We start from the raw sequence: 93648 nt of genomic DNA on the forward strand, positions 1-93648 counted from the left end.
GGGGTCCTCCGGGGTTTTTCCCCCCCCCCGCCAGTACCACAGAAAGCGCCATACAGCGTTCCCCCGCCGCGCCGTAGGCCGCGCCCATAATGGCGTTGGTTGCCATCTCCATGTCGGCATCCGGCATTAAAATGCAGTGGTTTTTCGCCCCACCCAGCGCCTGACAGCGTTTGCCGTGGGCGGACGCGGTCTGGTAGATATATTCCGCAATCGGCGTAGAGCCAACAAAGCTCACGGCCTGCACGCGCGGGTCGGTCAATAGCACATCAACGGATTCTTTATCCCCCTGCACCACGTTAAACACGCCGTCCGGCAGGCCGGCCTCTTTCAGCAGTTTTGCCAGCGCGAGCGCCAGAGAGGGATCTTTTTCTGATGGTTTCAGCACGAAGGTATTGCCGGTCGCCAGCGCAATCGGGAACATCCACATCGGCACCATCGCCGGGAAGTTAAACGGCGTGATCCCGGCGCAGACGCCGAGCGGCTGCATCAGCGAGTGGCTGTCCACACCGGTGCCCACGTTGGCAGAGTGTTCACCCTTTTGCAGATGCGGGATGCCACAGGCGAACTCCACCACTTCCAGGCCACGGGTCAGCTCGCCTACCGCGTCGGAGAAGACCTTACCGTGCTCTTCGCTGATAAGACGGGCCAGACGTTCCATATTCTCTTCCAGCAGCGCTTTGAAGCGGAACATCACACGCGCGCGCTTAAGCGGAGAATGACGCGCCCACGCCGGAAACGCCTGCTGCGCGGCGGCAATCGCCTGCTCCGTTTCCTGTGCCGTACTCATCACCACCTGACGGATCTGCTCGCCGGTGGCCGGGTTGAAGATCGCCTGAACGCGCTGGCCTGAACCGGTGACACATTCGCCGTGAATAAAATTCGCTACCGTCTCCATCCTTAACCTCTCGCTGTTGATACGTGACTGTTACCTGAACACTGTGTACTGAACACTATATATGAAACAAATATTCCATTTTAAGTTGAAATAAAATAAATGATGATTATTGTGATCAAGGATGGATTTTTATGTTAACAGGCAACAACACTGACGCAGCGTGCGCTATTAAGGATTTTCAGGCGATGAAATGAGTGAAGTTTCTGTTTCATTTTTGCTGCCAGATGGATGGCCAACATTTAAAAGACGCGGTTTTGCGTTTAGAATCATAAGACTGTATTTGGGGGATAACATGACGACAGCAACCAGCCTGAACGAACTGCAGCAGCAAATCCGCGATCGCTACGATAGCCTGAGCAAGAGGCTGCAGCAGGTCTCCCGCTATGTACTGGATAATACGAACAGTGTGGCGTTTGATACGGTTGCGGTCATTGCCGAGCGTGCCGATGTGCCGCCCTCGACGCTGATCCGTTTTGCCAATGCCTTTGACTTTACCGGCTTCAACGAGATGAAACAGCTGTTTCGTATGAACCTGGTGGAGGAGACCGCCAGCTACAGCGATCGCGCGCGGCTGTTCCGCGAAATGGAGAGCGAAGCCGTGCCGGAAACGCCGCTCGATATTTTGCAGGAGTTTGCCCGCTCGAACGCGCAGGCGCTGCAGCAGTTGGCCGCCCGCGCCGAACCGGAGATGCTGGAGCGCGCCGTACAGCTTCTGGCCGACGCGGACACCATCTACATCGCCGGACTGCGCCGCTCCTTTAGCGTCGCTGCTTATCTCACCTATGCTTTAAGCCACCTGGAGTGCCGCCCAATTCTGCTCGACGGCATGGGCGGTATGCTGCGTGAGCAGATCAGCCGCATTAAGGCGCGCGACATTGTGGTGTCGATCAGCTTCTCGCCGTACGCGGAAGAGACGGTGATGGTCAGCGAAACCGCCGCCAGCGTCGGCGCGCGGCAGATTGTGATTACGGACAGCCAGATTAGCCCGCTGGCGACATTTAGCGATCTCTGCTTTGTGGTGAAAGAGGCGCAGGTGGATGCGTTTCGATCTCAGTCGGCAACGCTGTGCCTGGTGCAGTCGCTGGTGGTGGCGCTGGCGTATAGGTTGGGTGAAGGGAAGTAAGGAAATAAAAAACCCCCTGCGCAGGCAGAGGGTTTTGGTGTTAACTCAGAGGGGGATTATTCCCACTCAATCGTAGCCGGTGGCTTACCGCTGATGTCATACACCACGCGGGAAATACCGTTCACTTCGTTGATGATGCGGTTAGACACACGGCCCAGGAAGTCATACGGCAGGTGCGCCCAGTGCGCGGTCATGAAGTCGATGGTTTCCACCGCACGCAGGGAAACAACCCAGTCGTACTTACGGCCATCGCCCATAACGCCGACGGAGCGAACTGGTAGGAACACGGTGAACGCCTGACTCACTTTGTTATACAGGTCAGCTTTGTGCAACTCTTCGATGAAGATAGCATCCGCGCGACGCAGCAGGTCGCAGTACTCTTTCTTCACTTCGCCCAGCACACGCACGCCCAGACCCGGCCCCGGGAACGGGTGACGGTAGAGCATGTCGTACGGCAGACCCAGTTCCAGACCGATCTTACGCACTTCGTCTTTGAACAGCTCACGCAGCGGTTCAACCAGACCCATCTTCATCTCTTTCGGCAGGCCGCCCACGTTGTGGTGAGATTTGATGACGTGTGCTTTACCGGTTGCGGATGCCGCAGACTCGATCACGTCAGGGTAGATTGTGCCCTGTGCCAGCCACTTCACGTCTTCCAGCTTCAGCGCTTCTTCGTCGAACACTTCCACGAAGACGCGGCCGATGATCTTACGTTTGGCTTCCGGATCGTTGACACCGGCCAGCGCGTCCAGGAAGCGCTGTTCGCCTTCCACATGAACGATGTTCAGACCGAAGTGGTCACCAAACATGTCCATGACCTGCTGGGCTTCATTCAGACGCAGCAGACCGTTGTCCACGAATACGCAGGTCAGGTTTTTACCGATAGCGCGGTGCAGCAGCATCGCGGTTACGGAGGAGTCAACGCCACCGGACAGGCCGAGAATGACTTTGTCATCGCCAACCTGCTGACGGATGCGCTCAACGGCGTCGTCGATGATTTTAGCCGGGGTCCACAGCGCTTCACACTGGCAGATATCGCGCACGAAGCGCTCCAGCATGCGCATACCCTGACGGGTGTGGGTCACTTCCGGGTGGAACTGCACGCCGTAGAAGCGTTTCTCTTCGTTCGCCATAATCGCGAACGGGCAGCTTTCGGTGCTGGCAACGGTCACGAAGTCGGACGGGATAGCGGTCACTTTATCGCCGTGGCTCATCCACACGTCCAGCAGCGGTTTGCCGTCTGCGGTCAGGGAGTCTTCGATACCGCGCACCAGCGCGCTGTCGTTCACCACTTCAACCTGTGCATAGCCAAACTCACGCTCGTTAGAGCCTTCTACATGGCCGCCCAGCTGCATTGCCATGGTCTGCATACCGTAGCAGACGCCGAATACCGGCACACCCGCTTCGAACACGTACTGCGGTGCGCGCGGGCTGTTCTCTTCGGTGGTGCTTTCCGGGCCGCCGGACAGGATAATGCCGCTAGGATTGAATTCGCGAATCTGTGCTTCCGTGACATCCCACGCCCACAGTTCACAGTAAACGCCCAGTTCACGCACGCGACGCGCCACCAACTGAGTGTACTGAGAACCAAAGTCCAGGATGAGAATGCGATGTTTATGAATGTTTTCCGTCATTGACGCTAATTCCGAGGCAAGTGAAACAAAAACAGAGCGCCCGGCATGAGCCGGGCGCGGAAACTTATCAGGAGCCCAGACGGTAGTTCGGGGACTCTTTGGTGATCGTCACGTCGTGAACGTGGCTCTCCTGGATACCCGCACCGCTGATGCGTACGAATTCCGCTTTAGTACGCAGCAGGTCAATGGTACCACAGCCGGTCAGACCCATACAGGAGCGCAGGCCGCCCATCTGCTGGTGAATGATCTCTTTCAGACGGCCTTTATAGGCAACGCGCCCTTCGATACCTTCCGGCACCAGTTTGTCAGCGGCGTTATCGGTCTGGAAGTAACGGTCAGAAGAACCTTTGGACATCGCGCCCAGAGAGCCCATACCGCGGTAAGATTTGTAAGAACGGCCCTGGTAGAGTTCGATTTCACCCGGGGATTCTTCAGTCCCTGCCAGCATGGAGCCAACCATCACCGCGGAAGCACCTGCGGCGATCGCTTTAGCGATGTCGCCAGAGAAGCGGATACCGCCGTCTGCGATGACCGGAATACCGGTGCCTTCCAGCGCTTCAACCGCGTCAGAAACCGCAGTGATCTGTGGAACACCTACACCGGTCACGATACGGGTTGTACAGATGGAGCCTGGGCCGATACCCACTTTCACCGCGCTGCAACCTGCATCAGCCAGCGCGCGAGCACCTGCGCCCGTCGCCACGTTACCGCCGATGATCTGCAGATCAGGATATTTCGCACGGGTGTCGCGAATACGTTGCAGAACGCCTTCGGAGTGGCCGTGGGAGGAGTCAATCAGCAGCACGTCAACGCCTGCGGCAACCAGCGCATCAACACGCTCTTCGTTACCGGCACCTGCGCCAACCGCAGCGCCTACGCGCAGACGGCCATGCTCGTCTTTACAGGCGTTAGGTTTACGTTCTGCTTTCTGGAAGTCTTTAACGGTGATCATACCGCGCAGGTGGAAGTTCGCATCCACAACCAGCGCTTTCTCAACGCGTTTTTCGTGCATTTTTGCGAAGACGACATCACGCGCTTCACCTTCACGCACGGTCACCAGACGCTCTTTTGGCGTCATATATACGCTAACCGGCTGGTTCAGGTCGGTCACGAAACGCACGTCACGGCCGGTGATGATACCCACCAGCTCGTTCTCTTCGGTCACCACCGGGTAACCGGCAAAGCCGTTACGTTCGGTCAGGGCTTTCACTTCGTGCAGGGTGGTGGTTGGCAGAACGGTCTGTGGATCGGATACGATGCCGGATTCATGCTTCTTCACGCGGCGAACTTCTTCAGCCTGACGCTCGATAGACATGTTTTTGTGAATAAAGCCAATGCCACCTTCCTGTGCCAGGGCAATAGCCAGGCGCGCTTCAGTCACGGTGTCCATTGCCGCAGAGAGCATAGGAATGTTCAGGCGAATGGTTTTCGTCAACTGCGTGCTGAGATCGGCAGTATTCGGCAGAACGGTGGAGTGAGCGGGAACGAGGAGGACGTCGTCAAACGTCAGTGCTTCTTTAGCGATACGTAGCATGGGCAATATCTCTGACCTGGGTGGTTAAATATTGCCGTGGCATTATACAGAGCGTAACCGATTGCATCCACACTTTTTTATAAAAAAACCTTGCACTCACCTCTCAGCAGGTTACTATCGACTGAATAACTTGCTGATTTAGAATTTGATCCCGCTCACATGTTATCCTCTCAATCCCCCTCAATTTATACTGTCAGCCGCCTGAATCAGACGGTGCGTTTGCTGCTTGAGCAGGAAATGGGGCAGGTCTGGATCAGCGGTGAGATCTCTAACTTCACGCAGCCCGCTTCCGGCCACTGGTACTTTACGTTAAAAGACGACACCGCCCAGGTGCGCTGCGCCATGTTCCGCAACAGCAACCGCCGCGTGACGTTTCGTCCTCAGCATGGCCAGCAGGTGCTGGTGCGCGCCAATATCACATTGTATGAACCGCGCGGCGACTACCAGATTATCGTCGAGAGCATGCAACCTGCGGGCGAAGGCTTACTCCAGCAGAAGTATGAACAGCTTAAGGCTGCGCTTTCGCAAGAGGGGTTGTTCGACCAGCAGTATAAAAAGCCCCTGCCCTCACCAGCCCACTGCGTTGGGGTAATCACTTCGAAAACCGGTGCCGCGCTGCACGATATTTTGCACGTCCTCAAGCGTCGCGATCCTTCCCTGCCCGTTATCATCTACCCGACCGCTGTTCAGGGTGAGGATGCACCAGGCCAGATTGTGCGTGCCATTGAGCTGGCGAACGCGCGTCAGGAGTGCGACGTATTAATCGTTGGGCGTGGCGGCGGCTCGCTGGAAGATTTGTGGAGCTTCAACGACGAGCGCGTGGCGCGGGCGATTTTTGCGAGTGCTATTCCCATCGTGAGCGCGGTCGGGCATGAAACGGATGTGACGATAGCCGATTTCGTTGCGGATTTACGCGCGCCTACGCCGTCTGCTGCGGCGGAAGTGGTGAGCCGCAATCAGCTGGAGCTGCTGCGTCAGATCCAGAACGGCCAGCAGCGCCTGGAGATGGCGATGGACTACTTCCTCGCTAACCGTACCCGCCGCTTTACCCAGCTTCATCACCGCCTGCAGCAGCAGCATCCACAGCTTCGCCTTGCGCGTCAGCAAACCGTGCTGGAGCGTCTGCGCCAGCGGATGAACTTCGCGCTGGATAATCAGCTCAAGCGCGCGATGTCGCGTCAGCAGCGCGTGACGCAGCGCCTGAATCAGCAAAACCCGCAGCCGAAAATTTACCGCGCACAAACGCGCATTCAGCAGCTGGAGTATCGTCTGGCAGAAACTGTCCGGGCACGACTTAGCACCACCCGCGAACGCTTTGGCAATGCGGTGACCCATCTTGAAGCGGTTAGCCCACTTTCTACCCTGGCACGCGGCTATAGCGTTACCACCGCCACTGACGGCAAAGTGCTGAAGCAAACCAAACAGGTGAAAGCCGGAGACGTGCTGACCACCCGTCTGTCGGACGGCTGGGTGGAAAGCGAAGTGAAAGGCGTGATGCCGGTAAAAAAACCTCGCGCCCGTAAAAAGGCGTAATCAGCGATGGCTCTCTGGCGTGACGGCTAGCATCAGCCAGGACATGCCTGAAAAAATCGCCAGCGCAGCCACTGCGCTCGTTAACCCCAGAAGCAGGCCAAAAAGGATAGCCCCCACAACCTGCCCACCTGCCAGCATAAGAAAGGCCAGGCTGACTCCAGCCGCAGGTGAAGGATGTGCGATCTCTGCCCCCTTCACCAACAATACCCCGGACAAAATCACATACCCCGCGCCGCTCATGGCCACTGCCGGAATAAGCCACCAGGAGAAACCGTGGCTTATTGTCAGAACCGCCAGAGAAATGGCCATGAAGATCTGGGATAAACGATAGACCCCCCGCATGCCGATACGCCTTGCCATACTTCCGGTAAATATGGCAACAATCCCCGCCCCGCCGCTTATCAGCCAGAGAACATTGGTCGCTGCGCTATCCAGCTCCGTGTGACGCATAAGTATTTCCGGGCCAAAGCTCCACCATGCGGCGCTGGCCATACCGCTGATAAAGGCAATCCCCAGCAGCCGAAACATGCCGGGTTTGCGTACGATAGATAGCACCTTTGGCGTTGACTCACGGGATTTCGCCGCAGATGACGGCAGATACCGCCACAAAGCCGGCAGGCACAGCAGCGCCATAATAGCGAACACAACACAGGCTGCCCGCCAGCCCCCGGGCATGAAAAACAGAACGGGCACCGAGAGAATGATCCCACCGCTCGTTCCGGCATTGATGGTGGTATTCACATGGAGCTGACGGTCAGGGGCGATCCTGTCATTAACCGCCCCGGCAAGGGCCGGTGAGGCCAGGCCCGAGCTCAGCCCGGCAATAAATAAACCTGTCGCCAGCATCGTTGAATGTGCCGAAGTCGCGAGAATGAACAACCCCGCGGCGGCGGCGATGGCCGCCAGCAAGGCGGGCAAACGAGGCCCAACGCGCGCAATAAGGTATGAGGCCATAAATATCGACATGCAATACGCCGCATAACTACAGGAGGCTATAAACCCCGCCACCTGCGGGGTGAAAGGGATAGCCTGGCGGATATCAGGCAGCATCAGGCCCCACGAAAACCTTGCCATACCATAGGTCACCGCGATGATTGAAAACCCGGTTATGCTCAGCGAAGTCTGTCTGTTCATTACGCTCCTCTTACTTAATGCCGTTTAAAAAACCTAAACGGTGGTGAAGCGTTGCGCCAGTTTTTAAGGAGACGAATTGTCCGACTTACAACCAGCACCGGTTTAATGTTTTACACTTAAGAAGATTCTTTTTTCGGCATTGCCAGAAAACAGGAGAGTTGCATGACCCGAATTCACAGCGTGATCCCCCCCTATATTCTTCGTCGTATTATCGAAAGCGGTTCTGAGCCGCAGCAGCGCTGCGCCCGCCAGACTTTAACCCATGTCCAGACGCTAATGGCCCACATGCCCGGTAAACCAGCCGCGCCGCACGTGAGCAAAGCCGGACAGTTGGAGCGTGATATCTACGATGCGAAACAGACCCAGGAGCTGCCAGGCACGCAGGTGCGCTATGAAGGCCAGCCGTCCAATGGGGATGTGGCCGTCGATGAAGCCTATGACTATTTAGGCATCACCCACGATTTCTTCTGGAAAGAATACCAGCGTGACTCGCTCGATAATAAAGGGCTGATCCTCACCGGCACCGTGCATTATGGCCGGGAATACCAGAACGCCTTCTGGAACGGTCAGCAGATGGTCTTTGGCGATGGCGACGGGGAAATATTTAACCGTTTTACCATTGCCATCGACGTTGTGGCGCACGAACTCAGCCATGGCGTTACCGAGACCGAAGCCGGGCTGATCTATTTTGAACAATCGGGTGCGCTGAATGAGTCCCTGTCGGACGTGTTTGGCTCGCTGGTTAAACAGTATCACCTGAAGCAAACCGCCGACCAGGCCGACTGGCTGATTGGCGAAGGTCTGCTGGCGAAAGGGATTAACGGCAAAGGACTGCGCTCCATGTCGGAGCCGGGCACCGCCTATGACGATCCTCTGCTCGGTAAAGATCCGCAACCGGCGCACATGAAGGATTTCATCAAAACGCGTGAAGATAACGGCGGCGTCCATCTTAACTCCGGCATTCCCAACCGGGCGTTTTATCTGGCCGCAACGGCAATCGGCGGCTATGCCTGGGAAAAAGCGGGTTATGCCTGGTACGACACAGTTTGCGATCGCAATCTGCCACAAGATGCGGATTTTGATGCCTTCGCAAAACTGACGATAGCCCACGGCGAAAAGCGCTCGGGCAGCGACGTTGGGGCGGCAATAAGACAAGCCTGGGAACAGGTGGGAGTGCTGTAAATGCAGGTTCCGGAACTGACGGATGACGCCGTGGTTGAGCTGGCCCGGGAAGGCGGCGTCGCTTTTATTCCCAGGCTGAGCGGCCAGCGCACCATCACGCTCTCATCTCTCAATGAGGCGCAGCGTCAGCGTGTGGTGAGTATTCTGGAGCAAGCCATTCCGCGTGGGCAACCGCCTGGTCAGACGTCGTCACCAGGCAGCGGTGACCAGCGTTATTTTCGTATCCAGATCTTCTGGACCCGGCACAACGAAGCGCAGTATACCGATATTATTGTGCTGGTACCGGAGCAGGAAGCGCCCGAATCGCTGGTTGAACTCTGGCAGAAAGGCGAAGGCTGCGTGTGTGATTAAGCCCCGACAGGGACGAACTCCACGCGTTTTTTAGAGATCAGGCCGTGGCCGTTCTGGCAGAAATAGTCCACCGCACCGCAGGCCTTTAATACCTGGAGTGGCTGATGGCACTCCGGGCAGCGGGCTTCGAGCGCAATATCTTTGTGACAGTGTTCGCAGTAAGCCACGCCGTTTTGCGGCTCCAGCTCGGCATGGCAGGTTGGACAGGCGATCGACATAGTAACTCCTTAAGCAGGTTGCCGGGGCGAAGCGGTCGCCCCGGCGGATCGATTATACCGCCTCAGTGGCAGGTTTCGTCCGGGCATTTTCCAGCATGCGACGAACCGGCACAATGAGAACGATCAGTACCGCAGCACAAATCAGCAGCGCGATGGAGCAACGCGCGAAGAGATCCGGCAGCATATCCAGCTGGTCGGCCTTCACGTGGCCGCCAATCAGACCGGCAGCCAGGTTACCCAACGCACTTGCGCAGAACCACAGCCCCATCATCTGGCCGCGCATTCTTTCTGGTGCCAGCAGGGTCATGGTAGCCAGACCAATCGGGCTCAGACACAGCTCACCCAGCGTCAGCATCAAAATACTGCCTACCAGCCAGAACGGCGAAACGCCTGCCCCGCCGTTGCTCAGCACATTCTGCGCCGCCAGCATCATCAGGCCAAAGCCCGCCGCCGCACAGAGAATACCAATAACAAACTTGGTGATACTGCTCGGGCGAATGTTCATGGTGGCAAGCTTCGGCCACGCCCAGCTGAATACCGGCGCCAGCAGAATGATGAACAGGGCGTTGATCGACTGGAACCATACGGCCGGAATTTCGAAATCACCGATCATGCGATTGGTGTAGTCGTTGGCAAACAGGTTAAAGGAAGTCGGTTTCTGTTCAAACGCGGACCAGAAGAACGCAGCGGAAACCAGCAGGATAAAGCAGACCAGCAGTCTGGCGCGCTCTTTACGGGTCAGGCCCGCGAAGATGAACAGATAAATAAAGTAGAGCGCAACGGATGCCGCAATCACATAGACCAGCATACTGGCCACCGCGACCGGGTTAATCACAATGACCCCCTGGGCGATCAGCGTGACGAGAACCGCCACCCCAACCGCCAGCGCCAGCAGCCACGCGCCCACGCCGTTGCGTTTGACCACCGGGCTGTTCCAGGTGGAATCGAGGCCCACTTCGCTGTCGTAGCGCTTCATGGACGGGACAGCAAACACGCGGAAGATAATCAGCGCCACCAGCATCCCGATGCCGCCAATACCAAAGCCCCAGTGCCAGCCGTGGGTTTTAATCAACCAGCCAGAAATCAGCGGCGCAATGAACGAGCCCATGTTGATGCCCATATAGAACAGCGAGAATCCGCCGTCACGACGCGCATCGCCTTTTTTATACAGGGTGCCGACCATCACGGAGATACAGGTCTTGAACAGGCCCGATCCCAGCACAATAAACATCAGGCCGATAAAGAACAGGTTGTTCCCCATCACCGCCGAGAGCGCAATCGACAGGTGGCCGAGCGCAATCAGAATCGAACCGTACCAGACGGCTCGCTGCTGGCCGAGCCAGTTATCGGCCAGCCAGCCACCCGGCAGCGCGGCCAGGTACATGGTACCGGCGAAGATACCGACAATCGCCGAGGCGTTTTCACGCGCCAGCCCCATGCCGCCGTCATAGACGGTGGCGGCCATAAAGAGGATCAGTAACGGACGAATGCCGTAAAACGAGAAACGCTCCCACATCTCGGTAAAGAACAGCGAACCGAGCGGATAAGGATGGCCGAAGAACGTTCGGCTTTCTTTTTGATTAACAGAGGATTGCATAATTCTCCCGAAAGGTATGTCGTTGTGCTGAAAGCACCGCGCGTACGCCGGCCAGTTACGTATCTGACCGATTTTTTACATGCGGCGAAAAATGAGTTAACCATTTGATAACCAGGCGCTAGTTTTGTCTAGTACCTGACCCTGGACTTTAAGATGAAAATTCGACGATTGTCTACTTTCTTAGATTTAAACATGGTTAAAAGCGAATAGTGATTGACTTCACACAAGGAAGGCAGGCGTTTTGTATGGGCGAAAAAAACCCGCGACAGGCGCGGGTTTTCGTAAGATCGCAAAGCTTATTTGCTTTTCTTAATGTGCTTAATCAAACGCTTACGCTTACGCATCTGGTTTGGCGTCAGGGTGTTACGCTTGTTAGCAAACGGGTTATCCCCTTCCTTGAACTGGATACGGATAGGGGTGCCCATCACGTCCAGCGATTTACGGAAGTAGTTCATCAGATAACGCTTGTAGGAATCCGGCAGGTCTTTCACCTGGTTGCCATGAATCACTACGATTGGCGGGTTATAACCACCGGCGTGGGCGTATTTCAGCTTCACGCGACGGCCACGTACCAGCGGCGGCTGATGGTCTTCTGCTGCCATGTTCATGATGCGGGTCAGCATAGCGGTGCTCTGACGACGGGTGGAGCTGTCATATGCTTCACGCACGGAGTCGAACAGGTTACCCACACCGCTGCCGTGCAGCGCAGAGATAAAGTGCACGCGAGCAAAGTCGATGAAGCCCAGACGGAAGTCCAGCGTCTCTTTCACCTGCTCACGAACTTCATTGCTCAGGCCATCCCATTTGTTCACCACGATAACCAGTGAGCGCCCACTATTGAGGATAAAGCCGAGCAGCGACAAGTCCTGATCGGAGATACCTTCACGCGCGTCGATAACCAGCAGCACAACGTTGGCATCTTCAATCGCCTGCAGGGTTTTGATGACGGAGAATTTCTCCACCACATCGGTGATTTTTCCGCGCTTACGCACGCCCGCGGTGTCGATGAGCACATACTCACGCTCATCACGCTCCATCGGGATGTAGATGCTGTCGCGGGTGGTGCCCGGCATGTCGTATACCACCACACGCTCTTCGCCCAGAATACGGTTAGTGAGCGTAGACTTACCTACGTTTGGACGCCCCACAATGGCCAGCTTAATCGGCAGATCCTGCGGGTTGAATGTCTCTTCAGGCTCTTCTTCTTCGCCTTCTTCACCGTCTTCGAACTGCGCCCAGTATGCCGCGTCTTCGTCCACCTCTTCCGGTGGGTTCACTTCGTCAACCCACGGCAGCAGAACGGTTTCCAGCAGGCTGGTCACGCCACGGCCATGCGATGCGGCGATCGGGTAGATGTCACCCAGACCTAAAGACCAGAAATCGGCGATCGCCTGATCGGCATCGATACCGTCAGTTTTGTTCGCCACCAGGAAGGTCGGTTTTTCACGCGAACGCAGATGTTTAGCAATGGCGGAATCCGCAGGCATCAGGCCAGCACGGGCATCCACCATAAACAACACGACGTCTGCCTCTTCGATGGCCAGCAGAGACTGCTCCGCCATGCGGGTTTCAACGCCGTCTTCTGTCCCGTCGATACCACCGGTATCGATACAGATGAACTCGCGTCCTTCCACCTCTGCACGACCGTACTTACGGTCACGCGTCAGACCCGGGAAATCCGCAACCAGCGCATCACGGGTGCGTGTTAAACGGTTAAAAAGAGTGGATTTTCCAACGTTAGGGCGCCCGACAAGCGCGACCACAGGTACCATGTTTGAAGCCTCATAAAATTCAAAATAACGTCGCTTTCGCAGCGTTTTTAAAAATGTCAAAACGGCTCCTGAGTGAACAGGAGCCGTTTAGTATACTACAACCGCCGGGTAATTAACGCGTGATCGCGTACAGCGTGCCGTCTTTTGCCTGAATCAGCAGTTTGCCGTCAGCCACAACCGGGTCGGTGAGGAAGCCAGAGCTGTCGACTTTTTGCTGCGCAGTAAAGCGGCCCGTCTCCGGATCGATCCAGTGCATGTAGCCTTCGCTATCACCCACCACCAGGCTACCGTTATACAGCGCCGGTGCGGTCAGCAGACGGTGCAGCAGATCGCTTTGCGTCCACAGCGTCACGCCGCCATCGGTGCTCAGCGCCAGCAGACGGTCGTTCTGGTCAACCATATAGATACGGTTACCATCAACAATGAAATCATTCACTGAGCCCAGTTCACGTTTCCACATGATCTGGCCACTGCGCAGATCGAGCGCGGTCAGGTTGCCGTTATACGCCAGCGCATAAACCACACCGTTGACGATAACAGGCGTCGTGTCGACGTCGTTCAGACGGTCGATTTCAGTTGACCCCGTCGCCTGAGAAATACGCTGCTGCCAGATCATCTGACCTTGCTGCATCAGCACCGCGCTCACACGACCGTTATCACCACCCACAATGGCAGCACCAAAGGCTGTCGCCGGGGCAGATTCGCCGCGCAGGGAGAGTGATGGCATATCCAGGTTGACGGTCCATTTCACCAGACCATCGGCTTCGTTCAGCGCCTGTAGCTGGCCGTTGCTGGTGTGGATCAGCACCAGGCCGTCGCTCACCACCGGACGAGACAGAGACTCACCGGCAACCGTGGTTTGCCAGGCAACAGAACCGTCGCTGGTGTTCAGGGCATAGACCTGTGCTTTTTCGCTTCCCACATATACGTGACCGCCGGCAACGGTCAGGCCGCCAGACAGCAGTGCAGGTTTACGGGAGAACCAGCCGTCTTTTTCCGCCAGGTTAACGGACCACACTTCTTTTCCGTCATCGGCGTTAAGCGCTTTTACGGTACCTTTACGGTCAGCCGCATAGATAACGCTGTCAGCAAAAGCCGGGTGCAGGTTGGAATAGAAATCACCAATTCCATCCCCCACGGAAGTACTCCACGCGGTTGACGGGGTAAACTGGTTTTCAACCGTCGGCAGCGGGGACATTTTCACAACGTCTTCTTCGCCACTGAACAGTGAACAGCCACTCAATAACGTAACAGAAAGCAGTCCTGGCAGAAGTAATTTACGCAATTGCATCGGGTCCCTCTCAGACGGACAAATTATTTATTTTCATCTGCATCATTTCGCTCAGCGCAGGGGATGCATTGCTATCTACACCAGCTTGCCACGCTTTACGCGCGCCCGCTTTATCACCTTTGCTCAGCAGTGCTTCACCGCGCAGATCGGCAACGATGGCAGCAAAACCTTCGCCTTTGATGGTATCGAGCGTTTTCAGCGCTTCATCAGCTTTTTTCTGCTGAACCTGGATACGGGCCAGGCGCAGATTGATAACCGCTTTCAGGTTGTCATCGCTGGCGGCCGCAAGCCCCTGCGACAGCTGGGCAGCCGCTTTATCCAGTTCGTTCTTGTCGATGTACTGCTGAGCCACTTCCAGCGCGGCCAGCGCACCGTAGGTGTTTTTGTTGTCAGCGGCAAATTTCTCTGCTGCCGTCAGCGTTTGCGGCTGATCGGCACGAATGGCGCTCACGGTATTTTCATAGGACAGAGACGCGCCGCGCGCGGAATCCGCCTGATGATTGTTCCAGTAGCGCCAGCCAATCAATGCACCTACACCTAAAATAACCCCAACAACCAGCGCTTTGCCGTTTTCAGCAAAGAAGCGTTTGATCGCGTCGACCTGGTCGTGTTCGTTCTCGTAAATTTCCACGCAGTCCTTCTCCTCAGTCCAGTGCCAGTAATTTGCGCAGATGCTCTGTTACAAATAGTTGACTGACATTGACTTGTTCACCTGTATCCAAATCCTTAACGCCGACCATTCCCATGCCAAATTCGAAATCATCAATGATTAGAGCAATGCGAGCTTTTCTTTTGTTAGCACGGGCAATTTGCTTTTTCATATTACCGCCACCGTGGTTCACCATCAGCTTAACATCTGGTAACTGGTCACGGATGTGTTCAGCAAGCTGCATCGCCGCAGACTGCGTTTCCGCGCCTGAGGCCACCAGGTATATATCGACAACGGAATCTGCTTTAAATTCCGGATTAACTGCCTGAACCAGCAAAACAAGTCGCTCAAGGCCCATTGCGAAGCCAACCGCAGGCGCGGCACGGCCGCCAAGCTGCTCAACCAGACCGTCATAACGGCCGCCAGCACACACGGTGCCCTGCGAACCGAGGCTGGTGGTAACCCACTCAAACACGGTACGGTTATAGTAGTCCAGACCGCGCACCAGGCGCTGATTAACGGTATAGGCAATGCCTGCTGCTTCGAGCAGTTTGCAAAGACCAGCAAAGTGTTCGCGAGACTCGTCGTCCAGGTAATCGCCTAATGCAGGCGCATCGTTCAGCAGCGCCTGCACGTCCGGATTTTTGGAATCAAGCACGCGCAGCGGGTTGCTGTACATGCGACGTTTGCAGTCTTCGTCCAGCTTCTCTTTGTGCTCTTCAAGGAACGCCACCAGCGCATCGCGGTAGTTAGCACGCGCTTCCAGAGAGCCGATAGAGTTCAGCTCCAGAGAGACGTGCTCGGAGATGCCCAGCGCACGCCACCAGCGGGCGGTCAGCATGATCAGCTCAGCGTCAATGTCGGGGCCTTGCAGGCCAAACACTTCCACACCCAGCTGGTTGAACTGGCGATAACGACCTTTCTGCGGACGTTCGTGGCGGAACATCGGGCCGATATACCACAGGCGCTGCTCCTGATTGTACAGGAGACCATGTTCGATGCCGGCGCGTACGCAGCCCGCCGTACCTTCAGGACGCAGCGTCAGGCTGTCGCCGTTGCGGTCCTCAAAGGTGTACATCTCTTTTTCAACCACGTCGGTCACTTCGCCGATCGCGCGTTTGAATAACGGGGTCTGCTCTACAATCGGCAAACGGATTTCGCTGTAACCGTAGCTGCCGAGCACCTGTTTCAGTGTGCCTTCAATGCGCTGCCAGATGGCGGTTTCGCCAGGCAGATAATCGTTCATGCCGCGGATGGCTTGAATGTTTTTTGCCACGTTTATTCTCTTTCTATATACAAAAAAGAACCCAAAGAATGGGTTCAATCATACATGGGAAGCACTTCGCTTCCCATCACGTTATTTTTCAACCTGCTGAACGCTGATGCGCTGCGCTTCGTCCATCATCGACGCTTTGGCACGAATGCGCGCTTCAAGCTGGTCGATCATATCACTATTATCCAGACGATCTTTACGAACGCCATCTTCATAGAGACCACTTTTGTTGTTACCGCCGGTGACGCCCAGCGTTGACACCAGCGCTTCACCCGGGCCATTCACCACACAACCGATGATGGAGACGTCCATTGGGGTGATGATGTCTTCAAGACGTTGCTCCAGGGCATTCACGGTTCCGATGACGTCAAACTCCTGACGTGAACAGGTTGGACAGGCAATGAAGTTGATCCCACGTGCGCGGATACGCAGTGATTTCAGAATGTCGAAGCCAACTTTGATCTCTTCGACCGGATCGGCCGCCAGCGAAACGCGCAGGGTGTCGCCGATCCCTTCCGAGAGCAGCAGACCCAGGCCGATGGCTGATTTGACAGAGCCACTGCGCAGGCCACCCGCTTCGGTGATCCCAAGGTGCAGGGGCTGCTCGATCTGCTTCGCCAGCAGACGATAGGACTCTACCGCCAGGAAGACATCGGAGGCTTTTACGCTGACCTTGAACTGATCGAAGTTAAGACGATCCAGATGATCAACGTGACGCATGGCGGATTCAAGCAGCGCCTGCGGCGTGGGTTCGCCGTACTTTTCCTGCAGATCTTTTTCCAGAGAACCGGCGTTCACGCCGATACGGATGGGGATGTTCTTATCGCGTGCGCAGTCCACCACCATGCGGATACGCTCTTCGTTACCGATGTTGCCTGGGTTAATACGCAGGCAGTCGACGCCGTATTCGGCAACTTTAAGCGCAATGCGGTAGTCGAAGTGGATGTCTGCAACCAGCGGCACACTGACCTGCTGTTTGATCAGTTTGAACGCCTCTGCGGCGTCCATGGTTGGCACGGAGACGCGAACAATGTCCGCGCCTACGCGTTCTAAGGCTTTGATTTGGTTGACCGTCGCTTCCACATCCGTGGTGCGCGTATTGGTCATCGACTGGACGGCGATAGGCGCCCCATCGCCGATTGGCACATTCCCAACGTAAATCCGTTTTGATTTTCTACGTTGAATCGGAGCCTGGTTATGCATGAAAAATCTCCCGCGTAGCCCGTCTGTTACTGTGCTGCTGATTGTTCGGCATTAACGGTAAGACGTGCAACCTGGTTAGTTCTGATAAAGCGGCTCAGATCGACAGGTTTTCCTTGATACTGGATCTGTACCGCTGCCGGAGCGCCGATTTTAAGTTTATACGGTGCCTGACCGGTTAGGTTTAACGTGCCATCTTTACGCTGCAGGCCGCTGAACAGTTTTTTACCTGTTGCGTCAGTGACTTCTAACCAGCAGTCAGCAGTGAAATTCATCACCAGCGCGTTAGGGTCAACCGCGGGCGTTGCGACACCGGCCTGATCGGTCGGCAGGGGGGCAGCGGTGTTCGCCGCCGGTGCGTTCGTTGCGGTATCCACAGAAGCCTGAGAAGGTGCAACCACCGCGTTTTGATCCTGCGCTGGAGCCTGCGTCTGAGGCGCTGGCGTGTTAGCCGTTGCCGCTGGGGTCTGCGCAGCGTCGGTAGCTGGCGTATCGGTCGTCGCGGTTTGTGGTTCGCTGGTCGTTGCCGCGCTTTCGGTGCTCAGTGGAACGCTCTGCGCGTTACCGTTTCCGGCCTGGTTAAGTTCGGCGGAGGATTGATCGGCCATCGTGGTGATCTCTTCCTGCTGCGCCTTGTGGTTTTGCCACCACCATGCGCCGGTCAGACCGACCACCACAAACAGCACCAGCCAGGTGAAGCTCATCAGCCAGCCATCACGTTTTTTACGACGTTTGCCCAAAGAGAAGCTCTGCATCGGTGCAACTTTGGCTGCACGAACCGGTGCCTGCTTCTCCATCATTGGCAGTAATTCGTCTTCGGGGATGTGCACCAGTTTTGCGTAAGAGCGGATATACCCGCGCAAGAATGTTGAAGCCAGATCGGCAGGTGCCTTATCTTCTTCAATATCGCGAACCGTGGAAACCTTCAGGCACAAGCGTTCTGCAACGGCTTGCTGGCTGAGTCCGAGTTGTTCACGGGCGTTGCGAAGACGAACGCCAGTGGAGAGTGCTTCATGTTGGTCGTGAGTGGCTTCAGTATTCATTCGCTACAACTACTGGTACGTGAAAAATAAGGGTTCAGGTGCCGGTGAGTCACAATGCCACCCGCACCGCGAAACTTCTGGTCAGTTAACCTTGAACAGTCAGTATAAGACTGTCAGCCCGGAGATGACAGTGCGCCCTGCCCGTGAAGCTAAACTGTTGTTACGTCGTTACATACTGCCCGAAAGTCGTATGAAACGCACCGTAATTATTACTCAGTCATCACGAATCTGACTGATTATTCAGTAAGATTATGCTTCACGGCGCAATAATGCGCCGTGATTGCATAATAATCAAACAGCTTTGACCGCAATCGTCTCGCCCTGCATGCGTTTACGCAGGGTACGTTTGGTTCGGTCAATCACATCACCCGCCAGCTGACCGCATGCGGCATCGATATCATCACCACGGGTTTTACGCACGATGGTGGTGAAACCGTACTCCATCAACACCTTCGAGAAACGGTCGATACGGCTGTTCGAGCTGCGGCCATACGGCGCTCCCGGGAACGGGTTCCATGGGATCAGGTTAATTTTGCACGGCGTATCTTTCAGCAGTGCAGCCAGTTCATGCGCATGCTCGGTACCGTCGTTCACGTGGTCGAGCATCACGTACTCGATGGTTACGCGGCCCTGGTTGGCGTTGGATTTTTCCAGGTAGCGACGCACCGCCGCAAGGAAGGTTTCGATATTGTACTTTTTGTTGATCGGCACAATTTCGTCGCGGATTTCATCGTTTGGCGCATGCAGAGAGATGGCCAGCGCCACATCAATCATGTCGCCCAGCTTATCCAGAGCCGGAACCACGCCTGATGTAGAGAGCGTCACGCGACGTTTGGAGAGGCCAAAACCGAAATCGTCCAGCATGATTTCCATTGCCGGAACCACGTTAGTCAGGTTCAGCAGCGGTTCACCCATCCCCATCATCACCACGTTGGTAATTGGGCGGGTTCCGGTCACTTTCGCCGCGCCAACGATTTTCGCGGCACGCCAGACCTGGCCAATGATTTCCGATACACGCAGGTTACGGTTAAAACCTTGCTGCGCGGTTGAGCAGAATTTGCACTCCAGCGCACAGCCAACCTGAGAAGAGACGCACAGCGTGGCGCGATCGTCTTCCGGGATATACACGGTTTCAACACGCTGATCGCCAACGGCAATCGCCCATTTGATGGTGCCATCTGAAGAGCGTTGTTCTTCCACCACTTCCGGTGCGCGGATTTCAGCCACTTCTTTGAGCTTGTTGCGCAGCACTTTGTTGATGTCAGTCATGTCATCAAAGTTGTCGCTGCAATAGTGGTACATCCATTTCATGACCTGATCGGCACGAAACGGCTTCTCGCCCAACTCTTTAAAGAACTCGCGCATCTGCTGACGGTTCAGATCCAGCAGGTTAATTTTTCCATTTTTATTTGGAACCGCAGGCGTGGCGACTTCGGAGGTATTCACTAATTCAGACATAATATTTTCCGGCCTCGTTGTTACACGTTATGGCCCATGGAGGGTTGAAAAGAAACGCCCCGGAAAGCGTTCTGCTCGTCCGGGGCGTTGCATTGTACAAAGTCTGGCGCAGGGATGCCACGTTTGCACGTGGCATTTACGAAAATAATGTGTAAACGAAACCGTTAAATTAACGGGTACGTGGACACACTTCGCCTTCTGCGAAGAAGAAAGCGATTTCGCGCGCTGCAGATTCAACAGAGTCAGAACCGTGGGTGCCGTTCTCGGTGAAGCTGTCAGCGTAGTCAGCGCGCAGCGTACCTGCCAGCGCGTTATCCGGGTTGGTTGCACCCAGCAGGTCACGGTGACGCTGTACCGCATTTTCGCCTTCCAGCACGGATACCACGATCGGGCCAGAGGTCATGAACTCAACCAGACCGTCAAAGAATGGGCGACCTTCATGCTCAGCGTAGAAACCGCGAGCCTGCTCAACGGTCAGATGCAGCATTTTGGTGCCAACGATCTTAAACCCTGCTGATTCAAAGCGAGCGAAGATGCTGCCAATAACGTTTTTTGCCACCGCGTTTGGTTTGATGATGGAAAAAGTACGTTCAATAGCCATTGATAACCTCTGTAAAATGTTCTGTTGTTTTTGCATACCTGAGTATGGTGTGGCGCGGATTATAAAGAGCAATAGCGCCATTGCCTATGGTTATACATAACATTTTTTTAAAATGAGACGAAGATTAGCAACAGGACAGATTTCGCATCCCGTAGTGATGGTGGAAACAGAGCGGGCACCGCTTTTCTTCAGGCGTAAATGACCAGAACCGACGGCGGCACGTCTGGCAAATGGCCTCATATGCGGGCATGGTTACCGTTTTCGCTATTCCCTCTGTTTGTGTCACTTTTATCGCCGCATGCTGGCAAACCGCTTCACAACCACCGCAACCGGTGCAATATTCGGTTTCCACCCTCAGACTGGCGTTCTCAAAACGAATCGCCTTTTCCTGACAGCTTCGCCAGCACGCCCCGCACAGCACGCACTTTCCGGCGTCGAGAGCGATCTCTGCCTCGCTAAACGCGGGAAAAGCCCTTCGCAACTCACGCAGGCCGGGCATGACGCGACAGGCACGAACATCCTCGCGGGGAACGTGCATTAGCGCACGGCGGACGAGATTCACCTCGTTGTGCGGGATGAGCTTAAATGCCCACGCCGCTTCACCGCGTCGGCGAAGCGTAAGATTAAGCCGGGCAAGCGCCAGCAGCCAGTCAGGATGGTGCTCCACCTCAATACTGATAAAACGAACGCGGTATTGCGCGTGCCACAGTAGCAGCTCATTCACTCCAGGTGCGCGTTCCGTAAACGGCCCGACAAGCGCATCTCCACGCAAAAAGCGTTTTCGCGGTACGATGCCGGTAATGGCTCCGGCTGGGCAGACAAACAGGCAGTCACCGCATTCAATACAACGGCTGTCATCAATCAGAACGCCCGAGTCCGTAAAAGAGAACGCCTGCACAGGGCAAGCGTCCGCACAGGCGTGGCAGGAGGCATGGCGGAAACGGCGACGAACGCACGCATGCGTCACGTCCATCGCCGGGATAAGCGTTAATCCGTCCATCAGCCAATACTGAAGAAAACGAAGCGCAGCATTAGCTCACCCACAATCAGTAATGCGCTGCCCAGCAGCACCGGGCCTCGCGCGGCCTTCAGACCGCCCGCGGCAAAACACAGCATGCCCACAACGGAAACGCACCAGCTCAGCAGATGCACCGTGCGCAGTTGCTCCAGCATCCGTAACGGAGCGTGAGGGAATGTCACCACGGTGTTGTCCATGGCTGTAATGTCGGCCAGCCAGACGGGCTGCATCACCAGACGCACAAGCACCAGCAGCGTAATAATCACAACCGCCGCGCGCAGGTTAATCCGGGAAGGCGCCCCAACGGCCACGCAGGCTGAGCCAATGATTCCCACCGAGCCGATGAACAGCACCAGCGTGTTGATGTGCTGCCAGGTGACAACCGACGTATGGATATAAATCTGCGCCATGCAGAACACGTCCACCAGCCCGACAAGCCCCGCCACCGCCAGAAGCGGCTTCCAGCCTGGTTTTTTCGCGAACATCAGCAGCGTCGCAAGACCAAGCGCCGCAAGGTAAAGGCTGGCAAATACAATCTCACGGCTCAGCCAGGAGCTGGATACGTGGCGCAGCGCGTTGAGAGCATTGAGCGGGTAGCCCATATGCAGCGTCGAGGCGAGCAGCCCCAGGCAGGCCAGCACGAATGCCCCGGCAGCAGGCAGCAGCGCGTTACGCGGCAAAGCCTGCGCGCCTCCGAGCGCCAGCCAGAGCGTAACGCCTACCGATCCCTGAAGGAACAGGGTAAAAATCAGCAACGGTAACTCATGCATGACGTGTCCCCTCTTTCTCTGCGCCCTGATGTGCTTTGATCACCAGGTTCGGTTTGGTGATGGAGGAATCAGGCAATCCCTTCACGTCACAGACCACACCGTATTTCGCCCGAAGTTCATCAATCGGCCCGAATTTGATCGCTTCAAGGGGACAGGTTGCCACGCAGACAGGCTGTTCGCCTTTCGCCTGCAGATCCACGCAAAAATCGCATTTGGACATCTGCCCGGTCTGCTCGTTGAGCTGCGGCGCGCCATAGGGGCATGACCACGCACAATATCCACAGCCGACGCACTTATCCGTATCGACGCGCACGATGCCGTCACCCGGACGCTTATGCATCGCGGTGGTCGGGCAGTTTTTGGTGCAGACAGGATCCGCACAGTGGTTGCAGGAGACAGAAAGTGTGTAGGCAAAAACGTTATTGCTGACGCCGCCCTGGCCGGTTGGGATGAAATTCCCGCCGTTGATTTCGTACACGCGACGGAAACGACGCCCGGGTTCAAGGTTGTTTTTATCTTTGCACGCCACCTGGCAGGCCTTGCAGCCCGAGCAGCGGGATGAGTCGATATAGAAGCCCAGCTGTTTGTCGCTCACCGGCGCGTAGTGTTTAAACTGACTCATGCTTTTGCGACCTCCACCAGCATGGTTTGATGAGAATTCCCTTTCGCAAGTGCGGTAATGCGGGCGGAGCTGAGCACGTTCGCGCAGCCACCTTTATCAATGCCCCGCTCGTCCGGCTGCCACCAGGCGCCAGCCTGCATGGCAACAACGCCAGGAATGATGCGCGGCGTGACTTCGGCCGGGATTTCACATATCCCCCGTGCATTGTGAATACGCACGGTATCTCCCTGCGCAATACCGCGTTTTTGCGCGTCTTGTGGGTTAATCCATAACTTTTGCTGCTGAACCTCAATCAGCCATGGGTTGGCATACTGAATGGAGTTGGCGCGGTTTTTCCCCTTCCAGGTAATGAGCTGTAGCAGGAACGTCTTCGCCAGTTCATCCTCCGGTCCTTCATGGGCTGGCACGTAATGCGACAGCGCAGGGATTTCCGGGTGATGCATGTCGTAAAGACGCTTCGAGAAGATCTCAATTTTTCCGGAGGGCGTCGGGAAGGGATGATTTTGCGGGTCGCGAATATTGTCCTCAAAAGCGACATACGGTGCGCTTTTGAAGAGATGTTGCCGCGTCTTTTGCAACGTCGCGAAGTCAGGCAAGTTTTCCTCTGGCATCGCCAGGCGTGTCTGCTCCCATATGTGTTCAATCCACGCCTTTTCATCCCGCCCCTGGCTGAAGGCCGGTTCGATACCCAGCTTAGCGGCTACTTCGCGCAGCCAGTCATAGTCTGAACGGCGTTCAAATTCGGGTTTGATCAGCTTTTCCGACAGGATCAGATAGCTTGCGGTCCCCCATGTTTCACCGATATTCCAGCGTTCCATAAAGCTGGTTTCCGGCAACAGAAGATCGGCATAGCGGGCGCTCGGCGTCATGAAGAGATCGCTTGCCACGATGAACTGAATTTTCGACTCGTCTTCCAGTACCCGTGTCGCCTGATGCAGATCGGGGTTCTGGTTAGCAAGATAGTTACCCGCCAGAGAAAACAGAATGCGGATATTACTGTCGAGCTTTTCAGCATCCTTCAGGCCGACATCCGGTGTGACCTGTGAGACATCGTCAGCGGCCTGAACCCAGTTCATCACCGATATTTTTGCTTTGACCGGGTTATCCGGCATGTCAGGACCGACCGCAAATTTCCGGTTGGCACAACCACCATATCCTGCAGCCCACCCACCTTTTACGCCAACATTGCCCGTCAGCGTTGCCAGCAGCGTAGAGCCACGCGCGGTGCGTTCGCCGCAGTTGTGGCGCTGTGGACCCCAGCCCTGAATTAACGCGGCAGGTTTTGTTGTGGCATAGTCGCGTGCCAGCTGCCGGATGGTCTGCGCTGGCACATGGGTAATTTGCTCTGCCCATTCGGGAGTTTTCACCACTCCATCTTTCGCACCGGTCAGATAGGCGACAAGAGACTCGTTGGCGGGCACACCTTCAGGCATTGAGGCTTCATCGAAGCCCAGCGTATAGCGCTGAATAAATTCGCGATCGTGCAGGTTTTCCGTGACGATAACGTACATCATCGCGTCCATCAGCGCGTTATCGGTCGTCGGTAATAAGGGGATCCATTGATCGGCAAGGGATGAAACGGTATCTGAGTAGCGTGGATCAACCACGATAAAACGCGTGCCGTTTTGCTTCATCCTCTGGAAATAGTAGTTGCTGTGACCAAAAATGGTCTCCGTTGGGTTATGACCCCAGAGGATCACCAGCCGGGTATCCTGCAGTGTATCCAGCGAACTGCCGCTGGCGGCGGTGCCGTAGGTGTAAGGCGTCGCGGCAGCTGTATTGCCCATACTGACCGAATGATAGCTTTCAAGGTATCCGCCGGTTAAGTTGAGCAAACGACGGACCATCTTATCCCCGGAAAAGGTGCCCCCGGAAACCGCCGTACCCACATGAACATAGCGCGAGGCTGCGCCATATTGTTGCGTGATCGTTTTTAACCGTTCGGCAATAAGCGTGGTAGCTTCATCCCACGAAATACGTTCAAATTTTCCTTCACCGCGCTTACCCACGCGTTTCATCGGATATTTTAAACGGTCAGGATGGTAAACAAATTTCCGGTAAGCCCGGCCACGAACGCAGGCGCGCATCACCGGCATTTGCGGATCCAGCTCATTATCCGGGCGCGTAGAAATTCGGGTCACCACGCCATCGTTGACGTGGGCCCGAATATCACACTTCCCCCCGCAGTCAAATGTGCTGCAGGTCTGAATAATGTTTTCCGCAGGCTCGTCTTGTGCGGCGGTGCCTTCACTCGCTTCTGCTTTGCCAACGCGGGCGACAAACGGCAGGGCAGCAAGCGCCGACCCGGCCTGAATAAACTGACGTCGGGATACAGCGGGTAAAAGGCCGTCTCCCTGGCTTTTTATTTTTGTCATTGCTCATTCCTTCAAATAAAAACGCATTCTCGTTTTTTCGCAGGAACGAACATTGATTATTATCAAGCTAATTAATAGGGAGTAGGGGTTAGCGGCTTAATTCAAAATTAAGCGTAGCCAATTTCCCGGCCTCATCCATTGCAACTAATTGATATTTACCGGGCAAAGATAACTGCATTGAAAAATTCCGATTTTTATGTTCAAGAGGCTCGCCATTTAAAAACCACCATCGCTGCCCTTCTCCCCCGCTGGTCGTGACGGAAATTGTCACATTGTCCTCACCCGGAAGACGTTTAATGACCGCCCCCTCTCTGACACCCGAAATCATTAGCGGTGCCGCATTGTTATCATCCAGCGGTGGACAAACCGTTGAAGGTGCCGGAAGACGTGCCGCTCTTTTTTCCGCTGCCGGTAGCCAGGGCTCCAAGGGTAGCGGCCAGACGTCCAGCACTTTCTCTGTGGCATCCGGGCAATCTGCCGCCACGCGTTTGCCGGTTTTATCCAGCCAGATCGGGAAACGGATCCCGCGGATGCCCTCCTGCTCCGGCAGCAACAGCGTCGGCGGCTCACTCCCTTCCAGCAGCCAGGTCGACAGGCGTCGACGGCAGTTTTCACTGCCCTCCGGCAACGATTGTCCACCAGGCCAGCAGATCACGCCTCGCCCGACGCTTTCCGGGCGCGGATCGCGTGGCAGGCGCGCTTCGTCTATCGTTGAGCGCGACTGAAGCAGGTTATTCACCTGATTTAACAGCGGCACGGCACTGGCAAAACCAAACTGTCCCGCCACGGGCGTGCCGTCCGGCCTTCCTGTCCAGATGCCAATCACGTAACGCGCATTCAGGCCAATGGCCCAGGCATCGCGATAGCCGTAGCTGGTGCCCGTTTTCCATGCCAGCGGTGTAACCTGCGGCAGTGCGTTATCCGGTAACGGTTGGGCTTCATTCGCCAGAATACGGCGAATAATCCAGGCCGAGCCGGGTGACAACAGCGGACGTTCAACCAGCGCATCACCTGGCTGTAAGCGCAGCCTTCCCGCTTTACCGTGGCGGGCAAAAGCGCTGTAGGCAGCAGTAATATCTGCCAGCCGCGCTCCCGCCCCGCCCAGGATTAACGACAGATTTGGCTGCGCCCCCGCAGGCAAAATAAGCGGCAACCCTGCGTTGCTGAGCATGCCGGCAAAACGCTTAGGCCCGTACGCCTCCAGCACCTGCACGGCAGGAAGGTTAAGGGAGCGCACCAGCGCTTCGCTCATGCTCACCGGCCCATGGAATCCGCTGTCAAAGTTGCCGGGACGATAATCACCGGTTTTCCTGGGGACATCCTGAAGCAGCGAAGCGGGATGGATCAATCCATCGTCGAGCGCCATACCGTAGATAAAAGGTTTAAGTACCGATCCCGGGGATCGGATCGCATTCACCATATCCACATGGCTGAAGCGGGTGTCATCGTTAATATCCACCGAACCGACCCAGCCGCGCACTTTCATATTGGTATGATCCACGACGATCATCGCCAGTGAACTGCGCGCCGGCAGGCGGGATTTCCAGTTCATTGCCAGCTCTTCCAGCTGCCGTTGTAAGGCGGCATCCAGAGTGGTGACAATTTTGGTATCACGGCTTTTTCCCAGCATCATGCGTGCGAAGAGCGGCGCCAGCTGGGGCATCTGCCGGGGAGCCAGCCATACCGGCTCTTCACGGGATTCGTTAACCTGTCGGGCTGACCAGACGCCCTGCGTTACCATCCGGTCGAGCACTTTGTTGCGCGCCGCTTCCGCCCGCGCCGGCCAGCGGTCCGGGCGTAAACGGCTGGGGGCCTGAGGTAGCACCGCCAGCAGGGCCGCTTCGGAATAGCTGAGCTGTGATGGCGGTTTACCCAGATAGGTCCAGCTTGCAGCACCTATTCCCTGGAGCGTCCCGCCAAACGGGGCGCGGTTAAGGTAGAGGGTGAGGATCTCGCGCTTGGAGAGGTGCCATTCAAGCTGCATCGCCCGCCAGAGTTGCCGAATTTTACCGCCAAAGGTGCGCGGATGCGGATCCAGCAGACGCGCAACCTGCATGGTCAGCGTGCTACCGCCGGAGACTACCTTACCGGACGTCAGATCCTGCCAGGCGGCGCGCAGCACAGAGAAAGGATTCACGCCTGGATGCTCCCAGAACCAGCGATCTTCATACTGGATCAGGGCCTCAAGATAGCGAGGAGAGACCTCTTCAATCGTGACCGGATAACGCCAGATCCCTTCGCTGTCGGCAAAACGCCAGAGCGGCGTGCCCTTCTCATCCACCACCACCCGGGCGGGGTTAACCTCTTTCAGCGGCAACGGCCAGAGGCGGTCGGCGGCGACAATCAGCCCCCATAAAATGAGAAGCGCCCCCGCCAGCCACAGCCAGCGGGAGCGTATCAGACGTGCAACTGACATATTACGGTACAACAATCAGCGGGCCACTGGCCGCACCCGTTGCCCGCCACTGCGGAACATACATGGACTCCACCAGCGGCACCGGTACCTGGTACGTTCCCGGCGTCACGGCGCGCGCCAGATAAACCAGCGTAACCGGCTGCCCTTCGTTTACCGGCACTGCGGCCACAAAGCGGTCGTCGCGGAACTCCATATGCTGAATATCCGCCTGCTGCATCTGGCTAAGCAGGTTCTGCACTTCGCTGCCGCTGTCCTGCAGGCTGGCGCTGCTGCTTGCCAGGTTCTGGTTCTCCAGCTCCAGACCCGCCGGGAGGAGATCCACCACCAGCGCATCCGGCACGTTCTGGCTGGCCTTCACTTCCAGCCATACCAGCACCAGCTCACCGCTCTTCAGCGAAGAGAGCGATTTCGAACTGCCGTCAGTTGCCAGAATATGGCGTTCAATCTGCAAAACATTCGAGGATGGCTGAGGGGCTGAGTCCGGGTAACCGGTGCTATCCAGACGCACCCAAAGCGGTGCCGTGCCGGTGTTGGTCACCTGCAGCGCACCAAGCTGATCGCCATTCATATTCTGCACCAGCGCCTTGTCACCGCTCAATACGCTACCCGAGAGTGAGGTTTCCGCCTGCCATGCTCCGGACAGAGTTTGTAGCGAACGTCCGGCCAGGAACAGCGCGTTACTCTCCTGCGTAGACAGCCAGCGCTGGCTGAAGGCCTGTTCAGACAGGGCATTCAGCAGCGTATTTTGCGCATCCGGCAGCAGCTTGTATTCCTCCAGAAGGGAGAGCATCAGCGCGTTATCACGAAGCGCGCTACCGTAATCCGCCATCCAGTTTCTGCTGTCGTTGCGCGGCGTTTTGAGGGCCAGATCCAGCGCCTGCTGGCTGCGCGGGGCATCACCCATCAGTTTGAGTGCCATACCGAGCTGCATCAGCGGCAGACCGGAAGCCGCCTGCCCGTGACGATCCCAGATTTCACGCAACGCACCCAGCGGGGCTTTTTGCTGGCGCGCCAGTACCAGTGCGGCATAGGCCTGCACGGCAAATTTGCTGGCCTGAGTATTGTCGCTGTAGCGGATGGACATCATGCCCGGATCCTGCAGGTAGCGGAGCAGTCGGCTATTGGCATTATTGACCGCATCCGTCGGCACGCTGTAGCCCTGCTCACCGGCACGCACCAGGAAGTCAGTGACATAGGCAGTCAGCCAGTACTCTTCCGGACCGTTTTTATCCCAGAGCGCAAAACCACCGTCATCACGCTGCATCTGCAGCAGGCGGGAGATGCCAATATCAATGGCAGCACGACGTTTGTCGTCCGTGTCGCCTTTAATGCCAAGCGCCTTCAGCTGTGACGCGTTGGTATAGAGCGACGGGAACAGGCCACTAGTGGTTTGTTCAAGACAGCCATAAGGATATGCCTGCAGCTCACGGATATAGCGCGCCAGATTAAGCGGCGGTTTGCCGCTAAGCAGCAGTTGTCCCTGCAATGTAGCGGGAGAGAAGCCGTTGATATGCTGCCCTGGCGCAGTCCAGGACTCACCCGGGTTCAGCATGGCCCCGGTATTCACCGTCTGAGCCGGGAACGCAGGACGGACGCCGATTTTCCAGCTCTTCTGCTGCGGAGCGAAGGTCTCGCCAGGCAGCTGAAGTCCTGTTACCTGCGCCGTCACTTCGCCGTCACCGTAACCTTCCAGTGCACGCACCGGAATAAACAGCGTGCTGCGCGCACCCGGTGGCAGTTTGACAGGCTGCGGCTGTGCCCCTTCCAGCGACAGCTTGCCGGTCGTGGTTAAGGCCACATTTAGCGTTTGCGGCTGATCGGTCAGGTTAGTGAGATCCAGCGTCAACCGTGAGGTATCGCCGCTTGCCAGGAAGCGCGGTGTATTAAGCTCGGTAATGACCGGCGCGGCCACAATCACTTTGCTTTCGCTGCTGCCGAAATCCTCTTCCGTCCAGGCCTGCGCCATCAGACGCAGCTCACCGTTGAAGTCTCCAATTGGCAGGGTGATGGCCCCTTCACCATTCGCATCAAGCGTCACAGGCTGTGCCTGCTGGGCGATAATGGTGACATGGTTCACCGGCGGCTTACCGCCGCGTTTAAGCTCATCGCCGTCACCACCAAAACGCAGCGCGGCCATACGTCCCTGGCCTTCAATCACCTGGCCGTAGATATCGTAGATATCCGCGCCATAGCGCTTCTGACCAAAGAAGGCCTGCCACGGATCCGGCGTGACGTAATCGGTAATGTTCAGCACGCCGCTGTCCACCGCGGAGACCAGCACGTTCACTTTCTGTGGTACCGGGCCCTCTTTCACGCTGGCTTTTACTTTCACGGAAAGCGTCTGGTTAGGGCGCATTTTCTGCGGGTTATCCAGCGCGATATTCAGACGGCGATTTTCATCCCCCATCGGCAGATGCAGCAGGCCAACCGCCCGCTTCGGCGTGGCGGATTTGGATTTATCGCCAGGGCGAACCACCAGCGTGCTGAGATAGAGGTCGTGGCGTTTCCAGGCTTTGTCTACCGGAATAGCGAGATCCAGTCCGTTGGCCGGGACGTCGATCTCTTTCCACCACAGTGGCCCTTCGCTGGATTCGATCATCGCATAGCCTTTACCTGCGGCAGGTGCGGCGATATGCAACTGGATGGTGTCACCCGGCTGGTAAGAAGGCTTATCCAGTTTCAGGGTCACGCGGTCGGGGCGCGCGGCTCCCGTGCCGTCACTGTTATCCTGCCAGCTGTACCCGGCCCAGAAACGTACGCTGCTGACCATGTCATCAGGCGCTTTCACTTCCAGACGATAGGAGCCCCACTCTACCGGGAACGTCACTTTGCCCGTTTCATCGGCCTTGAGGGTCAGTTCCTGCTCGCCTTCAATGAGATCTTTTTGATCAAACTGGGACTGCCAGCCATCGCTTTCTGACCAGTTCCAGTAGTAGTCGCGGCGTTCGCGGATCAGGCGCACCTGTAACCCGGAAACAGCCTTTTTCGCCCCACTGGCATCGGCATAGACAATGTCGAAACTGGCGTTGCCGTTTTCATCGACGATAGGCTGGTTAACAGTGGTATCGGTGCGGTAATCATACACCGCCTTGCTGGCGAACTGAGGACGAATACCCGGTAATTCGGCTGCTGGCCAGATAGCCTGTTCAGCACGACGCGTCACCGGACGACCGCCTGATTCCAGCAGGCTGGCCTGCAGGATCAGTTGAAGCGGAGAGTGCACCTCTTTCCACTGACTTTCCGTAGAGACCTGCCCACGCCCCTGTTCATCAAGCGTAAGCTGCACTTCATCCAGGCTGCGACTCAGGTTGTCTTCGGCGATATCGCCAAACTGGAAGCCAGGCAGCGCCGGAACCGCTTCACGCAGTGGACGCAAAAAAAGCTGCCCCTGCAGGGCATTACCGTTGGCCGGTGCGCCGTACAGGTAATATCCCACCACGTTAAAGTCGACGTTATCCTGCGGTGAAACCGGCATTTTTTGTCCGCTCAGATTCAGCGCCATACGCTCTGGCATAAAATCTTCGACATGGAAGTCCCACAGACGCTGCTGGTTATCGCCCGTATTGGCGCGTATATGCCACATGCCGGTTTGCGCCCCGCTGTCCAGCGGATAGTTAAAGCGATAGAGACCGTTCTCCGGCTGGACGACGACGGAACGCGCTACCTGCCCGTCCGGGCGAAGCACATCCAGCTTCACCGGCTGCGCGGGCAGCGGTTTACCGTCGCTGTCGCGCAGTAAGCCGTTCAGGATCACCGTTTCGCCTGGGCGATAGAGGTCACGCGGGCCAAACATAAAGAATTGTTTGCTGTAGCCCGGGCTACCAGCAATGTCGAACTCCGCCAGATCGAGCGCCGGCAGCTTGAGGTCAAGCAGCGTAGTCTGGCCATCTTTACTGGCAAGGATCAGCGCGGCTTCTTTGTCAGTTTCGAGCTTTGCATGGCCGTCAGCATCGCTGTTCGCCTCAGCCAGGGTCTGCCCTTTATCGTTTAACAGCGTGACGGTTACACCGGATTGCGCCGCACCGTTTTCCAGGCTCTGGGTGAAGATATCGAGACGGTTATGATAACGGTGAGCGGACAGCCCAATATCGCTTAAGGTGAAGAGCGTGGCGGCATTGCTGTAGTTGTAGTGCCCTGCCTGATTCATCACTGCGATATAGACGCCCGACTGCTGGAGCGGCTTGATATCTTTCAGCGGCAGCAGCAGTTTTTCACGCGTGTTGCGTGCCGGGTTAAGATCGAAACGACCGGTATAAACCAACTCTGCCATCTTCAGCAGATTGTCAGATTCCCAGTTGGTCAGCGAGTTACGGTATTCCCACTGGCTGACGAATGAAGCCAGCGACTCCGGTTTCACGCGATAGAAGTTCACGTCCACGTTATTGACGTTGAGCGCCATGACCGGCAAGCCTTCCACGACTTTCCCCGGCAGCAGTGACCCGCGGCTGGCGAAGCCGACCGTCGGCTCGACATCCCGGGTGGTCAGGGCTTTTTCGTAGTCGATGCCAAAAGTCGCTTTGTTTAACGCCTGCAGATCGCGTTCCACGGTGACGACCAGATTGCGGTTAGGCTCCAGATGGCGCAGACGAAGCTCTTTCAGGTTCGGCGCCAGTTCCCACGCCCCGTCAACCTTGCCGCTTTTCTTATCCACGACATGCACGGTTTTCGAGAAATCCTGATCCGGATTCAGTGGAACAGAGAATGTCAGCACCAGCGTGGCGGCGCCGTCCAGCTGCACTTCAGAGGCATCAAGCAGAGTGAGCGCTTTGCCCTGACTTTGTGCCGCCAGTTTTGCCAGCTTGTCAGCGTCTGGCTTTTCCGCCGCTTTTGGTGTGGTTGCTGTAGATGCCGCGGGAGCCGCAGCCTGAGGTTTATCGTCGCTGTTATCACAGCCGACAAGCGTAAACGTGGTGAGCAGCGCAAGAGAGAGCGCGGCTAAGCGAAACGGTTTCATCCTTTGTCCCTGGCCCATGGAGCCTGTTGGTCGTCTTCCGGATAAGTATTATCCGCAAGTTTCGTTAATACAAAAAGTCCATTTTTAGGATCTGGAAGGCGGCTCGCATCGTCAGCGTGGTGATGATACGCCGATCACAACGTCAAACGTCACATGTTACCTTTCACGTCATTTGTTTTTAAAACAAGTAGATAGCTGGATAAGCTCGCCGGGAGCCTGCTAGTTTTAAGCTCAAGACGCACCCCGAGTGCGCGGTTCAATAAGAGAGAAAGCCATGAAACGAGCCGTGAACGCCCTACAAAATTTCGGAAAATCATTGTACGGACCGGTACTTATTTTACCGATCGTCGGTCTGTTTATCGCCTTTGGCAATGTGCTGGGCAATGGCAACCTGGCCGAGTATCTGCCGTTTCTCGGCCATCCGCTGATCCAGAATATCGGCCAGCTGATCGCCAAATCTGCCGTGTCGGTGCTGGTTAACCTGGCCCTGGTGTTTGCCGTCGGCATCCCGATTGGTCTGGCAACACGGGACAAAGGCTACGCGGCGCTGATTGGGCTGGTGACGTTTGTGGTGTTTATCAACGCCATGAACGTCACGCTACAGCTTCAGGGCGAACTGGCACCCGCAGCACAGATGAAAGCCGCCGGGCAGACCATGGTGCTGGGCGTTCAGGTGCTGGAGATGGGCGTGTTCGCCGGGATCCTGACCGGCGCGCTTTCCGGATACCTGTACAACAAATACTCTGGCGTACAGTTTAACGGCGCGATGGCGATTTACTCTGGTCACTGTTTTGTCGCCATTGTGATGCTGCCCGTTTCCATGCTGCTCGGCGTAGTGATGAGCGAGATGTGGCCGTTTGCCCAGCACGGCATTAGCGCAATGGCGCTTGCCATCAAAGGTTCTGGTCCGTTCGGCGTGGCGATCTACGGCTTCCTTGAGCGCATTCTGGTGCCCACCGGTCTGCATCATCTGGTCTATACCCCGTTCCTGTATACCGAACTGGGCGGCACGCAAGAGGTGTGCGGTACGGTTTATCAGGGCGCGCGCAACATTTACTTCGCGGAGATGGCCTGCCCGGAGGTGAAACAGCTCAGCAGCACGGTGGTATGGGATGCGCGCGGCATCAGCAAGATGTTTGGCCTGCCGGCGGCGGCGCTGGCGATGTACATGACCGCAAAGCCGGAGCGTAAAGCGGCAGCAAAAGCGATTCTGATCCCGGCGGCGCTCACTTCACTGCTGGTCGGCGTCACCGAGCCCATTGAGTTCTCCTTCCTGTTTGTCGCCCCGCTGCTGTTCGTGGTGCACGCGGTGCTGACGGGTATCGGGATGATGCTGTTCTCCCTGCTGGGTGTTCACGCCATCGGCGCTAACGGGATTATCGATTTTATTCTCTACAACCTGCCGCTCGGTACGGAAAAGTCCAACTGGCCGATGTACATCGTGGTCGGGCTGATCATGTTCGCCCTCTACTTTGTGGTGTTCCGCTTCCTGATCCTGCGTTTCAACATGAAAACGCCAGGCCGTGAAGATGAGGACCAGGAGACGCGCCTTTACAGCAAACAGGAGTACCAGGCGAAGGGCAATAACGACGGGCTGGGTGAATCCATCGTCGTCGGTCTGGGCGGCCGGGAAAATATTGAAGTGGTGGATAACTGCTACACCCGCTTACGTGTGACGGTGAAGGATGTCGCCATCATTGATGAGCCGCGCCTGAAAGCGACCGGCGCAAAAGGGATTATCAAACAAGGTAACAACGTTCAGGTGGTCTACGGGCTGCATGTCAAAAAAATGCGAGAAGCCGTTGAGACGTTTCTCTGAAAGGAGCTAAAGATGTTTACACCCCCATTCATTCTGTCGATTGCTGGCGGCGGTAGCACCTACACGCCAGGTATTGTGAAAAGCCTGATGGTGCGTCTGCAGGACTTCCCGCTGGCCGAAATCCGCCTTTACGACATCGACGAGGCGCGTCAGAACACGATTGCCCCGGTGGTGGAAAAAGTGATCCGCGACCACAGCCAGAGCATCAAATTTACCGTCACCAATGACCCGGAAGTGGCCTTCAGCGGCGCACATTTCGTCTTCGCCCAGATGCGCGTTGGCCAGTATAAAATGCGCGAGCAGGATGAGAAGATCCCGTTGCGACACGGCGTGGTTGGTCAGGAGACCTGCGGCCCCGGCGGGCTGGCTTACGGGCTGCGTACGATCCTGCCAATGGTCGAGCTTATCGATCTGGTGGATCGCTACGCGCATGAAAAAGCATGGATCGTAAACTACTCCAACCCGGCGGCAATCGTCGCAGAGGGGGTGCGTCGCCTGCGACCGAACGCCCGCGTGCTGAATATTTGCGATATGCCGGTTGCCGCAATGCGTAACATGGGAGCCATTCTGGGGGTCGATCGCCGCAAGCTGGAGGTGGACTACTTTGGGCTGAATCACTTCGGCTGGTTTACCCGTGTGTTGGTGGACGGCGAGGACAAGCTGCCGGAGCTGCGTAAACATATCGCGAAGTTTGGTCTGCTGACGGAAGATGCCGCCAAAACCGACCCACAGCACTCCGATCCGTCGTGGGTGAAAACCTGGCGCAACATCAAGCCGATCATGGATAACTTCCCGGAGTATCTGCCGAACCCGTATCTGCAGTACTACCTGATGCCGAACCAGATTGTCGAGCATCAGAACCCCGACTACACCCGCGCTAACGAAGTGATGAACGGGCGTGAGAAAAAGCTGTTTGCCGCAGCCGAAGAATATAAGCGTACCGGGATCCTGCCGGATGCCTTCCACGTTGGCGTTCACGGCGAGTTTATCGTCGATGTCGCCTGCTCGCTGGCCTTCAACCTGCGGAGCCGTCATCTGGTGATGGTGGAAAACCGCGGGGCAATTACCAATCTGCCGTACGATGCGGTCGTCGAGGTTCCCGCGTATATCACCTCCGAGGGGCCAGAGCCTGTCCGCGTGGGCCAGGTGCCGCTGTTCCATCAGACGCTGCTACAACAGCAGCTCGCCTCTGAACAGTTGCTGGTGGAAGCAACCATTGAAGGGAGCTATGAGAAAGCGCTGCAGGCATTTACCCTGAATCGCACCGTGCCGACCATGGAGCACGCGAAAGCGATTCTGGATGAGATGATCGAGGCTAACCGCGAGTACTGGCCTGCGCTGCAAAAAGCCTGGCAGAACGGCGAAGCGGTGAAAAAATAGGGGCTTGCTCGCGAGTTGAACGTGGTTTGCTTGTCGGTGTCAGAAAAAACACCGACAATCCTTTTTTACGGAAAAGAATGGAGGCAACCCATGTCCACCTCATATTTTGTCGCCGCCGACTGGCTGATTGAGCACGGCGACGATCCTGAAGTGCAGATTATTGACGCGCGTATGGCTCCTCCGGGCCAGGAGCATCGTGACGTTCCCGGTGAATACCGCGCAGGGCACCTGCCGGGCGCGGTATTTTTTGATATCGAAGCCCTCTCCGATCACACCTCCTCTCTGCCGCACATGCTGCCACGCCCGGAAGCCTTCTCCGTGGCGATGCGCGAGCTGGGCATCAGCAAAGACAAACACCTCGTTGTTTATGATGAAGGTAACCTCTTCTCTGCCCCGCGCGCGTGGTGGATGCTGAAAAACTTCGGCGTCGAGAAAGTCTCGATTCTGGCGGGGGGTCTGGCTGGCTGGAAGCGCGACGAACTGCCGCTGCAGCAGGGGGACGTGACGCTGCCGGAGGGGGATTTTGACGCGACGTTTGACGCAAATGTGGTGAAACGCCTGACCGACGTGCTGGTCGTCAGCCATGAAAACACTGCTCAAATCGTCGATGCGCGTCCTGCCGCACGTTTTAACGCTGAAGCGGACGAACCTCGCCCTGGCCTGAAACGCGGACACATTCCGGGAGCATTGAACGTGCCGTGGGGCGATCTGGTGTTTGAGGGCGAGCTGAAAACCACCGATGAGCTACGCGCGATTTTTGATCGTCAGGGCGTGGATTTACGCCGTCCAATTATTGCCAGCTGCGGTTCCGGCGTAACGGCCTGCGTGGTGATCCTGGCACTCGCCACGCTCGGCGTAAACGACGTCACGCTGTACGACGGCGCCTGGAGTGAGTGGGGTGCGCGGGACGATCTGCCGGTTGAACCCGCGAAATAATGGATAACCGCCTGGCCACGCTGTTAACGCGCGGGGAATCGCTGACCCGCGCGGAGTATCGCGTACTCGCACATCTCACGGAGCATCCAATGCTGGTGGGTAACATCACGGTGCGAGAACTGGCACAGGCGACATTTGTCTCTACCGCGACGATTATGCGGCTGTGTCAGAAGCTGGGGTTCAGCGGGTTTAGCGAGTTTATCTGGCACTGCAAACAGCTCCTCACCGACACGCCGCATATTACGACGCAAGGAAACGCCCTTCCGCAGTTGCCCGCGCTGTTCAGCCAGTTTATTGCCAACTATCAGCAGACGTTCCAGTGGGTGACCGATGAGAAGCGTCTGCAGTTTGCCGACCTGCTGCGTCACAAAGAGAGCTTCTTTCTCTACGGTGCCGGGTTTTCCTATCTGTTTGCCGAATACCTGACCAAAAAACTTCAGGTGCTGGGGAAAACGGCGTTTATCTCCGGGCCGGGTGACAGCCGGAACATCTTTCTCAGCAACGCCGCCCGTTATCAGGTATTTATTGCCGTCTCGCGCAGCGGCGAAACAGAGCAGGTGCTGGATAAAGCGCGGATCGCCAAAAACGTCGGGATGACGATTGTCGCGTTTACCCGCGCCTCGGCCAATACGCTGGCGGGCATGGCGGACGTGCACTTCGCTCTCTATGACGAGGCGGTGCATTACGCCGCGGAAGCCGCAGGGGTGACGTCGTTTGAGTCGAATCTGGTACTGCTGATGGATTTACTGCTGCTGGAAGCAACGGGGTGACAGTCACCCCGCTGTAATCAGATGATGCGGTTGGTTTTGAGATCGCGCAGGAAACCGCCCCAGCGACGCTCATAGAACGGTGTGATGTGCTCGGTAATAAAGTGACTGATGCCCTTCTCACCGTTCTTCACCTGGCAGATATCAATTGGCTCATCGCCCGGCAACGTATCAGTGGCCACACTGCCCGCCGCCTGAATGATTTCATCGATATCGCCGTCAGCTTCAATACCAATCAACAGTACCGGCTGTTCATCCGCTTGCTCTTTAATCGAACAGAGGAACGCGCGTCTTACCGGCTTCAGGGTTTTGAACAACGTGGTCAGGGAATCGATCATCTGCGCTGGCGGTTCGGCCACTTCAGAGAGCAGCAGCGTTTCGCCCCCTTCCAGCACTTCCTGGGTACTGAGCGGGTTACCCTCTTCACCAATCAGATGGCTGATTTCACGCGGCGTGAACTCTTTCCCGGTCGGCAGTTTCGCATTAAGGAACAGCGTCTGGCCCAGCGTCATTTCGAACAGCGTGCGCACCGGCATCACCACGAACGCCTGTTCATCTTCAACGGCGGTCTGTAGCGCTTCCAGCGAGGTAAAGAACGGGATCACCGAGGTGCCGTCGTCTTTCTCCCAGTGCAGCAGATCCAGCGCGCTATCTTCAACAACCTGCTCACCTTCCGCCGCGGTTCCTGGCACCCAGACGGTGGATTCCAGCAGCGTGCGGAAAAATGCCGGACGGTGGGCGGGCTCGGTCGCCGCCTGTTCCAGCAGGGTTTCTAATTCGTTTTTGGTTTCGGACATAACAATTCCAGATGTCGAATTTTCCCCTCACCCTAACCCTCTCCCCAAAGGGGAGAGGGAATTTGAACACCCTCTCCCCTTTGGGGAGAGGGCCGGGGTGAGGGGCCAATAATTACTCAGCCGTCAGCAGGTTCGCCACGGTACGCACGCCCAGGCCGGTCGCGCCCGCAGACCACTGCTCAACCGCCGCTTTACGGTAGGTTGCGGAGCAGTCGATATGCAGCCAGCCTTCGTGATAGTTCTCAACGAAGTGGGACAGGAAGCCTGCTGCGGTGCTTGCACCCGCCGGGTATGCCGCGCTCGCGGTGTTATTCAGTTCGGCAAAATTAGACGGCAGCTGGCTGCGGTGGAATTCCGCCAGCGGCAGACGCCAGAACGGTTCGTTTTCTGCCGCGGCGCTTGCCAGCAGGCGGGCCGCCAGCTTGTCGTCAAAGCTGAACAGCGCATGGTAGTCGTTACCCAGCGCCGTTTTTGCCGCGCCGGTCAGGGTGGCCATATCGATAATCAACTCTGGCTTCTGGGCAGAAGCGTCGATCAGGCCATCGGCCAGCACCAGACGGCCTTCTGCATCGGTGTTCATCACTTCAACATTTTTGCCGTTGCGGTAGCGAATGATGTCGCCCAGCTTGAAGGCGTTACCGCTTACCATGTTGTCCGCGCAGCACAGGTACAGCTTCACGCGTTTTTTCAGGCCACGGGTAATCGCAAACGCCAGCGCACCAGTGATGGTTGCCGCCCCGCCCATGTCGGATTTCATGGAGTCCATGAACGCGCTCTGCTTCAGGCTGTAGCCACCGGTGTCGAAGGTGATACCTTTCCCGACCAGGCAGGCAAACACTGGCGCGTCTTTATCGCCGGTTGGGTTGTAGTCCAGCGCCAGCAGCACCGGTGGACGCTCAGAGCCACGCCCCACGGTGTGAATGCCCATGTAGTTCTGCTCGCGCAGGTCTTCACCTTTGGTGATGCGATAAGACATGTTATCGCCGGCCACGCCGCACAGCAGGTCAACGGCGCGCTGTGCCAGCTGTTCCGGCCCCAGCTCTTCTGCCGGTGCGTTAATGGTGTCACGTACCCAGTCGATAATGGTCAGGCGGCTTTCCAGCTCTTTTTGACCGGCTTCGTCAAGGTTGGCCCACTCAATTTTGCGGGTGCCTTTTGGCCCTTTATAACCGGCCCAGAACGCCCAGCTGCGGTCGGTGTCCCAGCCCTCGCCTGCCAGAGAGACATGCTTAATGCCGAGCCCATCAATTTTACGCGCGGCGCGCTGGATCAGGCCCAGATCTTCGTTGCCCGTCAGATGCAGGGTAATACCTTCGTTGTTGATACTGTAAGTGGCTTTTTCGCCCCAACGCGCATCGGCGGGTTGCGTAGAGAGCGTAATCTTCATCGCTTCGGTCATTTTATTTATCCTTATTAGCAAACGGGCCGCCTGAAGGCAGCCCGTTACGTGATTTACTCTGCTTCATCTAACCAGACTAACAGAATCGCCTCCAGAATTTTTTCATTGGATGCGTTGGGATCGTCGTCAAAATCCTCTAAATCGCAGATCCACTGATGCATATCGGTGAAGCGTACGGTTTTTGGATCGAGATCCGGGTTAGCGTCGTAGAGCGCTTCGCCGATTTCACGGCTGTCTGTCCACTTCAGTCCCATATTAATGCTCGCGTGCGTGGTTGATGGTGTAGCGTGGGAACTCCACGACCAGATCTTCGTCGGTCACCGCTGCCTGGCAGCTTAAGCGGCTGTCGGGCTCCAGACCCCATGCTTTATCCAGCATGTCATCTTCGTCTTCGGTGCTCTCGGCAAGCGAGTCGAAACCTTCACGCACAATGCAGTGGCACGTCGTGCAGGCACAGGATTTTTCACAGGCGTGTTCCACTTCGATACCTGCACGCAGGGCAACATCGAGAATGGTTTCACCAGTCTTCGCTTCCAGAACAGCGCCATCCGGACAGAGGTCCGCATGAGGCAAAATAACAATCTTTGGCATATTAAACCTCGTCCACGGACTGGCCTTTCAGCGCGACGCGGACAGATTTGTCCATGCGGCGAGCAGCAAAGTCCTGGGTTTGTTTATCAACGTTTTTAATGGCTTCTTCTATTGCGTCAGCGTCATTGCCCTGGGCGACCACGCTTAAGTGCGTAGCAGCCTCGTCAATCACCTGACGCTCAGCGGCGCTTAACAGCGCGGCATCGGCAGCGAGCGCGCCGTTCAGGCTTTCCAGCACGCGTGCGGCTTCCACTTTTTGTTCGGCCAGCATACGCGCCTTCACATCCTGCTCGGCGTAGCTCATTGAGTCCTGAATCATGGAGGCGATTTCGCCATCGGTCAGGCCGTAGGACGGCTTCACCTGAATGGACGATTCGACACCAGTCGATTTTTCCATCGCCGTGACACTCAGCAGGCCGTCTGCATCCACCTGGAAGGTGACGCGAATATGCGCCCCGCCCGCAGGCAGCGCCGGAATGCCCCGCAGCGCAAAGCGCGCCAGCGAGCGGCAGTCCTGCACCAGTTCGCGTTCGCCCTGCATCACGTGAATGGACATGGCCGTCTGACCGTCTTTAAAGGTAGTGAACTCCTGCGCACGTGCCACCGGAATGGTGGTGTTGCGCGGAATGACTTTCTCCACCAGTCCGCCCATGGTCTCTAAACCCAGCGACAGCGGGATAACGTCCAGCAGCAGCATTTCACTGTCCGGCTTGTTGCCGACCAGAATATCCGCCTGAATCGCCGCGCCCACGGCAACCACTTTGTCCGGGTCAATGGAGGTCAGCGGCGTGCGGCCAAAGAATTCGCCTACACGCTCACGCACCAGCGGTACGCGGGTGGAACCACCCACCATGACCACTTCCAGCACCTCATCCGCCTCAACGCCGGCATCTTTCAGCGCACGACGGCAGGCTAACAGCGTGCGTTTCACCAGGGGGGCGATCAGATCGTTAAACTGTTCACGAGCGATCTCACCCTGCCAGCCCGCCACGTTCACACTGACTGACTCAGCATCGCTTAGCGCAATTTTGGCCTCGATGGCCGCATCCAGCAGTTCACGCTGTACGCGCGCATCGCTGCGATCGCTGATACCCGCCTGCTCGCGAATGTAATCCGCCAGCAGATGGTCAAAGTCATCGCCGCCCAGCGCGGAGTCCCCGCCGGTCGCCAGCACTTCAAACACCCCACGGCTTAAGCGCAGGATCGAGATATCAAAGGTACCGCCGCCGAGATCGTAAACCGCAATCACCCCTTCCTGACCGGAGTCGAGGCCGTAGGCAATCGCTGCCGCTGTCGGTTCGTTCAGCAGGCGCAGCACGTGCAGGCCCGCCAGACGCGCGGCGTCTTTGGTGCCCTGACGCTGTGCGTCATCAAAGTAGGCCGGAACGGTAATCACCACACCGTCTAAATCGCCGCCGAGCGTTGCCGTGGCACGCTCCGCCAGCGCTTTAAGGATGTCAGCGGATACGCGAATTGGGTTCAGCAGCCCGGCCGCAGTCGCAATCATCGGCAGGCCGTTTTCACTGGCCTGCAGCTGATACGGCAGATGCGGGTAACGGGTCTGAATATCGGCCAGCGAGCGGCCCATCATCCGCTTAACGGAGCTGATGGTATTCGCCGGATCGCGCGCGGCGTTAGCGCGGGCATCAAAGCCCACCGCGTGGCCCTGCTGCTGGTAGTGGACCACGGAAGGCAGCAGATGGCGGCCCTGCTCGTCAGCCAGCGTCTCCGCCTGGCCGCTACGCACGGTTGCCACGAGGGAATTGGTGGTGCCGAGATCAATACCCACCGCCAGACGACGCTGGTGCGGTGCGGCGCTTAAGCCAGGCTCACTAATTTGTAATAAGGCCATAATTGCTTCCGAAATTAAAAATCGAGCAGCTTTTCTTCGAGTTGTTCAGCACTGCTTCGCAGTTTATCGAGAAAACGGAGTTTGCGCACAGTGTCTGCCGCCACGTCCCAGGTCTCGTTGTTCAGTTGCGCCACCATCTGCTGATGGCGGGTATCAAACATGCCCTTCACGCGCGTGATGAACCTTTCCAGACGCGCTTCGTCTTTGGCCTGTTCAATCTCATCCAGCTCTTCGCGAAGCGTAAGCTGTTCCATCAGAAACGCCGTGTCGCGTACGGTGTGTTGTTCGCTCGCCAGATCAAAGCCGTGGAGCGAAAGCAGATATTCTGCACGCGCCAGCGGATGGCGCAGCGTCTGCCAGGCCTGGTTGATGGTCGCGGATTGCGACACCGCAGCCAGTTGTTCAGCCTGAGTACCGCTGGCGAATTTGTCCGGATGATACTGACGCTGCAGGTCCTGAAAACGGATCGTCAGCGCCTGGAGATCAATCGGGTATTGAGCGGGTAAACCGAAGAGAGTGAAGTAATCCATAACAATCTCAGGGGTAGCCTGTTAGAACAAACCCCACGCGTAGCGAATAAAGCCACGGTGGGGTTTCGGATGACGCGCGATTAAACGTGGAAACTTTCGCCGCAACCACACTCGTCTTTGACGTTCGGGTTCGTGAATTTGAACCCTTCGTTCAGGCCTTCTTTTACAAAGTCCAGCTGAGTGCCGTTGAGGAATTGCAGGCTTTTGCCATCGACCACCACCTTCACGCCCTTGTCTTCAAACACAGTGTCATCGGACGCTGGTTCGTCAACAAACTCCAGTACGTAAGCCATACCAGAACAGCCGGAGGTACGTACGCCCAGTCGCAGGCCAAAGCCTTTACCACGGTTCGCCAGAAAAGAGCTTACTCGCGCGGCAGCGCTGTCGCTAAGGGTAATCGACATACTCAAACCTCAATTATTTTGCTTCACGTTTGCTTTTGTAATCCGCAATGGCGGCTTTGATCGCGTCTTCTGCCAGGATAGAACAGTGAATTTTCACCGGTGGCAGTTCGAGTTCTTCAGCAATATCCGTGTTCTTGATTGCCTGTGCTTCGTCCAGAGACTTGCCCTTCACCCACTCGGTGACCAGGGAGCTGGACGCGATAGCAGAACCGCAGCCGTAGGTCTTGAAGCGCGCGTCTTCAATGATACCTTCATTGTTGACTTTAATCTGCAACTTCATCACGTCGCCACAGGCTGGCGCGCCAACCATACCGCTACCTACGCTCTCGTCGCTGTTGTCAAAAGAGCCAACGTTGCGCGGGTTTTCGTAATGATCGATTACTTTTTCGCTGTATGCCATGATTGAATTCTCCTTATGTACCGATTAGTGATGTGACCATTCAATGCTGTTCAGATCCACGCCCTGCTTGAACATTTCCCACAGTGGAGAAAGGTCACGCAGACGGCCGATGGAGTTGCGAACCAGCTTGATGGTGTAGTCAATCTCTTCTTCGGTAGTGAAACGACCTAAAGAGAAACGGATAGAGCTGTGTGCCAGCTCGTCAGTCATACCCAACGCGCGCAGCACGTAGGATGGCTCCAGGCTTGCAGACGTACAGGCAGAACCGGAAGAGACCGCCAGGTCTTTCAGCGCCATGATCAGCGATTCGCCTTCAACATAGTTGAAGCTCACGTTGAGGATGTTGGGTGCGCCCTGCTCGAGATCGCCGTTCAGATACACTTCTTCCATATCTTTCACGCCGTCCCACAGACGGTTACGCAGCGTGCGCAGGCGTGCCATCTCGGTTTCCATCTCTTCTTTCGCAATGCGGTAAGCTTCGCCCATGCCCACGATCTGGTGAACAGGCAGCGTACCGGAACGCATGCCGCGCTCATGACCGCCACCGTGCATCTGCGCTTCAATGCGGATACGCGGTTTACGACGAACGTACAGCGCGCCGATACCTTTCGGGCCATAGATTTTGTGGCCGGAGAAGGACATCAGGTCGACTTTCAGCTGGCTCAGGTCGATAGGCAGTTTGCCCACGCTCTGAGTCGCATCAACGTGATAGATGATGCCGCGCGCACGGCACATTTCGCCGATGGTCGCGATATCCTGCACCACGCCGATTTCGTTGTTTACATGCATGATGGAAACCAGGATGGTGTCATCACGCATCGCCGCTTCGAGCTCTTTCAGGTCAATAATACCGTTGCTATGTGGCGCCAGGTAAGTGACTTCAAAGCCTTCACGCTCGAGCTGACGGCAGGTGTCCAGCACAGCTTTATGTTCGGTTTTGCTGGTGATGATGTGCTTGCCTTTTTTCTGATAAAAGTTGGCTGCACCTTTGATCGCCAGGTTGTCGGATTCGGTCGCACCGGAGGTGAACACAATCTCACGCGGGTCGGCACCCACCAGGTCAGCAATCTGATTACGGGCGATATCCACCGCCTCTTCAGCATGCCAGCCAAAACGGTGTGAACGGGAAGCTGGGTTACCAAAGTTTCCGTCCAGGGTCAGACACTGCATCATTTTCTCGGCAACACGCGGGTCCACCGGCGTGGTTGCGGAGTAGTCGAGATAAATCGGTAATTTCATTGCTCTATAAACTCCGTACATCGCTTCAATGCAAGGAATCAGGCAACCGGCTGGATGTACGACCGAGTACACGGGGCAGCTTCGCCCCGGCCTGATTCTGAAATACTTATCTTTTTATTACGCGCGTAATTTAACGTCGATAGCGTCCTGCGCGCGGGTGCTGCGTTGAGATTCCTGGCTGTGCTGACGGCCCGATACATCCAGAACTTCCTGGTTATTCACCAGTTCACCGAGGGTGATGTTGTTCAGGAAGCCGGTCAGGCGGTCGCTCAGATCGCGCCACAGAGCGTGGGTCAGGCACTTATCGCCGCCCTGGCAGCCACCTTTCCCCTGGCAACGGGTCGCGTCAACGGATTCGTCAACCGCACTAATGACTTCGCCAACCGCAATACTGCCCGCGTCTTTACCCAGCAGATAACCGCCGCCTGGGCCACGAACGCTGGAAACCAGTCCATTTTTACGCAGTCTGGAGAACAGCTGTTCCAGATAAGAGAGGGAGATCCCTTGTCGTTCAGAAATATCAGCCAACGGAACCGGGCCCGCTTCGGAGTTGAGCGCAACGTCCAGCATCGCGGTTACGGCATAACGCCCTTTAGATGTCAGTCTCATGTCTTACTTAACCTCAAACTCGCCCCTGCCCGGGGTTTTTTATAGTAAAATGGGGTATTGCATAGCAGGGCCAAGTCTGACATTCCTGACTAAATTGGTCAACTATTTACTTGACTGTTTTAGTCAGGTATTTAACCTTCCGTGCCGTATTCTTTTGCCCGGCGGCGCTGCGCTTGCACGGGCCTACGGGTTTTGTAGGCCGGGTAAGCGCAGCGCCACCCGGCGAACAGACGACACTACTCTTTATTCTTCTGCTCAATCGACGCCAGAATTCCACGCAGGATGTTCAGCTCCTGGCTTTCCGGGCGCGCACGGGTGAACAGACGACGCAGCTTATTCATCACCTGCCCCGGATGGCCTTCGCGGATAAAACCGGTAGAGAGCAGCGTCTGCTCCAGGTGACCATAGAAGCGCTCCAGATCGTCCACCAGCGGATAGGCGGTCTCTTCTTTCGGTTCTGCCACTTTCTCCTGGGTCGCCAGCCAGGCCATCCGCACTTCGTAGGCAATGACCTGTACCGCCATCGCCAGGTTCAGCGAGCTGTATTCCGGGTTCGCCGCAATCGCGACGTGGTAATGGCACTTCTGCAGTTCGTCATTGGTCAGGCCGACGCGCTCACGCCCAAACACCAGCGCCACAGGCGCCTGTTCCGCTTCTGAGACACTTTTCAGGCCGCATTCGCGAGGGTCCAGCATTGGCCACGGCAGCGTACGGGAACGCGCGCTGGTACCGACGACCAGACTGCAACCCGCCAGCGCTTCGTCCAGGGTATCAACAATTTGCGCGTTGCCAATCACGTCGCTGGCACCGGCGGCCAGTGCGATGGCCTGAGAGTCCGGTTTCACCAGCGGATTAACCAGCCACAGATTCGTTAAGCCCATGGTTTTCATAGCGCGGGCAACGGAGCCCATATTGCCGGTATGCGATGTTTCGACCAGCACGATTCGAATGTTTTGCAGCATAGTTTTGGATGTCTGAATTCAGTGTCTAAAGAATATTCGGGCATATTATCATAAACGAGAGACATATTCCGATCCCGCTGCTATACTCTGCGCCGATTTTCCTGTTCTTTAACATCCAGTGAGAGAGACCGATGCATCCGATGCTGACCATCGCCGTGCGCGCAGCGCGCAAGGCGGGTAATGTAATTGCCAAACACTACGAAACGCCAGACTCCGTAGAAACCAGCCAGAAAGGCAGCAATGATTTCGTGACTAACGTCGATAAAGCCGCAGAAGCGATTATTATCGAAACGATCCGCAAATCTTACCCACAGCACACCATCATCACCGAAGAAAGCGGTGAACATGAAGGTACCGATCAGGATGTTCAATGGGTTATCGATCCACTGGATGGCACCACCAACTTCGTTAAACGCCTGCCACACTTCTCTGTGTCTATCGCAGTACGCATTAAAGGCCGTACTGAAGTCGCCGTTGTTTATGATCCAATGCGTAACGAACTGTTCACCGCTACCCGCGGTCAGGGCGCGCAGCTGAACGGTTACCGTCTGCGCTGCAGCAATGCACGCGATCTGGACGGCACCATTCTGGCGACCGGTTTCCCGTTCAAGGCGAAACAGCACGCAACCACCTACATGAATATCCTCGGCAAACTGTTCACCGAATGCGCGGACTTCCGTCGCACCGGCTCTGCCGCGTTGGATCTGGCCTACGTGGCGACCGGCCGCGTTGACGGTTACTTCGAACTGGCGCTTAAGCCGTGGGACTTTGCTGCGGGCGAGCTGATCGCGCGTGAAGCAGGCGCACTGGTATGCGATTTCACCGGCGGCCATAACTATATGTCTACCGGCAACATCGTTGCAGGTAACCCACGCGTTGTTAAAGCCATGCTGGCAAACATGCGTGATGAACTGAGCGATGCACTGAAGCGTTAATCCCGGTAATTCCCTCTCCCTGTGGGAGAGGGTCAGGGTGAGGACATCAGACCGCACCCTACTAAAACGGTCGCAATCCCCTTCCCACCGGCACCGCACTCATCCACATCGTCACCGCCGCTACCAGCAGAATCACCCCGCCCGCCAGCGCGAGCGTCGTCCAGCCTACCTGTCGCCACAGCACCGGCGTCTTATTGCCGCTGAGTTTTACCGCCAGTTGACGGAAGCTGTGAACCAGTAATGCCAGTGACGAAATGGTCAGGGACGTTCCTGCCGCCATAGCCAGCGCAGAGAGCATGCCCCAGCCGAATACGCCAATCACTTTGCTGAACAGCAGCACCATGATCGCGCCTGAACATGGTCGCATCCCCATTGAAAGAACAATCATCACCCGCGCACGCCAGTCGTCGCCGCTCTGCAACTGCGCCTGCGTAGGCAGATGCTGATGTCCGCAGCCGCAGTGGGCATCATGGACATGATGTGGCGTAAAGGATTTGAAGGTTGGCTTTTGCAGCAGGACGCGCAGTTTTTTCAGCGCCCGCCAGCAGAGAATCACCCCCAGCACGCCCACCAGCGCATAACTTCCCTTCTCCAGCCAGAAACTGCTCAGGTGCAGCTGACGAGCGGGAAGCTGTAACAGCGAGAGGACGACCACTACCAGCCCGATAGCGACGCCGCCCTGCAGCAGCGAAGAGGCCAGCGTCAGACCGATGCTCGATTTCAGCTTCGAGGGATGCGTGGCAAGCCAGGTAGCGATCACAATCTTGCCGTGCCCCGGCCCCAGCGCATGCAGCACCCCGTAGACAAAACTGAATGCCAGCAGGGAACCACCTGCTTTTGTCGGGTTATCCGCCACCGCCTTGAGTAACCCGCTCATCTGCTGGTTAACGTCACGCTGCCAGAGAATGCTTTTCATCATCACCTGCGGCCAGGCCTGCCTTAACCACAGCGCGCCGCACACGGCCAACAATAAAAAGAGCGCCAGCGGCCAGAGATGAAGCCAGCGACGTGGTTTGCGGGCGGAAGAGGCGATCACTGACATTGTAACGTCACCTGCTGTGCAAATTGTTTACCCAGTTCCATATCTTCAGGAGGGGCATCCTCTTTATCCAGAGAGACGGCGAAGTTGAGCGTCTCTTCGCTGGGTTTTGGCGTATGAACAGCGAGTTTGCAGGATTTTTGCAGGGTAGTCGGTAGCGTCACGTCACTCTCCTTCGCATAGCTCATATCGACGTAATAGGTGGGGTCGAAGGTGGAAAAGGTATACGTCTGTCCTGCCAGCGGCTGAGGATGCGCCAGCGGGAGAACAAACGTCAGCACCGCCTGATGACCGTCGCGCGACATGCCGTACTCCGTCGGGCGATTCATAAACTTCACCTTTTGTCCGTTATGCCAGAACTCGGTGAAGTAGTGCTGTCCCAGCACGTTGGCCATGACCTCCGCCGCCAGCTTTTTCCAGATCTCATCGCCTGGCTTTGCATTTCCCGCGTCATACAGGAGATCGGCCGAGGTGATTTCATCCATCGTCCAGCGCATTTTCAGGCCGCTCAACTGGGTTCCGTCAGTCACCAGCTCGGTTTTGAGACTGATAAAACTGTGAGGATGCGCGCCGGCGGTGAAAGTGATAACCGCCAAAAATAACGCCATCGCGCTGTGTTTAACTGTTTGCATCAATTCCTCACGTCAAAAATTCTGTGATGTTCGCCAGCAATCCTGAGTGAAAGGGCTGCCGGTACGCTTTTCAGCGTCGATCCTTTAGCTATTCTTACCAGACATTCACACTGGATACCCAACAGATGATGACAACGCTTGAAATTCCATCTGTGCTTTCCAGTTCGCAGCGCCGCTGCCAGGTGCTTTTGATGCTTTACCTGCCCGATGCTGCCGTCACCGCACAGAGCATAATCGCAACCAACGGCGTGGACGACGCCATGGCACGGCAAGATATAGCCGAGACGCGCGATGAAATCCAGCGCTATCACCGGCTGGACATTGTCACGCACCATGACGGCAGCTACCGGATTGAAGGTACGGTCCTGAATCAGCGTTTATGTCTGCTGCACTGGCTGCGCAGGGCGCTCCGCCTGTGCCCACATTTTGTTTCGCAACAGTTTACCCCGGCGCTTAAAACCGCGCTTAAACAGCAGGGCATCGCGCGTCCGCTTTATGACGATACGAATCTGCGGGCGTTGATCAGCTTCTGTTCCCGAAAGCTACAGCGCCCCTTTGACTGCCGTGACGTGCAGTTTTTACAGCTCTTCTTGCAGTATTGTCTGATCCAGCATCACCTGGGCAATACGCCGCAGTTTTCCCCCGTTCAGCGCAACTGGACACAGTCGCGAGGGGAATACTTTACGGCGCAGGAAATTGTGCGTCACTGGAAACGCCGCGTGCCGCAGGGCACCCACAGCGACGAACAATTGTTCCTCGCGCTGCTGTTTATGATGCTGCGCACGCCCGATCCGGTGCTCGATAAACATCAGCAGGATCAGCGTCTGCGCCGGGCCATCGTGCGGATGATTGCCCGTTTTCGCGCCCAGACAGGAATGAACTTCAGCGATGAACAAGGGCTGACCGATCAGCTCTACGTTCATCTGGCACAGGCGCTGGACCGGTCGCTGTTTGAGATCGGCATCGACAACAGCCTGCCAGAAGAGATCCATCGCCTTTATCCCCGTCTGTTACGCACCACCAAGGAGGCGTTGTTTGAGCTGGAGGTGGAGTTTGGCCTGCGTTTTTCTGATGAAGAGATGAGTCTGGTGGCGGTGATTTTTGGTGCCTGGCTGATGCAGGAGACCGATCTGCACGAAAAACAGGTGGTGTTATTAACCGGAGAGGACAAATCCTGTGAAGAGGTGATTGAACAGCAGCTACGCGAACTAACGCTGCTGCCGCTCAATATTCGTTATCTGACGCTGCAGGCTTTTCAGAAAGAGGGGGCTCCGCGCGAAGCGGCGCTGGTTATTACTCCTTACCCCACCGCCCTGCCCCTGTTCTCGCCGCCGCTGATCCACGCCGTGGAATCGCTAAACGCACAGCAGCAAGAACATATTCGCGCTATGCTGGAATCGTAGTCAGGCGCGCGCGGCCACTTTCGGGCGAATAAACATCGCCGGTAGCGCGACCAGTGCCATTACCCAGAACACGCCGTGTCCCAGATGTTGATACAGGAAGCCCGCAAAGACCGTCATCACGGCAATGCTGCCGCCCATCGCCACCGCAGAATAGACCGCCTGCAAGCGAATCACATCCCCGCCTTCACGCGCGGCGATATAGCGCATGGCCGCCAGATGGCAGACGGTAAAGGTGCCGCAGTGCAGAATTTGCGCCACGATCAGCCAGGGCAGTTCGGTCGTCCAGCCCATAATGCCCCACCGCGCCACGCCACACACGGCGGAGAGCAGCAGCAGGTCGCGCGCGCCGAAGCGGCGAAACAGTTTCTTGCTGAGCGCAAAGATAATCACTTCGGCCACTACGCCAAGCGACCACAGGTAGCCCACGGCAGAGGCAGAGTAACCGGCGCCCTGCCAGTAAATGGCGCTGAAGCCGTAATACGCCGCATGCGCCCCCTGAAGCAGGCAGACGCAGGCCAGAAAACGCCAGCTTTGCGCCACCAGGCTTCGCCAGGCGGGCCAACCTGCGCTTTCCTGATGGCGACTTTCGCCTTGCGGCATGACTGACGGTCGCAGCAGCATGCCCAGCAACATCGAGGCGATACCGATGCTTAGCAGGGCCAGAATGGCGTGGTAATCGTAAAGGCTGACCAGTTTCCCCACCAGCGCAGAGCCAATCACAAACGCAATGGAGCCCCACAGGCGCACGCGACCGTAGTCCATGGTGATCTGCTTTTGCCAGGTGTTTGCCAGGGCGTCCGTCAGGGGAACCAGCGGGGAGAAGAACAGGTTAAAGCCGACCATCACCACCATCAGCCAGGCAAACTGATGGCTGACCCAGAAGCAGGCCACAAAGACCAGCGTTAACAAGGCAAGAATACGCACCGCTTTGATGAGTAAGGAGGGATCGCTGACGCGCGGTGCAATCAGCAGGCTGCCAAGGAAACGCGCCACCAGCCCCGCCCCCAGCAGGACACCGATGGTTTCCGGAGTAAGGCCAATTCCCTTGAGCCAGACGCTCCAGAAAGGCAGAAAAATACCGTAACTAAAGAAATAGGTGAAATAGCTGAGCGCCAGCCAGCGCGTGGAATGCAAGACCATGAATCCCTCCCGAAATGGAGGCCATAGTCTGGCGAGAATATAAAAATTAAGCAAGTAGATAGCCTGCTATAAATTAACGAAAAATTAACATTCAGTGCAGTCGTCTGGCTTATGGCAGGGAACGAAAATGTGTATTACGTTTAAATTACTCCACTTGCAGAGGTTTTCTGCCATGAACTCACTTCGCTATTTCGATTTCGGTCAGTCACGCCACCTGTTGTTGTTGATTGCCCGTATCGCGCTTGTCGTACTCTTTATTATCTTCGGCTATCCAAAACTGACGGGGTTTAACGGCACCGTACAATATATGACGTCGCTTGGCGCGCCAATGCCCATGCTGGCGGCCATTATCGCCGTGGTGATGGAAGTCCCTGCCGCCATCCTGATCGTGCTGGGCTTTTTCACCCGACCTCTCGCCGTATTGTTTGTGTTCTACACGCTGGGCACGGCAGTTATTGGTCACCATTACTGGGACATGACCGGGGATGCGGTTGTGCCGAATATGATTAATTTCTACAAGAACGTCAGTATTGCGGGCGCATTTATCCTGCTGGCCATTGTGGGACCGGGAGCAATATCCCTCGACCGACGTTAAGACATAAAAAAAGGCCGCGAACGCGGCCTTTTTATTTCTGCTAAGCAGAAGAATTATGCGTATACCGGGAAGCGTGCGCAGATATCCAGAACTTTCGCTTTTACGCGCTCAATAACCGCTTCGTCATTGATGTTGTCCAGAACGTCACACATCCAGCCAGCCAGCTCTTTCACTTCCGCTTCTTTGAAACCGCGGCGAGTAACAGCCGGAGAACCGATACGGATACCGGAGGTCACGAACGGACTCTTCGGATCGTTTGGTACGCTGTTTTTGTTCACGGTGATGTTGGCGCGGCCCAGAGCGGCGTCAGCTTCTTTACCGGTCAGGTTCTTATCAACCAGATCCAGCAGGAACAGGTGGTTTTCAGTACCGCCGGACACCACTTTGTAACCACGGTTCAGGAACACTTCCACCATCGCTTTGGCGTTTTTGGCAACCTGCTGCTGGTAGACTTTGAACTCTGGCTCCATCGCTTCTTTCAGCGCGACAGCTTTTGCCGCGATCACGTGCATCAGCGGGCCGCCCTGTGCGCTTGGGAACACAGCGGAGTTCAGTTTTTTGTACAGCTCTTCATCGCCGCCTTTCGCCAGGATCAGGCCACCGCGTGGACCCGCCAGGGTTTTGTGCGTGGTGGTGGTCACAACGTGAGCATGAGGAACCGGGTTCGGGTAAACGCCCGCGGCGATAAGACCGGCAACGTGCGCCATATCCACGAACAGGTAAGCACCGATGCTGTCTGCGATTTCACGCATTTTTGCCCAGTCAACGATACCGGAGTAAGCAGAGAAACCACCGATGATCATCTTCGGCTTGTGCTCTTTAGCCTGCTTCGCCATGTCTTCGTAGTCAATTTTGCCTGACTCATCAATACCGTAAGGGATGATGTTGTACAATTTGCCAGAGAAGTTTACCGGGGAGCCGTGAGTCAGGTGACCGCCCTGCGCCAGGTTCATACCCAGAACGGTATCGCCCGGCTGCAGCAGCGCGGTGTAGACCGCGAAGTTTGCCTGAGAGCCGGAGTGCGGCTGGACGTTAGCGTAGTCAGCGCCAAAGAGTTCTTTCGCACGGTCAATCGCCAGTTGCTCAACGATATCAACGTACTCGCAACCGCCGTAGTAGCGCTTGCCCGGATAACCTTCAGCATATTTGTTGGTCAGCTGAGAACCCTGCGCCTGCATGACGCGCGGGCTGGTGTAGTTCTCGGAGGCGATCAGTTCGATGTGCTCTTCCTGACGTACTTTTTCCTGCTCCATAGCCTGCCACAGTTCGGCATCATAATCGGCAATGTTCATTTCACGCTTTAACATCCGCATCTCCTGACTCAGCTAACAAGTAAAATTTGGCCTGAAAAGGCAGTCCTGTTGGACGACGGGCAACAGTATAACTGAATAGTTCTGTGATAACAGGTCTTGACAAACGATTTTACGCAAACGTTTTCCTTCACGCCACGCAAGGGTTTGAGGAATAAAGCCCTCGTCATTTTCAACGGATTTCTTTTCAGGTTTGTGATGCATATATTTCATCTTGCAAAGAACCATTTACATCGCAGGGTTATTTTTATAAGATGCATTTAAAATACATCATTAAGTTCACATCAGAAGGACGCGCTCATGCTCGACGCTCAAACCATCGCTACCGTTAAAGCCACCATTCCCCTGCTGGTGGAGACAGGCCCTAAGCTCACCGCTCATTTCTACGACCGCATGTTCGCGCACAACCCGGAGTTGAAAGAGATTTTCAACATGAGTAACCAGCGTAACGGCGATCAGCGGGAAGCGCTTTTCAATGCCATCGCGGCCTACGCCAGCAACATAGAAAATCTGCCAGCCCTGCTGCCTGCGGTGGAGAAAATCGCGCAGAAGCATACCAGCTTCCAGATCAAACCCGAGCAGTACAACATTGTGGGCGGTCACCTGCTGGCGACGCTGGACGAGATGTTCAGCCCGGGCCAGGAGGTACTGGACGCATGGGGCAAAGCTTACGGCGTGCTGGCAAACGTCTTTATCAACCGAGAAGCGCAGATCTACAGCGAAAACGCCAGCAAGAACGGTGGCTGGGAAGGGACCCGCGCCTTCCGCATTGTTGAGAAAACGCCGCGTAGCGCGCTGATTACCAGTTTTGAGTTCGAGCCGGTGGATGGTCAACCCGTTGCCGATTATCAGCCGGGGCAGTATCTCGGCGTCTGGCTGAAGCCTGAAGGTTTCCCGCATCAGGAGATCCGCCAGTACTCCCTCACCCGTAAGCCAAACGGCAAAGGCTACCGTATTGCGGTGAAACGCGAGGACGGCGGTCAGGTTTCCAGCTGGCTGCATAACGAAGCCAGCGTGGGCGACGTGGTTCATCTGGCTGCGCCGGCGGGCGATTTCTTTATGGCCGTTGAGGCAAATACCCCGGTGACGCTGATCTCTGCGGGTGTGGGTCAAACGCCAATGCTGGCGATGCTGGACACGCTGGCGAAATCCAGCCACAGCGCGCAGGTTAACTGGTTCCACGCCGCTGAAAACGGGGATGTGCACGCCTTTGCTGATGAGGTGAAAACGCTGGGTGCTACCCTGCCGCGTTTCACCGCACACACCTGGTATCGTTTGCCAACGGATGCCGATCGTACAGCGGCCCGCTTTGACAGCGAAGGGTTGATGGATTTACGCCAGCATGAAGGTGTGTTCAGCGCGCCGGAGATGCAGTTCTACGTCTGCGGTCCGGTGGCGTTTATGCAGTATGCCGCGAAGCAGCTGGTTGAACTGGGCGTCAATAAAGACAACATCCATTACGAATGTTTTGGACCGCATAAAGTGCTGTAATACAAAAGCCCCTCGAACGAGGGGCTTTTTTTGCCGGATGGCGGCTGCGCCTGACCCGGTCTGCAAAACCGCTGGCAATGTTAAATCGCGGCGTCGTCTTCTTCGCCGGTACGGATACGGATGACACGCGCCACGTCAAAGACGAAGATTTTACCGTCGCCAATTTTACCCGTCTGTGCCGTACGAATAATGGTATCCACACAGGTATCGACAATATCGTCGCTTACCACGATTTCAATTTTCACTTTCGGCAGAAAGTCCACCATGTACTCTGCACCACGGTAAAGCTCGGTGTGGCCCTTCTGACGACCAAAACCTTTCACTTCGGTCACGGTCATACCGGTGATGCCCACTTCCGCCAGCGCTTCACGTACATCATCCAGTTTGAAAGGTTTAATAATCGCATCAATCTTTTTCATGGTGGGTCCTTAAACTCTTGCCTGTAAGCCGCGTCGTAATCGATTGCTCACAGTATCATATTCATTCGAAGTTTGCGGTACTACTCTTTAAAATCGTTGGCTTCCAGCTCATGGCGTGACAGCAGCTTATAGAACTCGGTGCGGTTGCGTCCGGCCATGCGTGCCGCGTGGGTCACGTTACCTTTGGTGATCTGCAACAGCTTACGCAGATAGTTTAGCTCGAACTGGTTACGCGCTTCGGCAAACGTCGGCAGTGCTGTGTTCTCGCCTTCCAGCGCCTGCTCCACCAGCGCGTCACTGATGACAGGTGACGACGTCAGCGCCACGCACTGCTCTATCACGTTGACCAGCTGGCGCACGTTTCCCGGCCAGCTTGCGGCCATCAGCCGCTTCATCGCATCGGTGGAAAACGCCCGCACAAACGGTTTGTGGCGATCCGCAGACTGGCGCAGCAGGTGATTCGCCAGCAAAGGGATATCTTCCGCACGCTCGGCCAGCGCCGGAATTTTCAGGTTCACGACGTTCAGGCGGTAGTAAAGATCTTCACGAAACTCATTGCGCGCCATTACCTTTGGTAAATCACGGTGCGTGGCGGAGATGATGCGCACGTTAATGTCGATATCGCGGTTGCTGCCCAACGGGCGCACTTTTCGCTCCTGCAGCACGCGCAGTAATTTGACCTGCAGCGGTGCAGGCATGTCGCCAATCTCGTCCAGGAAAAGCGTACCGCCTTCCGCCGCCTGGAATAGGCCTTCCCGGCTGCTGACTGCACCGGTGAACGCACCGCGGGCGTGGCCGAAGAGTTCAGATTCGAGCAGTTGTTCCGGCAGTGCGCCGCAGTTAATGGCAATAAAGGCGTTTTTGCTGCGTGGGCTGGCATTATGGATGGCCTGTGCCAGGATCTCTTTCCCGGTGCCACTCTGCCCGTTAATCAGGACGCTGACGTCAGACTGCGCCACCATCCGGGCCTGTTCCAGCAGACGCAGCATGATGGGGCTACGCGTGACAATCGGCTCCCGCCACGCCTCATCGCTCGACGGGGCAGCATGTTCCAGCGCACTGTCGATGGCCTTATACAGCGCGTCTTTGTCCACCGGCTTGGTCAGGAAGCTGAAAACCCCCTGCTGTGTCGCCGCGACGGCATCCGGGATCGAGCCGTGCGCCGTCAGGATAATCACCGGCATGCCCGGCTGCTGCTTTTGGATCTCCGCGAACAACTGCAGGCCATCCATTTCATCCATCCGCAGGTCGCTTATCACCAGGTCAATTTTCTCCCGGGCGAGAATTTTGAGCCCCTCCAGCCCGCTTTCAGCCGTCACGACGCTGTAGCCTTCACTGACCAGACGCATTCCCAACAACTTGAGCAAACCGGGATCGTCATCCACCAGCAGGAGATGGGCAGGTTTACGGCTCGTCATGCTTCACATCCTCTTGTTTCGGTGTATCGCTGTCCGGTACAGCGGATGAACTCCCAGGCTGATATTTACGCGACGAGAGCTGTCTTTCGATATCGGTCAGGTTCTCCAGCTTACGGGTCGTGGTATCCAGTTGCGTACGCAAATGTTGTTGCTGCTGACGCAGGGTATCCAGCTCGCTGTCGGTTGACTGTTGCAGCTTGCTGTAACGGGAGCGCTCTTCAGACAGCTGAAGTTGTAATGTCTGCCCATCGCGCCAGAGCTGATAAACAGGGCGTACCTGAGCGGGAAGATATGCCACAAAGGTGTCGAGCCGCGTGACGTTCGTGCGTCGTTCGACAGGGGTAATTTTGGCATCCCCAAGCAATATTCCGCGCTTGAAGGCGTCCTGCCAGGTATCGTCGTCCAGCATCGCCGCTTTTGAGCGGGCTTCAACCGGAGCCAGACGCTGCGCGCAGTCTATTCCGCGTAGCCAGAACAGAGGATTGGTTTCGACGTCATGCCCCGACAGGTTCCAGATGTCGTCGCAGCGGGTTGAGAGAAAATCTGCCAGCTGATTCTCTGGCCATTTATCTTCCTGTTTATCGCTAATGGCACTTTTTGGCACATGGGAAACACACCCCGCCAGCAATAAACAAGGCAGACTCAGGCGCAACGTTTTACGGGAAAACACCGCGCGTATGGCGCGGAAAAAGACGTGTGACATACTCACCAGACATAGCTTCATTTTATTGGTTTTTCCGGCTCAGGGGCAGTTCGATACGGAAGCAAACATCGGAACGTTCATCCGTGACAATGTTTAGCTCCCCCTGCATGCGTCGTATACAGTCCCGGGCGATACTTAACCCCAGACCGCTTCCTTTAACCGCACCTTTTCGCTGATGACTTCCCTGGAAGAAGGGTTCAAATATCATCTCTCTTTCGTCATCGGGGATCGGGGTGCCGGTGTTGGCGACATCAATAAAGACCCGTGAACCATTCGTATAGCTTCGGATATAAATGTTACCGGATTCAGTACCATAGTGCACCGCATTGGAATAAAGATTATCCAGAACGCTCATCAATAACATCGGTTCAGCCTGGCAGGTTGGCTCATTCAGCGTCACCCCGGTATGCATCATTTTAGCTCTTGCAGGCAAGCTGTGGGCAGAGATCACCATATCCACCAGCGGCTCAATCTCGACATTTTCGAGGACGACCGCCCCATCCGCCAGCTTGCGGTTGTAATCGAGCAGTTGCTCAATTAATTTCTGCAGATTGCGGCTACTGGCGTCGAGGATCTCAACAATCTCTTTCTGCTCCACCGTCAGCGGCCCCGCCACTTCGTCTGCCAGCAATTCCGTGCCTTCGCGCATGCTGGCCAGCGGCGTTTTAAGCTCGTGGGAAATATGACGTAAAAACTGATGACGCTGGGATTCCAGCCACGACAGGCGCTCCGAAAGCCAGATAATCCGCTGCCCCACGGAACGCAACTCGCGCGGGCCTTTAAAGGCCACCGTATCGCCCAGTGATTTCCCCTCTCCCAGACGATTGATCATCCGCTGGATGCCCTTCACCGGGCCGATGATCATTCGGGTAAAAAGTAACACCAGCGCGAGGCTGACCAGGAACAGCACCAGCGCCTGCCAGCCAAAGAACTGACCGCGTTCGGCAATCTCCTGCTGCAGTTGCTGACCGCGAGAGAAAATCACCGCACGGGTAGACTGCACCATCTCAGCATTGGCATTGGCAAAGGCTTCAAGGCGCGCGGCGGCTGCGGCATCAGGGCCACTGTTCTTACACTGCAGCTGGGCCAGATCGTTCAAATCCTGACGTAATGCCTGGTAGAGCTTATCGTCCGGCAACACGCCGGCATGCGCATCCAGCATCTCGCTATAGCGTTTACGCTGATTCTGGTAGACCTTTTCCAGCGTGCGATCGTCAAGCACGCAATACTGACGATAGCTACGCTCCATCTCCAGCGCGGCGTTGGTCATCGCTTCACTGCGTCTGGCGTCAATGAGCGTCGTGCGGTTAGTCAGTGCCGCCTGAGCACTGAGCGCGTTCAGGCTTTGCCACGCCTGCCAGGCCAGGATCAGTAAAGGCAGCAGGATCAGCAAAAAGGCCATCATTACGAGTTGACGCAGGGAACGGGGGAAAACGGGCCAGCGTTTCAACGCATTACTCTCTTTGAATGGGTTTGAGGAGAGCGTAACTGAGTCTGCCCTTCAGATACAACAAAGCCGGGTAAAAACCCGGCTTTGTCATAGAATGAGGCGGTGCCTAACTCGACGTTTCGCCCTGTCCTGATAAAGCAACGCTATGATCAGTAGTTGGACGGCAGGCACCTTTTTGTGCGTCATTCGAAGTTTATGTAGCACGTCCCGAAGGGGCTGACATAAGAAGGTGAATGAGCCACTGATTAATATTATGCAATAGATGTGCCAGAATGCAAATAAATATATTATCGCATTGATATTTATATAATTTATGGGTTTCCACCGTTAATTGCTCGCTGAATGATTTCCAGGCTAAGTGTCGCTAATCAGCAACACCTTAACGGGAACCGCCCCTGCCATATATAAATCAATGAGTTAAATGTCTCCTTTTGGAGACAGTGGCATGACGGGTCTGTCGCGAAATTGCGACACACATAAAAAAGCCCGGTAGCGCTTTCGCGTACCGGGCTTTAAAGGGCAATATCGATTAACCCAACTGTTTACGTGCGTTGCGGAAGATACGCATCCACGGGCTGTCCTCACCCCAGTTTTCCGGGTGCCAGGAGTTGCTCACGGTGCGGAACACGCGCTCAGGGTGTGGCATCATGATGGTAGCACGGCCACTTTCGCTGGTGACCGCCGTGATCCCGTTCACCGAGCCGTTCGGGTTAGCCGGATAGGTTTCCGTCACCTTGCCGAAGTTATCGACAAAGCGCAGCGCCACCAGTCCTTTGCTCTCAAGCTGAGCCAGATGGGCAGCATCACGCACTTCTACCTGACCTTCACCGTGAGAAACGGCGATTGGCATCTGCGACCCTACCATTCCCTGCAGCAGCAGAGACGGGCTTTGAGTCACTTCGACCAAGCTGAAACGTGCTTCAAAGCGGTCGGACTGGTTACGCACAAAGCGTGGCCACGCTTCACTGCCCGGGATCAGCTCGCGCAGGTTAGACATCATCTGGCAGCCGTTACACACGCCAAGCGCCAGGGTTTGCGGACGATGGAAGAAGCTTTCGAACTCATCGCGCACGCGGTTGTTGAAGAGAATGGACTTCGCCCAGCCTTCACCGGCACCCAGCACGTCACCGTAGGAGAAACCGCCGCACGCCACCAGCGCATGGAAATCTTCCAGACCGGTGCGACCTGCCAGCAGGTCACTCATATGGACGTCGATGGCATCAAAGCCCGCACGGTGGAAGGCCGCAGCCATCTCAACGTGGGAGTTGACGCCCTGCTCACGCAGCACGGCGACTTTCGGACGCGCGCCGGTCGCAATGTACGGTGCAGCGATGTCTTCGTTGATGTCGAAGGAGAGCTTCACGTTCAGGCCAGGATCGTTGTCGTTGGCCTTGGCGTTGTGTTCCTGATCGGCACAGTCCGGGTTATCACGCAGGCGCTGCATCTGCCAGGTGGTTTCCGCCCACCACATACGCAGCGTGGTGCGGCTTTCGCTGAACACCGCATGGCCATCCGCTTCAATGACGAAACGGTCACCCTGAACGGCTTTACCCAGGTAGTGTACGCAGTCTGCCAGGCCGTGCTGAGCCAGCAGAGCTTCAACCGCGTCACGATCGGCCGCGCGCACCTGAATCACCGCGCCGAGTTCTTCGTTAAACAGTGCCGCCAGACGATCTTCTCCAAGCGTCGCGATGTTCGCTTCAACACCGCAATGTCCGGTGAAGGCCATCTCCGCCAGGGTCACCAGCAGGCCGCCGTCGGAACGGTCGTGGTAGGCCAGCAGTTTACGCTGCGCCACCAGCGCCTGAATGGCGTCGTAGAAGCCTTTTAACTGGGCCACATCACGCACGTCCGCCGGTTTATCACCCAGCTGACGGTAAACCTGTGCCAGCGCGGTGGCACCCAGCGCGTTGTGACCTTTACCCAGGTCAATCAGCAGCAGGGCGTTGTCTTCGGTCGAGAGCTGTGGAGTCACGGTATGGCGCACGTCTTCCACACGGGCAAACGCGGAGATGATCAGCGACAGCGGCGAAGTCATTTCGCGCTGCTCGTTGCCTTCCTGCCAGCGGGTTTTCATCGACATGGAGTCTTTACCCACTGGAATGGTCAGGCCGAGCGCAGGACAGAGCTCTTCACCCACCGCTTTCACAGCTTCGTACAGGCCCGCGTCTTCGCCCGGGTGACCGGCAGCGGCCATCCAGTTCGCGGACAGTTTGATACGTTTGATATCGCCAATCTGGGTCGCGGCGATGTTGGTCAGTGCTTCACCGACGGCCAGACGAGCAGAGGCCGCGAAGTCCAGCAGCGCTACCGGGGTACGTTCGCCCAGCGCCATCGCTTCACCGTAGTAGCTGTCGAGGCTCGCGGTGGTCACGGCGCAGTTCGCCACCGGGATCTGCCATGGCCCCACCATCTGATCGCGCGAGACCATACCGGTCACGGTACGGTCGCCGATGGTGACCAGGAAAGTTTTCTCTGCCACTGCAGGCAGGTGCAGCACGCGATTCACCGCGTCTGCTACGGTAATACCCTGACGATCCAGCGCGTTGCCCGCCGCTTTGCGAGTCTGCACGTCGCGGGTCATCTTCGGCGTTTTGCCGAGCAGCACGTCCAGCGGCAGATCAATTGGCTGGTTGTCGAAATGGGTATCGCTCAGGGTCAGATGTTTCTCTTCGGTCGCCTCACCGATTACCGCGTACGGCGCGCGCTCGCGGCGGCACAGCTCGTCAAACAGCGGCAGTTGATCGGCTGCGACGGCCAGCACATAACGCTCCTGAGATTCGTTACACCAGATCTCCAGCGGGCTCATGCCCGGCTCATCGCTCAGAATGTCGCGCAGGTTGAAACGACCACCGCGACCACCGTCACTCACCAGCTCCGGCATGGCGTTGGACAGGCCGCCCGCGCCAACGTCGTGGATAAAGAGGATTGGGTTTGCATCACCCAGCTGCCAGCAGCGGTCGATCACTTCCTGGCAACGACGCTCCATTTCCGGGTTGTCACGCTGAACGGAGGCAAAGTCGAGATCGGCGTCAGACTGACCGGATGTCATTGAAGAGGCCGCACCGCCGCCCAGGCCGATGTTCATCGCCGGTCCACCGAGGACGATCAGCTTCGCACCGACGACGATCTCACCTTTCTGCACGTGATCGGCGCGAATGTTGCCGATCCCGCCCGCCAGCATGATCGGTTTGTGGTAGCCGCGCAGCTCTTCGCCGTTGTGGCTGTCCACTTTCTCTTCATAGGTACGGAAGTAACCGTTCAGCGCAGGACGACCAAATTCGTTGTTGAATGCCGCGCCGCCCAGTGGACCTTCGGTCATGATGTCCAGCGCGGTCACGATGCGCTCTGGCTTGCCGAAATCTTCTTCCCACGGCTGTTCAAAGCCCGGGATACGCAGGTTAGAAACAGAGAAACCGACCAGGCCCGCTTTTGGTTTCGCACCACGGCCCGTCGCCCCTTCGTCACGGATTTCACCGCCGGAACCGGTCGCCGCACCCGGCCACGGAGAGATCGCCGTCGGGTGGTTGTGAGTTTCCACCTTCATCAGGATATGCGCCAGCTCCTGATGGAAGTCATAGCGCCCCGCTTCGCGATCGGCGAAGAAGCGGCCCACCTCGGAACCTTCCATCACCGCGGCGTTGTCTTTATAAGCAGACAGCACGTGGTCAGGGGTTTTCTCCATGGTGTTTTTGATCATTTTGAACAGCGACTTCGGCTGCTGTTCACCGTCAATAATCCAGTCGGCGTTGAAAATCTTGTGGCGGCAGTGCTCAGAGTTAGCCTGCGCGAACATATAGAGTTCGATGTCGTTCGGGTTGCGGTTCAGCTTAACGAACGCATCCTGCAGGTAGTCAATCTCATCTTCTGCCAGTGCCAGGCCGAGACGCAGGTTAGCGTCAATCAGCGCCTGACGGCCCTGCCCCAGCAAATCCACGCTCTGTACTGGCGCAGGCTGATGGTGGGAGAAAAGTTTCTGCGCATCATCCAGAGAAGCAAATACGCTCTCCATCATGCGGTCATGCAGCTCTGCGGCCACCGCCTGCCACTGGGCGTCGCTCAGGGTGGAAGCTTCAACGTAATACGCCACGCCGCGTTCCAGACGGTTAATCTGGTTCAGACCACAGTTGTGAGCGATGTCAGTCGCTTTGGAAGACCAGGGGGAGATGGTGCCTGGACGAGGCGTCGCAAGGATCAGTTTACCGGTTGGGGTATGGCTGCTCAGACTTGGGCCATACTTGAGCAGGCGTTCCAGCTGTACGCGCTCCTCTGCATTCAGGGGGGCATTCAGGTCAGCAAAATGGACATACTCAGCGTAAATATTGCTTACCGGAAGGTCGGCTGCCTGAAAACGTGCCAGCAGTTTGTTAATACGGAAGGCAGACAGTGCAGGCGAACCACGCAGAATTTCCATCATAAGTCTCTCGTCTTCGAAGCGCCGGGGCGCTTACAGTGTGCGCAAGGGGGGAAAACGGGCGTCATTATAGAGAATCCTGAGCGTCGACGAAACCGTTTGCGTCGAAATAAAATCGACGGCATCGTTTAACAATAGATGTGACCTCTCTCTCTAATTTGTTGCCAAGTGGCGTAACTTTACGCAAAATGCCGCTCAATCAATGGCAAACCTTATTTTTAACATGGCTACAGCATACTAAGGCAACCGGCGTCGCAGAGAATTAACTAATTGAAAAAATTAAAGATTAATTATCTGCTCATCGGCATTGTAACGTTGCTGTTGGCAGTGGCCCTCTGGCCTTCCATCCCCTGGTTCGGCAAAGCCGAAAACCGTATCGCCGCCATTCAGGAGCGGGGGGAGCTGCGTGTCAGTACGCTTAACTCTCCGCTGATTTACAGCGACATCAACGGCAAAACCATCGGTCTGGATTATGAGCTGGCTCAGCAGTTTGCCGATTACCTTGGCGTGAAGCTCAAAATCACCGTGCGCCAGAACATCAGCCAGCTGTTTGATGACCTGGATAACAACGATGCCGATATCCTCGCCGCCGGGCTGGTGTACAACAGCGAGCGCAGCAAGAATTACCAGCCGGGCCCGACCTATTACTCCGTTTCACAGCAGCTGGTCTATCGCGTCGGTAGCCTGCGCCCGCGTACGCTGGCCTCGATCAACGCTCAACAGCTGACGATTGCCCCTGGCCATGTGGTGATTGACGATCTGCGTGAGCTGAAGGAGAAGAAATACCCTGACCTGAGCTGGACCGTCGACCCTAAACTCGGCACAACGGAGCTGCTGGACCAGGTCAAAGATCAGAAACTGCCTTACACCATCGCCGACTCCGTGGCGATCAGCCTGTTCCAGCGCGTGCATCCTGAAATCGCCGTGGCGCTGGACGTGACGGACGAACAGCCCGTGACCTGGTTTACTCATCTTGATGACGATCAGACCCTCTCTGCGGCCATGCTCGATTTTTATAACACCATTAATGAAGACGGTACCCTGGCACGCCTGGAAGAGAAGTACCTCGGCCATGGTGATGACTTTGACTACGTTGACACCCGCAGCTTCCTGCGCGCGGTAGACAGCGTCCTGCCTGACCTGCAGCCTCTGTTCGAAAAATATGCGCAGGAGATTGACTGGAAACTGCTGGCGGCTATCTCGTATCAGGAGTCCCACTGGGACACCCAGGCCACTTCCCCCACCGGCGTGCGCGGCCTGATGATGCTGACTAAAAATACCGCGCAGAGCCTCGGGCTGACCGATCGTACCGATGCGGAACAGAGCATCAGCGGCGGTGCGCGCTACCTGCAGGATATGATGGCCAAAGTGCCCGAGACAGTGCCGGAAGAGGAGCGTATCTGGTTCGCGCTGGCCGCCTACAACATGGGCTATGCCCACATGCTCGACGCCCGGGCCCTGACGGCAAAAACAAAAGGCAACCCCGACAGCTGGTCTGACGTAAAACAGCGTCTGCCGCTCCTGAGCCAGAAGCCGTGGTACAACAAGCTCACCTACGGCTATGCGCGCGGGCATGAGGCTTATGCCTACGTGGAAAATATTCGTAAATATCAGATTAGCCTGGTGGGGTATCTGCTGGAGAAGGAAAAAGAGGCGACAGAGGCGAAACAGCTGGCGCAAAGCTATCCGGTTGTGGCACCGGACGAAATTAATCGCCCGACGACTTCAATTCTGCCTTTTGTTGCTTTTTCTGCTGACGGCGCATTCGAAAGAAATCACTTAATAGCCCCGAACACTCTGGTGCAAGCACCCCACCGATAGTCTTCACCTGATGGTTCATTCCCGGGTGTCCAAGCACGTCCATCAGCGAGCCCGCAGCACCGGTTTTTTCATCCCGCGCGCCAAAGACCAGCGTACCGATACGGCTGTGCACCATCGCGCCGGAACACATGACGCATGGCTCAAGCGTGACGTACAGCGTGGTGTCGAGCAGACGGTAGTTTTGCAGTACCAGCCCACCCTGACGAAGCGCCATGATTTCTGCGTGAGCGGTAGGATCGTGGCGACCAATCGGGCGGTTCCACCCCTCTCCAATCACCTGGTTGTTATGGACAAGCACCGCCCCCACGGGCACTTCTCCCTCGTCCCAGGCGCGCCGGGCAAGGGTGAGCGCATGGCGCATCCAGTATTCGTGTGAGAATTCAGGGTTGGACAACGGTTGATACTCCAGTCGAAAAGCGGGCGGCATTATACACACCCGCTATGGATAAAACTATTCGAGTTGCTGAAGTTCACCCGCAGGCGTGACGCGCCAGCGGTGCTGGCAAAAATAGAGCAGCGGGTTGTCCTGCTTACTGTCACTGTAACCGCTGTACAGGCGCAGCGGCGTGCCAATGCGCATCTCCAGCTGGGCCACCTTTTCATGCCCCAGACAGCGCATCCTCAATACCCACCCGCCGTAACCACGAGAGATCTGCGTGGCGATCAGGTTCACTCTCGGCAACCACGGCGTATCAAAATAGACCTGCTCTACCAGCGACTGCGGCGAGCCGGTAATCAACCAGATATCGGCGTCGTTCGCATCGAGGTAGCTGGTCAGCCGTGCCTGCACAACCGGAAACGCCGTCACATGATCGCGAAACCAGTGCGCAAAGTCTTGCTCAAGCTGTTTGAGCCGGGCTTCACTGTGGCCAAAGGTACAGCCCCAGAGCAGCAGGCTCATTGGCCAGCGCGCTGCCCGGCCTTTCACCAGCAGCGCAAGGCCAATCACGGGTAACAAAGGTAAGACGAGCAGTGCGTTCAGGGGCTGACGCCGCAGCAGGTAGCGCATAAACGTACCGAACATATCCTGCTGATGTAGCGTTCCATCCAGGTCGAAAAAGACAACACGACGCTCGTGATTAGCCAAACCTTACTCCTCTGGGTCGTTGAATCCTGCCAGCCAGGTAAACAGGAACCCGGCGATCACCGCTACCAGATAGCCTAACAGATAGAGCATGACTTTTCCGGTCACGATGGTGAGCGCCAGCGGTAAACCGGAGAGTCCAAAGGTGATAACGGTGGCAACTTTCCAGTAGCTGATAAGCGCCCCGCCCACCGCCCCGCCCAGACAGGCCGCGAGGAAAGGCTTACCGAGCGGCAGCGTGACACCGAAAATCAGCGGCTCGCCAATGCCCAGCAATCCGACCGGTAGCGCCCCTTTAATCACTTTTTTCAGGCGCGCGTTACGGGTTTTCATCAGCACGGCAATCGCCGCACCAACCTGACCTACCCCCGCCATCGACAGAATGGGCAGCAGCGCGTTATAACCATGAGCCTGCACCAGCTCCACGTGGATCGGCACCAGCCCCTGATGCAGCCCGGTCAGCACCAGCGGCAGGAAAGTCCCTGACAGCACAGCGCCCACTAATAACCCGCCGCGATCGATAGCCAGAGAAGCGCCGTGGGCAATCACCTCAGAGATCCAGCCGCCCAGCGGCTGCAGGGCCACAATCGCCACACAGCCGGTGATAAGCGTGGTCAGCAGCGGATTGAGGATCAGCTCAATGGAACCGGGCAGAACGGCGCGCAGCTTTTTCTCAATCCAGCACATCAGGATGACCACCAGCAGCACCGCAATCACCCCGCCGCGCCCGGGCTGGAGAGCCTCGCCAAACAGGGTTATCTGCGCAAGCTGCGGGCTGGAGAGAATACCGGCCATCACCCCGCCCATCGCCATTGAGCCGCCAAACACTTTGGCGGTGTTAACCCCAACCAGAATGTTCATGATGGCGAAGACAGCGCTACCAAAGATCCCCAGAATGCCGAGCAGGTTCGGATAGTGCGTGGCAAAATCGCCGACAATATCCGGCCGCTTGAGGATATTGATGATCCCGGTGATCAACCCGGAGGCAATAAACGCCGGAATAAGTGGAATAAAGACGTTTGCCAGCTGTCGCAGCGCATCGCTCATGGGGGCTTTGTATTTGGCCTTCGCCTGCGCTTTGGTGCGCTCGGCATCGTCAACCGGCGCGGCCGCCCCTCCGCCCATCAATGCGCGCATGGCATCAACGACCTGCGCCGCTTTTCCCGGCCCGACGATCAGTTGATGCTGCTGCCCCTGCTTTACGTATCCGCTGACGCCAGGAAGCTGCTTAAGGTGCGCGATATCAAGCTGGTCGTCGTCATGCACCTCGACGCGCACACGCGTCATGCAGTTTTCCAGACGCTGAATGTTCTTCTCTCCGCCGATCCCCTGCAAAATATGGCTGGCGAGCGCTGCTGTTTTTTCCATACACGCCTCTGTGTTAGTTTTCTAATGCCGCCCGTAAGAATCCATTATGCTCGGCAAGCCTGGCTCGCGCGGCGGCGGCATCCAGCCCGCTCAGGATCATCAGAATGGCCGGTTTCACATCGTGATCGGTTTGTTGGAGTACGGCTTCCGCCTCTTCGCGGCTCGCACCGGTCGCTTCCATTACCATGCGACAGGCCCGGTCCACCAGCTTGACGTTGGTGGCCTGCATATCCACCATCAGGTTCTGGTACACCTTGCCGAACTTCACCATCGCGCCGGTGGAGATCATATTGAGCACCAGTTTTTGCGCGGTCCCGGATTTAAGGCGCGTGGAGCCGGTGAGCGCTTCGGGCCCGACAACCGGCGAAATAGCGATGTGGGCCACCTGCGCAATGGGCGAGCCTGGATTACAGGAGATAGCCACGGTAGTGCAGCCCGTCTGATTGGCATATTCCAGGCCACCAATGACGTAAGGTGTGCGCCCGGAAGCGGCCAGTCCGACCACCAGGTCGTTTGCGTTGAGGTTAAGCCCTTTCAGGTCATCTTCACCGAGCTGTTTGTTGTCTTCCGCCCCTTCTACCGCCTTCAGCAGCGCGCCAGGCCCACCGGCAATGAGACCGACCACCAGCCCGTGCGGAACGCCGAACGTTGGCGGACATTCAGAGGCATCCAGCACGCCGAGTCGTCCGCTGGTTCCGGCGCCCATATAAATAATGCGGCCCCCCGCCTTGAGCGCCTGTGCCGCAGCATCGACGGCCTTCGCCACCTCTGGTAATGTCTCTTTCACTGCCAGTGCGACCAGCGTATCCTGTTGATTAAAACGGTTAACCAGCTCCAGGGTGGAGAGAGCATCCAGATCCATGGTTTGCGGGTTACGCGTTTCTGATACAAGTGAGCCAAGATTCATCTTTTTTACCTCTGGAATTTTTAATTCATAATAATCGCACTATAATGGAATATAAAATTCATTCAGGCGAGCAAAATTCGTATTTGCGCAGACAATCACATTTTCGCCAGGAGAACGTATGAACTGTTTAATTCGCATTCGCCAGCGTTATGCAGGCTTTGCTCAAAGCGACAAAAAACTGGCGGATTTTTTGCTTTCTCAGCCCGACCATGCCCGCCATCTCAGCTCACAGCAGCTGGCAAGCGAAGCGGGTGTGAGCCAGTCCAGCGTGGTGAAGTTTGCCCAGAAGATTGGCTTTAAGGGCTTCCCGGCCCTGAAACTGGCAATTAGCGAAGCCCTGGTGAGTAACCCCAATCCGCAATCCATGCCGGTGCATAATCAGATCCGTGGCGATGATCCCATGCGTCTGGTGGGCGAGAAGTTGATCAAAGAGAACGTCGCGGCCATGCACGCCACTCTTGATGTCAACACTGAAGAAAAATTACTGGAAAGCGTGGCAATGCTGCGTGCGGCACGACGGATCATTTTGACCGGCATCGGCGCGTCCGGGCTGGTGGCGCGTAATTTTGGCTGGAAGCTGACGAAAATCGGGTATAACGCCATCGTCGAACAGGATATGCATGCCCTGCTGGCGACAGTGCAGGCCATGGATCCTGACGATCTGCTGCTGGCGATCTCCTATACCGGGGAACGCCGTGAAATCAACATGGCCACCGACGAGGCCCTGCGTGTGGGTGGTAAAATTCTGGCTATTACCGGTTTTACGCCCAATGCACTGCAGCAGCGGGCAACGCGCTGCTTGTATACCATTGCCGAGGAGCAGGCCACGCGCAGCGCGGCTATCTCGTCCACCAGCGCACAAATGATGCTGACGGATCTGCTGTTTATGGCGCTGGTGCAGCAGGATCTGGAGCATGCGCCTGAGCGAATTCGTCACAGCGAAGAGCTGGTAAAAAAACTGGTTTGAACAACGAATGAGCGTATAATGCCCGCCCTGTTTGTGTTGTTTCTGAGAATTTCCTGATGGCGCTGTTAATCACCAAAAAATGCATCAACTGCGATATGTGCGAACCGGAATGCCCTAACCAGGCCATTTCGATGGGCGACAGCATTTATGAGATTAACAGCGACCGTTGCACCGAGTGCATTGGCCACTATGAAACGCCGACCTGCCAGAAAGTGTGCCCGATCCCCAATACCATCCTGAAGGATCCGGCACACGTCGAAAGCGAAGAGCAGCTGTGGGATAAGTTTGTCCTGATGCATCACGCGGACAAACTTTAACTCTCGATAATCACCGTTGCGCTGGCATAGTGCCGTTCATCCGCGATTGTCACGTGCATGTGCGCCACGCCGAGTTTCTCTGCCAGCTTCAAGGCCTCGCCCCATAAACGCAGGCGTGGCTTACCCAGCTCATCGTTAAACACTTCAAACTGGTTAAACGCCAGACCGTTACGAATACCGGTGCCAAAGGCTTTGGCCGCTGCCTCTTTAACGGCAAAGCGCTTGGCCAGGAAACGTACCGGCTGCTGATGCGCTTCCCAGATGGCCCATTCGTTATCGCTCAGCACGCGCCTTGCCAGGCGATCGCCACTACGGGCGATCACCGCTTCAATGCGGGCTATCTCGACGATGTCGGTACCTAAGCCCAGAATAGCCATTACTGACGCGCTTCCAGCATCAGGCGTTTCATTTCTGAAACCGCCTCTTTCAGGCCACTCATCACCGCACGGCCAATAATGGCGTGGCCGATGTTCAGCTCATGCATTTCCGGCAGGGCGGCGATAGCTTTAACGTTGTGGTAGGTCAGCCCATGCCCTGCGTTAACCTTCAGACCCAGGCTCGCGGCGTAAGTAGCCGCTTTCGCGATACGCTCCAGCTCTTTAGCCTGCTCGGCATCGTTTTTGGCATCGGCGTAGCAGCCGGTGTGAATTTCAATATACGGCGCGCCCACGTCAGCCGCCGCTTTGATCTGCTCCGCATCAGCGTCAATGAACAGAGAAACCAGGATACCCGCGTCCGCCAGGCGTTTGCAGGCATCGCGCATTTTGTCACGCTGCCCCGCCACGTCCAGACCGCCTTCGGTGGTCACTTCCTGACGCTTTTCCGGTACCAGGCAGCAGAAATGCGGTTTGGTGTCACAGGCAATCGTCAGCATCTCTTCCGTGACCGCCATCTCCAGGTTCATCCGGGTATCCAGCGTCTGTCGCAGAATACGCACGTCACGGTCAGTGATGTGGCGGCGGTCTTCGCGCAGATGAACGGTAATGCCATCGGCGCCAGCCTGCTCAGCGATAAACGCCGCCTGAACCGGATCGGGATAAGCCGTACCGCGAGCATTACGCAGCGTGGCGATGTGATCGATGTTGACGCCTAACAGTAATTCAGCCATGACAATCCTCGGTATTTTGATTCATTTTCCTTCCCTCTCTCCCTCCGGAAGAGGGCTGGGGTGAGGGATAAAACGTTAACGTTTCGGCATAAACTGCCTGAACAATTCGCGGCTCTTCAGGGGTTTGCCCCCAAGATACGGCTTGAGCGCAATCCGGGTAAAGCGTTTTGCAGCACGAAGGGTATCCTGGTCCGGAAATTCGCGCTCATACAGCGCCCGGAGCTGGCGTCCGGTAAAGGTGTTGTTATCAATCACGACGCTGGCGATAAACCCTTTTTCTTCCCGATACCGGTAGGTCATCCCGTCTTCGACCTCGTCTCCACTCCCCGCACAATGCAGAAAATCGACGCCATATCCCAGGTGACCCAGCAGCGCCAGCTCGAAACGGCGCAGGGCGGGTTCAGGCGAACCGGTTGTGCCAGCAAGTGCCTGGATACAGTGCAGATAATCGAAGAAAAGTTCAGAGAAGCGAGTCTCATGTTCAAGAACGCGTGAAATGAGTTCATTGACGTACAGACCGCTGTAAAGCGTGATGCCAGAAAGGGGAAGCGCCAGAGAGACGGCTTCAGCGCTGCGCAGGGTTTTGACTTCTCCTCGCCCGCCAAAGCGGACCAGCAGCGGCGTAAAGGGCTGTAAGGCGCCTTTGAGGTTGGAACGTTTGGAACGTGCGCCTTTTGCAACAAGGCGCACGCGACCCGACTCTTCCGTGAAGACGTCCAGCATCAGGCTGGTTTCGCTCCAGGGACGACTATGCAGAACAAAAGCGCGCTGCCAGCCTTCCATTTGCGCGTCGTCTTGGTTTACTGATCTTCGCCGTAACCGAGGCTGCGCAGAGCACGCTCATCATCGGCCCAGCCAGATTTCACTTTCACCCACAGCTCCAGGTGAACCGGTGCTTCAAACATCTCCTGCATGTCTTTACGGGCTTCGATACCGATGGTTTTGATCTTGGCGCCTTTGTTGCCAATGACCATCTTCTTCTGCCCTTCACGCTCAACGAGGATCAGACCATTGATGTCGTAACCGCCACGCTCGTTACTCTGGAAACGCTCGATCTCGACCGTCACGGAGTACGGCAGTTCTGCGCCAAGGAAACGCATCAGCTTTTCGCGGATGATTTCAGAAGCCATAAAGCGCTGAGAACGATCGGTGATGTAATCTTCCGGGAAGTGGTGAGTCGCTTCCGGCAGATGCTTACGCACGATACCGGCGATGGTATCCACGTTCAGACCGGTCTCTGCAGACAGCGGAACGATGTCGAGGAAGTTCATCTGGCTACCCAGCCACTGCAGGTGCGGCAGCAGATCGGCTTTTTCCTGTACGTTATCCACTTTGTTGACCGCGAGGATCACCGGCGTTTTACCGTCGCGCAGCTTGTTCAGGACCATTTCGTCGTCCGGCGTCCAGCGGGTGCCTTCCACAACGAAAATAACCAGCTCCACGTCACCAATCGAGCTGCTCGCCGCTTTGTTCATCAGGCGGTTAATGGCACGCTTCTCTTCCATGTGCAGGCCAGGGGTATCGACGTAGATCGCCTGATACGCGCCTTCAGTATGGATACCGACAATGCGGTGACGCGTGGTCTGTGCCTTACGCGAGGTGATCGAAATCTTCTGCCCAAGCAGATTATTCAGCAGGGTGGATTTACCCACGTTCGGACGTCCGACGATGGCAATAAATCCGCAATAGGTTTTTTCTTCGCTCATTCCAGCTCCAGCATTTTTAACGCCTGTTCGGCGGCAGCCTGTTCAGCCTTACGACGGCTTGAACCTGTGCCCACCACCGGTTCACTCAGGCCACTGACCTGGCAATGGATGGTAAATTCCTGATCGTGCGCTTCACCACGCACCTGCACCACCAGATAAGATGGCAGCGGGAGGTGACGACCCTGCAAATATTCCTGCAAACGCGTTTTCGGATCTTTTTGTTTATCGCCCGGACTGATTTCATCCAGACGGGTCTGATACCAGTTCAGGATCAGTTTTTCTACGGTCTGGATATCGCTGTCCAGGAACACGCCACCGATTAATGCTTCAACCGTATCGGCAAGAATAGATTCACGACGGAAGCCGCCGCTTTTCAGTTCACCCGGTCCAAGACGCAGACATTCGCCCAGTTCAAATTCGCGTGCGATTTCCGCAAGGGTGTTACCCCGTACCAGCGTGGCGCGCATGCGGCTCATATCACCTTCATCCACACGCGGGAAACGATGATAAAGCGCATTAGCAATCACGAAACTCAAAATAGAGTCACCTAAAAATTCGAGGCGCTCATTGTGTTTGCTGCTGGCACTGCGATGGGTTAATGCCTGTTGCAACAGCTCCTGATGATGAAAAGTGTAGCCCAGCTTCCGTTGAAGCCGATTAATTACGATGGGGTTCATGCGATACCAATAAATGAATGCGTCAAAAATGCAGCACACGAAACCGACCTGAGAAAACCAACGCGGTTTCGTGTGCCGTGGCACCCTTGCAGGGCCAACCTTAAACTTCGGGGGAATATTCTATACACAACGACAGGGGATGTCGTTAGTTCGAAGAGATTTATCGCTGAAATAATTCACGTAGCCGCTAATTAAAGCGACTACGTGTTCAATTATTGAGAATTAATGGATCCCGCCAATACGATTCAGGCGTACCCCGGTCGGCCATTCGCCTTCCTGTTTCTCAAAACTCATCCAGATTGCGGTTGCTTTACCCACCAGATTCGCTTCCGGCACAAAGCCCCAGTAACGGCTGTCCGCGGAGTTATCGCGGTTATCACCCATCATGAAGTACTGTCCCGGTGGTACGATCCAGGTGGCCAGCTGCTGACCTGGCTGTTTGTAATACATCCCGACCTGATCCTGCGCAATTGGCACGGTCAGGATCCGGTGCGTCACATCACCCAGCGTCTCTTTACGTTCAACCAGACGAATACCGTTCTCTTTGGTTTCATCTTTCGGCACCTGGAAGAAACCGTTGGTCGCTTCGCCGCCGTTACGACGGGCAAAGGTCTGCACAAAATCACTTGGCTCTACGTTTGAGTAGGTGATTGGCAGCGCGTTTTCACACGCGGTACCGGAGCTGCAGCCAGGCTGAACGGTCACTTCTTTGGCAACCGGATCGTAGGTGACTTTATCACCCGGCAGACCCACCGCGCGCTTGATGTAGTCAAGGCGTGGATCGTCCGGGTATTTAAACACCACAATGTCGCCACGTTTCGGATGGCCCGTTTCGATCAGCGTTTTCTGGTAGATCGGATCTTTAATGCCATAGGCAAACTTCTCGACCAGAATAAAATCACCAATCAGCAGCGTTGGCATCATGGAGCCTGACGGGATCTGGAACGGCTCGTAAATAAACGAACGCACCACCAGCACAATCGCCAGCACCGGGAATACCGATGCCCCGGTCTCCAGCCAGCCCGGTTTCGGGCCAACTTTCTTCAGGGTTTTCGCATCAAGCCCATCACCTGTGGCTGCCTGCGCGGCAGCCTGACGTTCACGGCGTTTTGGGGCGAAAATAAACTTATCCAGACACCACAACAGACCTGTCACCAGGGTAGCGATGACCAGGATCAGGGCAAACATGTTCGCCATGCCAACTCCTTAGGGTTATTTGCCGTCTTTACCAACATGCAGAATGGCAAGGAATGCTTCCTGCGGCAGTTCGACGTTACCGACCTGCTTCATACGCTTCTTACCTTCTTTCTGCTTCTGGAGCAGCTTTTTCTTACGGCTGACGTCACCGCCATAGCATTTCGCCAGAACGTTTTTACGCAGCTGTTTCACGGTAGAGCGGGCGATAATGTGGTTGCCGATGGCCGCCTGAATCGCGATATCAAACTGCTGACGCGGGATCAGATCTTTCATCTTCTCAACCAGCTCACGGCCACGGTACGGGGCATTGTCGTTGTGGGTGATCAGGGCCAGCGCATCAACACGTTCGCCGTTGATCAGCACATCCACACGTACCATGTTCGAAGCCTGGAAGCGTTTGAAGTTGTAATCCAGTGACGCATAGCCACGAGACGTAGACTTCAGACGGTCGAAGAAGTCGAGAACCACTTCCGCCATTGGGATTTCATAGGTGAGCGCAACCTGGTTACCGTGGTAAACCATGTTGGTCTGAACGCCACGCTTCTCCACGCACAGCGTGATAACGTTACCCAGATATTCCTGCGGCAGCAGCATATGACACTCTGCGATAGGCTCACGCAACTCATCGATGTTGTTCAGCGGCGGCAGCTTGGACGGGCTGTCGACGTAGACGATCTCTTTGTTGGTGGTCTGCACTTCGTACACTACGGTCGGCGCGGTGGTGATCAGATCCAGATCGTATTCACGCTCCAGACGTTCCTGAATGATCTCCATGTGCAGCAGACCAAGGAAGCCGCAGCGGAAGCCGAAGCCGAGCGCCGTGGAGCTTTCTGGCTCGTAGAACAGCGAGGCATCGTTCAGGCTCAGCTTGCCGAGCGCATCACGGAAGTTCTCGTAGTCGTCAGAGCTGACCGGGAACAGGCCGGCATAAACCTGTGGTTTCACCTTTTTAAAGCCTGGCAGCGCTTTTTCTGCCGGGTTACGCGCGCCGGTCAGGGTATCGCCCACTGGCGCACCGAGAATGTCTTTAATGGCACAGACCAGCCAACCCACCTCGCCGCATTTCAGCTCGGTACGGTCAACCTGTTTTGGTGTGAAGATCCCGAGACGGTCTGCGTTATAGACCTGGCCGGTACTCATCACCTTAATTTTGTCGCCTTTACGCATGGTGCCGTTTTTAATACGCACCAGCGAGACAACGCCTAGATAGTTATCGAACCATGAGTCGATAATCAGCGCCTGCAGTGGGGCATCCGGGTCACCTTCTGGTGGCGGAATATCACGCACCAGACGTTCCAGCACATCGGTAACGCCCACGCCGGTTTTGGCCGAGCAACGCACGGCATCGGTCGCGTCAATTCCGACGATATCTTCAATCTCTTCCGCCACGCGCTCAGGGTCAGCGGCTGGCAGGTCGATTTTGTTCAGAACCGGCACCACCTCGAGATCCATTTCCATTGCCGTGTAGCAGTTTGCCAGGGTCTGGGCTTCTACGCCCTGCCCCGCATCCACCACCAGCAGCGCGCCTTCACAGGCTGCCAGCGAGCGAGAAACTTCATAGGAGAAGTCAACGTGGCCTGGGGTATCGATAAAGTTCAGTTGGTAGGTTTCACCATCAGCCGCCTTGTAATCGAGCGTAACGCTCTGCGCTTTAATGGTGATTCCACGTTCGCGTTCCAGGTCCATGGAGTCCAGAACCTGGGCTTCCATTTCACGATCAGACAGGCCACCGCAAATCTGGATAATACGGTCAGACAGCGTCGACTTACCGTGGTCAATGTGAGCAATGATCGAAAAGTTACGTATGTTCTTCATATAGTTAAATAATTATGCCTTACGAATTCCTGGAGGCCGCTGTTCTTAGCCTGACGTTTTTCAGTGCGAAAACGCAGCATTCTACACTACATCTCCGTTACCTGGAAATGCACTTAGCGCCAGGTATAGCGTGAAGAAATGGCGTTTTCTTTTTTAAGATGTAAATGATGATAAAGCCCGATGGATCACCGGGCCTCAGAGGAGAGCGTCTCAACACGAAGTTGGTCTGGTGCCAGCCCTACGCTGAGAATAACAGGCTGCCACGCTTCGCGGGCTGCGAGCCTTGGGGAGAAACCTTTGGCAAGCCAGAAACCACCCACACCTCCCAATGCAGCGCCGCACATAGCCGCCGCATCGGTACCAAACAGCATCTGAAACACTCCGCCCATCACAAAGAGCCCCACCAGCGGGGAGAGATAAACCAGCATTGCGGAACCCAACAGGCTGCCTTCGGCAATACCCAGTTCCACTTTCTGTCCTGCCACCAGCGGTTGCTCACTTGGCACGGAAAGCGTGTGCGAGGTTTGCGGCCCGAGCTTATTTAGCACGCGGCTGCCGCAACCCGCCCGGGATGCACAACTGTTACAGGAGGCCTTAACATCACAGCTTACCAGCGCAACACCGTCCTGCCATGATACAACCGTAGCCCACTCTTTAATCATTGTGCAGCCCTGAATTTGATGCTGTCAGAAATACGCTTCGCCGTTTGCGGGGGTAATTCGCCGACGATGGTGATCTCCGCGTTATCGCGTACCGTGGTACTGACTGTTCGACGTCCGGTACGCAGCATTTGTTCGGCACTGTTTGCCGTCGCGCGATTGATGTTCACCGAGAAGCTGAACAAGCCATCGGAGTAAAGGCGCGATTCAACCGGCGTTTCAATGGTAGGCAGTTGTCGGCGGCTGCTTGATACTTCCGTAAAGCCTTGCGGGATCCAGGAAGGAACCCAGTTGAAATTCACGGAATCTCCCGCCGGAACGGAAAGCAGCGGCGGCAGGCTGGCTTTCGCCAGATTCTGCATGCTATTACCCACCTGATTATTGACGCTAAAGGAGATAACGCGGAACTGTTCCAGCGTTTCGCCATCGCGATCAAGCAGGTCTACACGCATAGGGAGCTTGGTTTCGGCATCAATCCAGACAATGTAGCTGTAACGCGTCCCGTCGCGGGCGACAACGCGGATCACTTCACACAATCTGTCAGCGATGCGCGTACGCCCTACCGAAATAAAATCGTAGTAAGGGGCAAGGCGCTTGAAGTCGGTGTAGATGAGCGATGGCAGAGAATCAACGATATAGTCGCCATTGAGGGTAAAAGGCTCCAGGCCTGGCTCGAAATAGCTGATTTCGTTACCACGCTGAACCACTTCCCGACGCGGGCCATCCATCTGTAAAAGTTGCGCGAGCGGCTGATTATCAAGACGGGCATGGCGATAGCGTAACGACTCGACGCCCTGCTTATTGATGCTGATAAATGCCAACTCGTAATTGAGTGACTGGCTGGCCAGATTCATTTGCTGCAACAACGCCCCGGATGAAACATCAGCCGAGGCGTTGGCAGAGAAGAACAGGCTACCCGCCATCAGAGACATGGCGAACCAAAGTTGCTTCATTACTGCGATTGCGTTCCTAAAGTTTGGTTTCCTGGCACCTGCACAGCAGCCTGCTGGGTTTGTGCCTGCTCAAACTGAAGCTGTTCTGAGTGCAGACGACGCTGCAACTCATAATCCTGCAACATCGCATTAATGCGACGGCGCTGCTCCTGAACCTGCTGTTGCTGACCGCCACTGGCGGAGGCATCAGCCGGTACACCCAAACTTACCGGGCTGGCTTTGCCCATCATCGGCAGTGTATTGAACACTGGCGCTTCTGGCTGCTGATTAGTTTCAGACTGAGTATTATAGTGCTGGACGCCAACGATAACTGCAAGCGATACGCATGCCGCCACACCCATTTGGGTAAGTTGACTGGCCCACGGACGCACCTTATGCCAGAACGGCATTTTCTGCCACTGGTGTGGTGCAGGTTGAGCTTCAGGAATCAGCGGAGTGGTCTGATGAACAGGCTCATTCTCAATAGCCGCCATCACGCGGGCTGAGATATCGAAATGGATAACCTCGCTGGTGTCACCACGAAGGGTGTCACGGATGAGATGGTAACTCTCCCAGGTCTCTTGCATTTCGGGAGAATGAGACAACTCGTTGAGCAGCTCACTATCCAGCGTTTCACCATCCATTAAAGCGGAAAGTTTTTCTTTCTGCATGCCTAATACCTTTTCCAGTATCCCGCTATCGTCAACGCCTGATAAGCGGTTGAACTTTATTATCAATAGCTTCTCGCGCACGGAAAATTCGTGAACGTACCGTGCCGACCGGACAATCCATGATAGCGGCTATCTCTTCATAGCTCAGACCATCAAGCTCCCGTAACGTAATTGCCATGCGTAAATCTTCCGGAAGCGACTCGATCGTGCGAAAAACAATTTGTCTCAGTTCTTCTGACAACATTAAGTTCTCAGGGTTCGAAATTTCTTTCAGCGCACCGCCACTTTCGAAGTTTTCGGCGTCGATTGCGTCCACATCACTTGAAGGCGGACGACGGCCCTGAGCGACCAGATAATTCTTTGCCGTATTGACCGCAATACGGTACAGCCAGGTATAAAAAGCACTATCTCCCCGGAACGAGTCCAGCGCGCGATAGGCCTTAATAAAAGACTCTTGTACAACATCAGGCACATCACCTGACGGTACATAGCGGGAAACCAGACTCGCCACCTTATGCTGGTAGCGCACCACCAGTAGGTTAAAGGCTTTCTGATCTCCCTTCTGGACCCGTTCAACCAGGACCTGGTCCGTTAACTGCTCGCTCATCCGAGGTAATGTCTCCCCAAACCAAAATTCCACGCGTTATCGAAACGCCACTCTACAAATCCCGCACTTTTGAGCAAGCACCGAGTTGGAGTGTCTATTCTTCAATAAGTTCCGTAACGCCTTTGTTTTTGTTCATCGCGTCACAGACTGTTTATTTTCTCTCATTATAAGTCTGTTCACGATACATACCCACTTTCTGACTTCAAACATCTCTTATCCGGTCAGAAGAGTAACGCAACCCAGGCTTTATTTCACCACAAAATCTGAAGCTAACGACCTGCTTCGCAAAATATTTTCCTTCTTTTACATGCCGGAAATCCGCGCATGCGCGTTTAGTCATTGCAACTGAGAATAAAAAAAACGTGCGATATCTCGCACTGAGGTGCTATTCTGCCCAAACACTGTTTAGTAAATTAAACAAAAAATCATGAACACAACACCTGAACTACATTGTGATGTACTGATCATCGGTAGCGGCGCGGCAGGACTCTCGCTGGCGCTGCGTCTGGCTGAGCATCAGAGCGTAATTGTTCTGAGTAAAGGACCGATGAGCGAAGGCTCCACATTTTATGCCCAGGGCGGAATTGCCGCCGTGTTTGATGAAACAGACAGCATTGCGTCACACGTCGAAGATACGTTGATTGCCGGAGCCGGGATCGTCGATGAACATGCTGCGGAATTTGTCGCCAGCAATGCGCGTCACTGCGTCCAGTGGCTTATTGACCAGGGTGTACTGTTTGATACTCAGGTTCAGCCAAACGGCGAAGAGAGTTACCACCTTACCCGCGAAGGCGGACACAGCCATCGCCGGATCCTGCACGCTGCAGATGCCACCGGTAAAGCGGTGGAAACCACCCTGGTCAGCAAGGCGCTCAGCCATCCTAATATTCGGGTGCTTGAGCGCAGTAATGCCGTTGACCTGATTATTTCTGACAAGATTGGCCTGCCGGGCACGCGCCGGGTGGTGGGGGCCTGGGTCTGGAATCGTAACAAAGAAAAGGTCGAAACCTGTCAGGCGAAAGCCGTGGTGCTGGCAACAGGTGGCGCCTCCAAAGTATATCAATACACCACCAACCCGGACATTGCCTCTGGTGATGGTATCGCCATGGCCTGGCGCGCCGGGTGTCGTGTTGCCAATCTTGAGTTCAACCAGTTTCACCCGACCGCGCTGTTTCATCCGCAGGCGCGCAATTTCCTGCTGACGGAAGCCCTGCGCGGTGAAGGCGCGTATCTGAAACGACCGGACGGCTCACGTTTTATGCCGGACTTTGACCCGCGAGGCGAGCTTGCGCCGCGTGATATCGTCGCCCGCGCTATCGATCACGAGATGAAACGTCTTGGCGTGGATTGCATGTATCTGGATATCAGCCACAAACCGGCTGAGTTTGTCCGTCAGCATTTCCCGATGATTTATGAAAAGCTGCTCAGCCTTGGGATTGATCTGACGCGTGACCCGGTACCGATTGTGCCAGCCGCTCACTATACCTGTGGTGGCGTCATGGTTGACGATCATGGCCGTACGGACGTGGATGGTCTGTATGCCATCGGCGAGGTGAGCTATACCGGGCTGCATGGCGCGAACCGCATGGCATCCAACTCGTTGCTGGAGTGCCTGGTTTACGGCTGGTCCGCAGCGGTGGATATAACCAAACGCATGCCGTATGCCCGCCACGCTGAGCACTTACCGGCCTGGGATGAGAGCCGCGTGGAAAACCCGGATGAGCTGGTTGTGATCCAGCATAACTGGCATGAGCTTCGGCTATTTATGTGGGACTACGTTGGCATTGTACGCACGACGAAGCGTCTTGAGCGAGCCTTACGCCGTATCACCATGCTGCAGCAGGAAATTGATGAGTATTATGCCAATTTCCGCGTTTCCAACAATCTGCTGGAGCTGCGTAACCTGGTGCAGGTTGCCGAGTTGATTGTTCGCTGCGCGATGATGCGTAAAGAAAGTCGGGGTTTACATTACACCCTGGACTATCCCGACACGCTGCCTGAATCAGGCCCGTCGATTCTCTCCCCGCAGCGTCACATAAACAGATAAAATGCCTGGGTCAGCGCAGTGTAATCTTCGGAGTAACGCTGGTCTGGCCCACGGATAACCATCCTGTCGTTAAAACATTCACCCTCTTTTGGCGAAAGCGCCAGCAAGACCCGGTGTGGTAACCGCCCTTCCGTATCCGAGATATCGGTACGCAGCCGTAAGTTCCAGCCCATCTCCCGTGCGATCTCAATAAAGGTATTGCCGGTGCTTTCGGGAAGAACCACGCAGAAGAACCCTTCCTCGGAAATTAAATTCGCCGCGCTGGTTAACAGGGCTTTATGATCGAGCGAACCGGTATAGCGAGCCTGTTCGCGCTCAGGCGTACCACACTCCACGCCGGGCGCGTAGTAGGGAGGGTTACTGACGATCAAATCGTAACGCGCCGTTTGCTCTGGTGCCCAGGCCAGTACGTCCGCGCATTCAACTTTAATTCGGGTTGCCCAGGGGGATTCGAGCGCATTTTCACTCGCCTGCCCTGCTGCCTGTGCATCCAGTTCAACCGCATCAATGGTGACATGTTCATCCGTGCGCTGAGCCAGCATTAATGCCAGCAGACCACTGCCGGTGCCAATATCCAGAATGCGCTTACCCCCTGCGACAGGCGCCCACGCTCCCAGTAGAATACCGTCTGTACCGACTTTCATGGCACAGCGATCGTGAGCAACAAAAAATTGTTTAAACGTAAAACCATCGCGGCGCAATTGCGCTTTGAGTTGAGACATGTCAGAGCAACCTTCTAAGTGAAACTGGAGTAGCATAGGGGAAAGCGAAGTGGCCGAAAAGCGATATCCATACAAACAGATGAAGATTACAGCCGTAACGTCTATAATCAGCGCCCCACACAGAGGTAGAACATGACTGTAACGACTTTTTCCGAACTTGAACTCGATGAAAGCCTGCTCAATGCACTTGAGAGCAAAGGCTTTACACGCCCGACCGCCATTCAGGCAGCGGCCATTCCGCCTGCGCTTGAGGGCCGCGATGTGCTCGGTTCTGCGCCAACCGGCACGGGGAAAACAGCAGCCTACTTGCTGCCTGTGTTGCAGCACCTGCTCGATTTTCCTCGTAAAAAATCAGGCCCGCCGCGTATTTTGATCCTGACGCCTACCCGTGAACTGGCTATGCAGGTTGCCGATCACGCACGCGAACTGGCAGCGAATACCCATCTGGATATCGCCACAATCACCGGCGGCGTTGCGTATATGAACCACGCCGAAGTGTTTAGCGAAAACCAGGATATCGTCGTTGCGACGACAGGCCGTCTGCTGCAATACATTAAAGAAGAGAACTTTGACTGCCGCGCGGTAGAAACCCTGATTCTGGACGAAGCCGACCGTATGCTGGACATGGGCTTCGCGCAGGATATCGAACACATCGCCGGTGAAACGCGCTGGCGCAACCAGACAATGCTCTTCTCTGCCACCCTCGAAGGGGACGCGATCAAAGACTTCGCAGAGCGCCTGCTGGAAGATCCGGTGGAAGTGTCGGCAACGCCTTCTACCCGTGAACGCAAGAAGATCCATCAGTGGTACTATCGCGCGGACAACCTTGAGCACAAGGTTGAATTGCTCAAGCACCTGCTGAAGCAGGAAGAGGCCACCCGCACTATCGTCTTTGTGCGTAAGCGCGAGCGTGTGCACGAGCTGGCTGAAATGCTGCGTAATGCCGGGATTAACAACTGCTACCTCGAAGGCGAGATGGCACAGATCAAACGTACCGAAGGCATTAAGCGTCTGACCGATGGCCGCGTTAACGTGCTGGTGGCAACAGATGTTGCTGCTCGCGGGATTGACATTCCGGACGTCAGCCACGTGATCAACTTCGATATGCCGCGCAGCGGTGATACCTATCTGCACCGCATCGGCCGTACCGGCCGCGCCGGGCGTAAAGGTACAGCGATCTCCCTGGTTGAAGCGCACGACCATCTGCTGCTGCAGAAAATTGGTCGCTATATCGACGAGCCGCTGAAATCCCGCGTTGTCGATGGCCTGCGCCCAACCACGCGTGCACCGAGTGAAAAAATGACGGGCAAACCGTCTAAAAAAGCACTGGCGAAACGTGCGGAGAGAAAAGAGAAAGAAAAAGAGAAGCCGCGCGTGAAGCAGCGTCATCGCGATACCAAGAATATTGGTAAACGCCGTAAGCCAAGCGGTATTGCGTCAGAAGCGAAAACTGAAGAGTAAAAAAAAAGCCGGGAAATATCCCGGCTTTTTGTTCCACCCCCGTGGCTAAAAACCTTACAGGCTTTCAGTAAAGGTACGCGCGATAACGTCGCGCTGCTGTTCCGGGGTCAGAGAGTTGAAACGCACCGCGTAGCCAGACACACGAATAGTCAGCTGTGGGTATTTTTCAGGATGCTTAACCGCATCTTCCAGCGTTTCGCGACGCAGTACGTTCACGTTCAGATGCTGACCACCTTCAACACGCACTTCTGGTTTCACTTCCATTGGGATTTCGCGGTATTCAATTTCGCCCAGCTTATTAACTGGAACGATTTCATCTTCCGCAAAACCCGCTTTTGCTACCACACAGCGTGCTTCGTTTTTCTCGCTGTCCAGCAGCCAGAAAGAGTTGAGCAGATCGTCGTTTGCAGCTTTAGTAATCTGGATACCTGTAATCATGTGTTGCCTCCCTTAGGCTACATTAACTGGTGTCGGCCTTTCGCGGCCAATTGGTAAAACCATTGTTTCTTGTGTGTATATATATCATTCACACCACGGCGATTTATTGATTTAAATCAACAAAATCACCAACCACACAAAGAGTGTGGTCTGGTTTTATTGTTTCAGATCAATTTTCCAGCCTTACCAATTCAAATCAATTTGTAATTTTTCAACCATAATTTAAGGAGTTAGGGCTAATTTCCGCATGGAATTTTGCACCGCAGGATTTAGCGGTTAAGCTAGGCGCAGAATGAGATTCGCAGGAGAGCGAGATGACGACACCGCTGACATGGCACGATGTGCTGGCAGAAGAGAAACAGCAGCCCTATTTTATCAACACTCTCAGTACCGTTGCGGCAGAGCGGCAGTCTGGCCAGACGATTTATCCGCCCCAGAAAGACGTATTTAACGCGTTTCGCTATACCGAACTGAGCGATGTCAAAGTCGTGATCCTGGGTCAGGATCCTTACCACGGCCCTGGTCAGGCTCATGGGCTGGCCTTCTCCGTGCGCCCGGGCGTGGCTATCCCCCCTTCTCTGCTGAACATGTATAAAGAGCTTGAAGGAACGATCCCGGGTTTTACCCGGCCCAATCATGGTTACCTGGAAAGCTGGGCGCGCCAGGGCGTGCTGTTACTGAATACCGTCTTAACCGTACGAGCAGGTCAGGCGCACTCTCATGCCAGCCTTGGGTGGGAAACCTTTACGGATAAAGTCATCAGCCTTATCAATGAACATCGTGAGGGGGTAGTGTTTTTACTCTGGGGATCGCATGCGCAGAAGAAAGGGGCGATTATTGACCGTCAGCGTCATCACGTGTTGAAAGCGCCACACCCGTCTCCGCTGTCAGCCCATCGTGGTTTCTTTGGCTGTAATCATTTTGTTCTGGCGAATGAGTGGCTGGAAAAACGTGGCGAAACGCCGATTGACTGGATGCCCGTGTTACCGGCAGAAAGCGAGTAGGAAATGAATGTGCCGGGCTGGCCCGGCACATAAAAAGCTTATGCTTTGTTCTGACGCCACCACTCCGCCAGCAGTACGCCGGTCGCGACGGAAACATTCAGACTTTCCACATTGCCCGTCCCGTCAATAGAGACGCTCAGATCCGCACTCGAGAGTGCCGCGTCTGACAGACCATCACGTTCCTGACCTAACACCAGCACCATCTTGCGCGGCAGCGTCGCTTTAAACAGCGGCGTACCGGCATGGCTGGAGGTCGTCACAATGGAATAGCCCGCTTTACGGAACTGCTCGATGGCATCCAGAACGCTGTCGCCGGTGATCGGCTGAACGTGCTCGGCACCGCCTTCCGCAGTACGGATCGCAGCACCGGATTCCAGCAGCGCAGCATCCTGCAGCAGTACCCCTTTAACGCCGAAGTGCGCGCAGCTGCGCATCATCGCACCCAGGTTATGCGGGTTGCCCACATCTTCCAGCGCCAGCACGCAGTCATCGGCACCGGCCTGGCTGACCCACTGTTGCACCGTTGTGCCGTTGCGTTTTTTGATCAGGAAGCAGACACCACCGTGGTGTTCGGTGCCTGACGCTTTCGTCAACTCGGCATCATCAACCACATGATAGGCTTTACGGTTTGCCGCCATCCAGCGCAGGGCTTCTTTGAAGCGAGGGGTGACGCTCTGGATAAACCATGCACGAACGATACACTCAGGACGGCTCTGGAACAGAGCCTGACAGGCGTTTTCGCCATACACGCGTGTCTCTTCCGCACGCTGACGGCGCAGCACTTCCGGATCGATAAAGCTTTTACCGCTGATGCCGCCGTGATCGGCTTTTTCAGGCGTCTCATCGCCAGGCGCGCGGGACACGGTACGCCATGGTGACGAACCCTCACGTGCAAAATCATCGCGTTTGCGATCGTCACGCTTGCGGTCATCACGTTTGCGGTCATCACCGCGGTTGTTTCTGTCATCGCGGGCGGGGCGACGGCCACCGTCTGCACGAGAGGACGCCGGACGCCCGCCACCTTTTCCGGTACGCGGATTTTGGGTGCGTTTATCAGAGTCATCATCACTGCGGACATACATCACTTTGACCTTGCCGCTTTTATTTTTCATTTCGTCGTTCATGCTTTTCTCCACCAGCGCTGCGCGAAGCGCGCAGATTACCCGATGTGCAAGCGCATAGCCATAATTTCGTACAAAAGCCTGTGACTATTGTTCTCATTGAATAAAACGCATTGTCGTTTCAAACAGGCTCATTGATAATATGTAACATATTAGAAACATTATCGGCATACTGCCGCTGTCCCATGGTTCTATCAGAGGTTAGTTATGAATACCGTATGTGCCAACTGTCAGGCTCTTAACCGCATTCCGGACGATCGGATCGAGGATGGTGCGAAATGCGGGCGTTGTGGCCATGAGTTGTTTGATGGCGATGTGATTAACGCTACAGGTGCTACGCTGGACAAACTCCTCAAGGACGATCTCCCGGTGGTTGTCGATTTCTGGGCACCATGGTGTGGCCCGTGCCGTAACTTCGCGCCAATCTTTGAAGATGTCGCCGAAGAGCGCAGCGGGAAGATGCGTTTTGTGAAGGTGAATACGGAGGCAGAACGCGAGCTCAGCGCCCGTTTTCGTATTCGTAGCATTCCGACCATCATGATTTTCAAAAATGGTGAAGTCATCGACATGCTCAACGGCGCGGTACCCAAAGCGCCTTTCGAGAGCTGGTTGAACGAGTCGCTGTAACATTCACGGGGCACATCTTGTGCCCCGTTCCCGCCTCTGCGAAAATGGGGTTTTTCCTGCCCTTTCGCCCATGACTGATAACGCTGTACTTCAATTACGCGCCGAACGCCTTGCCCGCGCGACTCGCCCTTTTCTCGCTCGTGGCAACCGCATCCGTCGCTGCCAGCGCTGCCTGCTGCCGTTAAAAGTGTGCCTGTGCGACACGCTGGTACCGGCCACGGCGGAAAGCCGTTTTTGCCTGGTCATGTTTGATACCGAACCGATGAAACCCAGCAATACGGGTCGTCTGATCGCCGATATTCTGCCTGATACGGCCGCGTTTCAGTGGTCGCGCACGGAGCCTCCTCAGGCCCTGCTCAACTTAGTGGCAAGCCCGGACTATCAGCCGATGGTCGTTTTCCCCGCCTCCTATGCAGGCGCCGACCGTCAGGTACTGTCAGGCCCACCATCCGGAAAACCACCGCTGTTTATTATGCTGGATGGCACCTGGACGGAAGCGCGGAAAATGTTCCGTAAAAGTCCTTACCTTGACGCGCTGCCGATCATTTCTGTCGACCTCTCTCGCGTATCGGCCTACCGCTTACGTGAAGCCCATGCCGAGGGACAATACTGCACCGCCGAAGTGGCGATCGCACTGCTGGATTTAGCGGGTGATACCGAGGCGGCTGGCGCGCTGGGCAGCCATTTCTCCCGTTTTCGCGAACGCTATCTGGCGGGAAAAACCGTTCATAAGGGCAGTGTCACAGCAACCGGGACAGAAAACGTTTAAAATCATCAGGTCGCTTGCATTCACAGGAGGCCTGCATGAGCCAGCGAGGGTTAGAAGCGCTACTACGTCCTAAATCCATAGCCGTCATCGGCGCATCAATGAAACCGGATCGCGCTGGCTATCTGATGATGCGCAACCTGCTGGCCGGCGGATTTAATGGCCCCGTTATGCCCGTTACACCGGCCTATAAGGCCGTTCAGGGGGTGCTTGCGTGGCCTGATGTGCAGAGCCTGCCTTTCGTACCCGATCTGGCCGTACTCTGTACAAATGCGAAACGTAACCCGGAATTGCTGGAATCGCTCGGCAAGAAAGGGTGTAAGACCTGCATTATCCTCTCATCTCCTCCTGAACAGCAGCCCGAGCTTCTGGCGTGTGCCAGCCGCTATCAAATGCGTATTCTCGGGCCGAACAGTCTGGGATTACTCGCCCCCTGGCAAGGACTGAACGCCAGCTTTTCTCCAGTGCCGATCCGTAAAGGCAAACTTGCTTTTATTTCGCAGTCGGCTGCGGTATCCAACACAATCCTTGACTGGGCGCAGCAGCGTGAGATGGGGTTCTCCTACTTCATCGCCCTGGGTGACAGCCTGGATATCGACGTGGATGAACTGCTGGATTTTCTGGCGCGTGACAGCAAAACCAGTGCGATCCTGCTTTATCTTGAACACCTCAGCGACGCCCGTCGTTTTGTGTCGGCAGCGCGCAGCGCGTCACGTAATAAACCCATCCTGGTCATCAAAAGCGGACGCAGCCCTGCAGCACAAAGCCTGCTGCATTCCCATTCCGGGATGGATCCCGCCTGGGATGCGGCTATCCAGCGCGCGGGTTTACTGCGGGTACAGGACACGCACGAACTTTTTTCCGCCGTCGAGACGTTGAGTCATATGCGTCCGTTGCGCGGAGAGAAATTAATGATCGTCAGTAACGGCGCAGCTCCGGCGGCGCTGGCGCTGGACGAACTGTGGTTACGTAATGGCAAGCTGACCACGCTCGGTGAAGAGACGCTTCAGCGCCTGAGAGAGGCTTTACCCATCAGCGTTGCCCCCGGGAACCCCCTTGATTTACGCGATGATGCCAGTAGCGATCGCTATATCAAAGCCATTTCTATTTTGCTGGATAGTCAGGATTTCGATGCGCTGATGATTATCCACTCCCCCAGCGCGGTCGCTCCTGGCAGTGAGAGCGCGCGAGCCCTCATTGAAGCAGTGCGTAACCATCCGCGTGGTAAATACGTCACTCTGCTCACCAACTGGTGCGGTGAGTTCTCCTCTCAGGAGGCACGGCGACTGTTCAGCGAAGCGGGGTTGCCAACGTACCGTACCCCGGAAGGGACTATTACCGCCTTTATGCATATGGTGGAGTACCGTCGTAACCAGAAACAGTTACGTGAAACTCCAGCATTGCCAGGCAATCTGACGGCAAATTCCGTCGACGTTCACCGGCTGTTGCAACAGGCTATCGATGAAGGTGCGACATCGCTGGACACTCACGAAGTGCAACCCATTCTTGGTAGCTATGGGATGCAGACGCTGCCCACCTGGATCGCCAGCGACAGCGCGGAAGCAGTACATATTGCCGAACAGATTGGTTATCCGGTCGCCCTTAAGCTTCGCTCACCGGATATTCCCCACAAGTCCGATGTGCAGGGGGTAATGCTGTATCTTCGAACCGCGGCTGAAGTTCAGCAAGCGGCAGATGCTATTTTCGACCGCGTAAAAATGGCCTGGCCTCAGGCCAGGATCCACGGACTGCTGGTGCAAAGCATGGCGAACCGCGCGGGCGCACAGGAACTGCGGGTGGTTGTTGAGCACGATCCGGTTTTTGGCCCGCTCATCATGCTGGGAGAAGGTGGCGTGGAATGGCGCCCTGAAGAACAAGCCGTGGTGGCCTTACCGCCGCTGAACATGAACCTTGCTCGCTATCTGATTATTCAGGCCATCAAAAGCAAAAAAATTCGTGGCCGGAGCGCCCTGCGTCCGCTCGATATTGCGGGGTTAAGCCAGTTCCTGGTGCAGGTCTCTAACCTGATAGTCGATTGCGCGGAGATCCAGCGGCTGGACATTCATCCTCTGCTCGCCTCCGGCAATGAGTTCACGGCGCTGGACGTCACCCTGGATATCGCGCCATTCGAAGGCGACAGAGAGAGCCGTCTGGCGATCCGTCCTTATCCTCTGCAACTGGAAGAGTGGGTGGAGATGAAGAACGGTGAGCGTTCGCTGTTTCGCCCCATTTTGCCGGAAGACGAACCGCAACTGCGGACGTTTATCTCTCAGGTCACGAAAGAGGATCTTTACTATCGCTACTTCAGCGAAATCAACGAATTTACCCATGATGATTTAGCCAATATGACCCAGATCGACTACGATCGAGAAATGGCCTTTGTCGCCGTTCGTCGTTCCGAAAACGGTGATGAGATCCTTGGCGTGACGCGTGCTATTTCAGATCCGGATAACGTCGACGCGGAGTTTGCCGTACTGGTGCGCTCCGATCTTAAAGGCCTGGGCCTTGGGCGGCGGCTACTGGAAAAACTCATCAGTTATACGCGCGATCACGGATTGTTACGCCTGAATGGCATTACTATGCCAAACAATCGCGGTATGGTGACCCTGGCGCGAAAACTCGGTTTTGATGTTGATATTCAGCTGGACGAGGGGATTGTTGCCCTCTCCCTCACTCTGAAATCGCCGGATAAACCCGAGTAAGCTACTGGAAATGTTACCCACTTTGGACGGGACTGGTGGTATCATTGTCCGCTTATGTTGTTTGCATGGTACAGACAACCCTTCAATGAACAGAGAAGAAACGCACTGTGATGTTGTCAAAATTTAAGCGTAATAAACATCAACAACACCTTGCTCAACTACCGAAGATTTCTCAGTCAGTTGATGATGTAGAGTTCTTTTACGCTCCCGCTCATTTTCGGGAGACGCTTCTGGAAAAGATTGCCAGCGCCACGCGACGCATTTGCATTGTGGCACTCTATCTTGAACAAGATGAAGGTGGCCGCGCGATCCTGAATGCGCTCTACGAAGCCAAGCGTCAGCGTCCTGAACTGGATGTTCGCGTGCTGGTTGACTGGCACCGCGCTCAGCGTGGCCGTATTGGCGCTGCTGCTTCAAATACAAACGCAGACTGGTATTGCCGCACGGCGCAGGAAAATCCTGGCGTTGATGTCCCTGTTTACGGGGTGCCGGTGAATACCCGTGAAGCGCTTGGCGTACTCCATTTCAAAGGGTTCATCATCGATGACAGCGTGCTTTATAGTGGCGCGAGTCTGAATGATGTTTACCTTCATCAGCTCGATAAGTATCGCTACGACCGCTACCATCTGATCCGTAATTCGCAGATGGCCGACATCATGTTTAACTGGGTGGATAAGCATCTGGTACATGGCCGTGGTGTGAATCGCCTTGACGATCCTCATCGCCCGAAAAGCCCGGAAATCAAAAACGACGTTCGCGCGTTCCGCCAGGAGCTGCGCGATGCGGTTTATCATTTCCAGGGCGATGCAAACAACGAAGAGCTGTCCGTTACACCTCTGGTGGGCTTAGGAAAATCCAGCCTACTGAACAAAACGATTTTCCATCTGATGCCGTGCGCAGAGCAGAAGCTCACTATCTGTACGCCGTACTTTAACCTTCCCGCCGTGCTGGTGCGCAATATCATTCAGCTGCTGCGCGACGGTAAAAAAGTGGAAATTATTGTCGGTGATAAAACGGCTAATGACTTTTTCATTCCTGAAGATCAACCCTTCAAAATCATCGGCGCCCTGCCCTACCTTTATGAGATTAACCTGCGTCGTTTCCTCAGTCGCTTACAGTATTACGTAAACACCGACCAGCTGGTGGTGCGTCTCTGGAAAGATGAAGATAACAGCTATCATCTCAAAGGAATGTGGGTTGATGATGAATGGATGCTGCTGACCGGCAACAACCTGAACCCTCGTGCCTGGCGTCTGGATCTGGAAAACGCAATTCTGATCCACGATCCACAACATGAGCTGGCCGCGCAGCGTGAACGTGAACTGGAACTTATTCGTACACATACGACGGTTGTTCGTCATTACCGCGAGCTACAGAGCATTGCCGATTATCCGGTGAAGGTTCGTAAGCTTATTCGCCGTTTGCGTCGCATCCGTATCGATCGTCTTATCAGCCGTATTCTGTAATATCCAGGCCCTGCCACCCGCAGGGCTTTTTTATGGAGCTGTTGATGCGTCTTCCTCTGTTAGTCACGACCCTCTGTTTAACCGGCTGTAGTCATATGGCGAACGATAGTTGGTCCGGCCAGGATAAAGCGCAACACTTCCTCGCATCCGCGATGTTATCCGCTGCCGGTAATGAGTACGCCCAGCACCAGGGATATAGCCGGGATCGTAGTGCGGCAATCGGCCTGATGTTCTCAGTCAGCCTTGGGGCATCGAAAGAATTATGGGATAGCCGCCCCTCAGGGAGCGGCTGGAGCTGGAAAGATTTTGCCTGGGATGTTGCCGGTGCCACGACCGGCTATGCCGTGTGGCAGATGGCGCATTATTAAAGACGAATACCTTTCCCTTTGCGATGCAGCATCAGGGATACGATAAAGGCCAGCGCCCCCATGATCGTCACATACCAGAAGAATGTCGTTTCGCTTCCCCATGATTTCAGGGACAGCGCAACGTACTCCGCCGAACCACCAAACAGGGCATTGGCGACCGCATAAGAAAGCCCTACTCCCAAAGCACGCACCTGTGCCGGGAACATCTCAGCCTTGAGTATCCCGCTGATCGAGGTGTAGAAACTCACAATCACCATCGCCAGCATCACCAAAGCAAATGCGGCATAAGGTGATGAGACGTGCTGAAGCGCGGTTAAAATGGGGACGGTACATAAGGCGGACATACCACCAAAAATCAACATTGATGTGCGACGGCCGATCTTATCTGAGAGCGCACCGATTAGCGGCTGTATCAGCATAAAGACGAAGAGCGCGGCGGTCATGATGACGCTGGCGACGTTGGCGTGCATTCCCGTAGTATTCACCAGATACTTTTGCATGTAGGTGGTAAAAGTATAAAAACTGAGTGAACCACCGGCGGTGAAACCGAGAACCATCAGGAAAGCTTTGCGGTTTCGCCACAGTCCTTTAAACGATCCCGCTTCCTTCAGCGCCCTGACCTCTTTTTGCGAGGTTTCGTCTAACTGACGGCGCAGCCAAAGCGCCACGATCGCCAGTGCAGCCCCCATCGCGAAAGGAATTCGCCATCCCCATTCATGAAGCTGGCTGTCGGTGAGGATCTGCTGCAGGATCACGACAACCAGAATGGCCAGCAGTTGACCGCCGATCAGCGTGACATACTGGAAAGAGGCGTAAAAACCCTTCCGACCTTCAAGTGCAATTTCACTCATGTACGTGGCGCTGGTGCCGTACTCTCCCCCAACGGAGAGTCCCTGGAATAAACGAGCCAGCAATAAAAGGGCGGGCGCCCAGGTTCCAATAGCGTCATACCCCGGCAGACAGGCGATGATAAGGGAACCAAAACACATCATGCAGACCGAGATCAGCATGGAGGTTTTACGCCCGCGACGGTCTGCGATACGGCCAAATAACCAGCCACCAATCGGTCGCATTAAGAATCCTGCTGCAAATACACCTGCCGTTTGCAGTAGCTGCGTTGTGGTGTTTCCTGACGGGAAGAAAATATGTGCGAAGTAAAGTGAACAGAATGAGTAGACGTAAAAGTCGAACCATTCAACCAGGTTACCGGATGAGGCACTAACAATTGCCCATACCCTTCTTCGGGTATCACTGGCAACCAGCGTCCCGTTCGATGTAATGCTTTCGGTCATTATGATTATACTCCTGCCATAAACAACGGCATGTTGAGCTCTGAAGGAACTCAATACCTTGTAAATTAAATGTTATTATTTTGTTATAAATAACATTGCGAGGGAGATCACAAATTTCGTTAGCAAGGTAAGTTCCGGAGAAAGCCCAGGAGGGGAATGGTGCGGTCTGGTGCCCTCTCCCGCAGGGTGAGGGAAAAACAAAAGCAAAAAACCCCGCACCTTACGGTACGGGGTTCTTCTTATTTGATGCCTGGCAGTTCCCTACTCTCACATGGGGAGACCCCACACTACCATCGGCGCTACGGCGTTTCACTTCTGAGTTCGGCATGGGGTCAGGTGGGACCACCGCGCTAAAGCCGCCAGGCAAATTCTGTTATCTGTATCAGGCTGAAAATCTGTCTCTTCGCCAAAACACCTTCGGCGTTGTAAGGTTAAGCCTCACGGTTCATTAGTATCGGTTAGCTCAACGCATCGCTGCGCTTACACACCCGACCTATCAACGTCGTCGTCTTCAACGTTCC

The 93648-nt window shown here is 55.8% G+C and carries 83 protein-coding genes and 2 rRNA genes; 23 read left to right on the top strand and 62 right to left on the bottom strand.

Features of this window, described 5'->3' with window-relative positions; all coding sequences use genetic code 11:
- On the bottom strand, positions 1–895 hold an 895-nt coding region (locus PUZ33_RS16200; protein WP_274205346.1), incomplete at its 3' end, for an aldehyde dehydrogenase family protein.
- A gap of 292 nt (positions 896–1187) precedes the next feature.
- On the opposite strand from PUZ33_RS16200, the gene PUZ33_RS16205 reads away from it, so the two are divergent.
- The gene (locus tag PUZ33_RS16205; protein WP_008502123.1) at positions 1188–2018 is read left to right on the top strand and encodes a MurR/RpiR family transcriptional regulator; all 831 of its coding nucleotides are present in this window, start codon (positions 1188–1190) and stop codon (positions 2016–2018) included.
- Between the two features lie 56 nt (positions 2019–2074).
- On the opposite strand, the gene guaA is transcribed toward PUZ33_RS16205, so the two are convergent.
- On the bottom strand, positions 2075–3652 hold the full coding sequence (gene guaA / locus PUZ33_RS16210; RefSeq protein ID WP_013098264.1) for a glutamine-hydrolyzing GMP synthase: 1578 nt from the start codon (positions 3650–3652) through the stop codon (positions 2075–2077).
- 67 nt (positions 3653–3719) lie between these two features.
- A complete protein-coding gene (guaB, locus tag PUZ33_RS16215; protein WP_013098265.1) occupies positions 3720–5186 on the bottom strand; it encodes an IMP dehydrogenase in 1467 nt (488 codons plus the stop codon).
- Between the two features lie 159 nt (positions 5187–5345).
- Between guaB and xseA the strand changes: the two genes are divergently transcribed.
- The gene (gene xseA / locus PUZ33_RS16220) at positions 5346–6719 is read left to right on the top strand and encodes an exodeoxyribonuclease VII large subunit (RefSeq protein WP_058680678.1); all 1374 of its coding nucleotides are present in this window, start codon (positions 5346–5348) and stop codon (positions 6717–6719) included.
- Here xseA and PUZ33_RS16225 read toward each other — a convergent pair whose 3' ends face one another.
- Complete coding sequence (locus PUZ33_RS16225) at positions 6720–7853, bottom strand: MFS transporter (RefSeq protein ID WP_058680676.1); 1134 nt, start codon at positions 7851–7853, stop codon at positions 6720–6722.
- A 162-nt stretch (positions 7854–8015) separates the two neighbouring features.
- Between PUZ33_RS16225 and PUZ33_RS16230 the strand changes: the two genes are divergently transcribed.
- Together PUZ33_RS16230 and PUZ33_RS16235 are read left to right on the top strand one after the other, a co-directional pair.
- The gene (locus PUZ33_RS16230) at positions 8016–9035 is read left to right on the top strand and encodes a M4 family metallopeptidase (RefSeq protein ID WP_023620379.1); all 1020 of its coding nucleotides are present in this window, start codon (positions 8016–8018) and stop codon (positions 9033–9035) included.
- Positions 9036–9386 carry a protealysin inhibitor emfourin gene (locus PUZ33_RS16235; protein WP_013098269.1) on the top strand — a complete coding sequence of 117 codons (351 nt, stop codon included), beginning with the start codon at positions 9036–9038 and terminating at the stop codon, positions 9384–9386. It abuts the gene before it with no gap.
- Here the strand turns inward: PUZ33_RS16235 and PUZ33_RS16240 are convergent.
- From PUZ33_RS16240 to PUZ33_RS16315, 16 genes are all read right to left on the bottom strand, one after another.
- Positions 9383–9604 (bottom strand): zinc ribbon domain-containing protein, encoded by a 222-nt coding sequence (locus PUZ33_RS16240; RefSeq protein WP_020690017.1) that lies wholly within the window; start codon positions 9602–9604, stop codon positions 9383–9385. The genes PUZ33_RS16235 and PUZ33_RS16240 overlap by 4 nt on opposite strands.
- A gap of 52 nt (positions 9605–9656) precedes the next feature.
- Entirely contained in the window at positions 9657–11201 is a 1545-nt protein-coding gene (locus PUZ33_RS16245; RefSeq protein WP_013098271.1) for a peptide MFS transporter, read from the bottom strand.
- A gap of 296 nt (positions 11202–11497) precedes the next feature.
- Positions 11498–12973 carry a ribosome biogenesis GTPase Der gene (gene der, locus PUZ33_RS16250; protein WP_029882245.1) on the bottom strand — a complete coding sequence of 492 codons (1476 nt, stop codon included), beginning with the start codon at positions 12971–12973 and terminating at the stop codon, positions 11498–11500.
- Positions 12974–13085: 112 nt separating this feature from the next.
- Positions 13086–14264 (bottom strand): outer membrane protein assembly factor BamB, encoded by a 1179-nt coding sequence (gene bamB, locus PUZ33_RS16255; protein WP_029882244.1) that lies wholly within the window; start codon positions 14262–14264, stop codon positions 13086–13088.
- Between the two features lie 10 nt (positions 14265–14274).
- Complete coding sequence (locus tag PUZ33_RS16260; protein ID WP_013098275.1) at positions 14275–14895, bottom strand: YfgM family protein; 621 nt, start codon at positions 14893–14895, stop codon at positions 14275–14277.
- 13 nt (positions 14896–14908) lie between these two features.
- On the bottom strand, positions 14909–16189 hold the full coding sequence (gene hisS / locus PUZ33_RS16265; protein WP_058680674.1) for a histidine--tRNA ligase: 1281 nt from the start codon (positions 16187–16189) through the stop codon (positions 14909–14911).
- Positions 16190–16270: 81 nt separating this feature from the next.
- A complete protein-coding gene (ispG, locus tag PUZ33_RS16270; RefSeq protein WP_058680671.1) occupies positions 16271–17389 on the bottom strand; it encodes a flavodoxin-dependent (E)-4-hydroxy-3-methylbut-2-enyl-diphosphate synthase in 1119 nt (372 codons plus the stop codon).
- Between the two features lie 26 nt (positions 17390–17415).
- Positions 17416–18429 carry a cytoskeleton protein RodZ gene (gene rodZ, locus PUZ33_RS16275; protein ID WP_058680670.1) on the bottom strand — a complete coding sequence of 338 codons (1014 nt, stop codon included), beginning with the start codon at positions 18427–18429 and terminating at the stop codon, positions 17416–17418.
- 291 nt (positions 18430–18720) lie between these two features.
- The gene (locus tag PUZ33_RS16280; RefSeq protein ID WP_013098279.1) at positions 18721–19887 is read right to left on the bottom strand and encodes a bifunctional tRNA (adenosine(37)-C2)-methyltransferase TrmG/ribosomal RNA large subunit methyltransferase RlmN; all 1167 of its coding nucleotides are present in this window, start codon (positions 19885–19887) and stop codon (positions 18721–18723) included.
- A 169-nt stretch (positions 19888–20056) separates the two neighbouring features.
- Positions 20057–20488 (bottom strand): nucleoside-diphosphate kinase, encoded by a 432-nt coding sequence (ndk, locus tag PUZ33_RS16285; protein ID WP_003860625.1) that lies wholly within the window; start codon positions 20486–20488, stop codon positions 20057–20059.
- Positions 20489–20612: 124 nt separating this feature from the next.
- Positions 20613–21488, bottom strand: a complete 876-nt coding sequence (locus PUZ33_RS16290; RefSeq protein ID WP_058680669.1) for a 4Fe-4S binding protein — start codon at positions 21486–21488, stop codon at positions 20613–20615.
- A complete protein-coding gene (locus PUZ33_RS16295; protein WP_062676708.1) occupies positions 21488–22276 on the bottom strand; it encodes a dimethyl sulfoxide reductase anchor subunit family protein in 789 nt (262 codons plus the stop codon). Before PUZ33_RS16295 ends, PUZ33_RS16290 begins: the two co-directional genes overlap by 1 nt.
- Positions 22269–22898: a DMSO/selenate family reductase complex B subunit gene (locus PUZ33_RS16300; protein WP_013098282.1), complete on the bottom strand. Its 630-nt coding sequence runs from the start codon at positions 22896–22898 to the stop codon at positions 22269–22271. The genes PUZ33_RS16295 and PUZ33_RS16300 overlap by 8 nt, the downstream gene beginning before the upstream one ends.
- Positions 22895–25273 (bottom strand): DMSO/selenate family reductase complex A subunit, encoded by a 2379-nt coding sequence (locus tag PUZ33_RS16305; RefSeq protein ID WP_252107592.1) that lies wholly within the window; start codon positions 25271–25273, stop codon positions 22895–22897. Before PUZ33_RS16305 ends, PUZ33_RS16300 begins: the two co-directional genes overlap by 4 nt.
- A gap of 88 nt (positions 25274–25361) precedes the next feature.
- On the bottom strand, positions 25362–27689 hold the full coding sequence (pbpC, locus tag PUZ33_RS16310; protein ID WP_058680662.1) for a peptidoglycan glycosyltransferase PbpC: 2328 nt from the start codon (positions 27687–27689) through the stop codon (positions 25362–25364).
- A 1-nt stretch (position 27690) separates the two neighbouring features.
- On the bottom strand, positions 27691–32643 hold the full coding sequence (locus tag PUZ33_RS16315) for an alpha-2-macroglobulin family protein (RefSeq protein ID WP_058680660.1): 4953 nt from the start codon (positions 32641–32643) through the stop codon (positions 27691–27693).
- Positions 32644–32917: 274 nt separating this feature from the next.
- Between PUZ33_RS16315 and PUZ33_RS16320 the strand changes: the two genes are divergently transcribed.
- From PUZ33_RS16320 to PUZ33_RS16335, 4 genes are all read left to right on the top strand, one after another.
- Positions 32918–34462 (top strand): PTS transporter subunit EIIC, encoded by a 1545-nt coding sequence (locus PUZ33_RS16320; protein WP_058680658.1) that lies wholly within the window; start codon positions 32918–32920, stop codon positions 34460–34462.
- Between the two features lie 12 nt (positions 34463–34474).
- A complete protein-coding gene (locus PUZ33_RS16325) occupies positions 34475–35842 on the top strand; it encodes a 6-phospho-alpha-glucosidase (protein ID WP_023620126.1) in 1368 nt (455 codons plus the stop codon).
- 90 nt (positions 35843–35932) lie between these two features.
- Positions 35933–36778 (top strand): 3-mercaptopyruvate sulfurtransferase, encoded by an 846-nt coding sequence (sseA, locus tag PUZ33_RS16330; protein WP_058680656.1) that lies wholly within the window; start codon positions 35933–35935, stop codon positions 36776–36778.
- Positions 36778–37548, top strand: a complete 771-nt coding sequence (locus PUZ33_RS16335; protein ID WP_058680655.1) for a MurR/RpiR family transcriptional regulator — start codon at positions 36778–36780, stop codon at positions 37546–37548. The genes sseA and PUZ33_RS16335 overlap by 1 nt, the downstream gene beginning before the upstream one ends.
- A gap of 17 nt (positions 37549–37565) precedes the next feature.
- On the opposite strand, the gene sseB is transcribed toward PUZ33_RS16335, so the two are convergent.
- The 11 genes from sseB to trmJ all read right to left on the bottom strand — a co-directional run bounded on the left by sseB (position 37566) and on the right by trmJ (position 46328).
- Positions 37566–38342 carry an enhanced serine sensitivity protein SseB gene (gene sseB / locus PUZ33_RS16340; protein WP_020690031.1) on the bottom strand — a complete coding sequence of 259 codons (777 nt, stop codon included), beginning with the start codon at positions 38340–38342 and terminating at the stop codon, positions 37566–37568.
- Positions 38343–38454: 112 nt separating this feature from the next.
- On the bottom strand, positions 38455–39741 hold the full coding sequence (gene pepB, locus PUZ33_RS16345) for an aminopeptidase PepB (RefSeq protein WP_058680654.1): 1287 nt from the start codon (positions 39739–39741) through the stop codon (positions 38455–38457).
- Between the two features lie 53 nt (positions 39742–39794).
- A complete protein-coding gene (gene iscX / locus PUZ33_RS16350; protein ID WP_003860650.1) occupies positions 39795–39995 on the bottom strand; it encodes a Fe-S cluster assembly protein IscX in 201 nt (66 codons plus the stop codon).
- Position 39996: 1 nt separating this feature from the next.
- Entirely contained in the window at positions 39997–40332 is a 336-nt protein-coding gene (fdx, locus tag PUZ33_RS16355; protein ID WP_003860652.1) for an ISC system 2Fe-2S type ferredoxin, read from the bottom strand.
- Position 40333: 1 nt separating this feature from the next.
- The gene (gene hscA, locus PUZ33_RS16360) at positions 40334–42184 is read right to left on the bottom strand and encodes a Fe-S protein assembly chaperone HscA (RefSeq protein WP_058680653.1); all 1851 of its coding nucleotides are present in this window, start codon (positions 42182–42184) and stop codon (positions 40334–40336) included.
- Between the two features lie 14 nt (positions 42185–42198).
- Complete coding sequence (gene hscB / locus PUZ33_RS16365) at positions 42199–42714, bottom strand: co-chaperone HscB (protein WP_045293494.1); 516 nt, start codon at positions 42712–42714, stop codon at positions 42199–42201.
- Between the two features lie 80 nt (positions 42715–42794).
- On the bottom strand, positions 42795–43118 hold the full coding sequence (gene iscA / locus PUZ33_RS16370; RefSeq protein ID WP_003860659.1) for an iron-sulfur cluster assembly protein IscA: 324 nt from the start codon (positions 43116–43118) through the stop codon (positions 42795–42797).
- A gap of 13 nt (positions 43119–43131) precedes the next feature.
- Entirely contained in the window at positions 43132–43518 is a 387-nt protein-coding gene (gene iscU, locus PUZ33_RS16375; protein ID WP_003860661.1) for a Fe-S cluster assembly scaffold IscU, read from the bottom strand.
- 24 nt (positions 43519–43542) lie between these two features.
- Positions 43543–44757, bottom strand: a complete 1215-nt coding sequence (iscS, locus tag PUZ33_RS16380) for a cysteine desulfurase (protein ID WP_058680652.1) — start codon at positions 44755–44757, stop codon at positions 43543–43545.
- Positions 44758–44874: 117 nt separating this feature from the next.
- On the bottom strand, positions 44875–45366 hold the full coding sequence (iscR, locus tag PUZ33_RS16385; RefSeq protein ID WP_013098294.1) for a Fe-S cluster assembly transcriptional regulator IscR: 492 nt from the start codon (positions 45364–45366) through the stop codon (positions 44875–44877).
- Between the two features lie 236 nt (positions 45367–45602).
- On the bottom strand, positions 45603–46328 hold the full coding sequence (gene trmJ, locus PUZ33_RS16390) for a tRNA (cytosine(32)/uridine(32)-2'-O)-methyltransferase TrmJ (RefSeq protein WP_013098295.1): 726 nt from the start codon (positions 46326–46328) through the stop codon (positions 45603–45605).
- Positions 46329–46459: 131 nt separating this feature from the next.
- Here trmJ and suhB point away from each other — a divergent pair, with 131 nt between their 5' ends.
- Entirely contained in the window at positions 46460–47263 is an 804-nt protein-coding gene (suhB, locus tag PUZ33_RS16395) for an inositol-1-monophosphatase (protein WP_013098296.1), read from the top strand.
- 61 nt (positions 47264–47324) lie between these two features.
- On the opposite strand, the gene PUZ33_RS16400 is transcribed toward suhB, so the two are convergent.
- Both PUZ33_RS16400 and PUZ33_RS16405 read right to left on the bottom strand, forming a co-directional pair.
- Positions 47325–48305 carry a nickel/cobalt transporter gene (locus tag PUZ33_RS16400; RefSeq protein ID WP_058680651.1) on the bottom strand — a complete coding sequence of 327 codons (981 nt, stop codon included), beginning with the start codon at positions 48303–48305 and terminating at the stop codon, positions 47325–47327.
- A complete protein-coding gene (locus tag PUZ33_RS16405; RefSeq protein WP_023620117.1) occupies positions 48296–48934 on the bottom strand; it encodes a DUF1007 family protein in 639 nt (212 codons plus the stop codon). Before PUZ33_RS16405 ends, PUZ33_RS16400 begins: the two co-directional genes overlap by 10 nt.
- A 125-nt stretch (positions 48935–49059) precedes the next feature.
- Here PUZ33_RS16405 and csiE point away from each other — a divergent pair, with 125 nt between their 5' ends.
- Positions 49060–50337 carry a stationary phase inducible protein CsiE gene (gene csiE, locus PUZ33_RS16410; RefSeq protein WP_038420396.1) on the top strand — a complete coding sequence of 426 codons (1278 nt, stop codon included), beginning with the start codon at positions 49060–49062 and terminating at the stop codon, positions 50335–50337.
- Here the strand turns inward: csiE and PUZ33_RS16415 are convergent, their stop codons facing one another.
- Positions 50338–51477, bottom strand: coding sequence for a 3-phenylpropionate MFS transporter (locus tag PUZ33_RS16415; RefSeq protein WP_020690043.1), 1140 nt, complete (start codon positions 51475–51477; stop codon positions 50338–50340).
- Between the two features lie 172 nt (positions 51478–51649).
- On the opposite strand from PUZ33_RS16415, the gene PUZ33_RS16420 reads away from it, so the two are divergent.
- Positions 51650–52072 (top strand): DoxX family protein, encoded by a 423-nt coding sequence (locus PUZ33_RS16420; RefSeq protein ID WP_013098301.1) that lies wholly within the window; start codon positions 51650–51652, stop codon positions 52070–52072.
- 53 nt (positions 52073–52125) lie between these two features.
- Here PUZ33_RS16420 and glyA read toward each other — a convergent pair whose 3' ends face one another.
- Positions 52126–53379: a serine hydroxymethyltransferase gene (glyA, locus tag PUZ33_RS16425; RefSeq protein ID WP_013098302.1), complete on the bottom strand. Its 1254-nt coding sequence runs from the start codon at positions 53377–53379 to the stop codon at positions 52126–52128.
- A gap of 303 nt (positions 53380–53682) precedes the next feature.
- On the opposite strand from glyA, the gene hmpA reads away from it, so the two are divergent.
- Positions 53683–54873 (top strand): NO-inducible flavohemoprotein, encoded by a 1191-nt coding sequence (hmpA, locus tag PUZ33_RS16430; protein ID WP_058680650.1) that lies wholly within the window; start codon positions 53683–53685, stop codon positions 54871–54873.
- Between the two features lie 80 nt (positions 54874–54953).
- Here hmpA and glnB read toward each other — a convergent pair whose 3' ends face one another.
- The 5 genes from glnB to purL all read right to left on the bottom strand — a co-directional run bounded on the left by glnB (position 54954) and on the right by purL (position 63280).
- The gene (glnB, locus tag PUZ33_RS16435; protein WP_003860685.1) at positions 54954–55292 is read right to left on the bottom strand and encodes a nitrogen regulatory protein P-II; all 339 of its coding nucleotides are present in this window, start codon (positions 55290–55292) and stop codon (positions 54954–54956) included.
- An 80-nt stretch (positions 55293–55372) separates the two neighbouring features.
- Positions 55373–56710: a two-component system response regulator GlrR gene (gene glrR, locus PUZ33_RS16440; protein WP_013098304.1), complete on the bottom strand. Its 1338-nt coding sequence runs from the start codon at positions 56708–56710 to the stop codon at positions 55373–55375.
- Positions 56697–57434 (bottom strand): two-component system QseEF-associated lipoprotein QseG, encoded by a 738-nt coding sequence (qseG, locus tag PUZ33_RS16445; protein WP_038985697.1) that lies wholly within the window; start codon positions 57432–57434, stop codon positions 56697–56699. Before qseG ends, glrR begins: the two co-directional genes overlap by 14 nt.
- Before the next feature lies 1 nt (position 57435).
- Positions 57436–58863 carry a two component system sensor histidine kinase QseE/GlrK gene (gene qseE / locus PUZ33_RS16450; protein WP_114078610.1) on the bottom strand — a complete coding sequence of 476 codons (1428 nt, stop codon included), beginning with the start codon at positions 58861–58863 and terminating at the stop codon, positions 57436–57438.
- Between the two features lie 529 nt (positions 58864–59392).
- Positions 59393–63280 (bottom strand): phosphoribosylformylglycinamidine synthase, encoded by a 3888-nt coding sequence (gene purL, locus PUZ33_RS16455; protein WP_274205347.1) that lies wholly within the window; start codon positions 63278–63280, stop codon positions 59393–59395.
- A 267-nt stretch (positions 63281–63547) separates the two neighbouring features.
- On the opposite strand from purL, the gene mltF reads away from it, so the two are divergent.
- Positions 63548–65098 carry a membrane-bound lytic murein transglycosylase MltF gene (gene mltF / locus PUZ33_RS16460; RefSeq protein WP_013098308.1) on the top strand — a complete coding sequence of 517 codons (1551 nt, stop codon included), beginning with the start codon at positions 63548–63550 and terminating at the stop codon, positions 65096–65098.
- On the opposite strand, the gene tadA is transcribed toward mltF, so the two are convergent.
- Genes tadA through murQ form a run of 4 tightly spaced genes read right to left on the bottom strand, consistent with a single transcriptional unit; the run spans position 64986 to position 68457 of the window.
- Complete coding sequence (gene tadA, locus PUZ33_RS16465) at positions 64986–65525, bottom strand: tRNA adenosine(34) deaminase TadA (RefSeq protein WP_038420406.1); 540 nt, start codon at positions 65523–65525, stop codon at positions 64986–64988. The genes mltF and tadA overlap by 113 nt on opposite strands.
- Before the next feature lie 24 nt (positions 65526–65549).
- Positions 65550–66185: a phosphatidylglycerophosphatase C gene (yfhb, locus tag PUZ33_RS16470; RefSeq protein WP_058680648.1), complete on the bottom strand. Its 636-nt coding sequence runs from the start codon at positions 66183–66185 to the stop codon at positions 65550–65552.
- Between the two features lie 3 nt (positions 66186–66188).
- Positions 66189–67550: a PTS transporter subunit EIIC gene (locus PUZ33_RS16475; RefSeq protein ID WP_057071612.1), complete on the bottom strand. Its 1362-nt coding sequence runs from the start codon at positions 67548–67550 to the stop codon at positions 66189–66191.
- 13 nt (positions 67551–67563) lie between these two features.
- Positions 67564–68457, bottom strand: a complete 894-nt coding sequence (gene murQ, locus PUZ33_RS16480) for an N-acetylmuramic acid 6-phosphate etherase (protein WP_029882223.1) — start codon at positions 68455–68457, stop codon at positions 67564–67566.
- Positions 68458–68575: 118 nt separating this feature from the next.
- On the opposite strand from murQ, the gene PUZ33_RS16485 reads away from it, so the two are divergent.
- Entirely contained in the window at positions 68576–69424 is an 849-nt protein-coding gene (locus PUZ33_RS16485) for a MurR/RpiR family transcriptional regulator (RefSeq protein WP_013098313.1), read from the top strand.
- 56 nt (positions 69425–69480) lie between these two features.
- Positions 69481–69741 carry a YfhL family 4Fe-4S dicluster ferredoxin gene (locus tag PUZ33_RS16490; RefSeq protein WP_008502177.1) on the top strand — a complete coding sequence of 87 codons (261 nt, stop codon included), beginning with the start codon at positions 69481–69483 and terminating at the stop codon, positions 69739–69741.
- Here the strand turns inward: PUZ33_RS16490 and acpS are convergent.
- The 12 genes from acpS to rseD all read right to left on the bottom strand — a co-directional run bounded on the left by acpS (position 69738) and on the right by rseD (position 79190).
- Positions 69738–70118, bottom strand: a complete 381-nt coding sequence (gene acpS / locus PUZ33_RS16495; RefSeq protein ID WP_013098314.1) for a holo-ACP synthase — start codon at positions 70116–70118, stop codon at positions 69738–69740. The two genes, PUZ33_RS16490 and acpS, sit on opposite strands and share 4 nt — an antisense overlap.
- The gene (gene pdxJ / locus PUZ33_RS16500) at positions 70118–70849 is read right to left on the bottom strand and encodes a pyridoxine 5'-phosphate synthase (protein ID WP_013098315.1); all 732 of its coding nucleotides are present in this window, start codon (positions 70847–70849) and stop codon (positions 70118–70120) included. The genes acpS and pdxJ overlap by 1 nt, the downstream gene beginning before the upstream one ends.
- 75 nt (positions 70850–70924) lie before the next feature.
- Entirely contained in the window at positions 70925–71632 is a 708-nt protein-coding gene (gene recO, locus PUZ33_RS16505; protein ID WP_058680647.1) for a DNA repair protein RecO, read from the bottom strand.
- A gap of 17 nt (positions 71633–71649) precedes the next feature.
- Positions 71650–72555 carry a GTPase Era gene (era, locus tag PUZ33_RS16510; RefSeq protein ID WP_013098317.1) on the bottom strand — a complete coding sequence of 302 codons (906 nt, stop codon included), beginning with the start codon at positions 72553–72555 and terminating at the stop codon, positions 71650–71652.
- The gene (gene rnc / locus PUZ33_RS16515; RefSeq protein WP_003860711.1) at positions 72552–73232 is read right to left on the bottom strand and encodes a ribonuclease III; all 681 of its coding nucleotides are present in this window, start codon (positions 73230–73232) and stop codon (positions 72552–72554) included. Before rnc ends, era begins: the two co-directional genes overlap by 4 nt.
- A gap of 222 nt (positions 73233–73454) precedes the next feature.
- Entirely contained in the window at positions 73455–74429 is a 975-nt protein-coding gene (lepB, locus tag PUZ33_RS16520; protein WP_013098319.1) for a signal peptidase I, read from the bottom strand.
- Positions 74430–74444: 15 nt separating this feature from the next.
- A complete protein-coding gene (gene lepA / locus PUZ33_RS16525) occupies positions 74445–76244 on the bottom strand; it encodes a translation elongation factor 4 (protein ID WP_013098320.1) in 1800 nt (599 codons plus the stop codon).
- A gap of 185 nt (positions 76245–76429) precedes the next feature.
- Positions 76430–76906 (bottom strand): SoxR-reducing system protein RseC, encoded by a 477-nt coding sequence (gene rseC / locus PUZ33_RS16530; RefSeq protein ID WP_038420411.1) that lies wholly within the window; start codon positions 76904–76906, stop codon positions 76430–76432.
- On the bottom strand, positions 76903–77856 hold the full coding sequence (gene rseB, locus PUZ33_RS16535) for a sigma-E factor regulatory protein RseB (protein ID WP_013098322.1): 954 nt from the start codon (positions 77854–77856) through the stop codon (positions 76903–76905). The genes rseC and rseB overlap by 4 nt, the downstream gene beginning before the upstream one ends.
- On the bottom strand, positions 77856–78506 hold the full coding sequence (rseA, locus tag PUZ33_RS16540; RefSeq protein WP_058680646.1) for an anti-sigma-E factor RseA: 651 nt from the start codon (positions 78504–78506) through the stop codon (positions 77856–77858). Before rseA ends, rseB begins: the two co-directional genes overlap by 1 nt.
- Positions 78507–78537: 31 nt before the next feature.
- A complete protein-coding gene (gene rpoE, locus PUZ33_RS16545) occupies positions 78538–79113 on the bottom strand; it encodes an RNA polymerase sigma factor RpoE (RefSeq protein ID WP_006176728.1) in 576 nt (191 codons plus the stop codon).
- Positions 79110–79190, bottom strand: coding sequence for a rpoE leader peptide RseD (rseD, locus tag PUZ33_RS16550; protein WP_225368419.1), 81 nt, complete (start codon positions 79188–79190; stop codon positions 79110–79112). Before rseD ends, rpoE begins: the two co-directional genes overlap by 4 nt.
- 350 nt (positions 79191–79540) lie before the next feature.
- Here rseD and nadB point away from each other — a divergent pair, with 350 nt between their 5' ends.
- Entirely contained in the window at positions 79541–81160 is a 1620-nt protein-coding gene (gene nadB / locus PUZ33_RS16555) for an L-aspartate oxidase (protein WP_058680645.1), read from the top strand.
- Here nadB and trmN read toward each other — a convergent pair.
- The gene (trmN, locus tag PUZ33_RS16560) at positions 81145–81882 is read right to left on the bottom strand and encodes a tRNA(1)(Val) (adenine(37)-N(6))-methyltransferase TrmN (protein WP_058680644.1); all 738 of its coding nucleotides are present in this window, start codon (positions 81880–81882) and stop codon (positions 81145–81147) included. The genes nadB and trmN overlap by 16 nt on opposite strands.
- Positions 81883–82014: 132 nt before the next feature.
- On the opposite strand from trmN, the gene srmB reads away from it, so the two are divergent.
- Complete coding sequence (gene srmB / locus PUZ33_RS16565; protein ID WP_058680643.1) at positions 82015–83343, top strand: ATP-dependent RNA helicase SrmB; 1329 nt, start codon at positions 82015–82017, stop codon at positions 83341–83343.
- 54 nt (positions 83344–83397) lie between these two features.
- On the opposite strand, the gene grcA is transcribed toward srmB, so the two are convergent.
- The gene (grcA, locus tag PUZ33_RS16570) at positions 83398–83781 is read right to left on the bottom strand and encodes an autonomous glycyl radical cofactor GrcA (RefSeq protein ID WP_013098327.1); all 384 of its coding nucleotides are present in this window, start codon (positions 83779–83781) and stop codon (positions 83398–83400) included.
- Between the two features lie 314 nt (positions 83782–84095).
- Here grcA and ung point away from each other — a divergent pair, with 314 nt between their 5' ends.
- Complete coding sequence (gene ung / locus PUZ33_RS16575; protein WP_029882221.1) at positions 84096–84785, top strand: uracil-DNA glycosylase; 690 nt, start codon at positions 84096–84098, stop codon at positions 84783–84785.
- Positions 84786–84823: 38 nt separating this feature from the next.
- Here the strand turns inward: ung and PUZ33_RS16580 are convergent, their stop codons facing one another.
- Positions 84824–85909 (bottom strand): tRNA/rRNA methyltransferase, encoded by a 1086-nt coding sequence (locus PUZ33_RS16580; RefSeq protein ID WP_023620103.1) that lies wholly within the window; start codon positions 85907–85909, stop codon positions 84824–84826.
- Positions 85910–86113: 204 nt separating this feature from the next.
- On the opposite strand from PUZ33_RS16580, the gene trxC reads away from it, so the two are divergent.
- The 5 genes from trxC (at position 86114) to PUZ33_RS16610 (ending at position 91835) form a co-directional block, all read left to right on the top strand.
- Entirely contained in the window at positions 86114–86533 is a 420-nt protein-coding gene (gene trxC / locus PUZ33_RS16585) for a thioredoxin TrxC (protein WP_013098330.1), read from the top strand.
- A 70-nt stretch (positions 86534–86603) separates the two neighbouring features.
- Positions 86604–87302: a tRNA-uridine aminocarboxypropyltransferase gene (gene tapT / locus PUZ33_RS16590; protein WP_058680642.1), complete on the top strand. Its 699-nt coding sequence runs from the start codon at positions 86604–86606 to the stop codon at positions 87300–87302.
- Between the two features lie 35 nt (positions 87303–87337).
- The gene (locus tag PUZ33_RS16595) at positions 87338–90001 is read left to right on the top strand and encodes a bifunctional acetate--CoA ligase family protein/GNAT family N-acetyltransferase (RefSeq protein ID WP_058680641.1); all 2664 of its coding nucleotides are present in this window, start codon (positions 87338–87340) and stop codon (positions 89999–90001) included.
- Positions 90002–90111: 110 nt separating this feature from the next.
- Positions 90112–91467, top strand: a complete 1356-nt coding sequence (gene pssA, locus PUZ33_RS16605) for a CDP-diacylglycerol--serine O-phosphatidyltransferase (protein WP_029882218.1) — start codon at positions 90112–90114, stop codon at positions 91465–91467.
- A 44-nt stretch (positions 91468–91511) separates the two neighbouring features.
- Positions 91512–91835, top strand: coding sequence for a YfiM family lipoprotein (locus tag PUZ33_RS16610; RefSeq protein ID WP_045293518.1), 324 nt, complete (start codon positions 91512–91514; stop codon positions 91833–91835).
- Here the strand turns inward: PUZ33_RS16610 and PUZ33_RS16615 are convergent.
- From PUZ33_RS16615 to PUZ33_RS16625, 3 genes are all read right to left on the bottom strand, one after another.
- A complete protein-coding gene (locus PUZ33_RS16615) occupies positions 91832–93127 on the bottom strand; it encodes an MFS transporter (RefSeq protein ID WP_013098335.1) in 1296 nt (431 codons plus the stop codon). The genes PUZ33_RS16610 and PUZ33_RS16615 overlap by 4 nt on opposite strands.
- Before the next feature lie 248 nt (positions 93128–93375).
- Positions 93376–93491 (bottom strand): 5S ribosomal RNA (gene rrf / locus PUZ33_RS16620).
- 63 nt (positions 93492–93554) lie between these two features.
- Positions 93555–93648, bottom strand: a 23S ribosomal RNA gene (locus PUZ33_RS16625); the annotation flags it as partial.

The sequence above is a fragment of the Enterobacter cloacae complex sp. 2022EL-00981 genome (genome assembly GCF_028737495.1).
GTDB lineage: Bacteria > Pseudomonadota > Gammaproteobacteria > Enterobacterales > Enterobacteriaceae > Enterobacter > Enterobacter cloacae.

Excerpts from the sequence above, each read along its gene's own strand:
- PUZ33_RS16580 (WP_023620103.1), bottom strand. The coding sequence starts at position 85,909 with ATGAACGACGAAATGAAAAATAAAAGCGGCAAGGTCAAAGTGATGTAT.
- suhB (WP_013098296.1), top strand. The coding sequence starts at position 46,460 with ATGCATCCGATGCTGACCATCGCCGTGCGCGCAGCGCGCAAGGCGGGT.
- qseG (WP_038985697.1), bottom strand. The coding sequence starts at position 57,434 with ATGAAGCTATGTCTGGTGAGTATGTCACACGTCTTTTTCCGCGCCATA.
- rpoE (WP_006176728.1), bottom strand. The coding sequence starts at position 79,113 with ATGAGCGAGCAGTTAACGGACCAGGTCCTGGTTGAACGGGTCCAGAAG.
- PUZ33_RS16305 (WP_252107592.1), bottom strand. The coding sequence starts at position 25,273 with ATGACAAAAATAAAAAGCCAGGGAGACGGCCTTTTACCCGCTGTATCC.
- PUZ33_RS16400 (WP_058680651.1), bottom strand. The coding sequence starts at position 48,305 with ATGTCAGTGATCGCCTCTTCCGCCCGCAAACCACGTCGCTGGCTTCAT.
- PUZ33_RS16240 (WP_020690017.1), bottom strand. The coding sequence starts at position 9,604 with ATGTCGATCGCCTGTCCAACCTGCCATGCCGAGCTGGAGCCGCAAAAC.
- PUZ33_RS16225 (WP_058680676.1), bottom strand. The coding sequence starts at position 7,853 with ATGAACAGACAGACTTCGCTGAGCATAACCGGGTTTTCAATCATCGCG.
- iscU (WP_003860661.1), bottom strand. The coding sequence starts at position 43,518 with ATGGCATACAGCGAAAAAGTAATCGATCATTACGAAAACCCGCGCAAC.
- ndk (WP_003860625.1), bottom strand. The coding sequence starts at position 20,488 with ATGGCTATTGAACGTACTTTTTCCATCATCAAACCAAACGCGGTGGCA.
- PUZ33_RS16405 (WP_023620117.1), bottom strand. The coding sequence starts at position 48,934 with ATGCAAACAGTTAAACACAGCGCGATGGCGTTATTTTTGGCGGTTATC.
- iscR (WP_013098294.1), bottom strand. The coding sequence starts at position 45,366 with ATGAGACTGACATCTAAAGGGCGTTATGCCGTAACCGCGATGCTGGAC.
- grcA (WP_013098327.1), bottom strand. The coding sequence starts at position 83,781 with ATGATTACAGGTATCCAGATTACTAAAGCTGCAAACGACGATCTGCTC.
- murQ (WP_029882223.1), bottom strand. The coding sequence starts at position 68,457 with ATGAATCTTGGCTCACTTGTATCAGAAACGCGTAACCCGCAAACCATG.
- rseA (WP_058680646.1), bottom strand. The coding sequence starts at position 78,506 with ATGCAGAAAGAAAAACTTTCCGCTTTAATGGATGGTGAAACGCTGGAT.
- rseC (WP_038420411.1), bottom strand. The coding sequence starts at position 76,906 with ATGATTAAAGAGTGGGCTACGGTTGTATCATGGCAGGACGGTGTTGCG.
- PUZ33_RS16290 (WP_058680669.1), bottom strand. The coding sequence starts at position 21,488 with ATGGACGGATTAACGCTTATCCCGGCGATGGACGTGACGCATGCGTGC.
- tapT (WP_058680642.1), top strand. The coding sequence starts at position 86,604 with ATGACTGATAACGCTGTACTTCAATTACGCGCCGAACGCCTTGCCCGC.
- sseA (WP_058680656.1), top strand. The coding sequence starts at position 35,933 with ATGTCCACCTCATATTTTGTCGCCGCCGACTGGCTGATTGAGCACGGC.
- PUZ33_RS16320 (WP_058680658.1), top strand. The coding sequence starts at position 32,918 with ATGAAACGAGCCGTGAACGCCCTACAAAATTTCGGAAAATCATTGTAC.
- PUZ33_RS16475 (WP_057071612.1), bottom strand. The coding sequence starts at position 67,550 with ATGGAAAAAACAGCAGCGCTCGCCAGCCATATTTTGCAGGGGATCGGC.
- pepB (WP_058680654.1), bottom strand. The coding sequence starts at position 39,741 with ATGACCGAAGCGATGAAGATTACGCTCTCTACGCAACCCGCCGATGCG.
- PUZ33_RS16325 (WP_023620126.1), top strand. The coding sequence starts at position 34,475 with ATGTTTACACCCCCATTCATTCTGTCGATTGCTGGCGGCGGTAGCACC.
- iscA (WP_003860659.1), bottom strand. The coding sequence starts at position 43,118 with ATGTCGATTACCCTTAGCGACAGCGCTGCCGCGCGAGTAAGCTCTTTT.
- PUZ33_RS16230 (WP_023620379.1), top strand. The coding sequence starts at position 8,016 with ATGACCCGAATTCACAGCGTGATCCCCCCCTATATTCTTCGTCGTATT.
- tadA (WP_038420406.1), bottom strand. The coding sequence starts at position 65,525 with ATGCCGCCCGCTTTTCGACTGGAGTATCAACCGTTGTCCAACCCTGAA.
- trmN (WP_058680644.1), bottom strand. The coding sequence starts at position 81,882 with ATGTCTCAACTCAAAGCGCAATTGCGCCGCGATGGTTTTACGTTTAAA.
- guaB (WP_013098265.1), bottom strand. The coding sequence starts at position 5,186 with ATGCTACGTATCGCTAAAGAAGCACTGACGTTTGACGACGTCCTCCTC.
- PUZ33_RS16490 (WP_008502177.1), top strand. The coding sequence starts at position 69,481 with ATGGCGCTGTTAATCACCAAAAAATGCATCAACTGCGATATGTGCGAA.
- PUZ33_RS16280 (WP_013098279.1), bottom strand. The coding sequence starts at position 19,887 with ATGTCTGAATTAGTGAATACCTCCGAAGTCGCCACGCCTGCGGTTCCA.
- hscB (WP_045293494.1), bottom strand. The coding sequence starts at position 42,714 with ATGGATTACTTCACTCTCTTCGGTTTACCCGCTCAATACCCGATTGAT.
- iscX (WP_003860650.1), bottom strand. The coding sequence starts at position 39,995 with ATGGGACTGAAGTGGACAGACAGCCGTGAAATCGGCGAAGCGCTCTAC.
- PUZ33_RS16235 (WP_013098269.1), top strand. The coding sequence starts at position 9,036 with ATGCAGGTTCCGGAACTGACGGATGACGCCGTGGTTGAGCTGGCCCGG.
- xseA (WP_058680678.1), top strand. The coding sequence starts at position 5,346 with ATGTTATCCTCTCAATCCCCCTCAATTTATACTGTCAGCCGCCTGAAT.
- lepA (WP_013098320.1), bottom strand. The coding sequence starts at position 76,244 with ATGAAGAACATACGTAACTTTTCGATCATTGCTCACATTGACCACGGT.
- purL (WP_274205347.1), bottom strand. The coding sequence starts at position 63,280 with ATGATGGAAATTCTGCGTGGTTCGCCTGCACTGTCTGCCTTCCGTATT.
- trxC (WP_013098330.1), top strand. The coding sequence starts at position 86,114 with ATGAATACCGTATGTGCCAACTGTCAGGCTCTTAACCGCATTCCGGAC.
- hmpA (WP_058680650.1), top strand. The coding sequence starts at position 53,683 with ATGCTCGACGCTCAAACCATCGCTACCGTTAAAGCCACCATTCCCCTG.
- pbpC (WP_058680662.1), bottom strand. The coding sequence starts at position 27,689 with ATGTCAGTTGCACGTCTGATACGCTCCCGCTGGCTGTGGCTGGCGGGG.
- PUZ33_RS16315 (WP_058680660.1), bottom strand. The coding sequence starts at position 32,643 with ATGAAACCGTTTCGCTTAGCCGCGCTCTCTCTTGCGCTGCTCACCACG.
- iscS (WP_058680652.1), bottom strand. The coding sequence starts at position 44,757 with ATGAAATTACCGATTTATCTCGACTACTCCGCAACCACGCCGGTGGAC.
- rseB (WP_013098322.1), bottom strand. The coding sequence starts at position 77,856 with ATGAAGCAACTTTGGTTCGCCATGTCTCTGATGGCGGGTAGCCTGTTC.
- der (WP_029882245.1), bottom strand. The coding sequence starts at position 12,973 with ATGGTACCTGTGGTCGCGCTTGTCGGGCGCCCTAACGTTGGAAAATCC.
- glyA (WP_013098302.1), bottom strand. The coding sequence starts at position 53,379 with ATGTTAAAGCGTGAAATGAACATTGCCGATTATGATGCCGAACTGTGG.
- era (WP_013098317.1), bottom strand. The coding sequence starts at position 72,555 with ATGAGCGAAGAAAAAACCTATTGCGGATTTATTGCCATCGTCGGACGT.
- glrR (WP_013098304.1), bottom strand. The coding sequence starts at position 56,710 with ATGACGAGCCGTAAACCTGCCCATCTCCTGCTGGTGGATGACGATCCC.
- csiE (WP_038420396.1), top strand. The coding sequence starts at position 49,060 with ATGATGACAACGCTTGAAATTCCATCTGTGCTTTCCAGTTCGCAGCGC.
- acpS (WP_013098314.1), bottom strand. The coding sequence starts at position 70,118 with ATGGCTATTCTGGGCTTAGGTACCGACATCGTCGAGATAGCCCGCATT.
- lepB (WP_013098319.1), bottom strand. The coding sequence starts at position 74,429 with ATGGCGAACATGTTTGCCCTGATCCTGGTCATCGCTACCCTGGTGACA.
- PUZ33_RS16415 (WP_020690043.1), bottom strand. The coding sequence starts at position 51,477 with ATGGTCTTGCATTCCACGCGCTGGCTGGCGCTCAGCTATTTCACCTAT.
- PUZ33_RS16300 (WP_013098282.1), bottom strand. The coding sequence starts at position 22,898 with ATGAGTCAGTTTAAACACTACGCGCCGGTGAGCGACAAACAGCTGGGC.
- nadB (WP_058680645.1), top strand. The coding sequence starts at position 79,541 with ATGAACACAACACCTGAACTACATTGTGATGTACTGATCATCGGTAGC.
- ispG (WP_058680671.1), bottom strand. The coding sequence starts at position 17,389 with ATGCATAACCAGGCTCCGATTCAACGTAGAAAATCAAAACGGATTTAC.
- PUZ33_RS16295 (WP_062676708.1), bottom strand. The coding sequence starts at position 22,276 with ATGCATGAGTTACCGTTGCTGATTTTTACCCTGTTCCTTCAGGGATCG.
- bamB (WP_029882244.1), bottom strand. The coding sequence starts at position 14,264 with ATGCAATTGCGTAAATTACTTCTGCCAGGACTGCTTTCTGTTACGTTA.
- pdxJ (WP_013098315.1), bottom strand. The coding sequence starts at position 70,849 with ATGGCTGAATTACTGTTAGGCGTCAACATCGATCACATCGCCACGCTG.
- ung (WP_029882221.1), top strand. The coding sequence starts at position 84,096 with ATGACGACACCGCTGACATGGCACGATGTGCTGGCAGAAGAGAAACAG.
- recO (WP_058680647.1), bottom strand. The coding sequence starts at position 71,632 with ATGGAAGGCTGGCAGCGCGCTTTTGTTCTGCATAGTCGTCCCTGGAGC.
- PUZ33_RS16245 (WP_013098271.1), bottom strand. The coding sequence starts at position 11,201 with ATGCAATCCTCTGTTAATCAAAAAGAAAGCCGAACGTTCTTCGGCCAT.
- trmJ (WP_013098295.1), bottom strand. The coding sequence starts at position 46,328 with ATGCTGCAAAACATTCGAATCGTGCTGGTCGAAACATCGCATACCGGC.
- PUZ33_RS16610 (WP_045293518.1), top strand. The coding sequence starts at position 91,512 with ATGCGTCTTCCTCTGTTAGTCACGACCCTCTGTTTAACCGGCTGTAGT.
- pssA (WP_029882218.1), top strand. The coding sequence starts at position 90,112 with ATGTTGTCAAAATTTAAGCGTAATAAACATCAACAACACCTTGCTCAA.
- PUZ33_RS16615 (WP_013098335.1), bottom strand. The coding sequence starts at position 93,127 with ATGACCGAAAGCATTACATCGAACGGGACGCTGGTTGCCAGTGATACC.
- PUZ33_RS16485 (WP_013098313.1), top strand. The coding sequence starts at position 68,576 with ATGAACTGTTTAATTCGCATTCGCCAGCGTTATGCAGGCTTTGCTCAA.
- hscA (WP_058680653.1), bottom strand. The coding sequence starts at position 42,184 with ATGGCCTTATTACAAATTAGTGAGCCTGGCTTAAGCGCCGCACCGCAC.
- srmB (WP_058680643.1), top strand. The coding sequence starts at position 82,015 with ATGACTGTAACGACTTTTTCCGAACTTGAACTCGATGAAAGCCTGCTC.
- rodZ (WP_058680670.1), bottom strand. The coding sequence starts at position 18,429 with ATGAATACTGAAGCCACTCACGACCAACATGAAGCACTCTCCACTGGC.
- PUZ33_RS16420 (WP_013098301.1), top strand. The coding sequence starts at position 51,650 with ATGAACTCACTTCGCTATTTCGATTTCGGTCAGTCACGCCACCTGTTG.
- PUZ33_RS16205 (WP_008502123.1), top strand. The coding sequence starts at position 1,188 with ATGACGACAGCAACCAGCCTGAACGAACTGCAGCAGCAAATCCGCGAT.
- fdx (WP_003860652.1), bottom strand. The coding sequence starts at position 40,332 with ATGCCAAAGATTGTTATTTTGCCTCATGCGGACCTCTGTCCGGATGGC.
- glnB (WP_003860685.1), bottom strand. The coding sequence starts at position 55,292 with ATGAAAAAGATTGATGCGATTATTAAACCTTTCAAACTGGATGATGTA.
- PUZ33_RS16595 (WP_058680641.1), top strand. The coding sequence starts at position 87,338 with ATGAGCCAGCGAGGGTTAGAAGCGCTACTACGTCCTAAATCCATAGCC.
- sseB (WP_020690031.1), bottom strand. The coding sequence starts at position 38,342 with ATGTCCGAAACCAAAAACGAATTAGAAACCCTGCTGGAACAGGCGGCG.
- guaA (WP_013098264.1), bottom strand. The coding sequence starts at position 3,652 with ATGACGGAAAACATTCATAAACATCGCATTCTCATCCTGGACTTTGGT.
- PUZ33_RS16335 (WP_058680655.1), top strand. The coding sequence starts at position 36,778 with ATGGATAACCGCCTGGCCACGCTGTTAACGCGCGGGGAATCGCTGACC.
- rnc (WP_003860711.1), bottom strand. The coding sequence starts at position 73,232 with ATGAACCCCATCGTAATTAATCGGCTTCAACGGAAGCTGGGCTACACT.